The 114,425-nt window shown below is 60.1% G+C and carries 100 protein-coding genes (2 of these 100 cut by a window edge); 47 read left to right on the top strand and 53 right to left on the bottom strand.

Annotation, left to right across the window (positions count from 1 at the left end; genetic code table 11):
- A protein-coding gene (locus HU760_RS22920; RefSeq protein WP_225932892.1) for a helix-turn-helix domain-containing protein crosses the window boundary here: on the bottom strand, positions 1-286 show its 5' portion. The gene continues 35 nt to the left of window position 1, outside the view; 286 of the gene's 321 nt are visible here — the first part of the coding sequence; the start codon lies at positions 284-286; its stop codon lies off the left edge, out of view.
- A gap of 378 nt (positions 287-664) precedes the next feature.
- On the opposite strand from HU760_RS22920, the gene bamJ reads away from it, so the two are divergent.
- Together bamJ and HU760_RS22910 are read left to right on the top strand one after the other, a co-directional pair.
- Complete coding sequence (gene bamJ, locus HU760_RS22915; protein WP_186678254.1) at positions 665-1,429, top strand: BamJ family beta-barrel-assembly machinery protein; 765 nt, start codon at positions 665-667, stop codon at positions 1,427-1,429.
- Positions 1,430-1,724: 295 nt separating this feature from the next.
- On the top strand, positions 1,725-2,165 hold the full coding sequence (locus HU760_RS22910) for a YkvA family protein (protein WP_186678252.1): 441 nt from the start codon (positions 1,725-1,727) through the stop codon (positions 2,163-2,165).
- A gap of 166 nt (positions 2,166-2,331) precedes the next feature.
- Here the strand turns inward: HU760_RS22910 and HU760_RS22905 are convergent, their stop codons facing one another.
- Entirely contained in the window at positions 2,332-2,952 is a 621-nt protein-coding gene (locus HU760_RS22905) for a Fic/DOC family protein (protein ID WP_186678250.1), read from the bottom strand.
- The gene (locus tag HU760_RS22900; protein WP_186678240.1) at positions 2,949-3,119 is read right to left on the bottom strand and encodes a YhfG family protein; all 171 of its coding nucleotides are present in this window, start codon (positions 3,117-3,119) and stop codon (positions 2,949-2,951) included. Before HU760_RS22900 ends, HU760_RS22905 begins: the two co-directional genes overlap by 4 nt.
- A 289-nt stretch (positions 3,120-3,408) precedes the next feature.
- On the opposite strand from HU760_RS22900, the gene HU760_RS22895 reads away from it, so the two are divergent.
- Positions 3,409-3,747 (top strand): helix-turn-helix domain-containing protein, encoded by a 339-nt coding sequence (locus HU760_RS22895; RefSeq protein ID WP_186678238.1) that lies wholly within the window; start codon positions 3,409-3,411, stop codon positions 3,745-3,747.
- Positions 3,744-4,112 carry a hypothetical protein gene (locus tag HU760_RS22890; protein WP_013971408.1) on the top strand — a complete coding sequence of 123 codons (369 nt, stop codon included), beginning with the start codon at positions 3,744-3,746 and terminating at the stop codon, positions 4,110-4,112. The genes HU760_RS22895 and HU760_RS22890 overlap by 4 nt, the downstream gene beginning before the upstream one ends.
- Here the strand turns inward: HU760_RS22890 and HU760_RS22885 are convergent.
- Together HU760_RS22885 and HU760_RS22880 are read right to left on the bottom strand one after the other, a co-directional pair.
- A complete protein-coding gene (locus tag HU760_RS22885; protein WP_186678236.1) occupies positions 4,094-5,059 on the bottom strand; it encodes an EAL domain-containing protein in 966 nt (321 codons plus the stop codon). The two genes, HU760_RS22890 and HU760_RS22885, sit on opposite strands and share 19 nt — an antisense overlap.
- Positions 5,060-5,172: 113 nt before the next feature.
- Positions 5,173-7,254 carry a carboxy terminal-processing peptidase gene (locus HU760_RS22880; protein WP_186678234.1) on the bottom strand — a complete coding sequence of 694 codons (2,082 nt, stop codon included), beginning with the start codon at positions 7,252-7,254 and terminating at the stop codon, positions 5,173-5,175.
- A gap of 143 nt (positions 7,255-7,397) precedes the next feature.
- On the opposite strand from HU760_RS22880, the gene HU760_RS22875 reads away from it, so the two are divergent.
- Complete coding sequence (locus tag HU760_RS22875) at positions 7,398-8,360, top strand: NAD(P)H-quinone oxidoreductase (RefSeq protein WP_186678232.1); 963 nt, start codon at positions 7,398-7,400, stop codon at positions 8,358-8,360.
- A 113-nt stretch (positions 8,361-8,473) separates the two neighbouring features.
- Here the strand turns inward: HU760_RS22875 and HU760_RS22870 are convergent, their stop codons facing one another.
- From HU760_RS22870 to HU760_RS22845, 6 genes are all read right to left on the bottom strand, one after another.
- The gene (locus tag HU760_RS22870; protein ID WP_186678230.1) at positions 8,474-9,127 is read right to left on the bottom strand and encodes an HAD family hydrolase; all 654 of its coding nucleotides are present in this window, start codon (positions 9,125-9,127) and stop codon (positions 8,474-8,476) included.
- 11 nt (positions 9,128-9,138) lie between these two features.
- Entirely contained in the window at positions 9,139-10,128 is a 990-nt protein-coding gene (locus HU760_RS22865; RefSeq protein ID WP_186678228.1) for an ABC transporter ATP-binding protein, read from the bottom strand.
- A 1-nt stretch (position 10,129) separates the two neighbouring features.
- Positions 10,130-10,924, bottom strand: coding sequence for an ABC transporter permease (locus tag HU760_RS22860; protein WP_186678226.1), 795 nt, complete (start codon positions 10,922-10,924; stop codon positions 10,130-10,132).
- Entirely contained in the window at positions 10,914-11,765 is an 852-nt protein-coding gene (locus HU760_RS22855) for an ABC transporter permease (RefSeq protein WP_186678224.1), read from the bottom strand. Before HU760_RS22855 ends, HU760_RS22860 begins: the two co-directional genes overlap by 11 nt.
- Positions 11,762-12,568 (bottom strand): alkaline phosphatase family protein, encoded by an 807-nt coding sequence (locus HU760_RS22850; protein ID WP_186678222.1) that lies wholly within the window; start codon positions 12,566-12,568, stop codon positions 11,762-11,764. The genes HU760_RS22855 and HU760_RS22850 overlap by 4 nt, the downstream gene beginning before the upstream one ends.
- A 146-nt stretch (positions 12,569-12,714) precedes the next feature.
- A complete protein-coding gene (locus HU760_RS22845; protein WP_186678219.1) occupies positions 12,715-13,779 on the bottom strand; it encodes an ABC transporter substrate-binding protein in 1,065 nt (354 codons plus the stop codon).
- Between the two features lie 328 nt (positions 13,780-14,107).
- Between HU760_RS22845 and HU760_RS22840 the strand changes: the two genes are divergently transcribed.
- Entirely contained in the window at positions 14,108-14,821 is a 714-nt protein-coding gene (locus HU760_RS22840) for a UTRA domain-containing protein (RefSeq protein ID WP_186678216.1), read from the top strand.
- Positions 14,822-14,859: 38 nt separating this feature from the next.
- Here the strand turns inward: HU760_RS22840 and HU760_RS22835 are convergent, their stop codons facing one another.
- The gene (locus HU760_RS22835) at positions 14,860-17,016 is read right to left on the bottom strand and encodes a mechanosensitive ion channel family protein (protein ID WP_186678214.1); all 2,157 of its coding nucleotides are present in this window, start codon (positions 17,014-17,016) and stop codon (positions 14,860-14,862) included.
- Between the two features lie 44 nt (positions 17,017-17,060).
- Positions 17,061-17,228 carry a hypothetical protein gene (locus HU760_RS22830; protein WP_170028769.1) on the bottom strand — a complete coding sequence of 56 codons (168 nt, stop codon included), beginning with the start codon at positions 17,226-17,228 and terminating at the stop codon, positions 17,061-17,063.
- Positions 17,229-17,456: 228 nt separating this feature from the next.
- Here HU760_RS22830 and HU760_RS22825 point away from each other — a divergent pair, with 228 nt between their 5' ends.
- The gene (locus HU760_RS22825) at positions 17,457-17,891 is read left to right on the top strand and encodes a hypothetical protein (protein WP_186678212.1); all 435 of its coding nucleotides are present in this window, start codon (positions 17,457-17,459) and stop codon (positions 17,889-17,891) included.
- Between the two features lie 49 nt (positions 17,892-17,940).
- The gene (locus tag HU760_RS22820; protein ID WP_186678209.1) at positions 17,941-18,741 is read left to right on the top strand and encodes a hypothetical protein; all 801 of its coding nucleotides are present in this window, start codon (positions 17,941-17,943) and stop codon (positions 18,739-18,741) included.
- Here the strand turns inward: HU760_RS22820 and HU760_RS22815 are convergent.
- The 5 genes from HU760_RS22815 to minC all read right to left on the bottom strand — a co-directional run bounded on the left by HU760_RS22815 (position 18,717) and on the right by minC (position 22,898).
- Positions 18,717-20,006: a M18 family aminopeptidase gene (locus HU760_RS22815; RefSeq protein WP_186678206.1), complete on the bottom strand. Its 1,290-nt coding sequence runs from the start codon at positions 20,004-20,006 to the stop codon at positions 18,717-18,719. The genes HU760_RS22820 and HU760_RS22815 overlap by 25 nt on opposite strands.
- A 169-nt stretch (positions 20,007-20,175) precedes the next feature.
- Positions 20,176-20,811, bottom strand: coding sequence for an RluA family pseudouridine synthase (locus HU760_RS22810; RefSeq protein WP_186678203.1), 636 nt, complete (start codon positions 20,809-20,811; stop codon positions 20,176-20,178).
- Between the two features lie 157 nt (positions 20,812-20,968).
- The gene (gene minE, locus HU760_RS22805) at positions 20,969-21,223 is read right to left on the bottom strand and encodes a cell division topological specificity factor MinE (RefSeq protein WP_003252572.1); all 255 of its coding nucleotides are present in this window, start codon (positions 21,221-21,223) and stop codon (positions 20,969-20,971) included.
- A 3-nt stretch (positions 21,224-21,226) separates the two neighbouring features.
- Entirely contained in the window at positions 21,227-22,039 is an 813-nt protein-coding gene (gene minD / locus HU760_RS22800; RefSeq protein WP_016715526.1) for a septum site-determining protein MinD, read from the bottom strand.
- A 100-nt stretch (positions 22,040-22,139) separates the two neighbouring features.
- Entirely contained in the window at positions 22,140-22,898 is a 759-nt protein-coding gene (gene minC, locus HU760_RS22795; RefSeq protein ID WP_186678201.1) for a septum site-determining protein MinC, read from the bottom strand.
- Positions 22,899-23,009: 111 nt separating this feature from the next.
- On the opposite strand from minC, the gene HU760_RS22790 reads away from it, so the two are divergent.
- Positions 23,010-23,945: a lipid A biosynthesis lauroyl acyltransferase gene (locus tag HU760_RS22790; RefSeq protein WP_186678198.1), complete on the top strand. Its 936-nt coding sequence runs from the start codon at positions 23,010-23,012 to the stop codon at positions 23,943-23,945.
- Between the two features lie 148 nt (positions 23,946-24,093).
- A complete protein-coding gene (locus HU760_RS22785) occupies positions 24,094-25,242 on the top strand; it encodes a patatin-like phospholipase family protein (protein ID WP_186678189.1) in 1,149 nt (382 codons plus the stop codon).
- Between the two features lie 36 nt (positions 25,243-25,278).
- Here the strand turns inward: HU760_RS22785 and HU760_RS22780 are convergent, their stop codons facing one another.
- Both HU760_RS22780 and HU760_RS22775 read right to left on the bottom strand, forming a co-directional pair.
- The gene (locus HU760_RS22780) at positions 25,279-26,103 is read right to left on the bottom strand and encodes an MlaA family lipoprotein (protein ID WP_186678184.1); all 825 of its coding nucleotides are present in this window, start codon (positions 26,101-26,103) and stop codon (positions 25,279-25,281) included.
- Positions 26,096-27,394, bottom strand: coding sequence for a ferredoxin reductase domain-containing protein (locus tag HU760_RS22775; RefSeq protein ID WP_186678181.1), 1,299 nt, complete (start codon positions 27,392-27,394; stop codon positions 26,096-26,098). The genes HU760_RS22780 and HU760_RS22775 overlap by 8 nt, the downstream gene beginning before the upstream one ends.
- 190 nt (positions 27,395-27,584) lie before the next feature.
- On the opposite strand from HU760_RS22775, the gene HU760_RS22770 reads away from it, so the two are divergent.
- Complete coding sequence (locus HU760_RS22770; RefSeq protein ID WP_186678179.1) at positions 27,585-27,962, top strand: hypothetical protein; 378 nt, start codon at positions 27,585-27,587, stop codon at positions 27,960-27,962.
- Between the two features lie 44 nt (positions 27,963-28,006).
- Here HU760_RS22770 and HU760_RS22765 read toward each other — a convergent pair whose 3' ends face one another.
- Positions 28,007-29,575, bottom strand: coding sequence for a glycoside hydrolase family 17 protein (locus HU760_RS22765; RefSeq protein ID WP_186678176.1), 1,569 nt, complete (start codon positions 29,573-29,575; stop codon positions 28,007-28,009).
- 196 nt (positions 29,576-29,771) lie between these two features.
- Here HU760_RS22765 and HU760_RS22760 point away from each other — a divergent pair, with 196 nt between their 5' ends.
- The 3 genes from HU760_RS22760 (at position 29,772) to HU760_RS22750 (ending at position 32,847) form a co-directional block, all read left to right on the top strand.
- Complete coding sequence (locus HU760_RS22760) at positions 29,772-30,632, top strand: glycine betaine ABC transporter substrate-binding protein (protein WP_186678173.1); 861 nt, start codon at positions 29,772-29,774, stop codon at positions 30,630-30,632.
- Positions 30,633-30,874: 242 nt separating this feature from the next.
- Positions 30,875-31,186, top strand: coding sequence for a DUF485 domain-containing protein (locus HU760_RS22755; RefSeq protein ID WP_186678171.1), 312 nt, complete (start codon positions 30,875-30,877; stop codon positions 31,184-31,186).
- Positions 31,183-32,847, top strand: a complete 1,665-nt coding sequence (locus HU760_RS22750) for a cation acetate symporter (RefSeq protein ID WP_186678168.1) — start codon at positions 31,183-31,185, stop codon at positions 32,845-32,847. The genes HU760_RS22755 and HU760_RS22750 overlap by 4 nt, the downstream gene beginning before the upstream one ends.
- A 55-nt stretch (positions 32,848-32,902) precedes the next feature.
- On the opposite strand, the gene HU760_RS22745 is transcribed toward HU760_RS22750, so the two are convergent.
- Entirely contained in the window at positions 32,903-33,055 is a 153-nt protein-coding gene (locus tag HU760_RS22745; RefSeq protein WP_003252624.1) for a DUF3309 family protein, read from the bottom strand.
- Between the two features lie 212 nt (positions 33,056-33,267).
- On the opposite strand from HU760_RS22745, the gene HU760_RS22740 reads away from it, so the two are divergent.
- The gene (locus HU760_RS22740; RefSeq protein WP_186678165.1) at positions 33,268-34,077 is read left to right on the top strand and encodes an SDR family oxidoreductase; all 810 of its coding nucleotides are present in this window, start codon (positions 33,268-33,270) and stop codon (positions 34,075-34,077) included.
- Between the two features lie 120 nt (positions 34,078-34,197).
- The gene (gene csrA / locus HU760_RS22735) at positions 34,198-34,377 is read left to right on the top strand and encodes a carbon storage regulator CsrA (protein ID WP_186678162.1); all 180 of its coding nucleotides are present in this window, start codon (positions 34,198-34,200) and stop codon (positions 34,375-34,377) included.
- 19 nt (positions 34,378-34,396) lie between these two features.
- Here the strand turns inward: csrA and HU760_RS22730 are convergent, their stop codons facing one another.
- From HU760_RS22730 to mnmC, 5 genes are all read right to left on the bottom strand, one after another.
- Entirely contained in the window at positions 34,397-34,624 is a 228-nt protein-coding gene (locus HU760_RS22730) for a YheU family protein (protein WP_051099660.1), read from the bottom strand.
- Between the two features lie 103 nt (positions 34,625-34,727).
- Positions 34,728-35,912: an osmoprotectant NAGGN system M42 family peptidase gene (locus tag HU760_RS22725; RefSeq protein ID WP_186678159.1), complete on the bottom strand. Its 1,185-nt coding sequence runs from the start codon at positions 35,910-35,912 to the stop codon at positions 34,728-34,730.
- A gap of 124 nt (positions 35,913-36,036) precedes the next feature.
- Complete coding sequence (ngg, locus tag HU760_RS22720; protein ID WP_186678156.1) at positions 36,037-37,782, bottom strand: N-acetylglutaminylglutamine synthetase; 1,746 nt, start codon at positions 37,780-37,782, stop codon at positions 36,037-36,039.
- A 3-nt stretch (positions 37,783-37,785) separates the two neighbouring features.
- Positions 37,786-39,573, bottom strand: a complete 1,788-nt coding sequence (locus tag HU760_RS22715; RefSeq protein ID WP_186678153.1) for an N-acetylglutaminylglutamine amidotransferase — start codon at positions 39,571-39,573, stop codon at positions 37,786-37,788.
- 166 nt (positions 39,574-39,739) lie between these two features.
- Positions 39,740-41,704 (bottom strand): bifunctional tRNA (5-methylaminomethyl-2-thiouridine)(34)-methyltransferase MnmC2/FAD-dependent 5-carboxymethylaminomethyl-2-thiouridine(34) oxidoreductase MnmC1, encoded by a 1,965-nt coding sequence (gene mnmC, locus HU760_RS22710; protein ID WP_186678150.1) that lies wholly within the window; start codon positions 41,702-41,704, stop codon positions 39,740-39,742.
- Positions 41,705-41,831: 127 nt separating this feature from the next.
- Here mnmC and pap point away from each other — a divergent pair, with 127 nt between their 5' ends.
- Positions 41,832-43,325, top strand: coding sequence for a polyphosphate:AMP phosphotransferase (gene pap, locus HU760_RS22705; protein WP_186678147.1), 1,494 nt, complete (start codon positions 41,832-41,834; stop codon positions 43,323-43,325).
- 255 nt (positions 43,326-43,580) lie between these two features.
- Positions 43,581-44,546 carry a DMT family transporter gene (locus tag HU760_RS22700; RefSeq protein WP_186678144.1) on the top strand — a complete coding sequence of 322 codons (966 nt, stop codon included), beginning with the start codon at positions 43,581-43,583 and terminating at the stop codon, positions 44,544-44,546.
- A gap of 66 nt (positions 44,547-44,612) precedes the next feature.
- On the opposite strand, the gene HU760_RS22695 is transcribed toward HU760_RS22700, so the two are convergent.
- On the bottom strand, positions 44,613-46,007 hold the full coding sequence (locus tag HU760_RS22695) for a class II fumarate hydratase (protein WP_186678140.1): 1,395 nt from the start codon (positions 46,005-46,007) through the stop codon (positions 44,613-44,615).
- Between the two features lie 155 nt (positions 46,008-46,162).
- On the opposite strand from HU760_RS22695, the gene HU760_RS22690 reads away from it, so the two are divergent.
- From HU760_RS22690 to HU760_RS22660, 7 genes are all read left to right on the top strand, one after another.
- Positions 46,163-46,687: a DUF2059 domain-containing protein gene (locus tag HU760_RS22690; protein ID WP_186678138.1), complete on the top strand. Its 525-nt coding sequence runs from the start codon at positions 46,163-46,165 to the stop codon at positions 46,685-46,687.
- A gap of 10 nt (positions 46,688-46,697) precedes the next feature.
- Complete coding sequence (locus HU760_RS22685; RefSeq protein ID WP_061550826.1) at positions 46,698-46,994, top strand: BolA family protein; 297 nt, start codon at positions 46,698-46,700, stop codon at positions 46,992-46,994.
- 195 nt (positions 46,995-47,189) lie between these two features.
- Positions 47,190-48,122, top strand: a complete 933-nt coding sequence (gene trhO / locus HU760_RS22680) for an oxygen-dependent tRNA uridine(34) hydroxylase TrhO (RefSeq protein WP_186678135.1) — start codon at positions 47,190-47,192, stop codon at positions 48,120-48,122.
- A 3-nt stretch (positions 48,123-48,125) separates the two neighbouring features.
- Positions 48,126-48,758: a DsbA family protein gene (locus HU760_RS22675; RefSeq protein WP_186678132.1), complete on the top strand. Its 633-nt coding sequence runs from the start codon at positions 48,126-48,128 to the stop codon at positions 48,756-48,758.
- Complete coding sequence (locus tag HU760_RS22670; protein WP_186678122.1) at positions 48,751-50,583, top strand: ABC transporter ATP-binding protein; 1,833 nt, start codon at positions 48,751-48,753, stop codon at positions 50,581-50,583. The genes HU760_RS22675 and HU760_RS22670 overlap by 8 nt, the downstream gene beginning before the upstream one ends.
- Before the next feature lie 118 nt (positions 50,584-50,701).
- A complete protein-coding gene (locus tag HU760_RS22665) occupies positions 50,702-53,158 on the top strand; it encodes an EAL domain-containing protein (RefSeq protein ID WP_186678120.1) in 2,457 nt (818 codons plus the stop codon).
- Positions 53,159-53,188: 30 nt separating this feature from the next.
- On the top strand, positions 53,189-53,974 hold the full coding sequence (locus HU760_RS22660; RefSeq protein WP_170028799.1) for an iron-containing redox enzyme family protein: 786 nt from the start codon (positions 53,189-53,191) through the stop codon (positions 53,972-53,974).
- A gap of 118 nt (positions 53,975-54,092) precedes the next feature.
- Here HU760_RS22660 and HU760_RS22655 read toward each other — a convergent pair whose 3' ends face one another.
- Genes HU760_RS22655 through ubiG form a run of 3 tightly spaced genes read right to left on the bottom strand, consistent with a single transcriptional unit; the run spans position 54,093 to position 56,256 of the window.
- Positions 54,093-54,833 (bottom strand): YciK family oxidoreductase, encoded by a 741-nt coding sequence (locus HU760_RS22655; RefSeq protein WP_186678110.1) that lies wholly within the window; start codon positions 54,831-54,833, stop codon positions 54,093-54,095.
- A 50-nt stretch (positions 54,834-54,883) separates the two neighbouring features.
- Positions 54,884-55,555 (bottom strand): N-acetylmuramic acid 6-phosphate phosphatase MupP, encoded by a 672-nt coding sequence (gene mupP, locus HU760_RS22650; RefSeq protein WP_186678108.1) that lies wholly within the window; start codon positions 55,553-55,555, stop codon positions 54,884-54,886.
- 2 nt (positions 55,556-55,557) lie between these two features.
- Positions 55,558-56,256, bottom strand: a complete 699-nt coding sequence (gene ubiG, locus HU760_RS22645) for a bifunctional 2-polyprenyl-6-hydroxyphenol methylase/3-demethylubiquinol 3-O-methyltransferase UbiG (protein WP_186678106.1) — start codon at positions 56,254-56,256, stop codon at positions 55,558-55,560.
- A 110-nt stretch (positions 56,257-56,366) separates the two neighbouring features.
- Between ubiG and mtnA the strand changes: the two genes are divergently transcribed.
- The 7 genes from mtnA (at position 56,367) to rpsA (ending at position 67,864) form a co-directional block, all read left to right on the top strand.
- Positions 56,367-57,443, top strand: coding sequence for an S-methyl-5-thioribose-1-phosphate isomerase (gene mtnA / locus HU760_RS22640; RefSeq protein WP_186678105.1), 1,077 nt, complete (start codon positions 56,367-56,369; stop codon positions 57,441-57,443).
- A gap of 365 nt (positions 57,444-57,808) precedes the next feature.
- On the top strand, positions 57,809-60,574 hold the full coding sequence (gene gyrA / locus HU760_RS22635; RefSeq protein ID WP_186678102.1) for a DNA gyrase subunit A: 2,766 nt from the start codon (positions 57,809-57,811) through the stop codon (positions 60,572-60,574).
- A 243-nt stretch (positions 60,575-60,817) separates the two neighbouring features.
- Complete coding sequence (gene serC, locus HU760_RS22630) at positions 60,818-61,903, top strand: 3-phosphoserine/phosphohydroxythreonine transaminase (RefSeq protein WP_186678099.1); 1,086 nt, start codon at positions 60,818-60,820, stop codon at positions 61,901-61,903.
- Positions 61,903-62,997 (top strand): prephenate dehydratase, encoded by a 1,095-nt coding sequence (gene pheA / locus HU760_RS22625; protein WP_013971453.1) that lies wholly within the window; start codon positions 61,903-61,905, stop codon positions 62,995-62,997. Before serC ends, pheA begins: the two co-directional genes overlap by 1 nt.
- A 163-nt stretch (positions 62,998-63,160) precedes the next feature.
- The gene (locus HU760_RS22620) at positions 63,161-65,380 is read left to right on the top strand and encodes a bifunctional prephenate dehydrogenase/3-phosphoshikimate 1-carboxyvinyltransferase (protein WP_367615809.1); all 2,220 of its coding nucleotides are present in this window, start codon (positions 63,161-63,163) and stop codon (positions 65,378-65,380) included.
- Complete coding sequence (cmk, locus tag HU760_RS22615) at positions 65,377-66,063, top strand: (d)CMP kinase (RefSeq protein WP_186678095.1); 687 nt, start codon at positions 65,377-65,379, stop codon at positions 66,061-66,063. The genes HU760_RS22620 and cmk overlap by 4 nt, the downstream gene beginning before the upstream one ends.
- A 124-nt stretch (positions 66,064-66,187) precedes the next feature.
- Positions 66,188-67,864: a 30S ribosomal protein S1 gene (gene rpsA, locus HU760_RS22610; protein WP_003252673.1), complete on the top strand. Its 1,677-nt coding sequence runs from the start codon at positions 66,188-66,190 to the stop codon at positions 67,862-67,864.
- A gap of 150 nt (positions 67,865-68,014) precedes the next feature.
- Here the strand turns inward: rpsA and HU760_RS22605 are convergent, their stop codons facing one another.
- On the bottom strand, positions 68,015-68,224 hold the full coding sequence (locus HU760_RS22605; RefSeq protein ID WP_186678094.1) for a hypothetical protein: 210 nt from the start codon (positions 68,222-68,224) through the stop codon (positions 68,015-68,017).
- A 297-nt stretch (positions 68,225-68,521) separates the two neighbouring features.
- On the opposite strand from HU760_RS22605, the gene ihfB reads away from it, so the two are divergent.
- The 5 genes from ihfB (at position 68,522) to HU760_RS22580 (ending at position 72,699) form a co-directional block, all read left to right on the top strand.
- On the top strand, positions 68,522-68,824 hold the full coding sequence (gene ihfB / locus HU760_RS22600) for an integration host factor subunit beta (protein ID WP_016715025.1): 303 nt from the start codon (positions 68,522-68,524) through the stop codon (positions 68,822-68,824).
- Between the two features lie 18 nt (positions 68,825-68,842).
- On the top strand, positions 68,843-69,109 hold the full coding sequence (locus HU760_RS22595; RefSeq protein ID WP_186678093.1) for a lipopolysaccharide assembly protein LapA domain-containing protein: 267 nt from the start codon (positions 68,843-68,845) through the stop codon (positions 69,107-69,109).
- 100 nt (positions 69,110-69,209) lie between these two features.
- Positions 69,210-70,658 carry an MBL fold metallo-hydrolase RNA specificity domain-containing protein gene (locus HU760_RS22590; RefSeq protein WP_186678092.1) on the top strand — a complete coding sequence of 483 codons (1,449 nt, stop codon included), beginning with the start codon at positions 69,210-69,212 and terminating at the stop codon, positions 70,656-70,658.
- Positions 70,659-70,868: 210 nt separating this feature from the next.
- Positions 70,869-71,426: a dTDP-4-dehydrorhamnose 3,5-epimerase gene (gene rfbC / locus HU760_RS22585; protein ID WP_186678091.1), complete on the top strand. Its 558-nt coding sequence runs from the start codon at positions 70,869-70,871 to the stop codon at positions 71,424-71,426.
- A 361-nt stretch (positions 71,427-71,787) separates the two neighbouring features.
- Positions 71,788-72,699 carry a glycosyltransferase gene (locus tag HU760_RS22580; RefSeq protein WP_367615807.1) on the top strand — a complete coding sequence of 304 codons (912 nt, stop codon included), beginning with the start codon at positions 71,788-71,790 and terminating at the stop codon, positions 72,697-72,699.
- A gap of 22 nt (positions 72,700-72,721) precedes the next feature.
- Here HU760_RS22580 and HU760_RS22575 read toward each other — a convergent pair whose 3' ends face one another.
- From HU760_RS22575 to HU760_RS22555, 5 genes are all read right to left on the bottom strand, one after another.
- Positions 72,722-73,819: a glycosyltransferase family protein gene (locus HU760_RS22575; RefSeq protein WP_186678089.1), complete on the bottom strand. Its 1,098-nt coding sequence runs from the start codon at positions 73,817-73,819 to the stop codon at positions 72,722-72,724.
- A complete protein-coding gene (wecB, locus tag HU760_RS22570; RefSeq protein ID WP_186678278.1) occupies positions 73,820-74,917 on the bottom strand; it encodes a non-hydrolyzing UDP-N-acetylglucosamine 2-epimerase in 1,098 nt (365 codons plus the stop codon).
- A gap of 231 nt (positions 74,918-75,148) precedes the next feature.
- On the bottom strand, positions 75,149-78,202 hold the full coding sequence (locus HU760_RS22565) for a glycosyltransferase (protein WP_202883414.1): 3,054 nt from the start codon (positions 78,200-78,202) through the stop codon (positions 75,149-75,151).
- Positions 78,203-78,204: 2 nt separating this feature from the next.
- Positions 78,205-79,479, bottom strand: a complete 1,275-nt coding sequence (locus HU760_RS22560; protein ID WP_186678085.1) for an ABC transporter ATP-binding protein — start codon at positions 79,477-79,479, stop codon at positions 78,205-78,207.
- Positions 79,469-80,290, bottom strand: a complete 822-nt coding sequence (locus tag HU760_RS22555) for an ABC transporter permease (protein WP_186678083.1) — start codon at positions 80,288-80,290, stop codon at positions 79,469-79,471. Before HU760_RS22555 ends, HU760_RS22560 begins: the two co-directional genes overlap by 11 nt.
- A gap of 1,207 nt (positions 80,291-81,497) precedes the next feature.
- Between HU760_RS22555 and HU760_RS22550 the strand changes: the two genes are divergently transcribed.
- The 6 genes from HU760_RS22550 (at position 81,498) to rfbA (ending at position 88,542) form a co-directional block, all read left to right on the top strand.
- The gene (locus HU760_RS22550) at positions 81,498-82,469 is read left to right on the top strand and encodes a UDP-glucose 4-epimerase family protein (protein ID WP_186678081.1); all 972 of its coding nucleotides are present in this window, start codon (positions 81,498-81,500) and stop codon (positions 82,467-82,469) included.
- Entirely contained in the window at positions 82,466-83,470 is a 1,005-nt protein-coding gene (locus HU760_RS22545) for an MraY family glycosyltransferase (protein ID WP_186678079.1), read from the top strand. The genes HU760_RS22550 and HU760_RS22545 overlap by 4 nt, the downstream gene beginning before the upstream one ends.
- 99 nt (positions 83,471-83,569) lie before the next feature.
- Complete coding sequence (locus HU760_RS22540; protein ID WP_186678077.1) at positions 83,570-85,579, top strand: polysaccharide biosynthesis protein; 2,010 nt, start codon at positions 83,570-83,572, stop codon at positions 85,577-85,579.
- Positions 85,580-85,691: 112 nt separating this feature from the next.
- A complete protein-coding gene (rfbB, locus tag HU760_RS22535) occupies positions 85,692-86,762 on the top strand; it encodes a dTDP-glucose 4,6-dehydratase (RefSeq protein ID WP_186678076.1) in 1,071 nt (356 codons plus the stop codon).
- Positions 86,759-87,655, top strand: coding sequence for a dTDP-4-dehydrorhamnose reductase (rfbD, locus tag HU760_RS22530; protein ID WP_186678075.1), 897 nt, complete (start codon positions 86,759-86,761; stop codon positions 87,653-87,655). Before rfbB ends, rfbD begins: the two co-directional genes overlap by 4 nt.
- 5 nt (positions 87,656-87,660) lie before the next feature.
- Positions 87,661-88,542, top strand: coding sequence for a glucose-1-phosphate thymidylyltransferase RfbA (rfbA, locus tag HU760_RS22525; RefSeq protein ID WP_186678272.1), 882 nt, complete (start codon positions 87,661-87,663; stop codon positions 88,540-88,542).
- A gap of 314 nt (positions 88,543-88,856) precedes the next feature.
- Here the strand turns inward: rfbA and HU760_RS22520 are convergent, their stop codons facing one another.
- From HU760_RS22520 to wecB (HU760_RS22480), 9 genes are all read right to left on the bottom strand, one after another.
- Positions 88,857-90,152 (bottom strand): hypothetical protein, encoded by a 1,296-nt coding sequence (locus HU760_RS22520; RefSeq protein WP_186678074.1) that lies wholly within the window; start codon positions 90,150-90,152, stop codon positions 88,857-88,859.
- 64 nt (positions 90,153-90,216) lie between these two features.
- The gene (locus HU760_RS22515; RefSeq protein ID WP_186678072.1) at positions 90,217-91,962 is read right to left on the bottom strand and encodes a hypothetical protein; all 1,746 of its coding nucleotides are present in this window, start codon (positions 91,960-91,962) and stop codon (positions 90,217-90,219) included.
- Between the two features lie 80 nt (positions 91,963-92,042).
- Complete coding sequence (locus tag HU760_RS22510; protein WP_186678071.1) at positions 92,043-93,350, bottom strand: hypothetical protein; 1,308 nt, start codon at positions 93,348-93,350, stop codon at positions 92,043-92,045.
- Positions 93,351-93,409: 59 nt separating this feature from the next.
- On the bottom strand, positions 93,410-94,576 hold the full coding sequence (locus HU760_RS22505; protein WP_225932894.1) for a glycosyltransferase family 4 protein: 1,167 nt from the start codon (positions 94,574-94,576) through the stop codon (positions 93,410-93,412).
- Between the two features lie 2 nt (positions 94,577-94,578).
- Entirely contained in the window at positions 94,579-95,805 is a 1,227-nt protein-coding gene (locus HU760_RS22500) for a glycosyltransferase (protein ID WP_186678066.1), read from the bottom strand.
- A 61-nt stretch (positions 95,806-95,866) separates the two neighbouring features.
- On the bottom strand, positions 95,867-96,295 hold the full coding sequence (locus HU760_RS22495; protein WP_186678062.1) for a hypothetical protein: 429 nt from the start codon (positions 96,293-96,295) through the stop codon (positions 95,867-95,869).
- A gap of 36 nt (positions 96,296-96,331) precedes the next feature.
- Positions 96,332-101,389, bottom strand: coding sequence for a glycosyltransferase family protein (locus HU760_RS22490; protein WP_186678060.1), 5,058 nt, complete (start codon positions 101,387-101,389; stop codon positions 96,332-96,334).
- A gap of 13 nt (positions 101,390-101,402) precedes the next feature.
- Entirely contained in the window at positions 101,403-102,665 is a 1,263-nt protein-coding gene (gene wecC, locus HU760_RS22485) for a UDP-N-acetyl-D-mannosamine dehydrogenase (RefSeq protein WP_186678052.1), read from the bottom strand.
- Positions 102,662-103,804 carry a non-hydrolyzing UDP-N-acetylglucosamine 2-epimerase gene (wecB, locus tag HU760_RS22480; protein WP_186678050.1) on the bottom strand — a complete coding sequence of 381 codons (1,143 nt, stop codon included), beginning with the start codon at positions 103,802-103,804 and terminating at the stop codon, positions 102,662-102,664. Before wecB (HU760_RS22480) ends, wecC begins: the two co-directional genes overlap by 4 nt.
- A 689-nt stretch (positions 103,805-104,493) precedes the next feature.
- On the opposite strand from wecB (HU760_RS22480), the gene HU760_RS22475 reads away from it, so the two are divergent.
- A complete protein-coding gene (locus HU760_RS22475) occupies positions 104,494-104,829 on the top strand; it encodes a ComEA family DNA-binding protein (RefSeq protein WP_186678048.1) in 336 nt (111 codons plus the stop codon).
- 101 nt (positions 104,830-104,930) lie between these two features.
- Here HU760_RS22475 and HU760_RS22470 read toward each other — a convergent pair whose 3' ends face one another.
- On the bottom strand, positions 104,931-105,098 hold the full coding sequence (locus tag HU760_RS22470) for a DUF2897 family protein (RefSeq protein ID WP_010952850.1): 168 nt from the start codon (positions 105,096-105,098) through the stop codon (positions 104,931-104,933).
- A 180-nt stretch (positions 105,099-105,278) separates the two neighbouring features.
- Here HU760_RS22470 and pyrF point away from each other — a divergent pair, with 180 nt between their 5' ends.
- Positions 105,279-105,980 carry an orotidine-5'-phosphate decarboxylase gene (gene pyrF, locus HU760_RS22465; protein WP_186678047.1) on the top strand — a complete coding sequence of 234 codons (702 nt, stop codon included), beginning with the start codon at positions 105,279-105,281 and terminating at the stop codon, positions 105,978-105,980.
- 126 nt (positions 105,981-106,106) lie between these two features.
- Here the strand turns inward: pyrF and HU760_RS22460 are convergent, their stop codons facing one another.
- Positions 106,107-107,108: an NADP-dependent oxidoreductase gene (locus HU760_RS22460; RefSeq protein WP_186678045.1), complete on the bottom strand. Its 1,002-nt coding sequence runs from the start codon at positions 107,106-107,108 to the stop codon at positions 106,107-106,109.
- A 175-nt stretch (positions 107,109-107,283) separates the two neighbouring features.
- Here HU760_RS22460 and HU760_RS22455 point away from each other — a divergent pair, with 175 nt between their 5' ends.
- Positions 107,284-108,045 (top strand): SDR family oxidoreductase, encoded by a 762-nt coding sequence (locus HU760_RS22455; protein WP_186678042.1) that lies wholly within the window; start codon positions 107,284-107,286, stop codon positions 108,043-108,045.
- Positions 108,046-108,154: 109 nt separating this feature from the next.
- Here the strand turns inward: HU760_RS22455 and HU760_RS22450 are convergent, their stop codons facing one another.
- From HU760_RS22450 to HU760_RS22430, 5 genes are all read right to left on the bottom strand, one after another.
- The gene (locus HU760_RS22450) at positions 108,155-108,511 is read right to left on the bottom strand and encodes an antibiotic biosynthesis monooxygenase family protein (protein ID WP_186678040.1); all 357 of its coding nucleotides are present in this window, start codon (positions 108,509-108,511) and stop codon (positions 108,155-108,157) included.
- A 310-nt stretch (positions 108,512-108,821) separates the two neighbouring features.
- Positions 108,822-109,535: a glutamine amidotransferase gene (locus HU760_RS22445; RefSeq protein WP_186678037.1), complete on the bottom strand. Its 714-nt coding sequence runs from the start codon at positions 109,533-109,535 to the stop codon at positions 108,822-108,824.
- A gap of 36 nt (positions 109,536-109,571) precedes the next feature.
- Positions 109,572-110,630: a 2Fe-2S iron-sulfur cluster-binding protein gene (locus HU760_RS22440; protein ID WP_186678034.1), complete on the bottom strand. Its 1,059-nt coding sequence runs from the start codon at positions 110,628-110,630 to the stop codon at positions 109,572-109,574.
- Positions 110,627-111,589: an AurF N-oxygenase family protein gene (locus HU760_RS22435; protein ID WP_186678031.1), complete on the bottom strand. Its 963-nt coding sequence runs from the start codon at positions 111,587-111,589 to the stop codon at positions 110,627-110,629. Before HU760_RS22435 ends, HU760_RS22440 begins: the two co-directional genes overlap by 4 nt.
- Before the next feature lie 139 nt (positions 111,590-111,728).
- Positions 111,729-112,964: an MFS transporter gene (locus HU760_RS22430; RefSeq protein ID WP_186678028.1), complete on the bottom strand. Its 1,236-nt coding sequence runs from the start codon at positions 112,962-112,964 to the stop codon at positions 111,729-111,731.
- A gap of 368 nt (positions 112,965-113,332) precedes the next feature.
- Here HU760_RS22430 and HU760_RS22425 point away from each other — a divergent pair, with 368 nt between their 5' ends.
- Positions 113,333-114,425, top strand: the 5' portion of a protein-coding gene (locus tag HU760_RS22425; protein ID WP_186678025.1) for a serine hydroxymethyltransferase. It continues 206 nt past the right edge of the window; 1,093 of the gene's 1,299 nt are visible here — the first part of the coding sequence; the start codon lies at positions 113,333-113,335; its stop codon lies beyond the right edge, outside the window.

Below are 114,425 nucleotides of genomic sequence, written 5' to 3'. Positions count from 1 at the left end.
ACACGGCTGGGTGACAGGCCGAGCTGCGGGTCAGGTGGGCCTGGTCAGCGAAACCATCGGTGAGCGCGGCATCGCTGAGGCTGGCGCCGTGGGCCAGGGCATTGCGCGCCTGTTCGAGCTTCCGCCGGATAATCCATTGCGACAGGGGCAGGCCCATCTGCCGCATGGCGAGAAAGCGCAAGCGTGGGCTGGCCACAGGCCAGCCTGGGTTGGGCAGCGAGCGATGGTCGACAGCGGGCCCGATCAATACCTCCGACGCCGTGAGGGTGCGGTTGCCGAACGCCACGGATATACATGGCGCAGGCCAATGCACAGCCGGATGGCGACATGGGCATGGGCAGCAGTTTGGTCGGTCTTGGCGGAGTAGCCCAGCCAGTAATCCCCGAAGGTTACTGCACCATCCCATCCCCATCTCATCAGGCATCGCTGAAGCCTGTTCCTGATAGCCTGGCCGCGGCGGATGATGGCGTTATGGTATATCTTGTTCGACTGAACAGGTAACGATGCATCTTTCGCATCCAATCATGGCCTCTGTGCTGCGTTCAAGGCTGTGGAACTAATCCATGTCTGTCCGCTCTTATGCCGGTAGCCATCGGTTGGGGACGCCTGATAAGCTCGCGGCTTTACCCTGATTGCCCTTATGGCGCATGAACAAGGAAATCACATGAAACAGCATCGTTTGGCGGCTGCGGTTGCCCTGGTAGGCCTGGTACTGGCTGGCTGTGATCAACAGACCAGCAGCCCCGAGCTGAAGACTCCGGCGCAGAAAGCCTCCTACGGTATCGGCTTGAACATGGGCAAGAGCCTGGCTCAGGAAGGCATGGAAGACCTTGATTCGAAAGCTGTTGCCCTTGGCATCGAAGACGCCGTCGGCAAGAAAGAACAGCGCATCAAGGATGAAGAGCTGGTAGAGGCTTTCACCGCATTGCAGAAGCGCGCAGAAGAACGCCTGGCCAAGGCCAGCGAAGAAGCCGCCTCTGCCGGCAAGAAATTCCTCGAGGAAAACGCCAAGAAGCCAGGTGTGGTCACCACTGCCTCGGGCTTGCAGTATGAAGTGATCAAGAAGGCTGACGGCCCGCAGCCCAAGCCGACCGACGTAGTCACGGTGCACTATGAAGGCAAACTGATCGATGGCAAGGTGTTCGACAGCTCGGTCGAGCGCGGCAGCCCGATCGACCTGCCGGTTAGCGGCGTGATCCCGGGTTGGGTCGAAGGCCTGCAGCTGATGCACGTTGGCGAAAAATACAAGCTGTTCATCCCGGCGGAACTGGCCTACGGCGCACAAAGCCCAAGCCCGCTGATCCCGGCCAACTCGGTGCTGGTATTCGACCTGGAACTGATCGCCATCAAGGACCCGGCCCAGCTGCAAGGCGCCGAGCCGGGCGTCGAAGCTCCTGCCGAAGCCCCCGCCGAAGCTCCTGCCAAGTAATACTGGCTGGTTCTGCGCAAAACGCCCCGTCTCGACGGGGCGTTTTCGTTGGTGCCGGGTGCTTGGACGAACCTGCACCTGCTGATACTGTCCGAGAAATTGTTGCCCGAAGAAGCAGCATGCTTCGACTGCACACCGTTTGCGGTGCACCGTACACAGGGTGTGAAACCACTGTGTAAAAAACGCCCGATCTGACCGGGGCCCTTGCCTGGCAGGCACCTGCGGTCGGAAACGTCGCCCTGTTCACAAGGTTATCCACAATAAATGTGGATAACCCTACCCGCCTGGAGGCTCCATGAGCGCACCTTGGAATTTCGCCCGTTTCCTGCCCTTGGCCGAGCGCCTGCTTAGCCGGGGCCGGTTACCGGCCCTGCTGTTCGCGGTAGCCCGCAAAGGTCCGCGCCTTGGCCAACTGCGTGAAGATGTAAAGTTGTTGCAGTCGCTGTGCCTGGCCTGGTGGCGTGGTGAGTACCGTGCCATCAGTGCCAAGGCCCTGGTGACCATCGTCGCCGGCCTGCTGTATTTCGTCAGCCCTATCGATGCCATCCCGGACTGGCTGCTGGGCGCCGGCTTTCTCGACGACATCGCCGTGCTGGGTTGGGTACTGAAGACCGTGGCAGAGGAACTGGCGCGCTTCAAGGCCTGGCGCGACGGCCAGGCGCCGGAGCGGTTGCGCGTGGTCGAACGCCTGCCGGCCACGCCGGAAGCCTTGCAGCTGGAGCGCAAAACCCAGTGAAACCGGCCTGAGCTGAACCTCACAGATCTCCAGAGTGGGTGATACTGCTGCGGTGAGCTACGTCAGGGAACGGTGCTGGCGGGCTGTTGTTGCGCAAGTGAATAGGGCGCCATGATCGGCGCCCTTCGTTTTCCCGGCTGTAATCAGGATTGGTGATCCCTTGGCTTCATAGGCAGTTGTCATCGCCTTCCTGGATCGGCGCCCCGATACAACGGCTAAATACGTGTTCGAGGTGGCTGTCATCACCTTGGCAAGACCTGATGTTCGCCTCGATCCACTCTTGCTGATCAACCATCCCCCATGTGATTTCAAAGCCTGCGTTCACAATCAGCCACTCGAAAAGGATGCGCTGAGTCCGCCCGTTACCTTCGCGAAACGGGTGGGCCACGTTCAGTGTCCCATAGGATTCAGCAACCGCAACCACTAGCGAATGGCGAGGGTAGCCCTCGAACCACCCCGCATGCGCCATCTTTCGAAACTCCTTTGCGGCTTCGGGCTCGATGCGTTCAGGCACACAGAACTGGCTCTCGCCTTTGCTTATCTTGACCGTGCGGATTTCTCCAGCCCAGCTGTACACGTGGCAAAAAAGATGGCGATGGATTTGTTTCAGAGTGTCGATATCGTAGGGCGGCTGGATAAACTCCAGCTGTGCCGCAGCGGTCTGAGTCAGGTAACGCTCAGCCTCGGCCAAATCGTCAGCATCTTGCAGGTTGAGGAGATTTATCAGGACATCGGTACCCGGGTAGCAGGCCGGGTCCTGATTGACGCCGTATTTATCGACACTCAAGCCTTGACTTGCCGTACAGCTTCGCGCGCGGCAGCACGGTTAGGCAGTTTAGCGTCGCCATCATTCGCTGGGACCGAGAACCCTTCAAGGCGCAGGCTATGCTCGAAGTTCGCTTTGCGGTTCTTGGCGAACCAAGCTTTTTTGGCGCGCAGGCTTAGCTTTTCCATAGGTGGGCACCCTGATGTCATTGAGTAGTATTGTAGCCGACCGTGATGACACCTCCAACAACTGGCCCCTGTTGCCTTGCCCATCTCCCGCTATCGAAGCGCTGACGCCAGAAATCTCTTACAATGAGATATAACAGAAGGGGAGCAGCCCGATTGCCGTTCGCTATTGGCCATCATCGGCGTAGCGAGAGGCAGGATCGGAGCATAGGCCAATTGATAGTTGCCGAAGCCCTCTTGCTAGGCAGGCTGCACGGATTACACGCTGTAATCCTTTCTAGAGGGGTTTGTAATGGGTATTCAGGTCATCAGCCGGGACGGTCAACCCGAGTACGCCGTGGTTCCCTGGGAGCAATACCAGGCGTTGCTCAAGGCCGCGGGGCAGGCGCCTGCCGAGGTGGCTGCGAATGATGTGGGCAGCGCCGCTGCCAATGCACCACTGCCGGCATTCAGTGAGGTTGCGCAGATTCGCCAGGCCAAGGGCATCGCGCCCGAGCAACTGGCGCGTAATGTGGGCGTAAGCCCGGCTTACCTGGCCATGATCGAAGCGGGCGAGCGCCAGCCGGACGCAGCCATCCGCCGCGCCCTGGCCTGGCACCTGGGCGTGGCTGGCTGGAGCGAACCATCATGAGCCAGGTCAGGATCAGCCGTCAGCACTGGGATAACCTGCTGGGCGAGCTTGACCTGGCCCGTCGTCAACGTCACCTGCTGACTTACCGTGCACTGATCGAACGCTTGCAATTGCCTAGCCCGGCCATGCAGACGCTGACCGCCGCGCTGGAGTACCTGGCAGTACTGGATGCCCGCGCCGAACAGCCATTGCGCAGCTCGCTGGTCATCAGCCAGGGTGCCAGCCGCTTGCCGCGTACCGGCTTTTTCGAATGCGTGGAGCGCCTGGGGCGCTTTTCCGGGCCGGTCGACGGCATGGAGGCGGCCTCCTGGCATGCCTCCGAGGTCGTTCGGGTATTCGAATACAGCTATCCCGAAACAGCCTGACGGGTTGCCTGTGCCGGCCCTATCGCCGGCACAGGCAGTGCATACCTGTGAATCAGCCCACAAGCCCTGCCTTCGCTATCCACCACTTGCAAAGCATCCAGGTGCTGGTGGCGACCGAACAATTCCAGCAGTTGCCCGATCGTGGCATTCAGCTGCACCGTAGGCTGTTCGGCCAGCCGTACGCTCGTCGACACCGGTAGTCCCCGACTTTCGCGCACCCCCAACTCCTGCGGCCGCCCCAGCAAATAGCCCTGCACCAGGTCCACACCCATATCGACCAGCACCGCCAGCTCCTCGGCCAACTCGATGCCTTCGGCAATCACCTGCGCCTTCGATGCCCGGGCGATCTGCAGGATCGAACCGACGAATTCGCGCTTGAGCGGGTCGCGGTGAATGCCGTCGATGAAATGGCGGTCGATCTTCACATATTCCGGGCGCAGTTCCGACCACAGGCGCAAGCTGGAATAGCCTGCCCCGAGGTCGTCGATGGCGATCGAAAAGCCCATGTCACGGTAGTGGTGCAGGGCATTGGAGAGCAACTGGAAGTCGTCGGTCGGGGTATGTTCGGTCAGCTCGATCACCACCCGGCTGGGCGCCAGGCCGACCTGCTCGAGCAGTTTCAGGGGTTGGCCGGACGGGTAGTCCGGCTCCAGCAGCGACTCCGGGGAGACATTCAGAAACAGCAGGCCTTGCAACTGCTGTTCGCTGAACCGGCGGCAGGCCGACTCCCGGCAGGCAGCCTCCAGCTCGGTCAGGCACCCGGCCTGGCGGGCGATGGTAAACAGGTTCAGCGGAGCGTGCAGCGGGCTGTTGGACGGGCCGCGGCTCAGCGCTTCGTGGCCGAACACCCGTTGCTCGCTCAGGCGCATGATCGGCTGGAACAGACTGTGAATGCTGCGTTGAGCCAGGATGGCACTCAAGGCACTGAGCTGTTCGGCGACGGTCATGACGTTTTCCTGAAAATGAAAGGGCCGGACGCTTGCACGTCCGGCCTCCCTATTTCACGACAGCGCGATGACTGTTTGATGACAGGTCGCATTAATTTGCCATCATTGCTGCCTTACTTCTTGGCCACCTTGGTGCTTGCGCTGAGGTAATCGATCAGGATACGACCGGTCTCCGCCAGGTAGGCATCGTCTTCCGGCTTGGTGTTTTCATCCTCGGCCGGCAAGGCGTCCTCGTCCTCTTTTTTCAGCTCTTTCAGCGGTTCTTCACCCTTGGCCTTGCGGCGGATGTTTTCCAGCGCCAACTGCTTGGCCTCGATTTCATCATGGCGCGCGCGGCGGTCCTGCTCGTTGAGGCTGACGGTTTTCTCGTTCAGCAGCTTCTGGGTCAGGGCCAGGCGATCGCGGATGTAGGTGAACTCCGCGTCCTTGTCGCTGCGCGCTTCATGCTGCGCCTTAAGCTGGGCCAGGAACGGCTTGAACGGGTCGGCCGCCGGTTTGACCACCGGACGAATGGTGTCCCACGGCATGGCTTCGGGCAGAGCGCTTTCGCCGATTTCCTTGGTGTCGATGATCGACGGGTAGTCGATGTCCGGCAGTACACCCTGATGCTGGGTGCTCTGCCCGGAAACCCGGTAGAACTTGGCCAGGGTCAGCTTCAGCTCGCCATGGTTGAGCGGCTGGATGGTCTGCACGGTGCCTTTGCCGAAGGTCTGGCCACCGATGATCAGCGCACGGTGGTAGTCCTGCATGGCACCGGCGAAGATCTCCGAAGCCGAAGCCGACAGGCGGTTGACCAGCAGTGCCAATGGGCCCTTGTAGAAGGCACCGGGGTTTTCGTCTTCCAGCACGTCCACACGGCCGTCGCTGTTGCGCACCAGCACGGTCGGGCCTTTCTCGATGAACAGGCTGGTCAGCTCGGTGGCTTCCTGCAACGAGCCGCCGCCGTTGTTACGCAGGTCGATGACTACGCCGTCGACTTTTTCCTTCTGCAGTTCGGTGAGCAGTTTCTTCACGTCACGCGTGGTGCTCTTGTACTCCGGGTCACCGGCGCGGTAGGCCTTGAAGTCGAGGTAGAAGGCCGGGATCTCGATGATGCCCAGCTTGTAGTCACGCCCGTCCTGCTTGAGCTTGAGCACCGACTTCTTCGCCGCCTGCTCTTCGAGCTTCACGGCCTCGCGGGTGATCGACACGATCTTGCTGGTCTGGTCGCTAGGTGCGTTGCTGGCCGGGATGATCTCCAGGCGCACCACCGAACCTTTCGGGCCGCGGATCAGCTTGACCACTTCGTCCAGGCGCCAGCCGACCACGTCGACCATTTCCTTGTTGCCCTGGGCCACGCCGATGATCTTGTCGGCCGGGGCCACCTGCTTGGTCTTGGCCGCCGGGCCTGCCGGCACCAGGCGCACGATCTTGACCTGGTCGTTGTCGCTTTGCAGCACAGCGCCGATACCTTCGAGCGACAGGCTCATGTTGATGTCGAAGTTTTCCGCGTTGTCAGGCGACAGGTAGTTGGTATGCGGGTCGTAGGACTGGGCGAAGGTATTGATATAGGCCTGGAAGATGTCCTCGGCACGGGTCTGGTCCAGGCGCGCCAGCTGGTTCTTGTAGCGCTTGGTCAGGGTTTCCTGGATCTGCTTGGGTTCCTTGCCGGCGATCTTCTGGCGCAGCACCTCGTCTTTCACACGCTTGCGCCACAGCTCGTCGAGCGCGGCCTGGTCCTTCAGCCACGGGGCGTCCTTGCGGTCGATCAGCAAGTTTTCCTTGGTGTTGAAGTCGATCTTGTCCACGCCCTTGTCCAGCTCGGCCAGGGCGAAGTCCAGACGCTGCTTGACGCGGTCCAGGTAGCGTTTGTAGATGGTGAAGCCCGGGTCCAGGTTGCCGCTCTTGAGGAAATCGTCGAATTGCGTTTTCCATTTGTCGAATTCGGCGATGTCGGCAGCGGTGAAGTAGCTGCGCGCCGGGTCCAGCAACTTGATGTAGCTGTCATAGATGATGGCCGAACGGGCGTCGTCCAGTGGCGGCTTGCTGTAGTGGTGGCGCTTGAGCAATTCCACCACGTTGAGGCTGGCGACGATCTCGTCACGGTCCGGCTGCAGGCTGTCCCACTTGTTGGCGGCCGCCGCATTGCCGCCGAGCGTGAGGCTGCCCAGGCCGATCATCAGCGCCAGGGCGGTGCTTGGGAGGAAATGCTTCATGCTGATTCGACGTGGAGGCAATTGATCACGCATAGTAGGCCGTCTTTTCCGTTCGCCGGTTGCGAAAAACCGGACGCATACTGCAAAAAGCCTGGGACATAGCAATCCCAGGCTCGGTCATATGATTCAACTATGGAGGCACTGTGAAGGCATTGCAAGGCGTTGACGGACATGTGGCCTGGGTCGAGGCCGAACGCCCGGCCTGTGACGCGGGCCAAGTGCGCATTCGCGTGGCTGCTGCGGGGCTGAACCGCGCCGATCTGCTGCAGATGAAAGGTTTGTACCCACCACCGCCAGGCGCCAGACCGTACATGGGCCTGGAGTGTGCCGGAGTGATCGCAGAGGTGGGGGCAGGCGCCGACTGGCGGGTGGGTGACCGGGTGTGCGCGCTGCTGGCCAGCGGCGCCATGGCCGAGGAAGTGGTGGTGGATGCCCGCCACGTGCTGCCGGTGCCCGAAGGCCTGAGCCTGCTTGAAGCGGCGGCGTTGCCGGAGGTGTATGCCACTGCCTGGTTGAACATCTTCCAGCTGGGTCGCGTGAAAGCTGGCGAGAAGGTGCTGGTGCACGCTGGCGCCAGCGGCGTTGGCTCGGCCGCCATCCAGCTGTGCAAGGCGTTCGGCAGCCCGGTGTGGGTCAGCGTCGGTTCCCAGGACCGCCTGGCCTACTGCGAGGCGCTGGGTGCCGCCGGTGGTGTGGTGCGTAACGAAAACCTGGAAGCGCTGGAAGGTTTTGGCCCGTTCGACGTGATTCTCGACCCGGTGGGCGCCAGCTACGGCGAGCTCAACCTCAAGTTGCTGGCGCGTGACGGGCGCTGGGTGATCATCGGCCTGATGGGCGGGCGCAAGTTCGAGCTGGACCTGGCACAGGTACTGGGCAAGCGCCTGGAGATTACCGGTTCCACGCTGCGCAACCGCGATGACGGCTTCAAGGCAGAGCTGCTGCGCGAGTTGCAGCAGCAGGTGTGGCCGCTGTTTGCCGAAGGGCGCCTGTCGCCACAGTTGGTCGATACCTACCCGGTGGAGTTCGCCCAGGCGGCCTATGCCGAGCTGGAGAGCAACCAGGTGTCGGGCAAGCTGGTGATGGTGATCGACTCTAGCCTGGTGTAAGCAGGCCTGGCCCTTTCGCGGGCACGCCCGCTCCCACAGGGACTCCACAATATTCAAGTCTGTGGTGACTCCTGTGGCAGCGGGCGTGCCCGCGAAGAGGCCCACACAAATCTTCAGCTCCAGCTCAGAATCGGCCAGCCATTGATCTCGGCATGCTCCCGCAACACCGCATCCGGGTTCACCACATGCGGGTGATCCACCTTCAGCAACAGCGGCAAATCGTTGCGCGAGTCGGAATAGAAACTTGCCCCCTCCAGGTTCTCCTGTTCCTGATCCAGCCATTCCAGCAACCGGGTGATCTTGCCCTCGCGGTAAGTCAGCACCCCATGGGTCTTGCCAGTATATGTCCCATTCACCGCCTCCAGCTCGATCGCCAGGTACTCGTCCACCCCCAGGCGCGCTGCAATCGGCCCGACCAGGTGCGTGCCCGAAGCCGAAATGATCAGGATGCGGTCGCCGCGCTTGCGGTGCTCGGCAATGCAGCGGCAGGCGTCGCCATAGATGATCGGCTCGATCACTTTCTCCACCCACGGCTCGACCAGGTGCTGGAGCTCTTCCAGGGTGCGCCCGGCAATCGGTTCCAGGCTGAAGGCCATGTACTCCTCCATCCTCAGGTGGCCTCTGCCATAGGCCTCCATCAGTTCATGGTCACGGCGCAGGAAGGCCTTGCCGTCGACCCAGCCCAGCCGGGCCATCTGCTCGCTCCACAGCGACGCGCAGTCGCCGTTGATCAGGGTTTCGTCCAGATCGAAAATTGCCAGTGCCATGGGTACTCTCCTTAGGCCACTTCCCGTAGCGCCGTGGGGTCGATCGACAGGCTTACCCGCTGCCCGTCCGCGTGCAGGTCGGCCGCCGAGCGGTTGAGCACGTCGACCACCAGTTCCACCTCGCGCACCCGGACCCGGTAGCGAATCACGTTGCCCAGCAGGCTGTGGCTGCGCACTTCGGCGTCCAGTGCGCCGTCGCGGCCCAGGGTGATCGATTCCGGGCGGATTGCCAGGCGGCTGGCCACCGGGCGCTGCAGCAGGCGGCTGGCGCTGTCGGCGTCGAGCAGGTTGTAGTTGCCGATGAAGCCGGCGGCAAACAGGTCCACCGGCGCAGTGTAGAGGGTTTCGGCGTCGCCACTCTGGACGATGCGCCCCTGGTTCATCAGGAAGATGCGGTCGGACATCGTCAGCGCTTCTTCCTGGTCGTGGGTGACAAAGATGGTGGTCAGGCCCAGTTCACGCTGGATGGCGCGAATCTGCTCGCGCAGATGCTTGCGAATGCGCGCATCCAGCGCCGACAGCGGCTCGTCGAGCAGCAACAGGCGTGGCCGGGTCACCAGCGAGCGGGCCAGGGCCACGCGCTGGCACTGGCCACCGGACAACTGGTGCGGGTAGCGCCCGGCGAAGTTGCCCAGCTCTACCAGCTCCAGCGCCTCGCGTACCCTGGCCTGGCTTTCATCGGCCTTGATCTTCTGCATGCGCAGGCCGAAGGCCACGTTCTGCTCCACGGTCATGTTGGGGAACAGCGCGTAGCTCTGGAACACCATGCCGATGCCGCGTTTTTGCGGGCTCAGCGGCACGATGTCGTGGCCGTCGAGCAGGATCTGCCCGCTGTCCACCGGGGTCAGCCCGGCGATGCAGCGCAGCAGCGTCGACTTGCCGCACCCGGACGGGCCGAGCAGGGTGACGAACTCGCCGCGTTCGATGTGGCAGTCGATGTTCTCGAACACCGGGCTGCCGGCGTAGCTCTTGTGCAGTTTCTGTACGCTGACGAAGCTCATGTCAGGTCTTGTCCTTGTTCAGGCGGTTGGCGACCCAGGTCAGTACCAGCACGAAGGCGAAGTACGAGATCACCAGCGCGCTGTTGAAATGGCCGCTGCTGTTACGCATGTTGTTCAGGTATACCTGCAAGGTTTCGTAGCGGGTGCCGACCAGCAGGTTGGCAAACACGAATTCGCCGAACAGGAACGAGAACGACAGCAGCAGGGCTACCATCAGGCCCTTGCGCAGGTTGGGCAGCACCACCAGCAGCGCCGCCTGCCAGGTGCTGGCACCGAGCAGTTGGGCGGCGTCCATCAGGTCGCGCAGGTTGATCGCCTGCAGGTTGTTGGTGATGGCCCGGTACATGAACGGCAGGGCGATGGTGAAATAGCAGCCGATCAGGATCCAGGGCGTGCCGACCATCGCCATGGGCCCGCTGCCGTACAGCTGCAGCAACCCCACCGACGACACCACCGGCGGTACCGCGAACGGCAGCAGGATGAGGATGTTCATCAGCGCGTCGAGCCTGGGGAAGTGGTAGTGCACCACGAACAGCAGCGGCAGGATCAGCACCACCGACAGCAGCAGTGCGCCGATGCACACCAGCAATGACTGGGCAAAGGCGGCCAGGAAGCGTGGCTCGCTCCACAGCGCGAGGTACCACTTGAAGGTCAGCCCGCTGGGCAGCAGGCTGGCCGACCAGCTGGTGGCCAGCGAGTAGAGCAGGGTGCCGGCCAGAGGCAACAGCAGGATGAGGAACAGCAGGTAGACCACGGCGCGGTGGTACCAGCCGCCGGAACGGGTGTCAGCGTGCATGGTAGCTCCTTTTCAGCAGCCATTGATGCACCACCGTGACCAGCGTCATCAGCCCTACCAGGACCATGGCCAGGGCGCTGGCCAGGTTGGGGTCGAGGCTGATGTCCCCGGCCACCAGGCCAGCGATGCGGATCGGCAGTACGTTGAAATTGCCGGTGGTCAGCGCGTACACGGTGGCGTAGGCACCGAGGGCATTGGCCAGCAGGATGACGAAGGTGCCCAGCAGTGCCGGGGTCAGCACCGGCAGGCCGATGTGCCGCCAGAATTGCCAGTGGCTGGCACCCAGCAGCGCGGCGGACTCGCGCCAGTCTTCACGCAGGGCGTCGAACGCCGGGTACAGCAGCAGCACGCCAAGCGGGATCTGGAAGTAGGTGTACACCAGGATCAGCCCGCTCTTGGAGTAGATGCTGAAATCTTCCAGCAGGCCGGCCTGCTTCAGCAGCAAGGTCAACGCGCCGTTGAAGCCGAGCAGGATGATGAAGGCGAAGGCCAGCGGCACCCCGGCGAAGTTGCTGGTCATGTTGGCGAAGGCGCTGACGAAGTCGCGCAGCTTCGAGTCCACCTGGCGTAGCGAGTAGGCGCCGAGGGTGGCAATGACGATACCGAACAGGCTCGACCAGAAGCTGATCTCCAGGCTGCGTTGCAGGGCCTGCAGGTAGAACTTCGAGGCGAACACCTTGCTGAAGTTGTCCACGCCCCAGCCCGCTTCCGATTGCAGGCTGTTGATCGCCACCCAGGCCAGCGGGGCGATCTGGAAGATGACGAAGAACACGGCGAACGGTAGCAGGCAGAGCAGGGCCAGGTAGCGGCCACGGTTGCTGCTGCGCTTGGATGCAATCACTTCAGCAACTCCCGGCAGACGCTCTTGTCATGTGGCGCGCCAAGCAGCTCGCAGATTGTCCCGCACAGCTCGGTCTGCAGCGGTTTGGCTGCCGGGTCCAGGCTGAAGGCATCGCCGAAGACGAACAGCGGTACTTCGCGCTCCTCGGCGAGCAGGCCGTTGTGCGAGCGGTCGTTGTTCATGCCGTGGTCGGCGGTGACCAGCACCTGGTAACCCTCTGCGAGCCAGCCCGGCAAGTAGTCAGCCAGCAGGATGTCTGCGCTGCGTGCGGCATTGCGGTACTGGCTGCTGTCCAGGCCGTGATGGTGGCCGACATCGTCGATGCTCATCGGGTGCACCAGCAGGAAGTTGGGGGTATGACGACGGCGCAGGTATTCGCCATCGGCCAGCAGGTGCGAATCGGGGTAGCGGTCGTCCCAGTAGAACAGCCCGTGCTGGATCGGCAGCTTGGGTGCGTGGGTATGGCGGTCGCGCTGTGGGTCGAAGGGCGAGCGGTTGTACAGCTCGCTTATCCAGTGGTAGGCCGCCGCGGCAGTGCCCAGGTTGGCTTCGCGGGCGTAGTGGAACACGCTGCGCTGGCTGGACAGGCGGCTGACCTTGTTGTGCACGATGCCGCTGTCGATCGGCGGTACGCCGGTGAGTATGCACTCGTACAGCGGCCGTGACAGCGATGGCAGCTCGCATTCCACGCGGTACAGCGCGGCGCGGTCGGCCTCGACATAGGCATGCAGATGGCCCATGGCATGGTGGGCGACCTGATAGTTGAGGCCGTCGAGCAGGACCAGGATGACGTTGTGTTGCATGGTGACTCCAGTCAAAAACCGCGTTGGCTTCTTTGCGGGCTTGCCCGCTCCCACAGGGCTCTGCGCCAGCCTTGAGGTGTGCGCTGTACCTGTGGGAGCGGGTCTCCCGCGAAAGGGCCCGCCCAGGTGCCAGATAAACCAGCCCCTTACTCCATCTCGATGATCACCTGCTCCTGCCACATCTGCGGCAGCTTCTTCGAGGTCGCTTCCCACGCTTCGGCATTCTTGATCGGCTGCGCCGCCTTGTACTGCTCGTTGGGCAGCAGCTTGGCCTGGACATCGTCCGGCAGCTTCAGGTGCTCGGCACGGATCGGTCGCGCATGCCCTTTGGCCAGGTTGATCTGCCCGGCATCGCTGAAGATGTATTCACGCGTCAGCTTGGCTGCATTGGGGTGCTTGGCATACTTGTTGATGATGGTGGTATAGCCGGAGATCACCGAGCCGTCCGACGGGATCAACACTTCGAAACGCTTGGGGTCGATCTGTTCGCGGTAACTCAGGCCGTTGAAGTCCCATACCACGCCGACCTCAACCTCGCCCTTCTCCAGCGTCTGGATGGTCGGGTTGGCCAGCGACAGGCGCTTCTGCTGGGCCAGCTTGGTGAACAGCTGCAAGCCCGGCGCGACGTTGCTCTCGTCGCCCTTGTAGGCGATGGCGGCGGCCAGCACGCCGTTGGCGGCCTGGGCGGCAGTACCGACATCGCCGATGGCGACCTTGTACTTGCCTTTTTCCAGGTCATGCCAGGTTTTCGGGCGCTCGCTTTCCTTGACCAAATCCTTGTTGATGATGAAGGCGATGGTGCCGGTATAGGCCAGTGCCCAGTGGCCGTCCTTGTCCTTGGCCCACGCCGGTACCTGGTCCCAGGTGCTGGGTTTGTAGGGCTGGCTCACGCCCTTGGTCACGGCGATCGGGCCGAACGCGGCGCCTACGTCGCCGATGTCGGCGCTGGCGTTGTCCTTCTCGGCTTCGAACTTGGCAATCTCCTGGGCCGAGCTCATGTCGGTGTCGCTGTGCTTGAGGCCGTACTTGCTGGCCAGGTCTTCCCAGGTGCCTTTCCAGTTGGCCCAGGCATCGGGCATGCCCACGCTGTTGACGTTACCTTCCTTGCGGGCCGCGTCTTCCAGGGCCTTGAGGTCGGTTCCGGCGGCCATGGCCGTGGTGCACAGGGCGATGGTCGAACCGAGCAGTGACGCCATGAAGAACTTTTTCATCCGAAGCTCCTTTGGGTGAGTGCCTTTGCGAATCGTTGTTATGAACAAAGTCGTTGCCTGAGACCCTTGGTCTAGGTCAGCAAACCTTGAGCCAAGGTAGGCTGCTTGCGTGACAATTTGATGTAGGGCAATACCCTTGCAGGTATAAGCGGGTTCCTGGCATTACAGCGTAGACCATGCTCAGTCCCCGGTTTTGCGGGGCTGGCCCGATTCTGGCAATGTGCCTGGTGCGGCTTTGTCACAGGATGTTCATCAGCCCTGCCTAGGCTTGCACTATTCTCCAGGTGCCCCGTCATGGGGCTGGACTAGTCCAGATAGGTAACTTTTGATGCAGTCGATGCCACCGCGAGCGGTAACAGCCATCTGTCATGCCCTGCAGGAGCAGATCGAGCACGGCCTGTTGGCGCCGGGCGGCAAGCTGCCGGCTGAACGCAGGCTCAGCGAGGTGTTCGACACCACACGCATCACCCTGCGTGAAGCGTTGGTGCAGCTGGAAGCCCAGGGGCTGATCTACCGCGAAGAGCGGCGCGGCTGGTTTGTTGCGCCCGAGCGCCTGACCTACGACCTGATCCAGCGTAGCCACTTCCACGCCATGGTGCGTGACCAAGGGCGGGTGGCGAGTACCGAATTGCTGTCCGCGCGGCTGCAGCCGGCCTCGGCCGCCATTTGCGCACGCTTGCAGTTGCCGGCATTGTCCAGTGTGGTGCGCATATGCCGGTTGCGGCGGATCGACGGGCGAGCGGTGCTGTATGCCGAGCACTACCTCAATCCGCGTTATTTCCCGGCGATCCTCGAACAGGACCTGGCCCAGTCGCTGACCGAGATCTATGGGCGGGTGTATGGCATCCAGTATGGGCAGGTGTGCTTCGAGATCTGGCCGACGGCGTTGCCGGTGGAGGCGGCCAGTGCGTTGAAAGTGTCGGCGGGCAGCCCCGGGTTGCATATCACCCGGGTCAACAGCGACCAGCATGGAAACCTGATCGACTGCGACCTGGAGTATTGGCGGCATGATGCCATCCGCATTCGTGCCCAGGCCGGGTGAGCAGGGTACCTGGTGTCGCGATGGGGCACGAAGCGGCCCTAGTTCGATGCGGTGCTACCCTCTGCCATCCCGCCACCCCCGGCCGTCACCACCTGCACCGACAGGCGCGGCGTCGCCAGGTCCAGCCCGGCCTCGTCCAGCTGCCGTTTCAATGCCAGGTTGAATGCCCGCGACACCTCCCACTGCTTGATCGGCGCGGTCTTGAACCGCGCCCGCAGGATCGCCGACCCCGACTCGAAGCTCTCCACGCCCTGCAGTTCCAGTGGCGACCAGATGTTGCGGCGCATCAGCGGGTCGTTGCGCAGCTTCTGCCCCACCTCGCGAACCAGGCTGATCGCCTGGTCGATGTTCATGCTGTACGGGATCGCCACGCGGAAGATCGCGTAGCCGAACTCGCGCGAGTAGTTCTTGATGCTCTTGATCTCGCTGAACGGGATGGTATGCACGATGCCGTCGATATCGCGCAGGCGTACGGTACGGATGGTCAGCCCTTCGACCGTGCCCAGGTGGCCGCCGACATCCACGTAGTCATCGATGGCCAGCGAGTCTTCGATAATGATGAACAGCCCGGTGATCAGGTCGGCCACCAGCGATTGCGCGCCAAAACCGATGGCCAGGCCGATCACCCCGGCACCGGCCAGCAGCGGGGTGACGTTCATGCCCATGTTGGCCAGGGCGACGATGACCGCGATGATGAAAATGACCACGAACATCACGTTGCGGATCAACGGCATCATGGTTTGCGCACGGGCGTTGGCCAGGCCTCGGCGCGAACGCACCAGGGCGTGGTGCACGGTGGTGTCGGCGAGGATCCATACCAGCCAGGCGACGATCAGCGTGCCGGCCAGGCCGAGCAGGCGCAGGCTTATGTCGTGGCCTTCGCCTTCGGCGAAGCTGATCATCGACAGGCCCCACACGCGCAGGCCCAGTTCGATGAACACCAGCCAGATGAACAGGTGCACCAGCAGGTAGGCAAAATTGCGCAGGCGTTCGGCGTACACCGCCTGGCGCTTGGTGGCCCGCTTGGGGTTGGCGGCATGGCGGCGCACCAGGCCGTTGAGCACCATGCACACCACTACCAGCACGGTGCACATCAGCGACTGGCGCAGGGCAGTGCTGGTGTCGCCGGCAGAAACGAAGGTGGCGAACAGCGAGATGGCCACCAGGATCAGCGCCGGCACGAACCAGAAGCTGCCGAGGATTTCGATGGTGTCGCTGAGGGTGCGCCGGGTCAGGCGCCGTGACAGCGGCTGGTTGCGGATCAGATGGGCAATGGGCCGGCGAAAGCGCAGGATGAACAGCCCGGTGCACAGCGCCGCAATCACATTGGCCAAGGTCGCCAGGGCATGCGCCAGGTGGGTGCCGAGGGCGACCGTCAGGCGTGGGTCGCTCATCGCCTCGCCAAACGCGGCGAAACTGCCGATCAGCCACAGTGGGCGGAATGCCTGGTGGCGCAGGATGTACAGGGCGCGGTGGCGGTGCGGGCCGTCGAGCAGCGAAAAGGCGATCACGCAGATCGCCGAGAAGCAGGTGCCCACCACCAACGCATAGGCCAGCACCATGGCCAGCGATTTGCCCAGCGACGGCGGCAGCACGAAGCTCAGGTACACGGTAAACACCAGCGCCACCAGCCACGGGCCCAGTTTGCGCAGGGCAAAGCGCACCAGGTCCCAGGTGCGGGGATGCTGCGGCAGCTCCTCGCTCAAGCCAAAGCGCAGGCGTACCCGGTGGCCGACCCAGTTGAAAGCATAGGCCAGCACGCTCCATACGGCGATGACTGCAGCGAAGCCGAACAGGATAGCCGGCCACTGGTGCACCGGCACCACCAGCTCGGCCAGTTCGGCCTGGGCCTGTTCGATTTCCGCAGCCCAACGGTGGAACGGGCTGGCATCGCCGCTGAACTGTTTTTCGAGATCATGCAGGGCGCCGCCGATCAGGCCGAGCACGCCTTGTTCGACGTTGGGTTGCGATTGTTGGGTGGCATCGCGCAGCTTTTTCAGGTCGGCCAGCAGCTTGGCCCGCTGCTGGTCGTTTTCCAGGTTCTTGATCACCTCGTCCAGCGACTTGCCCAGCGGTTCGGTGGCTTCCGCTTGGGCTGGCGCGCTACCGCCAAGCAGGCCCGGCAGGCCGGCGGCTTGTACTGGAGGGATGAACAGCAACAGCAGCAGGAACAGGCAACGCAGGAAGGCGGGCACGGGTAAAACTACCTCAGGTCAAACGATTGACCGAGTGTAGAGGTTTATGACGGCAGCTGCTCCAGGATCTTCCAGCAGGTGAGGCCGAAGATGCCCAGTGTGCCGACCCACATCATTACCACGCCGAGGTTGCGCTCGCGCAGGCTGAAGCCGACGGTCAGCAGCAACAGGAACAGGAACACCGGCACGAACAAGGAAAGGAACGGGGACATGGCAGTGGTCCTTCTGCGATGACAGGGTTGTATATGAAGCATAGCTCGAGGCTGGCACGGGGGGCTGATCTGCGTCACGGAATATTTATGATGTTTGGAGTTTGATTGACTTGAAGTTGTAGTGGGTTTTTCCTACGCACTAGTCAGACCACTTTCCTACATAGAAAATTTGGGTGGGGCCGATACAGATTTCACCACGGAACGCGTGGGGATTGTAGAGGAATAGCTATGTTTGGAAATAAAGGGGCTGGTAGCGCACTGTTCGCCTTGTGTGCAGTAATGGTGAGCGTGAGTGCCCAAGCGGCTAATAATGTTGCAACGGTTATTGTTGATAACAAGACCGCCGCAGTAGCCACGTTCACATATGAGCATTTGACAGGCAGTGCGAGCCCGATGTTTGCAGAGGTTTCGCCAGCAAATACTGGGACATTCCGGGTCACCAGCTACGCTGACTCGGTCTCTGGCATGCGCTTCGTTTATACATCGGGCAGTAAAAAATGCCGGTTTTCGGTATCGCACAGCGCGCCGCCGCCAAGCTATATACCGAGCTGGAAGAAAGATGCTGCCTCAATAGGTTCAACTCGGGCTAGTTGCACGGTAAAAATAGAAAAGATCTCCGCACAAATGCCGTATGACTATACGGTTCGCTTCACTATTCAGTAAACCGCCTAGGGCACCTCATAGAGGTGCCCTCTGAACTAGAGGGTTATCCATGAAACTGGCTCCCATCGCTTCTGCCCCGCTGATGCGTCAACCTGTTGATTCTCGATCTGCTGAGTCTAAGCCTGAGGCTTTGCCAGAACGGCGAGGTCAAGTCAGCTTGTCGACAGAGGCCTTGGCCGCGGCCAACGATAAAAATGAAGTTTGGGCACTCCATGCTCGTACCTATGGAGCGGGGGGGCTTGGGAATCAAGTTGGAAATGAATACCGTGCCTTAGGTGAAGAGAACTTCAAGCGGATTCAACCGCCTGTGCACTACGGCCCAGCAGAAGCCGAACGTTTTGGCAAAACGCTTGAGTATCTAGCGTCGATTGAGAAACTGACTGATGTCGAGATGGAGTTTGACAAAAATCCATTCTGGGGCATGCGGCGAGATGACTTGGCGGCAATCGAAATTGATGAGCAAAACTATACGAAAGAAGAGCGCTATGCGGCTTCACGTGCCAAATACAATATGGATCGACTCTACTTCTCAAGGCTCATAGAGTATGCGAACAACACGGGAGATGACCGTCCCTTGATCAAGGGTTACCTCGAGTTCCTCGACAGCATCACCCCCGTCGAACGCCTTAACTACCCAACTGACGAGCGTGACAAAGTTGCCGCCCGGCTCGCGCGTGCCGAAAGAGAGCAGGGCAGCCTCCCCGAAAATTTCTCGCTGTGGAAATACATCAACTGGGACCCCAAAGGCCGCCTCAACCTGGAAGCCCTGCTTGACCCGTCGAAAACAGAGCCCGCCCCGGCACTCGAGGCGGGCCCTGCCGAGGATCACGGCAGTTCGCGGCTGCGGTAGAACGCCGTCAGTACCTTCACCAGGTGCGCCAGGTCATGGCTGCCGCACAGTTCGCGAATCGAGTGCATGGCAAAGGTCGGCAGGCCGATATCCACCGTACGTACGCCCAGGTGGCTGGCGGTGATCGGGCCGATGGTCGAGCCGCAGCCCATGTCGCTGCGCACCACGAAGCTCTGCACCGGCACTTCCTCGGCCATGCACAGGTGGCGGAAGAACCCGGCGGTTTCGCTGTTGGTGGCGTAGCGCTGGTTGTTGTTGACCTTGATCACCGGCCCGGCATTGAGCTTGGGCCCGTGGTTGCCGTCATGCTTGTCGGCGTAGTTGGGGTGCACGCCGTGGGCGTTGTCGGCCGACACCATCAGCGAGCGCTGGATGGTGCGCACGTAGGCATCGCCATCCGGCAGCAGGCGCTGCAGGGTTTGCTCCAGCATCGGGCCGTCGGCGCCGCAGGCCGAGCAGCTGCCCACTTCTTCGTGGTCGTTGCACACCAGCACGCAGGTTTCATCGCTGTCCGCAGCCAGCAGGGCCTGCAGGCCGGCGTAGCACGACAACAGGTTGTCCAGGCGGGCGCCGGCGATGAAGTCACCGTTGAGGCCGACCAGCGCGGCATCCTGGGTGTCGTAGAAGCTCAGCTCGTAATCCAGCACCACGTCGGCGATCAGTTCATGCTCGCGGGCCAGCTGCTCGGTGAGCAGGGCGCGGAAGTCGATGCGCTCGTCACCGGCCACCTGGGCCAGGATCGGCGGCAGTTCGTTCTGCGGGTTGATCGCCCAGCCTTCGTTGGCGGTGCGGTTGAGGTGGATGGCCAGGTTGGGGATGATCGCGATCGGCAGCTTGAAGTCGATCAACTGGCTTTCGACCTTGCCGTCACGGCGGTAGGTGACCCGGCCAGCCAGCGACAGGTCGCGGTCGAACCATGGCGCCAGCAGCGCGCCGCCATACACTTCGACGCCCAGTTGCAGGAAACCCTGGCGCTGCAGCTCGGGCTGCGGTTTGACCCGCAGGCACGGGCTGTCGGTGTGCGCGCCGACCATGCGGATGCCGTTCAGCAGCGGCGCTTGCTTGCCCAGCTTGATGGCGATGATCGACGAGTCGTTACGGGTGAGGTAGTAGCGGCCGCCAGGCACGGTGGCCCAGCTGTCGCGTTCGTCCAGGCGCTGGTAGCCGGCAGCTTCCAGGCGCTGGGCCAGGCTGGCGGTGGCGTGGAAGGGCGTAGGGGAGGCCTTGAGGAAGTCGATCAGGCCAGAATTCAGTGCGTCGCGCATAGCTCACTCCAGACAGCAGTGGCGCGAGTTTAGCGTATTGGGTCGACAATTTGTGTCTGCCTCTTCGCGGCTAAAGCCGCTCCCACAAGGACCGCACCGCTTTCAAGGGCCGTGCAGTACCTGTGGGAGCGGCTTTAGCCGCGAAGAGGCCGGTAAAGGCGATACAAGATCAGAACGGCGCCGGGCACTCGAACTTCATCCGCGCCCCGGAAACCGGGTGGGTAAAGCTCAGCATCGACGCATGCAGGCACAGCCGCTCATGGGCCGCCAGCGCCTCGGGGTTGGCATACAGGCGGTCGCCCAGCAGCGGGTGCCCGATCGACAGCATGTGCACGCGCAACTGGTGCGAGCGCCCGGTAATCGGCGTCAGCTCGACCCGGCAATGATTGCCACAGCGCTCGATGATGCGCCAGAACGTCAACGCGTGCTTGCCCAGCTCGTGGTCTACCACATGGCGCGGCTTGGTCGGCGGGTCGTAGCGCAGTGGCAGGTCGATGCTGCCGCTGTCCAGTGCCGGCTGGCCCCAGCACAGTGCGGTGTAGGCCTTTTCGGTTTCGCGATCATGGAACTGGCGCGACAGCTCACGGTGGCTGTCGGCATCGCGGGCCAGCAGGATGATGCCGGAGGTTTCCCAGTCCAGGCGGTGCACGATCAGCGCATCGGGGTAGCCGTTTTCCTGCAGGCGGGTGATCAGGCAGTCCTTGTTGTCCTCGGCACGGCCCGGTACCGACAGCAGCAGGGTCGGTTTGTTGATCACCAGGATGGCGTCGTCTTGGTGCAGGATCTGGATGTTGGACAGCGGCATTGCTTGGTCTCGGTTGAATCGGGGAAAACCATTGGGGCCGCTTTGCCGCCCATCGCCGGCAAGCCAGCTCCCACAGGTACAGCGCGAACCCTGTGGGAGCTGGCTTGCCGGCGATGGGCGGCAAAGCAGCCCCGATGATCCAGGCCTGGTCGCGAAATCAGCGATCCGGCAAGGTAATGTTCAGCTCCAGAATCGAGCAGCTGCCCTGGTTTTCCAGTTCGATATGCACGTCGTCGTTGCCGATGTTCACATACTTGCGGATTACTTCCAGCAGTTCCTTCTGCAGCGCTGGCAGGTAGTCCGGCTCGCTGCGTTGCCCGCGCTCGTGCGCCACGATGATCTGTAGACGCTCTTTCGCTACCGACGCGCTGGTCTGTTTCTGTCTGCCACGAAAGAAGTCAAAAAGGTTCATGGTTTACTTGCCTCCAAACAGGCGCGCGAAGAATCCTTGCTTCGGCACTTCGATGAACCGCAGGGGCTTCTCTTTGCCCAGCAGACGGTCGACGGTATCGCTATAGGCCTGGCCGGCATCGCTCTGGTCGTCGAGGATGACCGGGATACCCTGGTTGGAAGCCTTCAGCACGGCCTGGGATTCGGGGATCACGCCCTTGAGCTTGATCGCCAGGATCTCTTCGACGTCGGCGATGCTCAACATTTCGCCCTTTTCCACGCGCTCCGGGTGGTAGCGGGTGATCAGCAGGTGTTCCTTGATCGGCTCTTCGCCGTTCTCGGAGCGGCGCGACTTGCTCGACAGGATACCCAGCATGCGGTCGGAGTCACGTACCGAGGAAACCTCGGGGTTGGTCACCACGATGGCTTCGTCGGCGAAGTACATGGCCAGGTGCGCACCTTTCTCGATGCCGGCCGGCGAGTCGCAGATGACGAAGTCGAAGTCTTTCTTCAGCTCCATCAGCACCTTTTCCACGCCTTCCTGGGTCAGCGCGTCCTTGTCACGGGTCTGGCTGGCCGCCAGCACGTACAGGTTCTCCAGGCGCTTGTCCTTGATCAGGGCCTGCTGCAGGTTGGCTTCGCCGTTGACCACGTTGACGAAGTCGTACACCACGCGGCGTTCGCAGCCCATGATCAGGTCGAGGTTACGCAGGCCTACGTCGAAGTCGACAATGACGGTCTTGTGGCCACGCAGTGCGAGGCCGGTACCAATGGCGGCGCTGGTGGTGGTCTTGCCCACACCCCCCTTGCCGGAAGTAACCACGAGAATCTTGGCCAAGGTGTTTCACCCCTAAAATAATCGGGACGCAAGTCCCTGCAAAAATACAAATAATTGGCAACGACAAAAAAGTTGCACTAAAAATGCTGGCAAGTATCCGTTAAAGACGGGTGATGTTCAACACGTCGCCAGACAGGCTGACTTGCACGCCAGTGCCCCACAGCGGGTCGCGGCGCAGGTCTTCGCAAACCTTGTACTGGCCGGCGATGGAAACCATTTCGGCGGTCATCTGCTGGCAGAAGATACGCGCCTTGGTATTGCCCTTGATGCCGGCCAGGGCGCGGCCGCGCATGGCGCCGTACACATGGATATTGCCATCGGCCAGAAGTTCCGCCCCCGGGCTGACCGAGGCGGTCACCACCAGGTCGCCGCCCTGGGCGTAGATCTGCTGGCCGCCACGCACCGGCGCGGTGATGATGCGGGTCGGGCGCACCTCGGGTTCGAGGATCGGCGGCGGCACCGGGGCCGGCTCGGGCTTCTTCACCTCGGGCTCGGGCTCCAGCGGCCGTTCGCGGGCACCGGACGGCGGCAGCACCGGCAGGTCGATGGCAATGGCGGCGGCAATGTCCTCGATACGGCTGGCGCGGATGGCCAGGGTGCGCAGGCCGTGGTGGCGGCAGATCCGCATCAAGCCAGGCAGGTCGATTGCGCCCACGTCGGCCGGCAGCTTGTCCAGCGCCAGCACCAGCGGCGTGTTGCTGAAGAAGTTCGGTGCCTGGGCGACTTTGGCCGCCAGCTGGCGGTCAAGGGCCTCAAGGTCATTGCGCGCCAGTTCCAGCACGGTAATGGCAAGCATGCTGCCCTTGAGCTGGAACACGGAGGCGGAGTCGGGTGTGTGGTTTGGGCTCATGGTCTGCATAGACGGCTTGTTGCGAAAAAAGTGCCCTGACTTATAACGATAAGACCGGTTGCCCGCAACATGCGCTGATCCGTTGTAGAATGCGCGGCCTTTGTCTTTCCGGAAGCTTCAATGGAACGTCCGCGTTTTCGTCCCTATTTCCTTCACCCGCGTTTCTGGGGCCTGTGGCTGGGCCTGGGTCTGCTGTGGCTGGTGGTCCAGCTGCCGTATCGGCTCCTGTTGAAGGTCGGTGCCGCGCTGGGGGCGGTGATGTACCGCTTTGCCGGTGAACGGCGGCGCATTGCCGCGCGCAACCTGGAGCTGTGCTTCCCGGAGCTGTCGGTCGACGAGCGGCAGCGTCTGCTCAAGGCCAATTTCGCTTCCACCGGCATCGCCTTCTTCGAAATGGCCATGAGCTGGTGGTGGCCGAAAGCACGCCTGGCGCGCCTGGCGCATGTCGAAGGGCTGGAGCACCTGCAGGCCGCCGAGCAGGCGGGGCAGGGCGCCATCCTGATGGCGGTGCACTTCACCACGCTGGAAATCGGCGCCGCGCTGCTGGGCCAGCAGCACACTATCGACGGTATGTACCGTGAACATGGCAACCCGTTGTTCGATTTCATTCAGCGCAGCGGCCGCGAGCGGCATAACCTCGACTCGCTGGCCGTGGAGCGCGAGGATGTGCGCGGCATGCTCAAGCTGCTGCGTTCGGGCCGGGCGATCTGGTACGCACCGGACCAGGACTACGGCGCCAAGCAGAGCATCTTCGTGCCGCTGTTCGGCATCCCGGCAGCGACGGTGACCGCCACCACCAAATTCGCCCGCCTGGGCAAGGCGCAGGTGATCCCGTTCACCCAGAAGCGCCTGGAGGATGGCAGCGGCTATCGTCTGGTGATACACCCGCCGCTGGCAGACTTCCCCGGCGAAAGCGAAGAGGCCGACTGTTTGCGCATCAACCAGTGGGTCGAGCGCGTGTTGCGTGAATGCCCCGAGCAGTACCTGTGGGCGCACCGGCGCTTCAAGTCGCGGCCCGAAGGGGCACCGCGGCTATATGACAAGAAAAACCGCTGAGCCTGCTTTGCCTGTGCCGGCCTATTCGCGGGTAAACCCGCTCCCACAGGTTCTGCACAGGCCTTGAAAGCTGTGCAATACCTGTGGGAGCGGGTTTAGCCGCGAAAGGGCCGGCGCTGACAGCACATCAACTCCAGGAAGGACTCGTATGGCCCCACCCCCGGTAACCGGTCTTATCCTTTCTGGCGGCGGCGCCCGTGCCGCCTACCAGGTCGGCGTGCTGGCCGGCATCGCCGAGCTGTTGCCGGCCGGCGCACATAACCCGTTCCCGGTCATCGTCGGTACCTCTGCCGGCGCCATCAACGCCGTGACCCTGGCCAGCGGCGCCACCCACTTCCATGACACCGTGCAGAAGCTCACGGCGTTCTGGCAGAACTTCCGCAGCCACCTGGTCATCCGCAGCGACTGGCCTGGCGTGGTCCGCCAGGCCAGTCGCTTCGTTGCCCACAACCTGCTGGGCCTGGGCCGCCCGGGGCCGGTGGCGTTGCTCGACAGCAGCCCACTGCGCAACCTTCTGCAGTCGCACCTGAACCTGGACGGGATCGCGCATTCCCTGGCTGCCGAACAATTGCGGGCCGTCGCGGTGACCGCATTCGGCTATGAGTCCGGCCAGGCGGTGACCTTCTATCAGGGCCGCGGCACCATCGAGGCCTGGTTGCGTCACCGCCGCATCGGCATGCCGGCGCCTCTGACCATCGAGCATCTGCTGGCCAGCGCAGCTATCCCGTTGCTGTTCGCTCCGGTGCAGCTTGGCGATGAGTATTACGGTGACGGCGCGGTACGCCAGTCGGCGCCGATCAGCCCGGCCCTGCACCTGGGCGCCAGCCGCGTTCTGGTGGTCGGGGTCAGCGGCAACCCGCAGCGGCCAGCGCCGCCATTGCCAACCCAGCGCATATTCAGCGGGCAGCAGCCGAGCCTGGCGCAGATTGGCGGGCACATGCTCAACAGCACATTCATCGACAGCCTGGAAGACGACATCGAACTGCTGCAGCGTCTCAACCACCTGAGCCGGCTGTTGCCGGCGCATCTCGATGCCCGGCGCCTGGGGCTTGCGCCCATCGACGTGCTGGTGGTGGCGCCCAGCCAGCCGCTGGACGAGATCGCCGCACGCCACCGGCGCGAGTTGCCAGCGGCGTTGCGCTTGTTCCTGCGCGGGCCGGGGGCTACCCGGACCAGTGGTGCAGGGGTGTTGAGTTACCTGCTGTTCGAGGCCAGCTATTGCAGCGAGCTGATCGAACTGGGGCGCAGGGATGCCTTGGCCAAGAAGCGCGAGCTGTGCCAGTTCCTCGGTATCTGATGTTGCCGGTTCTGGCCCCATCGCCGGGACAGGGGGTTATTCGGCTATCTGCAGCTTGCGCGCCTGGGTATACACATACCGCACTTTCTCGTACTCGAACGGCGAGTTGAGCTGGCCGTAGCGGAAGTTGGTGGTATAGCGCTTGTCCACCACGCGCAGGGCAAAGATTTCCGGGTGGTCGCTGCTGGCTTCGGCCACGTTCAGGTAGTTGATCGCCTGCTCGCCCGCATAGTCCACCACCAGCCCGGTGGTATCGCGCAGGTTCGACGGCCCCAGCACCGGCAGCATCAGGTACGGGCCATCCGGCACCCCATAGAAGCCCAGGGTCTGGCCAAAGTCCTCGCTCTGGCGCGGCAGGCCCATCCTGGTCGCAGGGTCCCACAGCCCACCCACGCCGATGATGGTGTTGAACATCAGCCGCGCGGTGATCTCCGCCGAGCGCTTGGCCTTGAGCTGCAACACGCTGTTGAACAGGTTCGGCACATCGCCCAGGTTGTTGAAGAAGTTGCTCACGCCGGTACGCACGAAGCGCGGCGTGACGTACTGGTAACCGCTGACCAGCGGCAGCAGTACCCACTGGTCGAGGCGGTAGTTGAAGTGGTAGATGCGCCGGTTGATCGACTCCAGCGGGTCGTACACGTTCAGCGCCTCCAGGGTGGAGCGCTCGAACTCGCGCTGATCCAGCCCGGGGTTGAATTTCAATTCGCGCAGCGGATCGGTAAAACCATCGGCTTCCGGCGTCAGCGGCGCGGCGGTGACCTGCGGGTCGGCCTCGATCACGCTGGCCCGCGGGGCGGTCTCGGCAGCCAGGGCATGGCCGGCGGCGAACAGGGCAGTGGCGAAGAGGAGTTTGTTAACCACGGAAGAACTCCAGCATGGCGTCACTGTTGACGCGGTAATTGAGGTTGCCGCAATGGCCGCCGTGGGGGTAAAGGGTCAGGCGGTCGCCGAACACCTTGCGCAGGAAGCCGATGTCGCCCGGGCCGAGGATGACGTCGTCGGCGTTGTGCATCACGGCGATCTTGTCGCTGCTGCGCAGGTAGTCTTCGAGGGCATACAGGCTCACCTGGTTGACCAGTTGCAGGATGCTGTTGCCGTCGGTGCGGGCGCGCCACATGGGGATGACCTGCTCGGTCATGTAGCAATCGAAGTCGCACTGCAGCGCGCGCTTGAAGAACGGCGTGAGGCTGCTGCCCTCGGTGATCGGGAACTTCGGCGGAATGATCAGGCCGCGGCGGTTGATCAGGTCGGAGGTAAAGGCGATGTCGGCTGCGGAAAAGCGGAACGACGTGCCGATCAGCATGGCCATCTGTTCGTTGGACAGGTGCTGGCGCGACTGCTGGAAGTCGTACAACAGCGCCTCATTGAGGTCGATGTAGCCCTTTTCCTGGAAGTAGCGGGTCAGCTTGGCCAGCATCAACTCATAGAATGTGGTACTGCGATCGATGCCCTTGACCTGGGTTTGCACCAGTTTGTCGAGGTTGTTGATCGAGGTGTACAGGTTGACCGGTGGGTTCAGCAGCAGTACACGCTTGAAGTTGAAGCTGCGGCGGGTTTCATCCAGGTGGCTGACAAAGGCGGCATCCAGTGCCCCCAGGCTGTAGCCGGTGAGATAGAACTCGCTGACCGGCAGGCGCGGGTGCTGGGCACGCACTGCCTGCATCACCCGGTACAGGTCTTCGGCGTCTTCCTGGCTGACGCCAGGGGTGGCGAAGCGTGAAGCGGCGCTCATGAAGTCGTAGCTGGTGGGCGAGGACAGCTGCACCACATGGAAGCCGGCCTGGTAGAACAGCTTCTTCAGGTATTCGTTGATGCTGCTGGTATAGGGGGCGCCAGTGCCGGCGATGATGAAGATCAGTGGCGCTTCACGGTCCTGGCGGGCCAGGCGGTACTTGAGCTTTTTCACGGCCCAGAAATTGTCGGGCAGGCTGAACTCACGGTCCGGGCGCAGGTTGAGGCTGTAGTCGGACTGGCTGATTTCGTCATCGCCGGGCAGGGTGGGGCGCTGTTCCGGCGGCGTGGTGGCGATGGTTGCTTCGAACGGGTTGGTCAAGGGGTAGCCATAGCTGGCGGCGTCGATATCCCGCGCCGAAGCGGCCACAGCCAGGAGCAGGCCGCCAAGCAAGGCAGCGAGGCGCAAAGATCGAAGCATGTAATCCCCCAAAAGAACGCAAGGTCGTGCAGTATGCAGGCTAGGACCACAGCGGGCTGGGCAAAGTTGCCAGCTGTGGTGGCCTTTTGTGTGCTTGTTATCTGCAACATAGTTGCAGGGATGTGATTTTGCCTTACAAGCGGGCATCAGCGATCATGCACGCTTTCGATTACCGCTATTGGAGAACCGGATGTCTCGTTCGCTGCCGGCTGCGCTGCTGGTGCTGTGTCTGGGGCTGTGGCTCGCGGCCAGCTATGGCGTGCGCTACGGGCTGATGGAAGATGGCCGGTGGGTGGGTTTGTGCACGGCGCCGGCGGCCTACTGGCAATGTGAGGTGCGGTCGTTGCTGGGCTTGGGCATCCACTACCAGGTACTGGCCTGGTGCGGATTGGGGCTGGCGCTGCTGGCACAGCTTGTCGGCCGCCGTGGTGGCTGGTGGCTCGCGCTGCTGGCGCTGGTTTTCGCGGTGCCGGCGCTGGTGCTTTATACCGCCAGCATTGCGGTGTTTGCGCTGGTGCTGGCGGGGTTGCGGTTGGTGCGAAACGCTGGGGCTACGCCGTCCCTGTAGAGCGGCCTTGCGTCGCGATGGGCCGCCCTTGCAGGGGCATCTGGTCAGGCCTTGCGAGTAAACCGCAAGCTCCGCCACAACGCCGTAGTCATCAGCACACTGACCAGCGCCCACAGCCATGCCTGCTGGTTCTCCAGCCCTTCGACGAACAGCTGCGGCGCCACCCCGGCACCCATGATGAGCGCCAGCAATGCCACTTCCGCCCGTCGCGCCGGTACTGGCCACAGCGCAAACACCAGCGCCGGCAAGGCCAGCGCCGCGCTCGGAAAGCTGCGATAGCGTGGGTCGAACACCATTGCCAGCATGCTCACAGCAGCGGCAAAGCCCGCCGCCAGCAACAGCCAGCCCGCCCGTGCCTGCAGCCAGGCGAACAGCCGTTCGCGCCAGCCGGCCCGCCGTGCCAGGGCCAGCACGGCATGGGCCAGCACCAGCAGGTTCAGCGCCGCCAGCAATGACGCCCACAGCCATTCCCCGGCAAACCGCGCATGGGTGCGCATCAGCTCGCCCCACAGCCCCAGGCAACCTGCGCCAAACGCCGCCAGCAGCGGCAGCAACAGCGCCGCTGCCGGTGTAGCGGGGCGCCCGGCAAGCATCAGCATGGCCGCCGCCAACAGCACACTGGCCAGCCACCACTGCGGCCAGTGCGACAGATTGCTCACCGGCCCTTCGAGCACGCCCTTGTCCTGCCGGTCGGCATCGTAAAGCCCCCAATAGCCGCCGACCGCCCCTTCGTTGGCACGCTTCCAGGGCTGGTCGAAAGCCTCGATCAGGTTGTAATGCCAACCGTTGCTTTCCGCCATGGCGACGAAGCCGCGAATGAAGCGCGCCTCGTTGACCCGGCTCGGTACCGCTGTCTCGCGCTGGCGGCCTTCGCTGGGCCAGCCGGTTTCGCCGATCAGGATGTCCTTGGGCGCGAAACGCGTGCCGAATACCCGGCGCACATCGGCGACGTGGGCCAACGCTTGATCGATGCCACGCGGGTCGTCCTCCCAGTACGGCAGCAGGTGGATGGTCAGAAAATCCACTGCCGGCGCCACTTGCGGGTGCTGCAGCCAGAACTCCCACACATCGGCGTAGGTCACCGGCACCTTCACCTGGCTTTTCACCCGGGCGATCAACGTGGCCAGCTGTGCGCCAGTTACCTCCTTGCGCAGCAGCGTCTCGTTGCCGACGATCACCGCACTGACCACGTCGGGGTTGGCGTTGGCGGCAGCGATCAGCAGCTCGATTTCCTTCTCGGTGTCGGCCGGGTGGGCGTTGACCCAGGCGCCGAGCATCACCTTCAGCCCATGTTTGCGAGCCAGCGCCGGGATTGCCTCGAGACCGGTCTGGGAATAGGTGCGGATGCACTGAAAGCGCTCGGCGAGCAATGCCAGGTCGGCATCCATGCGTGCCGGGCGCAGGCGGAATGGGCGGTCATAGGGCGACTGATCCTTGTCGAACGGGGTGTACGAGGCGCATTGCAACTTGTGCGTCGGGCTGGCGGCATCGGGCAGTTGTACCGGCTTGCCGAGCCCGTACCAGAGCCCTCCCAGGCCCAGCAGGGCGAGCAGGCAGGCAAGCAGGTACAAAGGCAATAGTAGACGGGCAAAGCGGGGCATCGGGCGGTCCATCGTCAGGTGCAAAAGGCTAGATAGTAGCCTGACGCCAAACCTTTGGCATGCAAGGATCGCGCAGATCGGCGCTGAGGGATGGCGCTAATGGCATAGTGCTGTCGCATATGGGCGGGTACAGGTCGCACGTGGAGCAGGTCGCCTCATGTGGCAGGAAGATGATGCAATCTCCTAGACCTGACGAGGGGATGCTTTGATGGCTGCTTTGAAAAAAATGCGACGTTTCCTGGGGGTGGGCACCGCCCTGGTAATGGCCATGAGCGCTGCACAGGCAATGGCTAAAGAAGTAAGCATTGGTTACGTGGATGGTTGGGCCGACAGCGTGGCGACCACCAACGTGGCCGCCGAAGTAATCAAGCAGAAGCTCGGCTACGACGTCAAACTGCAGGCTGTGGCCACCGGGATCATGTGGCAGGGCGTGGCCACCGGCAAGCTCGATGCCATGTTGTCCGCCTGGTTGCCGGTGACCCATGGCGAATACTGGGCCAAGAACAAGGACAACGTGGTCGACTACGGCCCTAACTTCAAGGACGCCAAGATCGGCCTGATCGTCCCTGAGTATGTCAAGGCGGTGAGCATCGCCGACCTCAAGACCGACGACAGCTTCAAGCAGAAGATCGTCGGCATCGACGCCGGCTCCGGCGTGATGCTGAAGACCGAGCAGGCCATCAAGGACTACGACCTGACCGGTTACAAGCTGCAGGCCAGCTCCGGTGCGGCGATGACGGCAGAACTGGGCCGCGCCTACAACAAGCAGCAGTCGATCGCGGTGACCGGCTGGGTACCGCACTGGATGTTCGCCAAGTGGAAGTTGAAGTTCCTCGAGGACCCGAAAGGCGTGTACGGCGCGGCTGAAACCGTGAACAGCATCGGCAGCAAGGAGCTGGCGACCAAGGCACCGGAAGTGGCGGAGTTCCTGAAGAAATTCAGCTGGCAGTCGAAGGACGAGATTGGCGAGGTGATGCTGGCGATCCAGGAAGGGGCCAAGCCTGAAGCGGCGGCCAAGGACTGGGTGGCCAAGCACCCTGAACGCGTGAAGGAGTGGACCGGCAAGTAACAACCCGTCAGGGCCAGTTTTGCTGCTTCGCGGGCACGCCCGCTCCCCCAGGAACTGCACCGACTTCAAGGGCAGCGAAAATCCTGTGGGAGCGGGCGTGCCCGCGAATGGGCCTTCACTTTGTTACGAAACTGGTAAAACACCGTTGCATCTAAGACTAAGGTCGTCTGGTTGGCGTCCGGCAGCCGCATAAAGTAGGTGTCGTGGGTTCCACCCCTATCTGTGCTGCTAGGACAAAAACAATGAACGACAGCATTTACCTCTCGATTCAAAACAGCCCTCGTTTCAAGGAGCTGGTCTCCAAACGCGAACGGTTCGCCTGGATTCTCTCGGCGATCATGCTCGGCCTGTACTGCGCCTTCATCCTCCTGATTGCCTATGGTCCCCAGCTGCTGGGCGCCAAGCTCAGCCCTGAGTCATCGATCACCTGGGGCATTCCCCTGGGCGTCGGCCTGATCGTCTCGGCATTCGTGCTGACCGCCATCTACGTCCGCCGCGCCAACGGCGAGTTCGATGAGCTGAACAAGGCCATCCTGAAGGAGGCGCAACAATGATTCGTCATGCCAAAACCCTGGCCGTACTGGCCTGCGGCGTCTTTGCACCCGCCGTGTGGGCCGCCGATGCCCTGACCGGCGAGGTGCAGAAACAACCGCTGAACGTTTCCGCCATCGCCATGTTCGTGGCCTTCGTCGCCTTCACCCTGGGCATCACCTACTGGGCCTCCAAGCGCAACAAGTCGGCCTCTGACTACTACGCCGCCGGTGGCAAGATCACGGGCTTCCAGAACGGCCTGGCGATTGCCGGTGACTACATGTCGGCGGCCTCGTTCCTGGGCATCTCCGCACTGGTGTTCACCTCGGGCTACGATGGCCTGATCTACTCGATCGGCTTCCTGGTCGGCTGGCCGATCATCCTGTTCCTGATCGCCGAACGCCTGCGCAACCTTGGCAAGTACACCTTCGCCGACGTGGCCTCGTACCGCCTCGGGCAGAAGGAAATCCGCACCCTGTCGGCCTCCGGTTCGCTGGTGGTGGTAGCGTTCTACCTGATCGCCCAGATGGTCGGTGCCGGCAAGCTGATCGAGCTGCTGTTCGGCCTGGACTACCACGTGGCGGTAGTCCTGGTGGGTATCCTGATGTGCCTGTACGTGCTGTTCGGCGGCATGCTGGCCACCACCTGGGTACAGATCATCAAGGCGGTGCTGTTGCTGTCCGGGGCCAGCTTCATGGCGCTGATGGTGATGAAGCACGTGGGCTTCGACTTCAACACGCTGTTCTCCGAAGCGATCAAGGTGCATACCAAGGGCGAAGCGATCATGAGCCCGGGCGGCCTGGTCAAGGACCCGATCTCGGCCTTCTCGCTGGGCCTGGCGCTGATGTTCGGTACCGCCGGCCTGCCGCATATCCTGATGCGTTTCTTCACCGTCGGTGACGCCAAGGAAGCGCGCAAGAGTGTGCTGTATGCCACCGGTTTCATCGGCTACTTCTACATCCTGACCTTCATCATCGGCTTTGGCGCCATCCTGCTGGTCAGCACCAACCCGGCCTTCAAGGATGCTGCAGGCGCCCTGCTGGGTGGCAACAACATGGCAGCGGTGCACCTGGCCAATGCCGTAGGTGGCAGCGTGTTCCTCGGCTTCATCTCGGCGGTGGCCTTCGCCACCATCCTGGCGGTGGTTGCCGGCCTGACCCTGGCGGGTGCCTCGGCGGTGTCCCACGACCTGTACGCCAGTGTATGGCGCAAGGGCAAGGCCAACGACAAGGACGAGATCCGCGTGTCGAAGATCACCACCGTCGCCCTGGGCGTGCTGGCGATCGGCCTGGGCATCCTGTTCGAGAAGCAGAACATTGCCTTCATGGTCGGCCTGGCGTTCTCGATTGCCGCCAGCTGCAACTTCCCGGTACTGCTGCTTTCGATGTACTGGAAGAAGCTGACTACCCGCGGTGCCATGATCGGCGGCTGGCTGGGCCTGGTGAGTGCAGTGACGCTGATGATCCTCGGCCCGACCATCTGGGTACAGATCCTCGGCCACGAAAAACCGATCTACCCGTACGAGTATCCGGCGCTGTTCTCGATGCTGATCGCCTTCATCGGTATCTGGTTCTTCTCGATTACCGACAAGTCCAAGGCTGCTGAAGACGAACGTGCGCTGTTCTTCCCGCAATTCGTGCGTTCGCAGACTGGCCTGGGGGCATCGGGCGCTGTTTCGCACTGATTCTCATGGCACAGAAAAAACCGCGCTTCGGCGCGGTTTTTTCATCTCTGCAGCGCTAGATCATGCCTAGCAACAACAGCACCAGCAGGATCACCAGCACCACGCCGATGATGCCGGACGGGCCATAGCCCCAACTGCGTGAATGGGGGAAGACCGGTAAGCCACCAATCAACAGCAGAATCAGGATGATGATCAGAATCGTGGTCATGACGGAGTCCTTGCGTGGTTGAGGGTCAAGGGCCTCGGACTGCTGGCCTCTTGTAAATTGGGACCGACGCCGCTTGGGAAAGATTCCATTGGCGTACGGGTAGCGCTGACCACGGATGCATGCTGCCCCATTCACTACCCTGATGAACCCTGCTGTTGCCCAGGCCCTTGTTTAGACTCCATTGACCCCTCATGCAAACAAGGCCAGCCACCATGCAAAACCGCATCATGATTACCGGCGCCGGGTCCGGCCTCGGTCGCGAGATCGCCCTGCGCTGGGCGCGCGAGGGCTGGCGCCTGGCGCTGGCCGACGTCAACGAAGCCGGCCTGCGCGACACCCTGGAAGGCGTGCGCAAGGTCGGCGGCGACGGCTTCGTCCAGCGCTGCGACGTGCGCGACTACAGCCAGCTCACCGCCCTGGCCCAGGCCTGCAGCGAGCAGTTCGGCGGTATCGATGTGATCGTCAACAATGCCGGTGTCGCTTCGGGCGGTTTTTTCGCCGAACTGTCGCTGGAAGACTGGGACTGGCAGATCGCGGTCAACCTGATGGGCGTGGTCAAGGGCTGCAAGGCTTTCCTGCCGCTGCTGGAACGCAGCAAGGGGCGCATCATCAACATCGCCTCCATGGCCGCGCTGATGCAGGGCCCGGGCATGAGCAACTACAACGTGGCCAAGGCCGGCGTGCTGGCGCTGTCGGAGAGCCTGCTGGTGGAACTGCGCCAGCTCGAGGTTGCGGTGCATGTGGTGTGCCCGTCGTTTTTCCAGACCAACCTGCTGGATTCGTTCCGCGGGCCGAACCCGGCGATGAAGGCGCAGGTGGGCAAATTGCTGCAAGGCTCGCCGATCAATGCGGTGGAAATTGCCGATTACATCCATCAGCAGGTCAGCGCTGGCGAGTTTCTGATTTTGCCCCACGAGGCCGGGCGCCAGGCTTGGCAACTGAAGCGCCAGGCGCCCGAGCGGCTGTATGACGAGATGGCCGACATGGCGGCGAAAATGCGCACCAAAGCCCATTCACGATGATTGATCTGTAAGGAAAATTACCTAGAAATGTAGGTTGCTTCTGAATCGCGGCGGAACTATTGAGTAGCCAAATGCCAGCAAGGCAGGCTCCGGTTTTCCCTTTCGCTGGAGGACTGGAGCATGTTGGTAATAGGGCGCGAAGTGGGGCAGGTCATCATGATTGGCGATGACATTCGGCTCATGGTGGTGGAAACGCGGGACGGAATGGTGCGCTTTGGCGTGGATGCACCGCGCGAAGTGCCGGTGCATCGGGCCGAGGTGTACAAGCGCATCAAGGAGGCCAAGCCAAGCAAAGCCTGATGTCGCCTGCCCTGGCCTGCTAGTCGAGCAACTCGCGCGGCACATCATGCCTGGCCAGCAACTGGCACTGCTGGCTTTCCGGGTCGAACAGGATGAACGCCTGGCCCTTGGCCAGGGCCTGGCGCACCCGTAGTACACGGGTTTCCAGCGGGGTATCGTCGCCGTTGTCGGTGCCGTCGCGGGTGACGAAGTCTTCGATCAGGCGGGTCAGGGTTTCGGCTTGCAGTTGGTCGTAAGGGATCAGCATGGCGGGCGGAGCCTTGGGAATTGATGGGGGCATGCTACGCGAAACATTTGCCCTTTGGGGACTGCGTTGCGGCCCGATCGCCGACAACGCAACCCTCACGGCCTCAAGCCTTGTTGCCCACCAGGCTGTCCACCGCCGGTACCCGCGTATCACTTTCCATCTGCGCGTCATGCTCCAGCTGATGGCTGAAGCGCTCCAGTGACGTACTGGCCGGCTGCGAGTCACTGGCAAATACTGGCGGGCTGAGCAGGTACGCCGACAGCAACCGGCTCAGCGCCGCCAGGCTATCGATGTGCGTGCGTTCGTAGCCATGGGTGGCGTCGCAACCGAACGCCACCAGCGCGGTGCGAATGTCGTGCCCGGCCGTCACCGCCGAGTGGGCATCGCTGAAGTAATAGCGGAACAGGTCGCGGCGCACCGGCAGGTCGTGGTCGCCGGCCAGTTTCAGCAAATGCCGCGACAGGTGGTAGTCGTAAGGCCCCGACGAGTCCTGCATGGCCACGCTCACGGCATGCTCGCTGGAGGCCTGGCCGGGCGCCACCGGGGCGATGTCGATACCGACGAATTCGCTGACGTCCCAGGGCAGTGCCCCGGCGGCACCCGAGCCGGTTTCCTCGGTGATGGTGAACAGCGGGTGGCAGTCGATCAGTGGCTGGCGGCCGCTTTCCATTACCGCTTTCAGTGCCGCCAGCAGCGCGGCCACACCGGCCTTGTCGTCCAGGTGGCGGGCGCTGATGTGGCCGCTCTCGGTGAATTCGGGCAGCGGGTCGAAGGCGACGAAGTCACCGATGCTCACGCCCAGCGCCTCGCAATCGGCGCGCGTGGCGCAGTAGGCGTCCAGGCGCACCTCTACATGCTCCCAGCTGATCGGCATCTGGTCGATGGCGGTGTTGAAGGCGTGCCCGCTGGCCATCAGCGGCAGCACGCTGCCACGAAACACGCCGGTGTCGGTGAACACGCTGACCCGGCTGCCCTCGGCGAAGCGGCTGGACCAGCAGCCGACCGGCGCCAGGGCCAGGCGGCCGTTGTCGAGCAACTGGCGAACGCTGGCGCCGATGGTGTCCAGGTGGGCGGACACGGCGCGGTCCGGCGAGCTTTGCCGGCCCTTGAGCGTGGCACGGATGGTGCCGCGGCGGGTCAGCTCGAAGGGAATACCCAGTTCCTCCAGGCGTTCGGCCACGTAGCGCACGATGGTGTCGGTGAAACCGGTGGGGCTGGGGATGGCGAGCATCTCCAGCAGGACCCGTTTGAGGTAGTCGAGATCGGGTTCGGGGAGTCGTTCGGACATGAGTACTCCTTGGAAATTGCATTGATTCTTCGCGGGCACGCCCGCTCCCACAGAGCCCCCACAAGTCTCAAGAATTGCGCTGCCCCTGTGGAAGCGGGCGTGCCCGCGAAGAGGCCATCAGTCGTTACGCCAAAGGCCGGCTGTGCGGGAACAGCAGGTCGATGAAACGCTCGGCGGTCGGTTGCGGTTCGTGGTTGGCCAACCCGGCACGCTCGTTGGCCTCGATGATCACGTACTCCGGCTGCTCGGCATCGCGCACCATGAAGTCCAGCCCCACCACCGGGATCTCCAGTGCCCGCGCTGCCCGCACGGCGGCGTCGGCCAGCGCCGGGTGCAGGCGTTCGGTCACGTCTTCCAGGGTGCCGCCGGTGTGCAGGTTGGCGGTACGCCGCACGGCCAGGTGCTGCCCCGCAGGCAGCACGTCGTCGTAGCCATGGCCCGCGGTGCTCAGGGTGCGTTCGGTTTCCTCGTCCAGCGGGATTCTGCTCTCGCCCCCGGTGGCTGCCTGGCGCCGCCGGCTTTGTGCGTCGATCAGCTGGCGAATGCTGTGCTTGCCATCGCCCACCACTTGCGCCGGATGGCGAATGGCGGCGGCCACCACTTCATAACCGATGACCACGATGCGCAGGTCATGCCCGGCATGGAAGCTTTCCAGTAACACGCGGCTGTCGAACTGGCGCGCGTGGTCGACGGCGCGGGTGATGTCCTCGATGCGGGTGAGGTTGACGGCAACCCCTTGGCCCTGCTCGCCATCGACCGGTTTGACCACCACCGCCGCGTGCTCGTCGAGAAACGCCAGGTTGTCGTCGGCATTGCCGGCCAGCTGCTGTGCCGGCACCTTGAGTCCGGCGTTGTGCAGGGCTTGCCGGGTCAGGCGCTTGTCCTGGCACAGGGTCATGGTCACGGCGCTGGTCAGGTCGCTGAGCGATTCCCGGCAGCGGATGCGGCGCCCGCCCAGGCTGAGGGTGAACAGCCCGGCAGCGGCATCATCCACCTGCACCTCGATGCCCCGGCGCAGGGCCTCGTCGACGATGATGCGCGCATACGGGTTGAGGTCGGCCTGCGGCCCGGGGCCGAGGAATAGTTGCTCGTTGATGCCATTCTTGCGCTTGACCGCGAAGGTCGGCAGGTTGCGAAACCCCAGCTTCTGGTACAGGCGCTTGGCCTGGCGGTTATCGTGCAGCACCGACAGGTCCAGGTAGGCCAGGCCACGGCTCATGAAGTGCTCGATCAGGTGGCGCACCAGCACCTCGCCGACACCGGGGCGGGTACATTGCGGGTCCACCGCCAGGCACCAGAGGCTGCTGCCGTGCTCGGGGTCGTCGAACGCCTTGGCATGGTTCAGGCCCATGACGCTGCCGATGACCGCGCCGCTGTCTTCGTCTTCGGCCAGCCAGTAGACGGGGCCGCCCTGGTCAAGGGGGGTGAGCAGCTCGGGGTCGACCGGCAACATACCGCGCGCCTGGTACAGGGTGTTGATCGCCTGCCAGTCACCGGGATTCTGTGCCCGGCGCACGCGGAAGCCGCGGAACACCCGCTGTGCCGGGCGATAGTCGGTGAACCACAGGCGCAGGGTGTCGGACGGGTCGAGGAACAGTTGCTGTGGCGCATGGGCCAGCACTTGCTGGGGCGCGGCCACGTACAGCGCGATGTCGCGTTCGCCCGGGCACTCGCCCAGCAGGTCCTCGGCCAGCCTGGCCGGGGTGGCGTAGGTATGGCCGATCAGCAGCCGGCCCCAGCCGCAATGCACGGCGCGTGGCTGGTCGTGGGGCTGGCTGCCATCGCCAGCCAGGCGCGCCTGCAGGCGTTCGTAGGAGGGCGCCTGGCCGCGCAGCAGGCGCTGACCGTAGGCAGTTTCGTGGGCTTTCATCGGTCAGAGTCCTTGTTCGGTCAACCACAGGTTCAGTGCCGCCAGTTGCCACAGCTTGGAGCCGCGTAGCGGGGTCAACTGGCCGTGCGGGTTGTTCAGCAGGCGGTCGAGCATGGCCGGGTTGAACAGCCCCCGGTCCTGGCTGGGGTCGGTCAGCAGTTCGCGTACCCAGCCAAGGGTGGCGCCATCCAGGTGCTTCAGGCCCGGTACCGGGAAGTAGCCCTTCTTGCGGTCGATCACCTCGTGCGGGATCACCCGTCGTGCAGCTTGCTTGAGCACCTGCTTGCCGCCGTCGGGCAGCTTGAAGCGTGCGGGAATGCGCGCCGACAGTTCCACCAGGCGGTAATCGAGGAACGGCGTGCGTGCCTCCAGGCCCCAGGCCATGGTCATGTTGTCCACCCGTTTGACCGGGTCGTCGACCAGCATCACCGTGCTGTCCAGGCGCAGCGCCTTGTCTACCGCATCGGGGGCACCGGGGCGGGCGAAATGTTCGCGCACGAACTCGCCAGCGGCATCGGTTTCCAGCACCCAGGGCGTTTGCACGGTGTCGCGGTACTCGGCGTGGCTGCGGTCGAAGAACGCCTCGCGGTATGCGCTGAAGGCGTCCTCGGCGCCGTCCACCTGCGGGTACCAGTGGTAGCCGGCGAACAGTTCGTCGGCGCCCTGGCCGCTTTGCACGCCTTTGCAGTGCTTCGCCACTTCCCGCGACAGCAGGTAGAACGCGATGCAGTCGTGGCTGACCATCGGTTCGCTCATGGCGCGGAACGCCGCCGGCAGTTGTTCGATGACCTCGTGCTCGGCAATACGCAACTGGTGGTGACGGGTGCCGTAATGCCTGGCGATCAGGTCGGAGTACTGGAACTCGTCGCCGCGTTCGCCGCCGGCATCCTCGAAACCGATGGAGAAGGTCGACAGGTCGTCCACGCCCGCTTCGCGCAGCAGGCCGACCAGCAAGCTGGAGTCGACCCCGCCAGACAGCAGCACGCCCACGTCCACGGCGGCACGTTGGCGGATGGCCACGGCCTCGCGGGTGGCGTCGAGCACCCGGGTGGTCCAGCCTTCGAGGTCCAGCTCGCGCTCGTCTGGCGTGGCGCCGTAATGCAGCTGCCACCAGGTCTGGCGTTCCACTTCGCCATGGCGGTCGATGCGCATCCAGGTGCCGGGTTCGAGCTTTTGCACATTGGCCAGCAGGGTACGTGGCGCTGGTACCACCGCGTGGAAGTTCAGGTAGTGGTTGAGCGCTACCGGGTCGAGTACCGGGTCGATGTCACCACCCTTGAGCAGCGCCGGCAGGGTCGAGGCGAAACGCAGGCGCTCGCCGTTGCGCGACAGGTACAAGGGCTTGACGCCCAGGCGGTCGCGGGCGAGGAACAGGCGCTGGTTGTCCCGCTCCCAGATGGCCAGGGCGAACATGCCGTTGAGCTTGGGCAGCAAGGCGGCGCCCCAGGCGTGGTAGCCCTTGAGCAGCACCTCGGTGTCGCCGTCCGACCAGAAGGTGTAGCCCTGCGCCTGCAGCTCCTGGCGCAGTTCGGGGAAGTTGTAGATGGCACCGTTGAAAGCCAGCGACAGGCCCAGGGTGTTGTCGACCATCGGCTGCGCCGAGCCGTCGGACAAGTCCATGATTTTCAGGCGCCGGTGGCCCAGGGCGATCGGCCCCTGGCTATGGAAGCCCCAGGCATCCGGGCCGCGAGGCGCCAGGTGATGGGTGATGCGCTCTACCGCAGCCAGGTCGGCTGGGCGAGGGGCTTGGTTGATGGGGGTGAAACGCAACTCTCCTGCTAATCCGCACATAGGTCCTTACCGGTTTTTCCGTTGGGGAGGGAGTGCCCCGGATCAGGGCACCTCAAGGAACTGACCTGTGCAGTTTGGGAGAGTTTTAGATCGATCTGTTATATAGGCTGTGTTCCTTGTGGGAGCCGGCTTGCCGGCGATGGGCTGCGCTGCAACCCCGGTTCGGTCATTTGCCTCGAATCAACCTGCGCAAGGCAAACCGGTTCGGATGACACGCCTCCGCCACCGCCCGCGGCAAAGGCAGTGGCTCCCCGCATACCCAGGCGGCAACCAGCTCGCCACTCAGCGGCGCGGTAATCAGCCCCCGCGAGCCATGCCCGCTGTTCACATACAACCCACCCAGCCACGGGCAGGCAACCGCCGGTACTTGCCGGGCATCCCGGCCCAGCACCGCGTACGCTTCGGTGAACGCCTGGGCATCGGCCAGCGGCCCGACGATCGGCAGGTAGTCGGGGCTGGTGCAGCGGAACGCCGCGCGCCCCTGCAACTGTGCCGGGTCCAGTTCGGCGGTGCCCAGGCGCTGTGCCAGGTCGGGGGAAATTTCATCCAGCAACGCCAGGTTGCCCTGGTGCTCGGCCACCGTCGGTGCCAGGTCTTCGCTGTGGAAGTCGAAGCTTGCGCCCAGGGTATGCTCATCGCCGCGTGGCGGGGCGACATAGCCCTCGGCACACACCACGGTGCGCAACGCGCGGCTGTCGGCAGTGGCTGGCAAGCGGGTGATCTGCCCACGGATGCGCTTGAGCGGCAACTGCGCGCACGGCTCGAAGCGCCGCACTTCGGCGGCCCCGGCCAGGACCACCACCGGCGCGCTGGCCAGCAGGCGTTCACCGGCCCAGGCTTGCCATTGCTCACCGACCTTGCGCAGTTCGAGCACGGGCTGATGTGTCACCAGGCGAATGCCAGGGTGCTGCAACTGCTGCAGGCACAGCGCCGGCGGGTGCACCCAGCCTCCCTCGGGATAGAACAGCCCGCCGGCCGGCAACGCCACACCAGCCATGGCTTCGGCTTCATCACGCTGCAGCGGATGCAAAAGGTCAGCGGCGAAGGCCGCAGCCAACTTGCCCTGGCGCTCGGTTTCCTTGCTGTCGAAGGCCAGTTGCAGCACGCCACAGGCATCCCAGTCGCGGCCGCGCTGCAGGCGCTCCAGCTGGCGCCGGGTGTAGCCGAAACCGGACAGGATCATCTGCGACAGCGCCGTACCATGGGCCGACAGCTTGAGGTACAGCACCCCTTGCGGGTTGCCCGATGCTTCCCGTGCTGGCGCGTCGTGGCGTTCCAGCACGGTCACCTGCCAGCCGCGCCGGGCCAGGCTGGCGGCGCTGCAACTGCCCGCCAGTCCGGCACCGACGACCAGGGCCTCGCGTGGCCCCGCTGCGGCCTCCGGGCGTGCATACCAGGGCGGGCTGGGAGTAGGCGGGGTGCCGACATAGGCGCCGCTCATCACTTCCCACTTCTTGCCGATGCCCGGCACTTTCTTCATGGCGAAGCCGGCGTCGACCAGGCTGCGGCGTACCCAGCCGGTGGTGGTGAACGTGCCCAGCACGGTACCAGGGTGCGACAGCCGTGCCAGCTGCGCGAACAGTGCCGGGGTCCACATGTCGGGATTCTTGGCTGGAGCGAAGCCATCGAGGAACCACACATCGACCTGCGCATCGAGTTGCGGCAGTTGCTCCAGCACGTCACCGACCAGCAGGGTTAGGGTGACCCGCCCATTGGCGAAGGTGAACTGCTGGAAGCCTGGGTGCAGCGCCACGTACTGCGCCAGCAGGGGCTCGCTGTAGGCCGCCAGCTCCGGCCACAGTCGCACGGCACGGGCCATATCGTCGCGGCCGAGCGGGTACTTCTCGACGCTGACGAAATGCAGGCGGGCTTCGGCGCCAGCATGCTGCTCGAACAACTGCCAGGCACAGTAGAAGTTCATGCCGGTGCCGAAGCCGGTTTCACCTATCACCAGGCAGGCATGCGGGGCGAGGGCGGCGAAGCGGTCTGCCAGGCGGGTTTGCCCGAGAAACACGTGACGGGTTTCTTCGATGCCTTCGTTGACCGCGAAATAGACGTCGTCATATTGCCGCGAATGTGGGCGGCCCTGGTCGTCCCAGTCGATCTGGGCGTGCTGGAGGAGGGTGGACATGGTTGGCTCTGTTGCAGCGGATAGGCGGATTTTAAGCTATCCGGGAGGTTTGCACAGGCTGTGCCGAGCGCTTCGCGGGCCCAAATGAAATCCGCTAGTCTTGCTTATCCATTGAAGGAGCCAGTGCATGTTCGAATCCGCAGAAATCGGCCACAGCATCGACAAGGAGGCTTACGACGCCGAGGTACCCGCTTTGCGCGAGGCCCTGCTCGAAGCCCAGTACGAACTCAAGCAGCAGGCGCGTTTCCCGGTGATCGTGCTGATCAACGGCATTGAAGGCGCCGGCAAGGGCGAGACGGTCAAGTTGCTCAACGAGTGGATGGACCCGCGGCTGATCGATGTGCTCACCTTCGACCAGCAAACCGACGAAGAGCTGGCCCGGCCCCCGGCCTGGCGCTATTGGCGGGCCCTGCCACCGAAGGGGCGGATGGGCGTGTTCTTCGGTAACTGGTACAGCCAGATGCTCCAGGGGCGGGTACACGGCCTGTTCAAGGACGCCGTGCTCGACCAGGCCATCGCCGGCGCCGAGCGGCTCGAGGAAATGCTCTGCGACGAAGGTGCGCTGATCATCAAGTTCTGGTTCCACCTGTCCAAGAAGCAGATGAAGGCCCGCCTCAAGGCGCTGAAGGACGACCCGCTGCACAGCTGGCGCATCAGCCCGCTGGACTGGCAGCAGTCGGAAACCTACGACCGTTTCGTGCGCTTCGGCGAACGCGTGCTGCGCCGCACCAGCCGTGACTATGCGCCATGGCATATCATCGAAGGCGTCGACCCGAACTACCGCAGCCTGGCGGTGGGGCGCATTCTGCTGGAGAGCCTGCAAGCGGCACTGGCCGACAACCCCAAGGGCAAGCACCGGGGCAACGTCGCGCCGCTGGGGCGCAGCATCGACCAGCGCAGCCTGCTGGGCGCATTGGACATGACCCTGCGCCTGGACAAGGCCGACTATCAGGAACAGCTGGTTACCGAGCAGGCTCGCCTGGCTGGCCTGTTGCGCGACAAGCGCATGCGTCGGCATGCGCTGGTGGCGGTGTTCGAAGGCAACGACGCCGCCGGCAAGGGCGGCGCCATTCGTCGTGTGGCGGCAGCGCTGGACCCCCGTCAGTACCGCATCGTGCCAATTGCCGCGCCCACCGAAGAGGAGCGCGCGCAGCCTTACCTGTGGCGGTTCTGGCGGCATATTCCGGCGCGCGGCAAGTTCACCATCTTCGATCGTTCCTGGTATGGCCGGGTGCTGGTGGAGCGGGTGGAAGGCTTCTGCAGCCCGGCCGACTGGATGCGCGCCTACAGCGAAATCAACGATTTCGAGGAGCAGTTGGTGAACGCTGGCACGGTGGTGGTCAAGTTCTGGTTGGCGATCGACCAGCAGACCCAGCTGGAGCGTTTCGAAGAGCGCGAGCAGATCCCGTTCAAGCGTTACAAGATCACCGAGGATGACTGGCGCAACCGCGAAAAGTGGGACGCCTATGTGCAGGCGGTGGGTGACATGGTCGACCGTACCAGCACCGAGATCGCGCCGTGGACGCTGGTGGAGGCCAACGACAAGCGCTGGGCGCGGGTGAAGGTGTTGCGCACCATCAACCAGGCGCTTGAGGCGGCGTTTGCCAGGGACAAGAAATAGCCAGGCTTGTTGGTTGCCTGTTCTGGCCTCTTCGCGGGCACGCCCGCTCCCACAGGATTTGCACACACTCTGAATCTTGTGGGGGCCCTGTGGGAGCGGGCGTGCCCGCGAAAGGGCCAGAACAGGCAGCACACCCGCCAAGCCATGCCGCAGAAGAATGACCTGATGAATTCTTTTCCCGGCACCCACCACCGTCCCCGCCCTCCAAGCCCTTAGAATTCAACCACCCCCACCACGGGCTCGATCGAGGATTTTATGCACACCATTACCGGCCGCTGGGGCTATGGCCTTTTCCTGGCACTTTTGACGGCGTTGCTCTGGGGCATCCTGCCGATCAAGCTCAAGCAGGTGCTGCAAGTGGTCGACCCGGTTACCGTCACCTGGTACCGCCTGCTGGTCTCCGGCGGCCTGCTGTTCGCCTGGCTGGCCGCCAAGCGCAGGCTGCCTTCCTTCAGCAAGCTGACGCCCAAGGGCAAAGGCCTGGTGTTAGTGGCCGTGCTCGGCCTGATGGGCAACTACGTGCTGTACCTGATTGGCCTGAACCTGCTGAGCCCGGGCACCGCGCAACTGGTGGTGCAGCTCGGCCCGGTGTTGCTGCTGGTGGCCAGCGTGTTCGTGTTCCGCGAACGTTTCAGCCTGGGGCAGGGCGCCGGCCTGCTGATTCTGCTGGCGGGGTTTGGCCTGTTCTTCAACCAGCGCCTGGAGGAGCTGCTCACCTCGCTCGGCACCTATACCACTGGCGTGCTGACCATTCTGCTGGCCACCACCATCTGGGTGTTCTACGCCCTGAGCCAGAAGCAACTGCTGACCGTGTGGAATTCGCAACAAGTCATGATGGTGATCTACCTCGGTTGCGCTGCGTTGCTCACACCATGGGTACACCCGCTGCAAGCGTTGCAGCTGACCCCGGTGCAGGGCTGGTTGTTGCTGGCCTGCTGCCTGAACACACTGGTGGCCTATGGCGCGTTTGCCGAAGCGCTGGCGCACTGGGAGGCGTCGCGGGTGAGTGCCACGCTGGCGTTGACGCCGCTGGTGACCTTCGTCGCGGTGGCATTGGCGGCCTTGCTGTGGCCTGACTACGTGCATGCCGAGGATATCAATGCCCTGGGTTATGTCGGGGCGGTCACGGTGGTGCTGGGTTCGGCGCTGGTGGCGCTGGGGCCGTCGCTGGTGGCTAGCTGGCGTGCCCGCAAATTCAGGAAAGTTGCACGCTCTGTGTAGGGGCGGCCTTGCGTCGCGATGGGCTGCGCAAGGTCGCTCCTACAAGGGGCGCGGGTGTCTGGGCTGTCAGCCTTTCCCCCCCGGTGCCAGCATGTTCTCCGGCCGTACCCACTGGTCGAACTGCTCATTGGTCAGGTACTTCAACTCCAGTGCCGCCTCGCGCAAGGTCTTGCCCTCGCTGTAGGCCTTCTTGGCAATTTCCGCTGCCTTGTCATAACCAATGTGCGGGTTCAGCGCGGTCACCAGCATCAGCCCCCGCTCCAGGTGCGCCGCCATCTGCTCGGCATCCGGCTCGATACCCGCCACGCAATGCTCCTGGAAGTTGCGGCAGCCATCGGCCAGCAGTTCGATCGACTGCAACAGGTTGTGGATGATCACCGGCTTGAACACGTTCAGCTGCAAATGGCCCTGGCTGGCGGCAAAGCCGATCGCCGCGTCGTTGCCCAACACCTGGCAGGCCAGCATCGACAACGCCTCGCACTGGGTCGGGTTGACCTTGCCCGGCATGATCGAACTACCGGGTTCGTTGGCCGGCAGGCGTACTTCAGCCAGCCCGGCACGCGGGCCGGAACCCAGCAGGCGCAGGTCATTGGCAATTTTCATCAGGGCCACAGCCAGGGTCTTGAGGGCGCCAGCCAGGCTGGTCAGCGGCTCATGCCCGGCAAGGGCGGCGAATTTGTTCGGCGCGGTAACGAACGGCAGGCCGGACAGTGCCGCCAGCTCGGCTGCGATGGCTTCGGCGAAACCATGCGGGGCGTTCAGCCCGGTACCCACGGCAGTGCCGCCCTGGGCCAGTTCACACACCGCCGGCAGGCTGGCGCGGATGGCGCGCTGGGCGTAGTCGAGCTGGGCGACGAACGCGGATACTTCCTGGCCAAAGGTGATCGGCGTGGCATCCATCATGTGCGTGCGGCCGGTTTTCACCAATTGGTGGTGGCGTGCCGACAACTCGGCCAGCCCCGAGGACAGTTCGGCGATGGCTGGCAGCAACTTGTCGTGTACCGCCTGGGCTGCAGCAATGTGCATGGCGGTGGGGAAGCAGTCGTTGGAACTCTGCGAACGGTTGACGTGGTCGTTGGGGTGTACTGGCGCCTTGCCGCCACGGCCTTTGCCGGCCAGTTCGTTGGCCCGCCCGGCGATCACTTCGTTGACGTTCATGTTGCTCTGGGTGCCGCTGCCGGTCTGCCATACCACCAGCGGGAACTGGTCGTCGTGCTGGCCTTCCAGCACTTCGTTGGCAGCCTGTTCGATCAGCCGGGCGATGTCGGCCGGCAAGTCGCCATTGCGGTCGTTGACGCGTGCTGCGGCCTTCTTGATCAGCGCCAGGGCGTGCAACACCGCAATAGGCATGCGTTCCTTGCCGATGGCGAAGTTGATCAGCGAACGCTGGGTCTGCGCACCCCAGTAGGCGTCCTCAGGAACTTCGACCGGGCCCAGGCTGTCTGTCTCGATGCGGCTCATTCTGTACGCACTCCTGTGTAGTTCGAAATCGCAGTTTAGGCCCTGATTCGACCGAGCGGTTCCGTCGCTCGTCGTGCCACTTGAGCACATCGCCACCACGGCGCAGAATGCTCTACTCTGAGGTACCCGCCTCCCTCTCTTCTGAAGGAAATGCAATGACCCGTCTCCGTGTCCTTTGTGCCGCCGTTGCCCTGGCTTGCGCCAGCGGCCAGGTACTCGCTGCCACCGCCAGCCACAATGCTGCTGCCGAGAAATTCCTGACCCTGGCCAACGCCGACAAGCTGGGTACGCCGGTATACATGCAGGTCCAGCAGATGTTCGCCCAGCGTTTCGCCCAGACCAAGGCCCCGACCAGCAAGCAGGCGGTGCTGGAAAGCTACCAGGCCAAGGCCAACGCAGCGCTGGACAACGCCATCGGCTGGAAAAAGCTGAAGCCGAAGATGGTCGACCTGTACACCCAGACCTTCACCGAGCAGGAGCTGAACGACCTGGTCAAGTTCTACGAGTCGCCGTTGGGCAAGAAAGTGCTGCGTGAAATGCCCAAGGTCACCCAGCAGTCGGCCCAGCTGACCCAGCAGAGCCTGGAGCCTGCGGTGCCGGTGGTGAACAAGCTGCTGGACGACATGACCAAGGAGCTGGACCCGAACGCCGGCAAGGCCGTCGCCCCGGCGAAGAAGTGAGTACGCCGCGATGAGCATGCAACAGCGCATCGAACAGCAGTTGGCCGCCCTGGCGCCGCAACACCTGCAAGTGCTCAACGAAAGCCACATGCACAGTCGTGGTCAGGAGACCCACTACAAGGCAGTGATCGTCAGCGAGCAGTTTGCCGGATTGAACAGCGTCAAGCGCCACCAGAAGGTGTACGCCACCATGGGTGAACTGATGGGCGAGATCCACGCCCTGGCCATCCACACCTACACCGCCGAAGAGTGGGCCAAGGTTGGTGTGGCACCCGCTTCGCCGGTGTGCGCAGGCGGCGGGCACTGAAACCATTCTGTTGTTCTGGTAGAATCCGCTACATCCCAAAAAGGGGGCTGCTGTGCAGCCCATCGCCGGCAAGCCAGCTCCCACAAATTCACCTGTGGGCCCCGGCCTGTCGGCGATGGCGTGCGCAGCGGCCCCCTGTTTCTTGTGTAACCCGGTCCGCCCCTTACGAGGGCAACCACCTGGAGATTCAGCTTCATGTCCCAACCTATCGTCGTCGCGGCGCTGTACAAGTTCGTCACCCTGGAAGACTACGTCGAGCTGCGTGAGCCGCTGCTCAAGGCCATGCTCGACAACAATGTCAAAGGCACCCTGCTGCTGGCCCACGAGGGTATCAACGGCACCGTGTCGGCCACCCGCGAAGGCATCGACGGCCTGCTGGCCTGGCTGCGCAACGACCCGCGCCTGGCCGATGTCGACCACAAGGAATCGTACTGCGACGAACAGCCGTTCTACCGCACCAAGGTCAAGCTCAAGAAAGAGATCGTCACCCTCGGCGTACCCGGCGTGGACCCCAACAAGGCGGTCGGCACCTACGTCGAGCCCAAGGACTGGAACGCCCTGATCAGCGACCCGGAAGTGCTGCTGATCGACACCCGCAACGATTACGAAGTGGCCATCGGCACCTTCAAGGGCGCCATCGACCCGAAGACCGAAACCTTCCGCGAGTTCCCCGAGTACATCAAGGCCAACTTCGACCCCAGCAAGCACAAGAAGGTTGCCATGTTCTGCACCGGCGGCATCCGTTGCGAAAAAGCCTCCAGCTACATGCTCGGTGAAGGCTTCGAAGCGGTCTATCATCTTAAGGGCGGCATCCTGAAATACTTCGAGGAAGTACCTCAGGAAGAAAGCCTGTGGGACGGCGACTGCTTCGTCTTCGACAACCGCGTCACGGTGCGCCATGACCTGAGCGAGGGCGAGTACGACCAATGCCACGCCTGCCGCCACCCGATCAATGCACAGGAGCGTGCGTCCGAGCACTATTCGCCGGGGGTGAGCTGCCCGCATTGCTGGGACACCCTGAGCGAGAAGACCCGGCGCAGCGCCATCGACCGGCAGAAGCAGATCGAACTGGCCAAGGCCCGCAACCTGCCGCATCCGATCGGTTACAACTACAAAGCCGAGGCTTGATGCATGTCTGCACGCCTGATTTACGTGATGGACCCGATGTGCTCCTGGTGCTGGGGCTTCGCACCCGTGGCCGAGGCCCTGATCGCCCAGGCGCGTGTAGCAGGCGTGCCGACCCACCTGGTCACCGGCGGGCTGCGCAGCGGCGGCAGCGCTCTGGACAGCGCCACCCGCAAATACATCCTCGAACACTGGCAGGCGGTGGCCGAAGCCACTGGCCAGCCGTTCCGCTTCGAGGGGGCCATGCCCGACGGCTTCGTCTACGACACCGAGCCGGCCTGCCGGGCCCTGGTCACCGCCCGTGAGCTGGACGTCGAGCGCGTGTGGCCGCTGCTGGCACTGATCCAGCGTGCGTTCTACGAACAGGGTGTGGATGTGACCGTTGCACCGCAGCTGGTCGAACTGGCCGAGCAGGCGGGCTTCGACCGTGCCGGGTTCGCCGAGGCCTTTGCCCGGGCCGACACCCGCGCCGCCACTGCGGCCGATTTCGCCTGGGCGCAAGACCTGGGCATCGCCGGGTTCCCGACCTTGCTGGCCGAGCGTAATGGCCAGCTGGCCCTGCTGACCAACGGCTACCAGCCGCTGGAGCGCCTGCAACCCTTGCTCGGCCGCTGGCTGCAGCAGGCCGCCTGTGCTTGATCTGCCTGGGTCACCCGACCCGGTGCCGGGCAAGCCTTGCACGGCGGCCGACCGACTGAGCTGGGCGGAAATCCGCCGCCTGGCCCTGCATCACAAGAAAAACCTCTGGTCCGCCAACCTCATTGCAGTGTTGGCCGCCTGCTGCAGCGTGCCCATCCCGTTGCTGCTGCCGCTGCTGGTGGACGAAGTGCTGCTGGGCCAGGGCGATGCCGCGCTGAAGTGGATGAACCACCTGCTGCCGTCCAGCTGGCAGGTGGCCGCCGGCTACATCGGCCTGATGCTGCTGCTGACCCTGTGCCTGCGCCTGGCCGCCCTGGCGTTCAACGTCATCCAGGCCAGGTTGTTTGCCGGCTTGGCCAAGGACATCGTCTATCGCTTGCGCATCCGCCTTATCGAGCGGCTGAAGCGCATTTCGCTGAAAGAATACGAAAGCCTGGGCAGCGGTACGGTAACCACCCACCTGGTCACCGACCTGGATACACTCGACAAGTTCGTCGGCGAAACCCTCAGCCGCTTCCTGGTGGCCATGCTGACCCTGACCGGCACTGCCGCCATCCTGATCTGGATGCACTGGCAGCTGGCCTTGCTCATCCTGTTGTTCAACCCGCTGGTCATCTACTTCACCGTGCAGTTGGGCAAGCGCGTCAAACACCTGAAAAAGCTCGAAAACGACAGCACCGCACGGTTTACCCAGGCGCTGGCGGAAACCCTTGACGCCATCCAGGAAATCCGCGCCGGCAACCGCCAGGGCTACTTCCTCGGGCGCCTTGGCTTGCGCGCCCGTGAAGTGCGCGACTACGCCGTGGACTCGCAATGGAAAAGCGACGCCAGCGGTCGCGCCAGTGGCCTGCTGTTCCAGTTCGGTATCGATATCTTCCGCGCCGCGGCGATGCTTACCGTGCTGTTTTCCGACCTTTCGATCGGCCAGATGCTGGCGGTGTTCAGCTACCTGTGGTTCATGATCGGTCCGGTGGAGCAACTGCTCAACCTGCAATACGCCTACTATGCCGCCGGCGGTGCGCTGAGCCGCCTCAACGAGCTGCTGGCGCGTGCCGACGAGCCGCAGTATGCGGCCGCCAGTGATCCGTTCGCCGGCCGCCAGACGGTCGGCATCGAAGTGCGCGACCTGCGCTTTGCCTATGCCGACGAGCCGGTCCTCGAGCACCTCGACCTGTGCATTGCCCCGGGTGAGAAGGTGGCCATCGTGGGTGCCAGCGGCGGCGGCAAGAGCACACTGGTGCAACTGTTGCTGGGCCTTTATAGCGCCCAGGCCGGGACCATCCGCTTTGGCGGTGCCAGCCTTCAGGAAATCGGCCTGGAAACCCTGCGCGAAAACGTCGCGGTGGTGTTGCAGCACCCGTCGCTGTTCAACGACAGCGTGCGTGCCAACCTGACCATGGGCCGTGACTGCAGCGACGAGGCTTGCTGGCAGGCGCTACGCATTGCCCAGCTGGATGGCACCATCGCTGCCTTGCCGCAGGGCCTGGACAGTGTGGTGGGGCGCTCCGGCGTGCGCCTGTCCGGCGGCCAGCGCCAGCGCCTGGCGATTGCCCGCATGGTGCTGGCCGAGCCCAAGGTGGTAATCCTCGACGAGGCGACCTCGGCCCTGGATGCCGCCACCGAGTACAACCTGCACCAGGCCCTGGCGCGCTTTCTCAGCGGCCGCACCACGCTGATCATCGCCCACCGCCTGTCGGCGGTGAAGCAGGCCGACCGGGTACTGGTATTCGATGGTGGGCATGTGGCAGAGGATGGCGACCATCAGCAGCTGATTGCAGAAGGCGGGTTGTATGCCAAGCTTTATGGGCACCTGCAACAAAGTTGAACTTATACAAATTCAACGATTTTCTGTCATGAAAAACCCAGCCACGGCGATGGCATTTGGCCTACGCTGTGCTTGTCTGGGTTGATCTGCGCCTTATCTGCTCTGTGACAGGGACTCCATGAAGGGAAATCGCACTCTAGAAGCGCCAAAGCTGCTTGGCATCACCTGGCCCTTCATTGCCGTCGTGGTCTTCCAGGTGGCCCTGGGCAGCCTGAGTTTCTATGCGCTATCGGCCGTGCGCGCCTATGTCGCGGGTGAAAGTCTGTGGTCCAAGGCGCAGAAGGACGCTATCTATTATCTGGACCTGTACGCCGAAACCCGCGATGACCTCACCTACCAACGCTATCGTCAGGCGATCACCATACCCCACGGCGACCAGCGCTTGCGCGAGGTGCTCGACCAGCCCGTCCCCGACCTTGATGCTGCGCGCCAGGCCGTACTGGATGGCGGCAATCACCCCGACGATGTCGAACGAATCATCTGGTTCTATCGCAACTTTCGCAGCCTCAGCTACATGCAGACGGCAATCGATTACTGGAATATCGGCGACGATTATCTGGCCAGGCTGGATGGGCTCGCCGTCGAAATGCGCAGCAGCTTCGCCGCCGGGCCGGTAGATGCCCGTACGATCAGCGATTGGAAGGCGCGCATCGTCGCTATCAACGAAGGGGTCACCCCGGCCTCCAAGGCGTTCAGCGATGCCCTCGGCGAGGGCTCGCGCATGCTGTTGCGGGTGCTGCTGATCACCAACCTGATGACGGCGATGTTCCTGATCGCCATTGCCTGGCGCCGTTCCAGCAAGCTGCTGGCCCAGCGCGAGGCCTTTGCCAGTGCTCTGCAGGTTGAAAAGGAGCGGGCGCAGATCACCCTGCAGGCCATCGGCGACGCGGTGATCACCGCAGATGTAGAAGGCATGATCGGCTACATGAACCCCGCCGCCGAACAACTGACCCACTGGCAGGCCGGCCAGGCCCAGGGCCTGCCATTGTCGGCGCTGTTCAGCCTGGTGGACGAACAGGCCGAGGAAGACGGCCGCAGCCTGGTCGAGCAGGTGCTCAGCGGCAGCCTCAGGGGCGGTGCCGAGCATGCCCGGCTGATCCAGCGCCTGGACGGCAGTACCGTGTCGATCAACCTGGTTGGCTCGCCCATCATCAATGATGGCGAGGTCAGCGGTATCGTGCTGGTGCTGCATGACATGACCCAGGAACGCCAGTACATTGCCAATCTGTCCTGGCAGGCCACCCACGACGCCCTCACCGGGCTGGCCAACCGCCGCGAATTCGAATACCGCCTGGAGCAGGCGCTCAATGGCCTGGCGCGCCAGGCCGGGCGACATTCGCTGATGTTCCTCGACCTCGACCAGTTCAAGCTGGTCAATGACACCTGCGGGCATGCCGCTGGCGACGAGTTGCTGAGACACATCTGTGCCGTGCTGCAATCCGGCCTGCGTGAAGGCGACACCCTGGCCCGCCTGGGGGGGGACGAATTCGGTGTACTGCTGGAAAGCTGCCCGCCCGACCAGGCCGAGCGTATTGCCGAGCAGTTGCGCCAGCTGGTGCAGAGCCTGCACTTCGTGTGGAAGGGGCGGCCGTTCGTCACTACCGTCAGTATCGGCCTGGTGCACTTGGCCCAGGCCCCCACCACCCTGGAAGCCTCGCTGCGTGCTGCCGACATGGCCTGCTACATGGCCAAGGAAAAGGGCCGCAATCGTGTCCAGGTGTACCATGCCGACGACAGCGAACTGTCCATGCGTTTTGGCGAAATGGCCTGGATCCAGCGCCTGCACGTCGCCCTGGAAGAAAATCGTTTCTGCCTGTACGCACAGGAAATCGCCCCGCTGAAAAGTTTCGAAGGCCCGGGCCATATCGAGATCCTGTTGCGCCTGCACGACGAAAGCGGCCGCACCATCCTGCCCAATAGCTTCATCCCGGCGGCCGAGCGCTATGGTCTGATGACCGCGCTGGATCGCTGGGTAGTACGCAATGTATTCGTGGTCATCCGCCAGTGCCTGGACCAGGGCCGGGAAGGGCCGCTGTCGACCTGTGCGATCAACCTGTCGGGTTCGAGCATTGGCGACGACAAGTTCCTCGAGTACTTGCAGCGCCTGTTCGTCGAATACGCCATCCCGCCGCGGATGATCTGTTTTGAAATCACCGAAACCAGCGCGATTGCCAACCTTGGCAGCGCCATCCGCTTTATCAACGAGTTGAAGGGGCTGGGCTGCCGCTTCTCGCTCGATGATTTCTGCGCTGGCATGTCATCGTTCGCCTATCTCAAGCATTTGCCCGTGGATTACCTGAAGATCGACGGGAGTTTCGTCAAGGACATGCTCGACGATCCGGTCAACCGGGCCATGGTCGAGGTCATCAACCACATCGGTCACGTAATGGGCAAGCGCACCATTGCCGAGTTCGTCGAAACACCCTTGATTGAGCAGGCCTTGCAGGAGATTGGCGTTGATTACGCCCAGGGCTACCTGATTGAACGCCCCCAGGTGTTCACCTGTGACAGTCTGCAGCGCCAACGGATCGCCACCCGGCCTCTGTTGCAGCGGGCGCCTGGCACGTTTCGTTAGCTAGAGATCGCAAGGATCAAGGAGCTCAAAGTGATTGATGCATTCGTTCGTATCGGCCCTCTGATGGACCCTGCAAGCTACCCCCACTGGGCCCAGCAACTGATTGAGGATTGTCGTGAAAGCAAGCGCCGGGTTGTGGAACACGAGTTCTACGCACGGCTGCGCGATGGCCAGTTGAAGCAGTCGACCATCCGCCAGTACCTGATCGGTGGCTGGCCGGTGGTCGAGCAGTTTTCCCTGTACATGGCGCACAACCTGACCAAGACCCGTTATGGTCGGCACCAGGGCGAAGATATGGCGCGGCGCTGGTTGATGCGCAATATCCGGGTCGAGCTCAACCATGCCGACTATTGGGTCAGCTGGGCTCAGGCGCATGGTGTGCACCTGCATGAATTGCAGGCGCAGAACGTTCCGGCCGAGCTGAACGGCCTGAACGACTGGTGCTGGCGCGTGTGTTTTACCGAAAACCTGGCCATCTCCATGGCAGCGACCAATTACGCCATCGAAGGCGCGACCGGTGAGTGGTCGGCGGTGGTGTGTTCCAGCGACACCTATGCGCTGGGCTTCCCGGAGGAGGAGCGCAAGCGGGCGATGAAGTGGCTGAAGATGCATGCCCAGTATGACGACGCGCACCCGTGGGAGGCGCTGGAGATCATCTGCACGCTGGCCGGCGAGAACCCGACGCTGGGGCTGCGTACCGAGCTGCGCAGGGCGATATGCAGGAGCTATGACTGCATGTACATGTTCCTGGAGCGGTGCATGCAGCTGGAAGGCCGCCAGCAGAGGAGCATGCGCCCGGCGTTGGTGGCGGGGTAAGGCTCGAGGGCCGCTGCGCAACTCATCGCGACACGCGGCCGCCCTGCGGGGATCGCGTACCCCCGTAGGGCGGCCTTGTATCGCGATGGGCTGCAAGGCAGCGCCGCAACCGGAAACCTTACTGGGCGTCGAACGCCTGCCCGTTCACCCCTTTGCTGTCCGGCCCCATCAGGTACAGGTACAGTGGCATTATCTCTTCCGGCAGCGGGTTGTTCTGCGGGTTTTCGCTGGGGTACGCCTGGGCGCGCATCGCCGTGCGCGTGGCGCCCGGGTTGATGCTGTTGGCGCGCACCGGCGCCACGCCTTCCAGTTCGTCGGCGAGGGTCTGCATCAGGCCCTCGGTGGCGAATTTCGATACGCCGTAAGCCCCCCAGTAGGCGCGGCCCTTGCGCCCGACGCTGCTGCTGGTGAATACCACCGAAGCGTCTTCCGACAGCTTCAGCAGTGGCAGCAGGGTGCTGGTGAGCATGAACGTGGCATTGACGTTGATGTGCATCACGCGCATGAAATTGTCACCCGACAGCTGCTCCAGCGGCGTGCGCGGGCCGATGATCGATGCGTTGTTCAGCAAGCCATCGAGGCGGCCGAACTGCTCCTCGATCATCACCGCCAGTTCGTCGTACTGGTGGGGCAGGGCGGTTTCCAGGTTGAACGGAATCACCACCGGTTGCGGATGCCCGGCGGCTTCGATCTGGTCGTAGACCTCGTTGAGGTTGGCCTCGGTCTTGCCCAGCAGCAGCACGGTCGCGCCCAGGGCAGCATAGGCCTTGGCGGCAGCGGCGCCAATGCCGCGGCCGGCACCGGTAACCAGGATGACCCGGCCTTGCAGCAGGTCGGGGCGGGCGGTGTAGTCGAACATTGTGTATTCCCTTTTCATGGCGCGCCAGGCCTGGCGTCAGCCGTTGCTACTCAGCAGCCGCACAGCGCACTGTCGATCACTTTGCGCAGCTCCAGCGGGTGGTCTACCACCACGTCGGCGCCCCAGTTGTTGGGGTTGTCCTCTGGATGAATATAGCCGTAGCGCACCGCCGCCGTACGGGTGCCGGCATCGCGGCCAGACTCGATGTCGCGCAGGTCGTCGCCGACGAACAGCACGCTGGCCGGGTCCAGGTTCAGGGTCTTGCAGGCCAGGATCAGCGGCTCGGGGTCGGGCTTGCTGTTCTTCACGTGGTCCGGGCAGATCAGCAGCGCCGAACGCTCGGCCAGGCCCAGCTGCTGCATGATCGGCTCGGCGAAGCGCACCGGCTTGTTGGTGACCACCCCCCACAGCAGGTTGCCCTTCTCGATGTCGGCCAGCAGCTCGGCCATGCCGTCGAACAGCTTGCTGTGCACCGCGCAGTCGCGCTGGTAGCGCTCGAGAAACTCCAGGCGCAGGGCCTCGAAGCCTTCCGCTTCGGGGCTGATGGCGAACGTGGTGGCAACCATGGCGCGGGCGCCACCGGAAATCACGTCGCGGATGCGCTGGTCGTCGATGGCCGGCAGGCCACGCTCGGCGAGCATGGCCTGGCAGATGGCGATGAAGTCCGGCGCCGTGTCGAGCAGGGTGCCGTCCATGTCGAAGAGAACTGCTTGCAAACGCATTCTCATGCCTCGCGCAAGGTCTGGATCATGTAGTTGACGTCCACATCGCTGCTGAGCTTGTAGTGCTTGGTCAGCGGGTTGTAGGTCAGGCCGATGATGTCCTTGACCTGCAGGCCGGCCACGCGGCTCCAGGCACCCAGCTCGGACGGGCGGATGAACTTCTTGAAGTCGTGGGTGCCGCGCGGCAGCATCTTGAGGATGTACTCGGCGCCGACGATCGCCAGCAGGTAGGCCTTGGGGTTGCGGTTGATGGTCGAGAAGAACACCTGGCCGCCAGGCTTGACCATGCGGTAGCAGGCGCGGATGACCGAGGACGGGTCGGGCACGTGCTCGAGCATTTCCAGGCAGGTGACCACGTCGAACTGTTCCGGCATTTCCTCGGCCAGGGCTTCAGCGGTGATCTGCCGGTATTCCACCTGCACGCCCGACTCCAGCTGGTGCAGCTGGGCTACCGCCAGCGGTGCCTCGCCCATGTCGATGCCGGTGACCGTGGCGCCGCGCAGGGCCATGGCCTCGCTGAGGATGCCGCCACCACAACCCACGTCCAGCACCTTCTTGCCGGCCAGGCTGGCGCGTTCGTCGATCCAGTTGACGCGCAGCGGGTTGATTTCGTGCAGCGGCTTGAACTCGCTTTCGCGGTCCCACCAGCGGTGGGCCAGCGCTTCGAACTTGGCGATTTCGGCGCGGTCGACGTTGCTCATTGAACAGTCCTCTGAAACTTCGCAAAATTGCGCCGGAGTATACCCGAGCGCTCGGCCCCGAGGGTCGCTATAATCGCCGGCTTTTGATATCCGAACGACGGGGAGAGGCGATGCGCGAGCGACTTTTGGCGGCGGAGAAGGTGACCGCGATCCGCTGGCAGGGCGGCGTCTTGCACCTGCTCGACCAGCGCCTGCTGCCGTCGGAGGAGCGTTGGCTTGCCTGCGACAATGTTGCGCAGGTGGCCGAAGCGATCCGTGACATGGCCGTGCGCGGCGCCTCGGCCATCGGCATCGTGGCGGCTTACGGCCTGGTGCTGGCCGTGGAAGAGCGCCTGGCCCAGGGTGGCGACTGGGAGATGGACTTGGAAGAAGACTTCCTGTTGCTGGCTGAGGCGCGCCCCACCGCCGCCAACCTGTTCTGGGCGCTGAACCGCATGCGTGAGCGCCTGCAGCGCCTGCGCGCCGACGAGGACGTGCTGGCCGCGCTGGACGCCGAAGCGGTGGCCATCCATGAAAGCGACCGTGAAGCCAACCTGACCATGGCCCAGCACGGCATCGAGCTGATTCGCCGTCACCAGGGCAACGCCCAGACCCTGCTCACCTACGGCAATGCCGGCGCCCTGGCCAGCGGCGGCTTCGGTACCGCGCTGGGGGTGATCCGTGCCGGCTACCTGGAGGGCATGGTCGAACGGGTGTACGCCGGCGAGACCCGCCCCTGGCTGCAAGGCTCGCGCCTGACCGCCTGGGAACTGGCCAACGAAGGCATCCCGGTGACCCTGTGCGCCGACTCGGCGCTGGCCCACCTGATGAAGACCAAGGGCATCACCTGGGTCGTGGTGGGCGCTGACTGCATTGCCGCCAATGGCGACATGGCCAGCAAGATCGGCACATACCAACTGGCGGTCAGCGCCATGCACCACGGCGTGCGTTTCATGGTGGTGGCACCGAGCAGCAGTATCGACTTCAACCTGGCCACTGGCGAGGACATCCCCCTGGAGGAGCGGGCTGCCGACGAATTGCTGGACATTGGCGGCACCCGCGTGGCGCCGGATGTCGAGGTGTTCAATCCGGTGTTCGACGTGACCCCGGCCGACCTGATCGACGTGATCGTGACCGAGCGCGGTATTGTCGAGCGGCCGGACACCGCCAAGTTGGCGCAATTGCTGTGCCGCAAGCGCTTGCACTGATACTCGTAGTACCTGTTCCGGCCTCTTCGCGGGTAAGCCCGCTCCCACAGGGATAGCACAAGGCCTGAGGGCGGTGGTGTACCTGTGGGAGCGGGTTTACCCGCGAAGAGGCCAGCACAGGCTATAAAAAATCCAGATTTACCCTCGTGTGAGGCCACCTGCCACATCTCCCCACCGCCCCCGCCATTGTGATAACATCCGGCAGTTTCCAGGACCGCCTACCACGGCGGCCTTCATTGCGCAGATCCATGGCACAACTCATTGATTTGTCGTAAGTCGTCGCACCACATGCGCTGCGGCGGCGAGCTTCGTTCGGCCCTTGATGGAGCTGCGAAGTTTCACCAGAAAAAGGAATCAGGCTTCTCATGGGCGAACTGGCCAAAGAAATCCTCCCGGTCAATATCGAAGACGAACTGAGACAGTCCTACCTCGACTACGCGATGAGCGTGATTGTCGGGCGAGCGCTGCCCGATGCGCGTGACGGCTTGAAGCCCGTGCATCGTCGCGTCCTCTATGCGATGAGCGAACTGGGCAACGACTGGAACAAGCCGTACAAGAAATCCGCCCGTGTGGTCGGTGACGTGATCGGTAAGTACCACCCCCACGGCGACACTGCGGTCTATGACACCATCGTGCGTATGGCTCAGCCGTTCTCGCTGCGCTACCTGCTGGTCGATGGCCAGGGCAACTTCGGTTCGGTGGACGGCGACAACGCTGCGGCCATGCGATACACCGAAGTGCGCATGGCCAAGCTGGCCCACGAGCTGCTGGCCGACCTGCACAAGGAAACCGTCGACTGGGTGCCCAACTACGACGGCACCGAACAGATCCCGGCGGTCATGCCGACCCGTATCCCCAACCTGCTGGTCAACGGTTCCAGCGGTATCGCCGTGGGCATGGCGACCAACATCCCGCCGCACAACCTCGGCGAGGTCATCGACGGCTGCCTGGCGCTGATCGACAACCCGGATGTCACCATTGATGAGCTGATGCAGCACATCCCGGGTCCGGACTTCCCGACTGCCGGCCTGATCAACGGCCGCCAGGGCATCATCGAGGCCTATCGCACCGGCCGTGGCCGCATCTACATGCGCGCCCGCTCCGAAATCGAAGACATCGACAAGGCCGGCGGCCGCCAGCAGATCGTGGTCACCGAGCTGCCGTACCAGCTGAACAAGGCGCGCCTGATCGAGAAGATCGCCGAGCTGGTCAAAGAGAAGAAGATCGAAGGCATCACCGAGCTGCGCGACGAGTCCGACAAGGACGGCATGCGCATCGTCATCGAGCTGCGTCGCGGCGAGGTGCCGGAGGTGGTGCTCAACAACCTGTATTCGCAGACCCAGCTGCAGAGCGTGTTCGGCATCAACGTCGTCGCCCTGGTCGATGGCCGTCCGCGCCTGCTCAACCTCAAGGACCTGCTCGAAGCGTTCGTCCGTCACCGCCGCGAAGTGGTGACCCGCCGTACCGTGTTCGAACTGCGCAAGGCTCGCGAACGCGGCCATATCCTTGAAGGCCAGGCCGTCGCGCTGTCCAACATCGACCCGGTCATCGCCCTGATCAAGGCCTCGCCGACCCCGTCCGAAGCCAAGGAAGCCCTGGTGTCCACCGCCTGGGAATCGAGTGCCGTGCAGGTCATGGTCGAGCGCGCCGGTGCCGACTCCTGCCGCCCCGAGGACCTGCCGGAGCAGTACGGCCTGCGTGAAGGCAAGTATTACCTGTCGCCGGAACAGGCCCAGGCGATTCTCGACCTGCGCCTGCACCGCCTGACCGGCCTGGAGCACGAGAAGCTGCTGGCCGAGTACCAGGAAATCCTCGAGCAGATCGGCGAACTGATCCGCATCCTCAGCAGCGCCGAGCGCCTGATGGAAGTGATTCGCGAAGAGCTGGAAGCCATCCGCGCCGAATACGGTGATGCCCGTCGCACCGAAATCCTCGATGCGCGCCACGACCTCAACTACGGCGACATGATCCCGGAAGAAGAGCGCGTGGTGACCATCTCCCATGGCGGCTACGCCAAGACCCAGCCGCTGTCCGCCTACCAGGCCCAGCGCCGTGGCGGCAAAGGCAAGTCGGCCACCGGGGTGAAGGACGAGGACTACGTCGAGCACCTGCTGGTGGCCAACAGCCATGCCACTCTGCTGCTGTTCTCCAGTCGCGGCAAGGTGTACTGGCTGAAGACCTACGACATTCCTGAGGCGTCTCGCGCCGCCCGCGGCCGCCCGATGGTCAACCTGCTGCCGCTGGAGGAGGGTGAGCGCATCACCGCCATGCTGCAGATCGACCTCGAGGCCCTGCAGCAGAGCGCTGGCGCCGACGAAGAGCTGGAGGACGCGGAAGACACCGTGCTCGAAGGCGAAGTGGTCGAGGCCGAGGAAGTCGACGAGGAAGACGGCGATACCCCTGAGTGGGTGGCCGAGCCGACCGGCGCCTACATCTTCATGGCCACCGCTTCGGGTACTGTGAAGAAGACCCCGCTGGTGCAGTTCGCCCGTCCGCGCTCCAACGGCCTGATCGCCCTGAAGCTGAAGGAAGGCGACACCCTGATCGCTGCAGCGATCACCGACGGCGCCAAGGAAGTGATGATGTTCTCCGACGCCGGCAAGGTGATCCGCTTCGCCGAGAGCGTGGTGCGCGAGATGGGCCGTAACGCCCGCGGCGTGCGCGGCATGAAGCTGGGCAAGGGCCAGCGGATCATCTCCATGCTGATCCCGGAAACCGGCGCGCAGATCCTCACAGCCTCCGAGCGTGGCTTCGGCAAGCGTACCCCGCTGTCCAAGTTCCCGCGTCGTGGCCGTGGTGGCCAGGGCGTGATCGCCATGGGCACCAAAGGGCGCAATGGCCTGCTGATCGGTGCCATCCAGGTGCAGGAAGGCGAAGAGATCATGCTGATCTCCGACCAGGGCACCCTGGTGCGGACCCGTGTTGGCGAAGTGTCCAGCCTGGGCCGTAATACCCAGGGCGTGACCTTGATCAAGCTGGCCAATGACGAGACACTCGTAGGCCTGGAGCGTATCCAGGAACCGTCCGAGGAAGAGCTCGATGATGTGCTCGAGACGGACGAAGAGGGTGTCGCGGCCGAAGCGCCGGACAATGACGAGGCTGCTGGCGCCGAAGAGGCCCCGCAGGAGTAAGCGTAAAACCCGAACGGGGCGACCAAGGTCGCCCCGTTTGACTGATCAGGCCAGGTATCACTTGCTTTTTGTGGTAGCGGCCTTGTGTCGCGAAAGGGGCGCGAAGCGGCCCCAGGATTTCAGCGACACTGCAAGATTGCTGGGGCTGCTGCGCAGCCCTTTCGCGACACAAGGCCGCTCCCGCAGGGGCCGTGTGTGGCATGCAACAATGAATTTGTACCATTTGGCAGAGCGAGAGTGGATGTGAGCAAACGAGCCTTTAACTTCTGCGCAGGCCCTGCTGCGCTTCCTGACGCTGTTCTGCAGCGTGCGCAGGCCGAGATGCTGGATTGGCACGGCAAGGGCTTGTCGGTGATGGAAATGAGCCATCGCAGCGACGACTACGTGGCCATCGCCGAAAAGGCCGAGCAGGACCTGCGTGACCTGCTGTCCGTCCCCTCCAACTACAAGGTGTTGTTCCTGCAGGGCGGCGCCAGCCAGCAGTTCGCCGAAATCCCGCTGAACCTGTTGCCGGAAAGCGGCACCGCCGACTACATCGAGACCGGCATCTGGTCGAAAAAGGCCATCGAGGAAGCGCGCCGCTTCGGCAATGTCAACGTCGCCGCCAGCGCCAAGCCCTACGACTACCTGGCGATCCCGGGGCAGAACGAGTGGAACCTGACCAGGAACGCGGCGTACGTGCACTATGCGTCCAACGAGACCATCGGTGGCCTGCAGTTCGACTGGGTACCCGAGACCGGTGACGTACCGCTGGTGGTCGACATGTCCTCCGACATCCTCTCGCGTCCGATCGATGTGTCGCAGTACGGCCTGATCTACGCTGGCGCGCAGAAGAACATCGGCCCAAGCGGCCTGGTGGTGGTGATCGTGCGTGAAGACCTGCTGGGCCATGCCCGCAGCAGCTGCCCGACCATGCTCGACTACAAGGTATCGGCCGACAACGGCTCGATGTACAACACCCCGGCTACCTACTCCTGGTACCTCTCCGGCCTGGTCTTCGAGTGGCTGAAGGAGCAGGGTGGCGTCGAGGCCATGGAGCAGCGCAACCGCGCCAAGAAAGACCGCCTGTACGGCTTCATCGACAGCAGCGAGTTCTACACCAACCCGATCAGCCACAACGCCCGTTCGTGGATGAACGTGCCGTTCCGCCTGGCTGACGAACGCCTGGACAAGGCCTTCCTCGCTGGTGCCGATGCCCGTGGCCTGCTCAACCTCAAGGGCCACCGTTCGGTCGGCGGCATGCGCGCCTCCATCTACAACGCCCTGGGCCTTGAAGCGGTGGAAGCCCTGGTGGCCTACATGGCCGAATTCGAGAAGGAGCACGGCTGATGTCCGAGCACGAACTGAAGGCGTTGCGCGTTCGCATCGACAGCCTCGACGAGAAGATTCTCGAGCTGATCAGCGAGCGTGCCCGTTGCGCCCAGGAAGTGGCCAAGGTCAAGACCGCCTCGCTGGCTGAAGGCGAAAAACCGGTGTTCTACCGCCCCGAGCGTGAAGCTGCCGTGCTCAAGCGTGTGATGGAGCGCAACAAGGGGCCGCTGGACAACGAAGAGATGGCGCGGTTGTTCCGCGAAATCATGTCGTCGTGCCTGGCCCTGGAAGAGCCGCTGAAAATCGCCTATTTGGGCCCTGAAGGTACCTTCACCCAGGCCGCGGCCATGAAACACTTCGGCCACGCGGTGATCAGCCGGCCGATGGCGGCCATCGACGAAGTGTTCCGCGAGGTGGCGGCGGGTGCCGTCAACTTCGGCGTCGTGCCGGTGGAAAACTCCACCGAGGGCGCGGTCAGCCATACCCTGGACAGCTTCCTCGAGCACGACATGGTGATCTGCGGCGAAGTCGAGCTGCGTATCCACCACCACCTGCTGGTGGGCGAGAACACCAAGACCGACAGCATCACCCGCATCTACTCCCACGCCCAGTCGCTGGCGCAGTGCCGCAAATGGCTGGACGCGCACTACCCGAACGTGGAGCGTGTGGCCGTGTCGAGCAATGCCGAGGCGGCCAAGCGGGTCAAGGGCGAGTGGAACTCGGCGGCGATCGCCGGTGACATGGCGGCCAACCTGTATGGCCTGACCCGTCTGGCCGAGAAGATCGAAGACCGCCCGGACAACTCCACGCGCTTCCTGATGATCGGTAACCAGGAAGTGCCGCCGACCGGCGACGACAAGACCTCGATCATCGTGTCGATGAGCAACAAGCCAGGTGCCTTGCACGAGTTGCTGGTACCGTTCCACCAGAACGGTATCGACCTGACCCGTATCGAGACCCGCCCGTCGCGTAGCGGCAAGTGGACCTACGTGTTCTTCATCGACTTCGTCGGCCACCACCGTGACCCGCTGATCAAGGCCGTGCTCGAGCAGATCAGCCAGGAGGCTGTGGCGCTGAAGGTGCTGGGCTCCTATCCGAAGGCGGTGCTTTGAGCGAAATTTGCCAGGGCCACTCCTGCAGGCGTACACAATTCCGCGTAGGAGCGGCCTTGCGTCGCGATGGGCTGCAACGCAGCCCCATGGGCCTCAAGACTGCCTAGATTTCTGAACAGGGTTCGCACCAGTGGTAAATGCAGCAAAAACCAAACCCGCGCCAATCATCGACCGTCTGGTCGTGGTCGGCCTCGGCCTGATCGGTGGCTCGTTCGCCAAGGGCCTGCGTGAAAGCGGCCTGTGCCGCGAAGTGGTCGGTGTCGACCTGGACGCCCCCTCGCGCAAGCTGGCCGTGGCCATGGGCGTGGTCGACCGCTGCGAAGAAGACCTCGCTGCGGCCTGCGTCGGTGCCGATGTCATCCAGCTGGCGGTGCCGATCCTGGCCATGGAAAAGCTGCTCGCCCGCCTGGCCACGCTCGACCTCGGCAATGCCGTCATCACCGATGTCGGCAGCGCCAAGGGCAATGTGGTCCGTGAAGCGCGCGCTGTGTTGGTGAACGACAGCGGCGCACGCCTGTCGCGCTTCGTCCCCGGGCACCCGATCGCCGGTTCCGAGCAGAGCGGGGTAGAGGCATCCAACGCCAGCCTGTTCCGCCGCCACAAGGTCATCCTCACGCCGCTGGCCGAAACCGACCCGGCCGCCCTGGCGCTGGTCGACCGCCTGTGGCGCGCGCTGGAGGCCGATGTGGAGCACATGTCGGTCGAGCGCCACGACGAAGTGCTGGCCGCCACCAGTCACCTGCCGCACCTGCTGGCCTTCGGCCTGGTCGATTCGCTGGCCAGACGCAATGAAAACCTCGAGATCTTCCGGTACGCTGCGGGAGGCTTCCGCGATTTCACGAGAATCGCCGGCAGCGACCCGACCATGTGGCACGACATCTTCCTCGCCAACCGCGATGCTGTCCTGCGCACGCTTGATACATATCGCAGCGACCTCGACGCCTTGCGCGACGCGATCGCTGAAGGGGACGGGCACCAGCTGCTGGGTGTATTCACCCGCGCTCGGGTAGCCCGCGAGCATTTCAGTAAAATCCTGGCCCGCCGGGCCTATGTGGACGCTATGAACGCCAACGATCTGATTTTCCTGGCCCAACCGGGTGGCCGCCTGTCCGGGCGAATTCGCGTACCGGGCGACAAGTCGATTTCCCACCGCTCGATCATGCTCGGCTCGCTGGCTGAGGGCACTACCGAGGTCGAAGGCTTCCTCGAAGGTGAGGACGCACTGGCGACCCTGCAGGCATTCCGCGACATGGGTGTGGTCATCGAAGGCCCCAACCACGGTCGCGTAACCATTCACGGCGTTGGCCTGCACGGCCTCAAGCCGCCACCCGGGCCGCTTTACGTGGGCAACTCGGGTACCTCGATGCGCCTGTTGTCGGGCCTGCTGGCCGGCCAGCCGTTCGACGTGACCATGACCGGCGACGCCTCGCTGTCCAAGCGCCCGATGAACCGTGTAGCCAACCCGCTGCGCGAAATGGGCGCGGTGGTCGAGACCGGCCCTGACGGCCGCCCGCCACTGACCATTCGCGGTGGCCACAAGCTCAAGGCGCTGACCTACACGCTGCCGATGGCCAGTGCCCAGGTCAAATCCTGCCTGCTGCTGGCCGGCCTGTATGCCGAAGGCAAGACCACCGTCACCGAGCCCGCGCCTACCCGTGACCACACCGAGCGCATGCTGCGCGGCTTCGGCTACAACGTCGAAAGCAACGGCCCGGTGGCCTCGCTGCAGTCCGGCGGCAAGCTCACGGCCACCCGTATCGAAGTGCCGGCCGATATTTCCTCGGCAGCGTTCTTCCTGGTGGCTGCGTCCATCGCCGAAGGCTCCGAGCTGGTGCTGGAGCACGTCGGCATCAACCCGACCCGTACTGGCGTGATCGACATCCTGCGCCTGATGGGCGGCGACATTACCCTGGAAAACCAGCGTGAAGTCGGCGGCGAGCCGGTGGCCGACCTGCGCGTGCGTGGCGCCCGCCTGAAGGGCATCGACATCCCGGAGGAACTGGTGCCGCTGGCCATCGACGAGTTCCCGGTGCTGTTCGTCGCCGCTGCCTGCGCCGAAGGGCGTACCGTGCTGCGTGGCGCCGAAGAGCTGCGGGTGAAGGAGTCCGACCGTATCCAGGTCATGGCCGACGGCCTGATCACCCTGGGCATCAAGTGCGAGCCGACCCCGGACGGCATAATCATCGACGGCGGTCAGCTGGGCGGTGGTGAGGTGCATGGCCACGGTGACCACCGTATCGCCATGGCCTTCAGCGTGGCTTCGCTGCGCGCCAGCGCGCCGATCCGCATCCACGACTGCGCCAACGTTGCCACATCCTTCCCCAACTTCCTGGCGCTGTGTGCCGAGGTGGGCATCCGCGTGGCGGAAGAGGGCAAGTCGTGAGTACCCTGGCGCCGGTCATCACCATCGACGGGCCAAGCGGCTCCGGCAAGGGCACCGTTGCCGGCCTGCTGGCCCGCGAGCTGGGTTGGAAACTGCTGGACTCCGGCGCGCTGTACCGTTTGCTGGCGTTCAACGCCAGCAACCACGGTGTCGACCTGACCAACGAAGAGCTGCTGACCAAACTTGCCGCCCATCTGGATGTGCAGTTCATTGCCGCCCAGCCCGGTAAGCTTCAGCAAACCATCCTCGAAGGTGAGGATGTCAGCCAGGTCATCCGTACCGAAACCGTCGGTGCCGGTGCTTCGATGGTCGCTTCGCTGCCTGCGGTGCGTGAAGCGCTGCTGGAACGCCAGCGTGCGTTCCGCGAACTGCCAGGGCTGATTGCCGACGGTCGTGACATGGGCACCGTGGTGTTCCCGGATGCGCCGTTGAAGGTGTTCCTCACCGCCAGTGCGGAGGAGCGCGCGCGCCGCCGCTATCTGCAGTTGAAGGGCAAGGGTGAAGATGTTAGTCTGTCGAGTCTGCTGGATGAGATTCGTGCGCGTGATGAACGTGACACCCAACGTGCAGTGGCCCCGCTGAAGCCAGCGGCCGATGCCATTCAGTTGGACTCTACCGAGTTGTCCGTCGAGCAGGTGTTGCAACGTATCAAGAGTGAGCTCGCCCTGCGCGACTTGCTCTGATAGCCAGGAAAGCAGGCAGGGGCACCAGTCAACGTCCTGCCCGCTTTCCTTTACTTAAAACAGACCCACATTGTCTGGAATGTGGCGAGGGGCGTATGTTTCGCCCGAATCTACAGGAATTAAAATGAGCGAAAGCTTTGCAGAACTCTTTGAAGAAAGCCTGAAAACCCTCAATCTTCAGCCGGGTGCCATCATCACCGGTATCGTTGTCGACATCGACGGCGACTGGGTTACCGTACACGCTGGCCTGAAGTCCGAGGGCGTCATCCCGCTCGAGCAGTTCTACAACGAAGCTGGCGAGCTGACCATCAAGGTCGGTGACGAAGTTCACGTTGCGCTGGACGCGGTCGAAGACGGCTTTGGCGAAACCAAGCTGTCCCGTGAAAAAGCCAAGCGCGCCGAGTGCTGGATTGTTCTGGAAGCAGCTTTCGCCGCCGAAGAAGTGGTCAAGGGCGTTATCAACGGTAAGGTTAAGGGCGGCTTCACTGTCGACGTTAACGGCATCCGTGCGTTCCTGCCGGGCTCCCTGGTTGATGTCCGCCCAGTGCGCGACACCACCCACCTGGAAGGCAAAGAGCTGGAATTCAAGGTCATCAAGCTGGACCAGAAGCGCAACAACGTTGTCGTTTCCCGTCGCAGCGTGCTGGAAGCCGAGAACAGCGCCGAGCGCGAAGCCCTGCTGGAAACCCTGCAGGAAGGCCAGCAAGTCAAAGGTATCGTCAAGAACCTCACCGACTACGGCGCATTCGTGGACCTGGGCGGTATCGACGGCCTGCTGCACATCACCGACATGGCCTGGAAGCGCATCAAGCACCCGTCGGAAATCGTTAACGTTGGCGACGAAGTCGACGTACGCGTTCTGAAGTTCGACCGTGAGCGCAACCGCGTTTCGCTGGGTCTGAAGCAGATGGGCGAAGATCCGTGGGTAGCTATCACTGCCCGTTACCCAGAAGGTACTCGCGTACAAGCTCGCGTTACCAACCTGACCGACTACGGCTGCTTCGCTGAGCTGGAAGAAGGCGTTGAAGGTCTGGTACACGTTTCCGAAATGGACTGGACCAACAAGAACATCCACCCGTCGAAAGTCGTTCAGGTTGGCGACGAAGTGGAAGTCATGGTTCTGGACATCGACGAAGAGCGTCGTCGTATCTCCCTGGGCATCAAGCAGTGCAAGTCCAACCCATGGGAAGACTTCTCCGGCCAGTTCAACAAGGGTGACAAGATCACCGGTACCATCAAGTCGATCACCGACTTCGGTATCTTCATTGGCCTGGACGGCGGCATCGACGGTCTGGTCCACCTGTCCGACATCTCCTGGAACGAAACCGGCGAAGAAGCCGTACGTCGTTTCAAGAAGGGCGACGAGCTGGAAACCGTCATCCTGTCGGTCGACCCGGAGCGCGAGCGCATCTCCCTGGGCATCAAGCAGCTGGAAGACGATCCGTTCTCCAACTTCGTTGCTGTCAATGACAAGGGCGCTATCGTCAAGGGCATCGTGAAAGAAGTTGACGCCAAAGGCGCCATCGTCACTCTGGCCGACGACATCGAAGCTACTCTGAAAGCTTCCGAAATCAGCCGTGACCGCGTTGAAGACGCGCGTAACGTCCTGAAGGAAGGCGAAGAGATCGAAGCCAAGATCATCAGCGTTGACCGCAAGTCCCGCGTTATCAGCCTGTCCATCAAGTCGAAGGACGATGCTGAAGAGCGCGAAGCCATCCAGAGCCTGAAAAACGCTCCGGAAGCGGCTGCCGACACCACCATGGCTGCGCTGCTGCGCGAAGCAATGGCCAAGCAGAACTGAGTTCTGTTTGATCGGTAAAAAGGGCGACCCTCGGGTCGCCCTTTTTTATTGGTGCTGCAAATGGCTCTGATAACAGGCTTTCACAGACGGTAGGCCATAGCGCCCAGTGGGAGATAGCGCAACCAGTACAAGGCTATGTGCCGGCCCGAATCACTCTGGCTTGGAGCCTTGGATGCGTGAAAATGAAAGGTATCGACTGATGGCCTCTCGCGAGCGTGTGATGAGTTCCTGATACTCGTCAGGTAGGGGGTCATGGATTGAGAGCGGCTTGTCCATCAGGTACACACGAACAGCGCTGTAAGCCTTCAAGCATTCACGCGAGAGCTGCTGCGTGCGCTCGAAAAAATCCGGGTCTTTCATTATCGCCGTCTCCTTGGTTCGGCCCCGCGCCGACGATCCTGAGTACACCGATGCAGGCACTGATTCAATAGCCTTAAACGGCCATCATCCGGGAAGTCCCCTATATCCGGTGGCTCCGGCGCAAACCTGCCGACCGGCGGTAGCTTCCGTTCGCATTCAGCCGAAAGCTGAATTATTTATTGACAAGCCAATCTTGAATTTTTTTATTAAGTCAAGAACTGGCCTGTTCAAATCCCTCCGAGCATGCTACAAACTGATTAAGCAATGATCTAGCTGCTTGATAACGAAGGGAAAAATATGACGAAATCGGAGCTGATCGAACGTATTGTCACCCATCAAGGGCTGCTCTCGTCCAAGGACGTAGAGCTCGCCATCAAGACCATGCTTGAACAGATGTCACAATGCCTGGCTACCGGCGATCGTATCGAGATCCGCGGTTTTGGCAGCTTCTCGCTGCACTATCGCGCTCCTCGTGTGGGTCGCAACCCTAAGACCGGTCAGTCGGTCAGCCTCGAAGGCAAGTTCGTACCGCACTTCAAACCTGGGAAAGAGCTGCGCGACCGGGTCAACGAGGACGAGCATGATGAGGTCCACACCTGATTCTAAAGGAGCAATCTGATGCGAAACCTCAAGCGCGCCCTGGCGGCGGTATTCGTGCTGCTATTGGCGGCTGTGGTGCTGTTCTTCGTCCTGGAGAACCAGCAAACCGTCTCGTTGGTTCTGTTTGGCTGGGCGGCTCCGGCCATGCCAGTTGCCGTGCTGATTCTGGCCGCTCTGGTTGCAGGCCTGGCCGTTGGTCCCCTGTTGGGTGCTTACAGCCTGCAGCGAAACAAGCGCAAGATTCGCGCCTCTGCACGCCAGGCTGCGTTGAGCGGTGGTCGATAGAAATTTCCTGTGTGCTTTTAGGAAAATTGAGCTTATGCGTCACAGGGTCGAAATGGAGTAATTGACACTTCATTGTTCGGCTCAGAAAGGTGCATGCTGCATGAGCTTTCCTAGTCTTTCCCATCATGGTGGGACCCGGAGTTTGACCGGGTCTTGTCACCAGCTTCATCTCAACCAGACCACCAGCATATTGATAGACTGCGGTCTCGAGCAGGGTGATGGAGTATGGCCTGGCTCCCAGCTGGGGCCGATCGAATTCAAGACCGACAGTGTCCGGGCACTGATCATTACCCATGTGCACCTTGACCATGTTGGGAGAATCCCGGCTCTGCTGGCTGCAGGTTACCGAGGGCCGATATTCTGTAGTGAGCCATCTGCCAGGTTGCTGCCGCTAGTGCTGGAGGACGCCTACAAACTGGCTGTCAGTGCCGATTCGGTTGAGGTCGATCGCTATCTTGCCCTGGTGCGTCGCCTGATAGTGGCCCTGCCATTCGGCTGCTGGTACTCCCTGGAAAACCATCTGGGAGCTGGATGTTCCATTCGGCTGCAGCGTGCCGGCCATGTGCTCGGTTCATCGTATGTGGAGTGCGACGTGCATCCCAGGGGTGGCGAGCCGGCCGTACGTGTTGTGTTCTCCGGAGATCTTGGGGGCGCCGGTAATCCCCTGCTGCAGGCGCTCAAGCCGCCAGAGCGCGCTGATATCCTGGTGCTGGAGAGTACCTATGGGAATCGGGTTCACACTGGGCTCGATAGCCGACTGCTGCGTCTTGAGGCGGTCATTGACCGTGCACTGTCTGATGGTGGTACGGTTTTGATTCCGGCATTCAGTCTGGGGCGCACGCAAGAGTTATTGTACGAGATCGAAGACATCCTCCATCGCAAACGCCTGTCCGGTGCAAGTATTGAGGGGAATCAGCACGATCCACTTCAGGCCATTGCTTGGGCCGATCTTCCGGTGATTCTGGACTCCCCTCTCGCCCGGCGTATCACCCAGGCCTATCAGGACCTAAATGAATACTGGAATGCCGAGGCAAGGCAGCGACTGAGTGAGGGCAGGTCGCCACTCGCGTTCAGCCAGTTGATATGTGTGGACAGCCATGACGATCACCAGAAAGTGGTCAATTACCTCAGGAGTACACGACGGCCTGCCATCGTTATTGCGGGTAATGGCATGTGCTCAGGCGGGCGGATCGTCAACTATCTCAAGGCGATGCTCGGCGATTCGCGTCACGAGGTGTTGTTTGTCGGGTACCAGGCAAAAGGCACGCCGGGCCGGGTGATTCAGGCCAGCGAGGGGGCGCAAGGGTTTGTGCAGATTGATCTGGATGGCGAACTGCATGAGATTCGTGCCAAGGCAATCACCCTGGAAGGATATTCAGCGCATGCCGATCAAGAGGCCCTCCTGAATTTTGCTGCCGGCGAGTTGGCTGTAACTAAAGAGATTATTCTTGTGCATGGAGAGCCAGGGCCGAAAAAGGTGTTGGCAAAAAAACTGGAGTTGCGCTATGCCGCAAAGCGAAAAACGGTTGCTGTCAGAATTCCGGCATGAACAGATGCTCTCTTGACTGTCAAAAAGTCGCCTTGTTCGAGGCTGTTCGAACTCAGCCAGCTGAAGCTCTTGAGTCGGGCTGTACAGGAGGTGCGCGTGCTAGAATGGCCGAGGTTGAGTGCCTGGCATGCGCTTACAATGCCATCTAAGCGGGTGAGGTAGGCGATAATTGCCTTGTTTTATTAATTAAATTTTACTGGTGTTTGGTTTATGAAGGTCACTCGTACTGGTTTGCCCGAGGTCTTGATTATCGAGCCAAAAGTCTTCGAAGATGAACGAGGCTGGTTCGTTGAAAGCTACAATGAACGCGCTTTCCAGGAGGCGTTAAAGGCGCTAGGATTGCCTGCCCCTCGCCTGGTTCAAGATAATCGATCCTGCTCGAAGAAGGGCGTGCTACGCGGTTTGCATTACCAGCGTGCTCCGCATCCGCAAGACAAGTTGGTCAGCGTCACCAGTGGTGCGATTTTCGATGTCGCCGTGGATATCAGAAAAGAGTCCCCTACCTTTGGTAAATGGGTTGGTGTGGAGCTCAGTGCCAATAATGGTCGGATGTTGTGGGTTCCTGCAGGTTTTGCACACGGCTTCTTGTCTCTGCAGGACAATACCCAAGTACATTATAAAGTGAGTGACTTCTATGCCAAGGACTGTGAGGCCAGTTTGAACTGGGCAGACCAACAGATTGCAATAGAATGGCCGGCTCTTGACGTTGAGCTGATACTTAGCGAGAAAGACAAGGCAGCGCCATTGTTGGCTGAAGTATCTTTCTGATTATTGATATGGCCACCGCTGCCACGCGTAACTGGAACAGTTGATTTGCATGTGCCTTTTCTATACATGAATAAGATCAATCTCGAGTCACGTGATGAGTGGCGGCGTGCTGATAGTCAGCTAATCACGTCCGGCTGGTATACGGGTGGCCTGGCGTTGGAAAACTTCAAAAAAGCAATTTGCCGATGCGTTCATGCCTAAGGGAGGAGCAGGTTCGACTCCCGGCGATGCACAAAATTCGTTTGTCTGGATGGTGCCATGGTAGTTTTCACTCTGACGGTTACAGGTCCGCCAAACGAAACCAGGATTGCGCATTGTCGTGTTCAGTGATTACCAACTTATAATTTATGCGACCTGAATTATGCCTAACTGTGATACTTTGAATTGCAAACCCCGGGTTGCAGTGCTGTTGGCAGCATACAATGGAGTGGACTGGTTGCAGGAACAAGTTGAGTCGATCCTGCTGCAAGAAGGCGTGAATGTCACAATTTATGCAAGCGTTGATCGCTCTGAAGACGGTACGGAGGAGTGGCTCAGGGCCTATCAGGAGCATTGCCCGGCATTGTGTGTATTGCCTGTGGGCGTATTCGGCGGCGCAGCGAAGAACTTTTTCAGGCTCTTGCGAGATGTCGATACCTCGAAATATGACTATGTGGCTTTGGCTGATCAGGACGATATCTGGTGTTCAGAGAAGTTGCTCTCCGCGCATCAGGTGATCTCGAGTGGGGTTGCAGATGCGTATTCGGCAAACGTGACTGCATTCTGGCCCGATGGACGAAAAAAGCTGATTGACAAGGCCGGCACGCAAAAAAAATATGACTATTATTTCGAGGCCGCGGGGCCTGGATGTACATACGTATTGCGCTGCGATGTGGCTCAAGGGTTCAAACAATTTTTGATCGAGCATTGGCAGTCTGCGAGCGCCGTGGCGTTGCATGATTGGTTGATCTACGCGTGGGTGCGGAGTGTCGGTCGGGCCTGGTATATCGACCAGCGATCGATGCTCAACTACCGGCAGCACGCCTCAAACCAGATGGGTGCCAACACCGGTATAAAGCAACTGTGGCGGCGTGTGAGGCTTGTGCAGTGCGGCTGGTACAGGGGGGAGGTCGAAAAAATTGCGCAGTTGCTGGCATTGGGAAATGGACAGTCGGCCGGAATACATCCCGATCTATCCAATCGATTGTTCTTGATCAAGAACTTTTCCCAAACGCGGCGCAATGCCAGGGATCGCCTGTTCCTGCTGGCATTGCTGCTGTTCAATATTTACTAAGCGATCAGCGTGCCGCTTGCCACTAAAGGATGGCAGCACCATCGAAGCGTGCTGCCCAGCTATTTTCCTTCATGAACGACTCGATAAACATTTGCGTAGGCGTGTAACGCAGTGCCTGCTCAGCAATCGCGTCGATGCTGTCTCCTGTATCGCAAATGAATACACCGGTCTCATGGCGCCGATAATGCATTTCACCAAAGCTGCTAGTCAGTACCGGTAGCCCGGCAGCGATGTACTCATAGTACTTGATAGGATCAACGCCTGCGGTCAACGGTGTTTGTAAAAAGGGAATCAGTGCCACGTCAAACGTGAGCATCAACTCGAGCGCTTCGCGGTGACTGCACGGTGGACGCAGGACTATGTTGGCAGGCAAATTGCCCCTGTAGCGGTTGCTCAAAGGCCCAACAATGAGAACCGTATCCTGCGGGCGAGCCAAGGCGAGGCGTACCACCCACTCCCAATCGAACCAGGCGCCTACTGTGCCCACGTAGCCGAACACTTTCTTAGCATGCTGCGGGCGCGCTTCGCTCCAGTCCGGCATCAGCTGTGTGTCCATGGCATTGCCAACGAAACGTACGTCAGCATGCCGGGGTTGCCATTTTTCATGCAGTCGCGTTGAGGAAACCAGAACGCAGTTGCATAGCGCAGCCAGTCGCTCTTCTCGCTGTTCCATTGCCCGACGCGACAACCCTGAGAAGAATGCAGGAAAGTCATCCATCGCATCGTAGATTGCAGTGCAGCCAGGTAACGACTGCACGAGCCGAATTGCAAGTTCAGATGGCTTGCCGACGACAATCAGCGTGGGGTTGCCTTCGGCGAAGCTCTGAGCAATATCCAGTATCGGCGACCAGAACAGGCGGCTGTTGAGCGTGCCGGAGAGAGGAAGAGGCTCGATCGGAAGCGCGCGAGGTTTTACTACTTGCACCCAACCCTGTTGTTCTTCAATGCCCCTGTCACTGCTACGTGAATGGGTAAGGTCACTGAGGCGAGGCAGGCGGGTTGGATAGGGGTCTATCCACAATACCCGCCCTCCGGTGGTGAGGTGGAACCATTGTGCGAATTTTTGTGGCCGCTGGGCAAAGCTACTCCAGGGAACAGGGGACAAATAAATTAACTGCATTTAGATGAAATGGTCCTTCAGCACGTCGACGATACGTTCCGCCCCTTTACCGTCACCGTACGGGGACACGCCACGGGCCATGGATCTGTAAGCGTCAACATCATCCAGAAGCCGCTGAGCTTCATCGATGATCGTTTGCTTGTTGGCCCCCACCAGTTTCACTACTCCCATGTCGACAGCCTCTGGGCGTTCGGTTTCTTCGCGCAGTACAAGAACCGGGATGCCCAGTGCCGGTGCTTCCTCTTGAACGCCACCTGAGTCACTGATGATCAGGTAGGCACGTTTCATGGCGGCGATGAACGGTGCGTAGTCGAGTGGTTGGCAAAGAATGATGTTATCGACGCTACCCAGTGTGGCATGGGCAACATCGTGAACATTGGGGTTGGGGTGTACCGGGTAGAGAATCTGAATGTCAGGGTTGCGTTCGGCAAGGCACTTCAGCGCTTCACAAATGTTCTTGAAGGGCTCGCCAAAGTTTTCCCGTCGATGCGAGGTCACCAGTACCAAGCGTTTGTCGGCAGCGATTTCGACGCCGATATTCAGCTCTTTCCGGGCTGTCATCAGCAGGGCATCAATCACCGTATTGCCGGTGACAGTAATGTCCTCTGCAGCAATGCCCTCACGTAGCAGGTTGCCTTTTGAGCTTTCGGTCGGCGCGAAGTGCCAGCGAGTAAGGCGGCCGGCGAGGACGCGGTTGGCCTCCTCCGGGAAGGGGTTATGCATATCCCAGGTGCGCAGACCGGCCTCGACATGGCCGAATGGGATGCGTCGATAGAAGCAAGCCAAGGCCATGGCGAAAACGGTTGTCGTGTCCCCCTGCGCCAGTACCACGTCTGGCTGTTCTTCCAGCAGCACCTTGTCCAGTTCGAGCAGCAGCCGTGCTGTCAGCTCGGTGAGGTTCTGATTGGGTTTCATGATGTTCAAATCGATATCCGGTGCAATATCGAAGAAATTCATCACCTGATCGAGCATCTCACGGTGTTGGGCGGTGGCTAGAACGCGTACTTGTGCCCAGTTCTGCTTTTTCAGCTCGAGGATCACCGGCGCCATTTTGATTGCTTCTGGCCGCGTTCCTACCGTACACATAATTTTCTTCATGTTCGAACCTGCTGGCTTGTGATCAGGGGCGGCGTAGTTGCGAAGGTATTCGTGCGCCTCGTCATGGCTCGAAGCAAAGACCAGCAAGGCCGCACCATTGAAGTACTTGTAAGCCTTACCCGATGCCAGGGTAGCAAGTGCCGCCCGGGAACCGGGCGGACTAGCTTTACCCTTGCCTGGACATTGCCATCGTCAACGACGATGCTTCCCGTAGCATCGGGCGTCATCGGGCTATTTTCCCTCAGACCGGTAGCCGTGCGGAGTCCAAGGGCCCCATTTCGCTTCGTAAAGGGCCTTGTTCTGCTCAAAGAGAGCCTGCCGATCGGCACTACGCAACTTGTTGAACGATGCCGAAAGATGATGGTGGATAAACACGTCCTCGGCGCAGGCTACCGAGCGTCCGAGTTGCTGGATGCGTCGGCAGTAATCATCATCCTCGAAGAAGCCGCGGCCGAACGCTTCATCCAGTGGGCCGACTGCCTCATAGACGTCACGGGGGAACATCACGCAGAAAAATGCTGCGGTGTGCAGCTTGTGCGTCTTGCCGATATTGGCGCGGGTATATTGACTCGATGCCTGCAGCATCTCGTCCATGTTGGAATAGTGAATCTGGATTTTTGCTTCGTTGCCGATGTTGTTGGTAACAGGGCCGATGATGCCGAGTGTCGGGTCGCGCTCCAGGTGGCGATAGAGCGTACTGAGCCAGCCCGGGGTGACGTAGGTGTCATTGTTCAACAGAACCAGATAGTCGCCGTCGGCAATGGCCAGGCCCACGTTGTTACCAGCGGCAAAACCGAGGTTGTCTTCATTCAGGATCAGGCGACGGTTGCCACCCTTGCTGGCCCACTCACGCAGGTAGTCGGGGGAGCCATCGGCAGAGGCATTGTCTACAACGATGATTTCGAAGTTGTTGTAGTTGGTGTGTTCATCCAGGCTGCTTAGGCAGGCCTTGGTGAGCTCCAGGTTATTGTAGGTGACGACCACGACGCTGATGCGAGGGCCTTGTTGTTCAGGGTCCTCGATAACGCCTATGAGTTGCTCGGCGCGGTGCAGCCAGGTCTGGTTGCTGGCAAATGCTTGCCGGCGCTGAACATCTTGCTCACTGCTGGGGTTGGTCAGTACCTGATCGAGCGCATCAAGGAATGCCTCATGATCCTGTGCCGTGTGCACCAGATTTTCAAATTGACGAATTTCCGGCAGGTCTACCGACACGACCGGTTTACCCGCGCTCAGGTATTCATAGACCTTCACTGGGTTCGTTGCCAGGGTCAACGGAATGACCTGGAACGGTAGCAGGCACACGTCGAAAGCGTGCAGGTAGCCGGGCAGTTCGGCATAGGCTTTCTCCCCGGTGAATACGACGTTCCCGTACTTGGAGAGGCGAGCGGCAGCATTGACCGTGTCTGCCCCGATCATCAGGACAAGGTGCTGGGGGAAGCGAGCCGCAATGGCCTCCAGCAGATCGACATCGAACCATTCGGCGATAGCGCCGTAATAGCCAATCACCTTCTGCCCTTCGGGTGCCTTGAACACTTCTGCCGGGCGATGGGCGAAGTGCTGGTATTCACCGGCATTTCGTATCAGTGCGCGTTTCGAGGTGCTTTTGCTCACCAGTTCATCCAGCCAGGAAGAAGTGGTGATGGTCAGGTCCGAATTTGATATCAGTGCTTTTTCAATGGCCAGCATCTCCTCGGAGACATTGCCAAAGCCTTCGTGGTGGTCCATGCAGTCATACACGACCTCGCTGTTCGGCAGTACGGTTGCCGTTTCGTACCAGAAGGCATGTTGGACTACCGATACCAGTGCGCGGGAGTTGGCCCAGGCAAGCACGCAGCCAATGGAGCTGCGAAGTTGGCTGGTGGTGTCCACGCCGGCCGGGTTGTAATAAATGACAGGTGCGCCCTTGGCATACAGATTGATCTGGAACAGGCGGCCATCACTGTCCAGCTGTTCGACATTGAACCCCTCGTCAGGGCAGTCGACCAGGTTGACGGAAATATAGAAAACCCTGCGACCGGCCTTGGCCAATGCCTGTGCCAGCTGTTGGGGCCGCTGATGCCGGAAGTGCCAGTCTATGACACCCCAGAAAATATAGTCGGGGAGCCCGGGGGCCTGCGCTGCTGGCTTGATGGCCGGCAAAGCGAATTTGCCGGCTGCTACCGGCAGCGGTGTTCTGAGTGCCGGTTGGCCCCTGGATTTGCGATAAAAATCAAGCGCTTGATGCTTGACGCTGGCGGGCAGGGGCAGGCGATGGAAGCTGGTTTTGCAGAGCTGCTTGAGCGCTTGTTTGTCTTGCGCTATCAGGCCGTGCTTGGCCAGGCGCATGGCAAAACGAAGCGGAGAGGTGAGTTTCCAGGAGTGGCTGTTCAGCAGCTGTGCATGTTCGTCTTTGAGCCTGCTATGGGACAGCAGTGCGTCTGTGAGGCGGCTTTGCAGGTTTGCCTCGCGCTCGCTGGCTTCGACAAGTGCCTTGGTCGCGTCGGCCAGGTCACGCCGGGTCTGGTTCAGCTCGTCAAGAGCCTGACGAGCCTGCAGGTGGATTTCGAGCTCGTGCGGTATCAGTTTGCCCGCCGCGGTCTCAATTTCCACCGAGTCGAGGTTCTGACCAACTTTGGTGAGCATGCGGTGGTTGACATAGACCAGCAGTATCTGTGCACCGGGCCAGTAACTGGGCACTCGGTCGCTCGTTGCAATGGAGCGAGAATGGACCAGCGTCCAGTCGCCCATCGTGAAAGGAATGTTGCTGTAGTCGAAGGTATAAAAGTGTTCTTTTATACGCTCATGCTCCTGGAACGGCAGCAACAGAACCACGAAGTCGTTGGCGTGCTGCGTCACCTGTTTCAGAACATCCCACGGCTGCTCGAAATGTTCCAGGGTATTCGAGGAAAAAACGATATCCCAGCGGCGGGTAGTTTCGCTACCCAGGAAATCAGTACACAGAAATGAATGCGACTTGTACTGGTCCGTCGCTTTTTCTATCGCTTCCGGCGAAAAGTCGACGCCCGTCACCTTGTTCAGGCCTAGCAGTTCAGCCAGGCTTACCGTGCCGTCACCTTGGGCACAGCCCCAGTCGCACAGGGTAAGATCGTTGTCCCGCCAGTAATCGACGAGCCATTTCGGCATCAGTTCGATGGCGATCTCACTGAAGAAGCGACTCTGTTCGCGCCCTTGGTTTTCTTCCCAGTCGGTTGAGAAGCGGTGATCCCAGTAGGTCAGAGAATTGACATCGCTTGGCGCAGTGTCAGTGGTGTTCGGGTCACAAGGCTGCTTCATCGGATGAGTCATCCCTAAATCGAGGTGTTAGCGTCAGACGCCGTCATGGATACAGCCATGCGAGGCATGAATTGTCCAAACGGGTTGCTTGCAAAGGAAGAGGAAAAGTACTGCGCGCCTTCCACGTATTCGTAATAGTGGATGCTGGCGGATGAACGGTTTTCAACGGCGGCGACCAACAGGTACTCGCCAGTTATCAACGGGTTCTCGAATTCAAACGTTACTTCGTCCTGAGTGGCATGTTCATCAAAGAAGTGATCATGGTTCCACGTGCTGCCGACCACCAGATCGGTACCCGCCAGATTCTTCAACGAGAATGAAACCGACAGGCCCTCTGTCCCTTTCAGCATATGCGGGCGGAAACGGATTTTTACGGTAATGGGCTCGTAGTCGACGAACAGGCTTTTTTGTTCGCCCTGGCGGTTGTAGAGCCCGGCACTGACAATCAGGCCCACATGCGAGCCCCAATGATTGATAGGCCGATGCTGCACTGGCGTTCCTGTCGTGGTTTCGGCTTGCGCTGCCACGGCGGGCTCTGTATCGGATTTGCTGCCGTTGAACAGATGTTCGGTATACAGGGCGGTAATCATGAAGACATCGCCGATACCGCGCACTACGCCTTTGTCGAGCCAAACGGCTCGATCGCACAAGCTGCGCACGGCGCCCACATCGTGCGAGACGAACAGAATACTGACGCCAGACTGCTTCATCTGCTTGATGCGATCCAGGCATTTCGCCTGGAAGCGGGCGTCGCCAACGGAGAGTGCCTCATCGACCACCAGAATGCTTGGGTTGGTGTGGATGGCTACGGAAAAGGCCAGGCGTACGTACATGCCGGAGGAGTAAGTCTTGACCGGCTGGTCAATGAAGCTGCCAATCTCGGCGAACTCTTCGATAGCGGCGAACTGCTGATCGATCTGCTCTCGGTTCAAGCCGAGAATAGCGGCATTCAGGTACACGTTCTCACGGCCGGTAAACTCCGGGTTGAACCCCGCGCCAAGCTCCAGCAGTGCGGCAATGCGCCCCTTTACCTTGATTTCACCGGCAGTGGTATTGAGCGTGCCGCACAGCATTTGCAGAAGCGTGGACTTGCCGGAGCCATTGCTACCGATGATGCCGACGGTTTCCCCGGCCTTTATCTCAAATGACACGTTCCTGACAGCCCAGAACTCCCGGCAGTAGTTTCTGCGGCCGCGGCTGAGCATCTGCAGGAGCCGATGGTGGGGCTTCTCGTAAATTTCGTAGCACTTGGATACATCGGCCACGGTAATGACGTTGTCAGAGCACATCTGCAAATCCTTTGCGAGTTTTCTGGAACCAGGCGAAGCCGCAGATTGCGGTCAAAAGGCCCAATGCATAGAGGTATGCAAGTGCAGTTGGATCTGGAGCATTACCGAAAATCAGCACATTGCGGCTTTGCTCGATGATGGTCGCCAGTGGATTCAGTCGCAGCCACTCGTGATAGGCAACTGGCAAGGCTGTAATAGGGAAAAACACCCCAGACATGAAAAGCAGGATGGTCGTTATCATATTGGTGACCTGGCTGACGTCGCGCAGGTAGACGCCCAGCGAGGCGATGAACCAGCTGAAACCGAGGGTGCCCAGAATAAGCGGGGCGACGACCAGCGGGAACAGCAGGGCTGTGCTGGGAACTGAATGGTTGAGCAAGAGCATTGCAAGAAAAAGAACGATGAAATTGACCAGTGAATGGAACAGCGAGGAAAGCAATGCCGCCCACGGCAAGATTTCCAGTGGGAACACCACTTTTTTCACATAACTCACGTTGGAAGTGATAAGTGTCGGCGAACGATTTATACATTCGGCGAAGAGGCCGTGCAGGATCAGGCCAATGTACAGGATTATGGCAAAGTCGCTCTTGCTTTCTTCGGGATTGCCTCCCCAGCGTGCCTTGAACACGATAGAGAAAACGAAGGTATAAATGATCAGCATCAGGACGGGGTTGAAGAAAGACCAGGACAATCCCAGGATTGAACCTCGGTAGCGATCAAGAACTTCTCGTTTGCTCAGCTGCACAATCAAAAGCTTGTTGCGCCAAAGGCTTCTGGCCATCTCCGTCGGCGATACTGAATAATTTTGCATTAAGCGTGCTCATTTCCATTAACCAATAGGGAGCTTGCATACTCCCGTTTGTACGACTGCTTCATCCCGGCTGGCCTCGCCTATTCATTCATCTGGCAGGAGCAACAGCTATAGCGCTCGTGCACCGATTAGATCACATCCTACGACCTTAGTGAACCTTTGCCAGGGTAGGGCCCGATGGTGCCGCAAGCAATCGTTGCAGGTAGAGGCGTAGCGCTCCTGGGCATGTATCGGGCCAGTGCTTTGTCATCATGATTCGTTGATCAGTGAAGGCAAACGGTTGCATGAAATGCTGGGGAATCGCTACAAAGTTTGATGAAATTCCCTACAGGGTCTTGCCTTTTCATGCTCTTGGAATGGCGATTTGCTGGCTCGCAGGGCAAGTCGGATGCAACAGAGTCTCTTTTGGCTTCGTTTCGCGCGGGCCTGCCCCACCCCGGGGGCAGGCGTGGCGTTTGCTGAATGCTATCATCGTGATATCATTCGTGGAAGCGCGTTTTGGAATAGAGGTGGGGAAGTTTGGTTGGATAAACTTCCGGGTGAGATGTGCTGTCATCGTTGAATGGTGATTCAGTCGCGCGGGATCAGTGATTTTTGGTGCTGTTTCATTAATGTAAATGCGCTTGTTATAGTGGCATCCAGTTATCATGGTGTCTTGACGAAACGATTAATGCGAATTTTAGTGTTTTCGTCAATTTTGCGCTCTGCCGTCGGGTTTGTCTGTTTGGTCGGTGGTGAGACTTCGATGTCGGCGAGGGCGCGTGAAAATAGTGCTTGGTGTAGCCATCTTGTTCATGCTGACACTTTATTGTACTTGTATCGTGTTGTGTTTCTTGGCGGGTAGTGCTGGTGCCCGGAACGGTACTCTGCTTTTGACAAAATGCCTTTTGCTGTGTATCTGTCGTGTCGCTGTCAGGTAAATGCTCTGCATCTAGCCCGGCATTCGGGCGCAAGCGTATCACTGCGGGTTATGCCGTCGGCTCTACGGAAAAGGCTGGCAGCCAAGATGGAATTTTCTGGTCCTAGTGTATAGAACATCAGTTGTATATTCTGCCAACGAACGTCTGCATGTATGCTTCCGTCCCCTTGCGTCAGCTGTGCCGGAGACTGCTGCCCGGTGCCTCTGCGCAGATTTCCGCAGTTACGATTCATCCGTCAGGGGCGCGCCATGCCGGCGATCTTGGGCGGCTTTTGCGAGTCATTTTTCATGAATAGACCAACAATACTGGTTACAGGGGCCAGCGGGTTCGTAGGTGGTGCACTGTGTCGCAAGTTGAGCGAGCTGGGCACCTACTGCACCCGTGCAGGGCTACGTAAGCCAGGTGCCGTGCTGCCGTCCGGCGTGCCGAGCGCAGTCGTCGGCGAGCTGGATGGCGCTACCGACTGGGCGCCTGTGCTCGACGGGGTCGATGTGGTCGTCCACACTGCCGCCCGCGTGCACGTGATGAAGGACACCGCCAGCGATAGCCTGGCAGAATTCCGCAAGGTCAATGTCGACGGCACCCTGCACCTGGCCCGGCAGGCTGCAGCGGCCGGCGTTCGTCGTTTCATTTTTATCAGTTCGATCAAGGTCAACGGTGAGAGCAGCACCCCTGGCCAACCCTTTCATGCAGATCAGGAGCCTGCCCCGCGGGACGCTTACGGCATATCCAAACTCGAAGCGGAGCAGGGCCTGTATCAATTGGCCCGGGCTACGGACATGGAGGTTGTGGTGATTCGTCCGGTGCTCGTTTACGGACCCGGTGTGAAAGCCAATTTCCAGAGCATGATGCGCTGGGTGCTGTGCGGCGTGCCGTTGCCGTTCGGGGCCGTCGACAACCGCCGCAGCCTGGTTTCAGTCGACAACCTCGTCAACCTGATCATTACCTGCATCGACCATCCACGGGCCGCAAACCAGACGTTTCTTGCCAGTGACGGAGAAGATGTCTCGCTGACCCAGCTGCTACGCCAGTTGGGCGTTGCGCTCGGCCGTCCGGCGCGATTGCTTCCGGTGCCACGGCAAGCCCTGCTGCTGGCCGCGCGAGCGCTTGGCCGACGTGATCTGGCCCAGCGCCTGTTCGGCTCATTGCAGGTCGACATTGGCAAGAACCATCAGTTGCTTGGCTGGGTGCCACCCCTGACGTTGAAGCAAGGCCTGGCCATTACCGCTCGATCCTACCTGGAAAACCGACATTTATGATTTGGCTGATTTTGGCCGCAGGGCTCGGCTCGCTGCTGATGACTGCGGCGTTGCGTCGTTATGCACTGGCCCGCAGCCTGCTGGATATCCCCAATGCACGCAGCTCTCATTCCCTGCCAACACCGCGTGGTGGCGGGGTGGCGTTTGTCGCCACATTCCTGATTGCCGCGTTGTTTCTCGGGTGGAATGGCATCATCGCCCCGGGTTTGCTGTACGGGCTGATGGGGGCGGGGGGGCTGATTGCCCTGATCGGTTTCATGGACGACCACGGGCACATTGCGGCACGCTGGCGCTTGCTGGGCCATTTTGCGGCAGCGGGGTGGGGGTTGTACTGGTTGGGTGGCATGCCGCCGCTCAGCGTGTTCGGCCTGGCGCTAGCACCGGCTGCACTCGGGGTGGTCATCGGTTTGTTGTATCTCGTGTGGCTACTTAACCTTTACAACTTCATGGACGGCATCGATGGCATCGCCAGCATCGAGGCGATATGTGTCTGCATGGGTGGAGGGCTGCTCTACTGGATGACTGGCAATACCCAGGCCATCTGGTTGCCCATGTTGCTGGCCGTCACAGTGGCCGGGTTCCTGTTCTGGAATTTCCCCCCGGCACGGATTTTCATGGGGGATGCCGGCAGCGGTTTCCTGGGCATCGTGCTTGGGCTGCTGGCGCTCCAGGCAGGATGGATAAACCCTCTATTATTCTGGGGGTGGTTGATACTCCTGGGCGTGTTCGTGGTGGATGCCACGTTTACGCTGATTCGGCGCCTGACGCGGGGTGAGAAGGTCTACGAGGCCCATCGAAGCCATGCCTATCAGTACGCGTCGCGCCGGCATGGCAGCCACTTGCCGGTGAGCCTGTCGGTAGCGGCGATCAACCTGCTCTGGCTGCTGCCAATCGCGGCAGCGGTCGTGATCATGAAGGTCGACGGAGTGCTGGGAACCTTGGTTGCCTATGCGCCTCTGACACTGCTGGCGGTCAAGTATCGTGCCGGGGAACGGGAGTAACATGGTCCAACGCAATGGCACAACCCGTTTGTTGGTGCGTTCAAGCTGGCAGGGCCTCTGCTCGAGCGAACGAGGCACATCGGCATCAAGGAGCGCAGGATGAAAGACAAGGGCAACAAGGGGCTTCGCCTTTACCTGGTGAGCCTTTCGCGGCGGAAAAAGCGGCTCTTGCAGGTGTGCACCGACGTCGTGCTGATCTGGCTCGCGTTGTGGTTGTCGTTCATCGTGCGGTTGGGTATCGATGAAATGTACAACCCCATCCTCGAACACCCCTGGCTGTTCCTCGTTGCGCCGCTAGTGGCGGTGCCGTTGTTCATCCGCTTCGGTATGTACCGGGCAGTGATGCGCTATTTCGGCAACGATGCGCTGGTTGCGATCATCAAGGCTGTGACCTTGTCATCGCTCATTCTTGCCGTCGTGGTCTACTGGTACAGCAACCATCAGGTGGTGATACCGCGCTCGATTGTTTTCAACTACTGGTGGTTGAGCCTGGTAATCATTGGTGGCCTGCGCCTGACCATGCGTCAGTACTTCCTTGGTGACTGGTTCAGCGGGGCGCATCAGCTTCCGTTCAAGCATCGCGACGAAGGGGCGACCAAGGTGGCTATCTACGGCGCGGGCACGGCTGGTAACCAGCTGCTGGCGGCACTGCGGATGGGGCGGGCGATGCGCCCCGTGGCCTTTATCGACGACGATCGCGACCTTGCAAACCGGGTTATTTCCGGGTTGCAGGTATACACACCGAAACATTTGCAGAAGCTGATCAAGGAAACCGGTGCCCAGGAGGTTCTTCTCGCGCTGCCTTCAGCCTCGCGCGCCCGGCGCAGGGAAATCCTCGCACTGCTTGAACCCTACCCGCTTCACGTGCGCAGCGTACCGGCATTCGCCGACCTGGCGAGTGGACGAGTCAAGGTCGATGACATTCAGGATGTCGATATAGCCGATTTACTCGGGCGCGACCCGGTGCCGGCACAGGGCGACCTGCTTGAGCACTGCATCAAGAAGCAGATCGTGCTGGTGACAGGGGCCGGCGGATCGATCGGCTCCGAGCTATGCCGGCAGATTGTCGGGCTGCGCCCCAAGACCTTGCTGTTGTTCGACCACAGTGAATACAACTTGTACAACATCCTGAGCGAGCTGGAACAGCGTATCGCGCGTGAGTCGTTGTCGGTGCGACTGCTGCCGATGCTCGGGTCGGTGCGTAACCAGCAGCACCTTGTCGACATCATGACCACCTGGCGGGTCGATACGGTGTATCACGCGGCGGCGTACAAGCATGTGCCGATGGTCGAGCACAACATGGCTGAAGGCATCATCAACAATGTGTTCGGCACGCTTAATACTGCCCAGGCGGCACTGCAGTCGGGGGTAGCGAACTTTGTGCTGATCTCAACTGACAAGGCAGTGCGCCCGACCAATGTAATGGGCAGCACCAAACGCCTGTCCGAGTTGATCCTGCAGGCATTGAGCCGTGAAGCGGCACCGGTGTTGTATGGTGACAGCAGCAAGATTGCGCGGGTGAACAAGACCCGCTTCACCATGGTGCGCTTTGGCAACGTACTGGGTTCGTCGGGGTCGGTGATTCCGCTGTTCCACAAGCAGATCAAGCACGGCGGCCCGCTTACGGTGACCCACCCCAAGATTACGCGCTACTTCATGACGATCCCTGAAGCCGCTCAGTTGGTGATTCAAGCAGGCTCGATGGGGCAGGGTGGGGATGTATTTGTGCTTGACATGGGTGAGCCGGTGCGTATCACCGAGCTGGCCGAAAAAATGATCCATCTTTCGGGGTTTAGTGTTCGTTCCGAGCAAAACCCGCATGGCGACATTTCCATCGAGTTCATCGGCCTGCGGCCGGGCGAAAAGCTCTATGAAGAATTGCTGATTGGCGAAAATGTGTTGGTCACGCGCCACCCGATGATCATGTGTGCCAATGAAGACTACATTCAGTGGGACCAGCTCAAGCAAAACCTTGAGGCACTGATGGCGGCCATTTCCGCTGACGACTTCAAGACGGTACGCCAGTTGCTCAGAGATACGGTAAGTGGTTATACGCCGGGTGGAGAGATTGTTGACTGGCTGTATGAGCGCCAGCGGCAGGAGCCGTAACGGGTAGCGCTTACCGTTGAAAATAAAAAGGGCCAGCCCTTACCGGGTGGTCTGTCATATATTGAATTCAAAATCTTGCCAGGTTTGGATACCTATCAGGGAAACACGGACAATGACTATTTTAGTAACAGGCGGCGCTGGCTTCATCGGCGCAAACTTCGTCCTGGACTGGTTGGCGGGCTCGAATGAGCCTGTGATCAACCTCGACAAACTCACCTACGCAGGCAATCTGCAAACCCTGAGCAGCCTGCAGGACGACAAGCGTCACCTCTTCGTGCATGGCGACATCGGCGACTCCGAGCTGGTAGCCCGCCTGTTGCAGGAGCACCAGCCACGCGCCATTGTCAACTTTGCCGCCGAGTCGCACGTGGACCGTTCGATCCACGGTCCGGAAGACTTCATCGAAACCAACATTGTCGGCACCTTCCGCCTGCTGGAAGCGGTACGCGCCTACTGGGGCGGTCTGGATGGTCAGGCGCGTCAGGCATTCCGTTTCCTGCACGTGTCCACCGACGAAGTTTACGGCTCGCTGGCTGCCGGTGATCCAGCCTTCACCGAAACCCACCAGTACCAGCCCAACAGCCCGTACTCGGCCAGCAAGGCCGCCAGTGACCACCTGGTGCGCTCGTACCACCATACCTACGGTCTGCCGGTGCTGACCACCAACTGCTCGAACAACTACGGCCCGTATCACTTCCCGGAAAAGCTCATTCCACTGATGATCGTCAATGCCCTGGCTGGCAAACCGCTGCCGGTGTACGGCGATGGCCAGCAGATTCGCGACTGGTTGTACGTCAAGGACCACTGCAGCGCCATCCGCCGCGTACTGGAAGCCGGTAAGACCGGCGAGGTGTACAACGTGGGCGGCTGGAACGAAAAGCCCAACCTGGAAATCGTCAACCGTGTGTGCGCCCTGCTGGACGAATTGCGCCCACGCTCCGACGGCAAGCCCTACGCCGAACAGATCACCTACGTGACCGACCGCCCCGGTCATGACCGCCGTTACGCCATCGACGCGCGCAAGCTTGAGCGCGAACTGGGCTGGAAACCTGCCGAAACCTTCGAGACCGGCATTCGCAAGACCGTGGCCTGGTACCTCGACAACCAGGAATGGGTGCAGAACGTACAATCCGGTAGCTACCGCGACTGGGTCGAGAAAAACTACGCAGGTCGCTCGGCATGAAGATTCTGCTACTGGGCAAGGACGGCCAGGTGGGCTGGGAACTGCAACGCAGCCTGGCCCCGCTGGGCCAGTTGTTGGCGCTGAATTCCCGCAGCCAGGCGTACTGCGGCGATCTGGCCAACCTGTCGGGCCTGGCCGAAACCGTGCGCACCTATGCGCCTGATGTCATCGTCAATGCTGCCGCCTACACCGCCGTGGACAAGGCGGAAAGCGAACGCGAGCAAGCTTTCAGGGTAAACGCCGAAGCTGTTGGCGTGCTGGCCTGCGCCGCCGCTGACTGTGGTGCGTTGCTGGTGCATTACTCTACCGATTACGTGTTCCCGGGGCAGGGTACCCAGCCCTGGCGGGAAGAGGATACGGTCGGCCCGCTGAATGCCTATGGCGAAAGCAAGCTGGCTGGCGAAGAGGCCATTCAGGCTTCCGCTTGCCAGCATTTGATCTTCCGCACCTGCTGGGTATATGCCGCACGCGGCAAGAACTTCGCCAAGACCATGCTGCGCCTGGCCGCGGAGCGCGACAGCCTGGGCGTGATCGATGACCAGTACGGTGCCCCCACTGGTGCCGAACTGATCGCCGATGTTACCGCCCATGCCATTACCGCGACCCGAGCCAACCCGGCCCTGACCGGCCTTTATCACCTGGCGGCAGGCGGTGAAACCACCTGGTGCGGCTACGCCCGCTATGTGCTTGAACATGCGGTTGCCCAGGGCGTGTCCCTGAAAGCCCATGCTGAACAGGTCAACCCGTTGACCACCGATGCCTATCCGACGCCGGCCAAGCGGCCTGCCAATTCGCGTCTGGACACCCATAAACTGCAGAAAGCGTTTGCCCTGACCTTGCCGGACTGGCGCCTGGGTGTGGCTCGCATGCTCACGGAAATACACGAAAAATGAATACTATCAAGCGTAAAGGCATCATCCTGGCGGGCGGCTCGGGTACCCGCCTGCACCCGGCGACCCTGGCGATATCCAAGCAACTGTTGCCGGTGTACGACAAGCCGATGATCTACTACCCGCTGACCACGCTGATGCTTGCGGGTATCCAGGACGTCCTCATCATCTCCACCCCGCAGGACACCCCACGCTTCGAGCAACTGCTGGGCGATGGCCAGCAGTGGGGCATCAGCATTTCCTACGCCGTACAAGCTTCGCCAGACGGCCTTGCGCAAGCCTTTCTGATCGGTGAAGAGTTCATCGGCAACGACCTGTCGGCGCTGGTGCTGGGCGATAACATCTACTACGGCCATGATTTCCAGCAACTGCTGGGCAATGCCATGGCCCGTGGTGACGGTGCCAGCGTATTCGCCTACCACGTGCACGACCCAGAACGCTACGGCGTAGTCGAGTTCGATGACAAGGGCAAGGCGATCAGCCTGGAAGAGAAGCCGGCCAATCCGAAGTCCAGCTATGCCGTGACCGGGTTGTACTTCTACGACAAGGACGTGGTCGAGATTGCCAAAGGCATCAAGCCGTCTGCACGCGGCGAACTGGAAATTACCGACTTGAATCGCGTATATCTCGAGCAGAATCGGTTGTCGGTGGAAATCATGGGGCGCGGGTATGCCTGGCTGGATACCGGGACGCATGATTCGTTGCTGGAGGCCAGTGGGTATATCGCGACTATCGAGCGGCGGCAGGGGTTGAAGGTGGCTTGTCCGGAAGAAGTGGCGTTCCGGCAGGGGTGGATCGGGGCGGAGCAGCTGTTGAAACTGGCGGAACCGTTGGCGAAGAATGGGTATGGGCAGTATTTGAAGAGGTTGGTGCAGGATCGGGTCTATTAAGACCGCCGCTACTTCAGGCTATTTGAATCTGGAGTAGCGCAAAGAATCAAGATCTAAGGAAAGTACGAACAAGTCACTCCGAGATCGGCATAACCAACGTCGCCACTGAGCGAGATCGACTCCTCAGCAGTCAAAGTCTTCAAAACCAGGGCATTGCCCTGGTTCTTGCGCGTTAAAGGCGCACCTCTCCCGAAGCATTCAATAACTACCGACGCACCATCCGTAGGTCGAGAGCACGAACAACCTAGTCAGTTGTGCTTCGTTGCCAGGACAGGGCGTTGAGCAAATTTTTTCACTCATTCCCGCAAGCTATTTCAAAAATGTTGTAGCGTACTGCTGAAGCTCGCTGGATAAAATTTTTCCCAAGCTCTTACGTGCTCCACGCTAAAGGCACATTTCCCATTTGACATTGCGCTGAGATGTTTGGTTGCGCTGGAGATGGTGTAGTAATCATTGTTTTTTCGATAAACAATATAGTTAGTCGCGTGGTATTCGCTCCCTTCAATTACGGTGCGCACTTCGTTATTGCGGGTAACCAAGATGGATGTACCGGTGTCGCCGGTTATAGACAATAGCCCGCTACCTTCGTTTATCGATAAAGGGTGCAAAAAAACAAGTTGTCTTGTCCAGTCTATTGTTGTTTGAATTATTTCCCTTGTAATTGAATCATAGGCAAGTATCGTGTTGTGGGCGGTTTTTAGTGCTGGTCTGTCAACGTTAAGATCACTATGTGATCTCTTAACCCCTAGTGCGAGCAAATACTCAAACTCTTCAATGCTGCCAGTGTTCAGATGATGTTTCTTAAGGCAAATAGATATGGTATTTCTAATTCTAGCGTTATCAACAATTAATCCATTTGCGATACTGTTAGAAATCAGCCTGAGAGCTGTCCGAGGTTTTTTATGGCTAAGGTATTCGGCAAGGCCTTCAATATAACTTCGAGAGACCCTTTTGCGCTCTTTGAAGATACAGAGAAGGTTTCGTTTGGAGATGCGGTCTCCGCAAATTATAGCATCGAAGAAAGAAGTACTGGCGAGTATGGTCGTGGCGCCATGTATAGAGAAGCGCAAAGGTATGAGTGTTATCGGGTAGCCTAACCTGCTGATTTTATCAACGTGTTGATGGTCGAGGTGAAAAACAGGATCGTGGGTAATATATATATCCCCAGCCAAATCCTGGTAGGTTATAGCGTTGTCTATGTTCGAGTTTTCGTTAAAATAAGAGTTATAGCGGTGGTCGCATATTTCATTGGGGGCAATAGAGAACTGCGGGACGAGAGAGTAAACTCTATCAGCACCTAATAACCGAGAAAACTTTAGCGCAGCATATCCGCCCATCGATCCACCGTAAACTACGCGAAAATCGCTTTGAGCTAAAATATCAGCGATCTTAACTATAGCTTTTCTTACGCTCTCTTGTGGATACCAATTTCGAGTTTTTGCCATGAACCCGATGGCAGACAGATTCAATTTCTTCGCAGGCGCTTCCGCAAAAAAAGTTGATCCGTTGGCGAGATAAAACATATCACCAAAAGTAATTACCACGCTTTTGCCTGCGCCAGGAGAATGTATGACTTGGATGTGGGTGTCTTCATACACGATCTTGTTCAAAATATACCCCTACTAGCAAAAACGGATTGTGCTAAGTGCTTGCTTTCGTTTGCCTTGTGTCTGTCTATTGGTCTATTGGGGACCTTAGATCACAATCAACTTTAAGTGCTCGTGCATGGCTCAAGATTTCTTTTATTAGATTTAAAGCCGCTTGGTAGTCGCGCTTGTTGATATAGCGTTCAAATAGATACATCACTGAGCAAAGTTTTGCAGTCTCTAAGTTGATCTGCCTGGATGCATTCTGGATATTCGAATTTCTGACGGCATCTTCCAGTTTTTGATGCTCTGTAACGGGCCAGTTTGCGCCGACTGGTTCAAAATGCCAATTACCCCATTGAAGGGATGAAAGCTGGCCATCGAGATTTTTCAAAAGTGTGTCAGGTGTGATATCAAACGAAATAAGTTGTTTAGGAAGATCGCTTAAGTACAACTTAATCGATTTCATTTCCTCTGAAAGTGCCAGGACCTGGGCTTGGTCTTGAGCAGTGACTGCATAAAGACTAAGCTCCTTTAGCATGTTCGCATGTAATCTGTTTTCTAAATGGCTTTTGGACCTTCCAAACTTCTTTAACAGCGCGGCAGGTGGAGTGAGGGCTAGTAGTTGCGCTTGAAACTCAAGAGAGTTTAGGTAGTATTCTCTACCAGACATCTTGTCTTCATGATTCCATTCAAATATGTGATATGCGCTGTCTTTCAATAACCCAGACTTCAGGAGTTTTGGGCAAGGCAAGTTGTTAATTTCTGAGATTAACGAGGCCTCTTGCGATGCTGCGTAGGCGCGAGTTGAGTCAAATAACTTTATAATAAAACTTTTACGTTTAGTATTCGATGCGCAGTCGACACCATAACAGTATACATCTGGGTAGCCAAGCTGGAAATTATTAACGCTTTCTACCGTAAAATCTTGCGTGAAAAGTGATTTTAAAACAGCAGGCATCCAGTGTTGTCGCTGTTCTGGCGCAATGAGAGTGTGGATATTGTCAGTTTTCTGAGAGGGCGTTGATAAAAGTGGGAGATTATGAAAGAACATGGCAGTAATTTGCAGGTGCTGCGCCCGCAACATAATCAGTTTGATGCAAAAGCCAATTAGGCGTTGCAGTGACTGTCTCACCAGCAACAAAGATATTAGGGCTGTAAAAGCTGGAGGGGGAGTGAAATAGAGAAAATCACCGATTACCCCCAGGAACACGATGAGGAATATAAAACCACTGACTGTGTTTAGCGCGTCTTGGGAGTGCAGGGTGATTGTCTTGCGAAGTCGTTTGGATTGGTTATATGCAATAGAGAGTATAGAGTAGGATGCAACAATGCATGCGCCGATCAAGGTGGAAATAAGAGGGTAAAAAATAAAAAGGACGATTGCCGAAATGATAAAAAATAGGAGGTCAGCCAATCCTCTGGTGAATCTGGAATATGCATTTATTGCAATGGATTCTTGGTTGTCAAACAGTACAATTTTCTTGGTTTTTGCTATTAGTGAACGCGCTCCGTGCGCGGTGACCTTTGTTGCAAGAAGTTCAAAGCACAGGTGTATGGCATAGAAAAAAATCGCGCTGACACTAAGCCAGATTACTACAGTGTTGTGTGAGTAGCTTTTAATTGCGCTGGGGAAATAATTCGGGATACTGCCTGAGCTGACAATAATAATCGCCTTCAACGGCAGAAAAAAAGCCAGAAGCAGCAAGACTTGGCTGAATATGTAAATAACTTGAACCGAGGACGTTTGGATCGGTGCCGCCCCCAAAAACTTTTTGCCGAGCGAAAAAGCCCAGCGAATGCATTGGTTGAGTTCGGTTCTGAATTGCGACATGGTTAACTCCGAATTGGGTTAGCCTGGGTGAATAATTAGAACTCGCCAAGAAGCCATGCTCCTTGGCGATCAAGAGTGTATTAGAAGTTCTCAATGAACGTTATCAGTTCCTCATGGTTTTTAAACTGATAAGTGCCTATGTGTTCGTCGTAGTAGCTTTTTTTATTTTGATTGGAGTAGTTTCCGCCGTGACGATTGTAGGAAAAAATTGGTTTTTCTAGCTTGAAAATTTTATGCGGTATGCTCCGGCCTGCAATATTCTGCACGTCTTCAAAGCGTTCATGGATTGCATAAGGCGTGAGGGGAATCATGCCGCGGCCTACCGAAAACTTGCATCCAGTCATCATCCTTGAAAAAACCACGTCATGGACGACAGAGTTTCCTCCGGGTGTTAGGTAAGTAGTCCAGATGCGATTGATTCCAATAACGGTCTGGGGGTTTTCCTCATCAAGGTCCTTGGCTTCTTGAACGGCCAACTCAACAATCTTGCTGAAATAGTGAGGGGAAATAAAATCGTCATCATCAATTGCAACGCGAATCAATAGTTGCTCAGGTGAAATTTTTTCAGGAGCGATGCCTGCGGCGCTTAACGCGCTTGTAAATATTTTTTCGCGAAGTTCAGGATATGTAGAGTTAGGTCGGCGTAAACGGTCAATGTGCGTCTCATGCTCATTTTTATATCCATCCGCAGGGTGATCATATATGTTCAATATGGTATTTCCCTGAAGTTGAAGGCGCTCAATTGATTTCCGAATTTCATCAATGGCACGGCCTTTGTCGCTGGATACATGAATCAGCCAAGCGAAGTTTTTATAGTCCTGCTTTGCAACTAGACCGATTAGTCCTTTGAAATAACTCAAGTATTTTGTTATTGCGGAAATATTTGTTTCTGTGTCGCAGAATAGCGTTTCTAGCAGTATTAATGGGGTTTTGTTGCAGAAGGATGCTTTTTTCTCGATCTCGGGCGCGCAGTAGTTGAAGCTATTGTAAGCTGTCATCATTGCTAACACGGATTCATTGTTGCCAGACGGCATGGCAATCAATAGGTCTTCTGTTGGCCCGTATACGCGAAGCGCCAGGCGAAAATACACCGTTCCTTCCGGAGGATTAAATGAAATCATCTGGTTGGACGGATGTATCTTGCTGTCAATCTTGGTTTTATTGGCGTCGAAATAAAAAAAGGCAATACTTATTGAGGTGCCATTTCTGCAAAGAAGGGAAAAAGTTGCAGATTCTATATCGCTAAACCACTCAGAAAAAACTAGCACATCGGAGTACACATACTCGTGTTCCGTCTGGCCGAGAGTGGAAATGCATGTTATACCGCCATCTCCATGCTCGAGTTTGACGTTTGGTGTACTGTTTTTAAATGCGTTGATTAGATTCATTTGAGTGATGCCATCTATTATAAAGGCGATACCGGATGAGATACTGCTATACGGAAAACTTATGTTTCTTGTAATAGCACGTTAGCCATTTTCTTAATAATTTGTTTTCGTGAAAACTTGCTAACGAAATCTCTTCTGTCAGTCACGCCAATATGGAGCTTTTGGAGTGCTGTAAGTGCCGATTCGACATCGCAGGGATTGAAAATTCCAATGTTGGTAATGTTATTTGAGGCAAATTCTGCTGAAAATCCACTCAGGCCTCCGAGGATCGGTTTCTCGGTGGCTGCATATTCAAAGAGCTTTGAAGGTATCACATTTTTCAGTGAAGGCATATCATTGAGATGCAGGAAAAGCACATCTGCATTCTGATAGTACTTGATTAAGTCGGTTCTTCGCACGGGCTCAATAATCTCGACGTTGGTAACGCTGTGTTGAGATAGTGCAGACTTCAGCTGAGTGATGGCACTTCCACATCCGATGACAGTGAATTTTGCTTGTTCGGAAAGCTTGGCTGCTAATTGCGGGATTATATGATGCAGCCCTTGGCCCATGCCGATGTTTCCCGCGTATAAAATATTTAACTTCGTACTGGCTGGTTTGCTTTGCAGTAGCGGGTTTTCAATAAAAATGTCATCAATACCATTCGTGTGCACCGTAAATGGCATATTGGGGTATTGGCTTTTGAAGTAATTCACGAAACCGGGTGATGCTAAGTTTACAGATTGAGCTTTTGTTACTGTCCAGCGTTCCAGGAACCGTAGGCTCCAAGCGGCGAGGCAGCCTACCCGCATAGGAAAAACATCCGGTAGTGCATCTATAAACAGATCTCTCAGGTCGAGGAAAAGCTTGATGTTCAATTTTCGTGCAACAAAGGAGCCGAGCGTGGCCGTCATCATCCGCGATGACGTCGCGAACACCACATCGTATTCTTTTCCTTTAATGAACTTAATAACTTCCTTGGCATATTGCGAAAACAGTATCGCCTGCCCGAGAAAACCGCCGCAGCGAGCTCCCACCGCGATGCGCCTGACAGTAACTGCTTCAGATATTTCAACTGAAGATGCTGCCGGCGTGTAGCTTTGGTAACGACTTGGCTGTGTTGTTAATACCGTAACAGTCACTTTTTTATCGCTATCCTTGACTAGCGAGTTTACCAGAGCCTTGGTCCTGAAAGACCCGGCAGAGAGGTCAGGAGGATAGTAAAAGCTGAGTATAAGGATATTCATGCTCAAGCGGCTTTATTCTTATGGCGGGGCGATACGGTCTGATAGAGATCCAATAGCAGCTTCTCCTGTGTTTCCCACGACAGATTTTTTGCGGCTTTCTTCGAGTTGTCTGCGAACTTTTTGCGTAACGCGCTGTTGCAGATCAATTTATTAAGGCTATCTATAAGGGCTTGGTCGCTACCAGCAGGAACGAGAAGGCCGGTTTCATGCTGGGAGATGATTTTTCTGATTTCCGGGAAGTTCGTTGCAACCGAGGGCACGCCCGCTATTATGTACTCGAACAGTTTGTTGGAGTCTGTGCTGAAATGGTTGAAGCAAGTATTCTCAATAGGCTGCACCGCAATGTCTGCGCCAGCAGTATATTGAGGCAGGCTAGAAAGAGGAACTGTCGGGATGAAGTGTACAACCTGCTGCAGGTTCAACTCATCTCGAATAGATATTAACTTGGAAGTCAAGCGTCCACCGCCAATGAGCACTACGTAGCAAGGGTTAAGGTGCTTGGCGCACCGTATGAGTTTTTCTAACCCTCTGCCGCTTTGAATCCCACCTTGATAGAGCACGATCGGCCATTCTTCGGAAAGGCCAAGCTCTTCGTAAAGAATACGGGTTCTGGAGCACTCGAAATATCGTGGTCTGTTTTGCAGGACAGTGGGTCTTTCAACCTTGTATAACCGAGCCAGGTATTTGGCGCGAGTATCGGTAGTCGTAATGACTGCAGACGCGCGCGGGATCAAGAAGTTCTCTACCCGCGCAACTGCTTTCTTCAAGCCTGCGTAGCCTTCCCGACTGGTACTGATTTCATGCGCATCGTAGATCAGCTTTGCGCCGGTGATGATTTTTACCAACCAGGCAGTGGGCAAGGTGTTGACGTCATGCGCATGAATGACATCTGGCCGATATGCTGCCATTTTCAACAGCAAGCCCAAGTGAGTCCACATTCGGGCAATCACTCTCAATGCCGAAATGCGCGCGTGGTCTGAATGTGCTTTTGATGCGGTTACCGGTGAAGCAATGCTACTCTTCGTTTTTCTCCAGCGCCATAATGGCGACCGAGCAACCCTGCTAACGCTGAGGTTTTCTTGAATGACTTCTGATTGCAGGGTTTTTCCAGGTGTGTGGAGTGCGAAAACCGTGACGCGGTAATCCGAAGCCGCGAGAGTTTGTGCTTCCTTCAATACTCTGGCGTCATTGACGAATTCATTCCAAACAATCATCGCGACTTTTGTCACTGCTATACCTGCTAGTCTATATTACGCGTACGGTCTGTTACGGTGTAGCTGTTCGGAACTCTCAAGACTCGCTGAAATACATTTTCATTTTGGTAGTTGGAGCACTGCTCTCACCGTTTTCAATGTAAATGGCACCGATAGTCGAGACACCATCTTTTTTATAGTGGATCTTGTATTGCTTGGCGCTATCTTCCATTACACTGCGTTTGAAACCAAGTTCTTTGAGTTGCATATAAACCGAGTTCTCGGCGGCTTTGGCAACAGACTTGGTGTAGATTTCGTAGTTTTTTACTTTTCCGTTTGGAGAGTCTTGTTCATAAGCTTTAAAGGAGTCGCCTGACGCGTTCAGGGTGTCGCCGCCTGGTAGTGTAATTTCATAGGTTTTTGCATGCGTTTGCGGTGCACTTGCATTTTGTTCTTCTTCGGAGCCACAGCCAAAAAGAGACAGGGAGATCAAGACGGCTGTTGCTACTTTGAGTTTGATTTGCATGTTTCTACTCTTGCTTCGCTTTAGTCGGTGTTGGAGTTACGCTGTAATAATTGCCAGTTCGTCTTCGATGATTTGAGCTTTAGCTGTTTGTCGCATTACACGTTGGTGTGCAGCGCAAGACATCTGTGCGAAAAGCTCAGGAGACTCGATGATCCTTTTGATTCCGTCAGCCATCATCTGGGCGTTTTCGGCGTCCGCAAGAATGCCGCACTCATGGTCCACAAACTCTGGGATCGCGGTCACTCCGTTTGTAACTGCGATAAGACCCGAAGACATCGCTTCGTCACGAGAAACACCTTGAGCGTCCATTCGGGTTGGGCACAGGAAAATACCGTACTCTTTATGCAGCGCAGCGATTTGCTCATGCTTCAAAAAGCCGCGTTCAATCTTTACGTTATTGAACTGCCGGAGATCTGAAAGTGTTTCTTCAAATAGTGCTCCATCACCAATCATTCTGAATTCGATATCGTTGAAATAGCGTTCTTTAGATAATATCTTGATCGCTTCTACGCTTAAGTCATTTGCATATTTTGCTGATGCATAAGGGCGAATAGAGAGAACTTTGAAGCGTTGGGCGGACGGTTTTTCCTGGTAAACGAACGTGTCGGTATCAATAGGGTTGTGGATGATTTCATATTGTTCTTCCGGAATGCGGAAGCCCAGGTCCTCCATGACTTCTTCAGCGAAGTAACGGGACACGAATACCAGTTTCAAAGTGGCTGGCATATCGCTCAGCATTTCACGCCAGAACGACATGCGTTTTTCGCTTTCTACCTTTGCCACCGCCAGCTGGCTTTCATCAGTGTAGTTGTACTCGCGACGCCACCACGGCTGTATTTCGGCTCCATGCACCCAGACAACTACCTTGACCAAGTGAGTGAAGCGTTTGAGTACTTGCCACATATCAGGATCCAGGAAGTGCACCAGCACACTCTTGTACTGGCCGCTTTCGAGCATCTTGGCAAGCGTAGTCTGACAGCCAGTTACTACGTCGACATTCTGGAACTCGTGATAACTGACCGCTTCATTCTTGCGCAGGCGGAAGATATCGACGTTCACATTCTGTTCCTGATAGGCTTTCACACGGCTGTGAACAAAGCCGTTGCGATATAGGTCTGTATAATTCGGATAATGGTTGGTGACAACCAAGTGGTTCGAGCGTCCCAGCATCTCCGATGGCTGCAAGTTGCGATGACCGAGCACCAAAGCCTTGATCTCTGTACTGCCAGCAGCATAGGCGCGTAGGCCGAAGCGCACGAACGCGGCTTCAGGTGGTACTTCGGAGGTCTGATTGCGGTTAGCATGCTGCATCACGTGGCTGATCCGTTGCTTGTCGGCATCGAGGAACAGCACGACCAATTGCAGATTAAGACCCGGCGTGCAGTCAAGGTATAGCTTGAGTTGTCGATTGTGAATATTGAGTTGATCCAGGCGCACTTCATTCAGTGCGTATACATATTCGTGCTTGCCATCCGCCAGCTTGGAGTTTAGGCGCCAGTTATGCATATCGACTTTTAGGTCGAGGAACTTGTTGTGCTTCACACCGAAAATTTCGGCCAATTCGCGACCGGTAAGCTCCGGCGAGTCATGGCTGACTTCCATAGGTTCAATGGCTTCGGCACGAGCCTGCAATTGGGTGATCGAAATACCAAGGTTCAGCTTCAGGTCACCAACTTTGGCGCTGATAGTATCTTGTTGCGCTGCACCGTTCTCGCAATAGTTGAACGGGTCGATAGCCAAGCCTTGCTCATGCGTGTACTCCAATGATGGCAGGCTCTTCAACCAGTTACGCAATGGCTGGTCGGCAACGACTTCAGTCTTTATCAGTGAGCGGCGTGCACTCAATGATTGAGCAGGGCGGTATGCCAGATCACTCGACAGCAACTCGGCATTACGCCCATTGCAGGCAAAGTGAGCAGCTTTACCAACCAGTTGTGCACGGCTGTAGCGCGTTGCCAGCGCGAGGTCCAGCAGATAGTTAGGGCCGTAATAGTCTTCCGGTACAAACGCGGCAACCCACGGGCTGCTGCCAACCAGTTCGCCAAGGCTGATTTTTTTCAGCTGGGCTGGTTTGAGTACCATGATACGAGGGTCGTCACTTACGATGCTGCTCTGATAGGCATCGGTGATGATAATCATGCGGACCTGACTGTAGGCCTGTCGGTCCAGGTGGGCACGCAAAATGTCGAACTGGTGGCGGTCCTGCGCTTCGCAGACGATCACAATTTCCGGTAGACGCTGGGTCTTGACGGTACCTGTCACCTTGCTGAGCACGTATTCCAAGCGCTGGGTATATGTGTGCTCTTGCATCACTTTGCGCAGGGCGGCGAGCTTCAACTTGTCACCATTCAATGGATCTTCCGCCAGTAACTGCAGGCGGCGTAGCATTTCTTCGCCATTGTCGGTGGTCACGACTAGGTCGCCGAATAACAGGCGCACACCGCGCGAGAAGTTGCTGACGGTGATGGTGTTGCAGCCCAGCAGCTCGAACACGCGACGCGCAAACATTGATTGCGATTGCTTGATCGAGTTTAGGTTGATTGCGTAGCGATAGCCTTTATATGCGGTGTCAATTTTTTCGAAGGGCAGCGTCCCGACGATATACGGCTGGTATTCTTCGGGGAATTGGTAGTTGGCATCGTTCTTGCCAAAATTGCGGTCGAAGATTTCCAACGGGCGGAACTTAGGCAGCTCGCAAACAAAGTTGCCCAGATCACGGGTACGCTCCGGGTACCGAACATAGTAGGCACCAGCGAAACAGAAGGCATCTTTGCGCTCGTACAACTCGATCGGGTTATGCAGCGCTGGTTGGCAGGCGAAGGGTAGCAGGTAGACTCGGTCGTGACCGAGAGCACCTTTATAGCGGTGAATGCAGTCGATATCGGTGGTGAAAACGTGGTCGAACTGCTTGGCAGTGGTCAAGAAGGTCTCGAAATGAACTGGGTCTTCCTTGTTCCAGAACACCGTCGGTACGTTGTGTTGACGGCACCATGCCAGAATATCCTGAAGCTCCTGGCTGTTATGGCCAACCTTGCTACCCCACAGTTCATCCTTGCCGCGCCAGGCAGACTCGATGAATAGCAGTTGTGGGCCGAAACGCTCAAGCTCCGCCTTCCACTTGGTGGGCGTGAGCTGCATCAGGTCGCATTCGTAGCGATAGGAGCCGAAGGTAAACTCATCCATGATGCAGGCTACTTTCAAGCGGCCTACAAGGTCGTCAGCCTGGCGCAATAGCGTAGCGCGGCTCTTCTCGCCAGTCGGGAGGGTAACCGGTAGTTTCAGATAGCGCTCGTCCTGAACGTTAGGCGCTGGCGGCAGAAGAGCTTTGAGCGGTTCACTGGCAAGCAATTTCTGCTCGTTCTTTTGCCGTTGTTGACTGGCTTTGCGATAAAGACGCAAGAGGCGCACAGGCAACTTCACCAAACCGCCCAATGATTTCGCGCTATTTTTTAGCTGGTAGCCCAACTGGTAGGTGGTACTTGAGCGCGTCTTGACCAACCGCTGTTCTGCCAGATGGCGTTGAGTATTGGCGCGCTCCAGATTTGCATTCAACTCATCAATCTTGCGCTGTTGATCGGCGCTGCGTTCCAGCAGTTCCTTGATATTGGCTTTCAATTGCGGAATATGTTCCGCATTCAGGGTGCGATATTTCAGATTCGCCGCCCCTAATCCTGCCTTTGATGAGTTCAGCTCATTTTCCAACTGCATGCGAAGGACTTGCCATTGCTCATTGGTAGCTGCGAGACTCGCCTCGGCCGCTTGGCGGCTAGCGATCTCAAGAGCCAATCGCTCTTCGAGTTCACCTTTTGCTTGGGTTAGAGAAGCAATAATCTCCGCTTGCTGAGCTTTGGCTGATTCTGCTTGAGCGTTGGAAAGTGCAATATCTTGCAGTTGATTTTCCAAGTCGTTGCGCTGCTCCAGCAAAGTACTAATGGTATTAACCTGAGCCGCATGCTCGCGCTTCGATTGTGCCTGAGCATCGATCACTTGCTTTAGCTGAGCTTCCAATTCAGCCTGACGAGTCTTCAACAGCACGATGAGTTCTGCCTGCAAGGCATTGGCGCGCAGGCTTTGAGCATGCAATTCCTTCATATACTCCAATTCGCTTTCCATTTCGGCTTCGAGTTCAGCCTGGCGCATGCGCCGCGCTTTTTTGATGGTGGTCTGCTTGTCTGATACTTGTTGGCTTCGAGCGAGCAAGCTATCCACGTGTTGCTCTTGATCTCTCAGTTCAAGAGCTACCTGACGAATGCGGAGCGCCGTGATGGTTTCGCTCTCAGCGGCATCGACTTGATAGGTCAGTGCATCCGATTCGGGCAGCTCAAGCAGCGGGTCTCCCTGTACAGCATGTTTTTGCCAATTGCTGGTCGTGTCAGACTCGCTTCGCAAGTTGCACGCTATAGATTCGAATTCTTTTTCAATTTCCCGAACGCAATCAACAGTAAGGTAGTCGTTTGTGTCGGACTGATATGATTCGTTTTTTACAGCAACGATGCCCAGCCATTTGCCAAGTAATTTTACTTTGACAATTTGCAAACGCTCGGCCAGCAGGCGGAACGGTTCCATCCGGTAGAACGTCTGTCTGTGGTCAATGAAGTCTTTGACCTCGAATGGCATGGTGATCACCAGCCGGCCACCCTGTTTGAGCAGGTCATAAGCCTTTTCGACAAACAATTCGGGGCGTACCAGATGTTCAAGCACTTCGCTGATGACAACGGTGTCAGGTTCTACCTCGAGCGTATCCAGCGCGAGGAAGTCTGAATTGATATACGTGACGTTCTGCTGGATGTGGGCCGGTTCGGCAGACAGGTAACCCTTGGCCTCTTCGATGGCCTGCGGGCTGGTATCCACGCCAGTGACCTGGCAACCCTCACGTGCCAGCAGCAAGGGCACGATACCCTGCGAGCAGCCGACATCAAGGATTCTGCGCCCTTTGACCTGGGCGCAGATCCAATGGATGCGGGACTGCGTTTCGCGCATGAACTGATCCCCCAGCTTGCCGTAATAGGCTTCCATCACGCGGTCATGAATATCGGCCAGAGGTGAAGGCAGCTCAGTGTTCACGGTGGAGGTCTCAAGCGTGGGGTTGTTCATGCGGTTTGATCCATCAAGCCTGGGTAACGCCAGCGGCGTCGATCACGAATGCTGCGTCGCGTACGTTGAAGGTGCCGCGGAATTCGCGGTGCTTCACCAGCAGTACGTGAATGTCGGCGCTATCCTGCGCATGGTCGAAGTCCACGTGCTCATGGCGCGCCAGGCGCTGCGGCAGGGCTTCGATGTTCGGTTCGACCAGTTGCAGGGTGGCTTCCAGCTCGTTGCCCAGGCGCTCGGCGATGCTCAGCGCCGGGCTTTCGCGCAGGTCGTCGATGTCGGCCTTGAACGCCAGGCCGTAGCAGGCGATTTTCACTTGCTGGGCCGACTTGGCCGGGTTCTTGATCAGGAAGTTGGCCAGGGCCATCTTCACCTTGTCGATCACCCACTCGGGCTTGCTGTCGTTGACCACGCGGGCGGTGCGGATCAGGCGTGCCTGCTCCGGGGTCTGGCTGACGATGAACCAAGGGTCTACCGCGATGCAGTGGCCACCCACGCCCGGGCCAGGTTGCAGGATGTTGACGCGCGGGTGGTGGTTGGCCAGGCGAATCAGCTCCCACACATCGATGTCCAGCTTGTCGCAGATGATCGACAGTTCGTTGGCGAAGGCAATGTTCACGTCACGGAAGCTGTTTTCGGTCAGCTTGCACATTTCTGCGGTGCGGGCGTTGGTAACGATGCATTCACCTTCTACGAAGGTGCGATACAGGCGCACGGCCGCTTCGGAGCACTTGGCGGTCATGCCACCGATGATCCGGTCGTTTTCCACCAGCTCGCGCAGCACATGGCCTGGGAGTACGCGCTCAGGGCAGTGGGCAATGCGGATATCGGAAGCTTCGCCGTGGGTTTGCGGGAAGCTTAGGTCCGGGCGAGCCTGGGCCAGCCAGAAAGCCATCTGCTCGGTGGCACCGACCGGCGAGGTGGACTCGAGGATGACCAGGTCTCCCTTCTTCAGCACAGGCGCGATGGCCTTGCTGGCGGACTCGATGTAGCTCAGGTCCGGCTGGTGGTCATCCATGAACGGCGTCGGCACGGCAATCAGGAAGGCGTCGGCCGTCTCCGGAACGGTAGAGGCGCGCAGAAAACCTTCGGTCACGGCAGCGTGTACCACCATGTCCAGCTCGGGCTCGACGATGTGAATTTCGCCACGGTTGATGGTATCGACCGCATGCTGGTTCACATCGATACCGATCACCTGCTTCTTGCGGGCGGCAAAAACGGCAGCAGTTGGCAGGCCTATGTAGCCCAGGCCTACGACAGAAATTTTGTTGAAACTCATACTGCGTCCTTGGAGTTTGAGAAGGCGGAGAGTGCGTCGAGGATTCGCGCGCACGCTTTTCCATCGCCGTATGGGTTATGGGCAAAACTCATCTCGCGATAGGTCGCATCGTCGGTAAGCAGTTTCGCCAGGTGCTCGGTGATCGATTCGACGTCGGTGCCTACCAGCTTGACGGTCCCGGCGGCCACGGCTTCGGGGCGCTCGGTGGTGTCACGCATCACCAGTACTGGCTTGCCCAAGGCAGGGGCTTCTTCCTGGATGCCGCCGGAGTCGGTCAGGATCAGGTATGAGCGGGTCATCAGATACACGAACGGCAGGTAGTCCAGCGGTTCGATCAGATGAATGTTGCTGACATCGGCCAGCAGGCGGTTGACCGGTTCGCGCACGTTGGGGTTGAGGTGCACCGGGTAAACGATGTCCACGTCAGGGAACTGTCGCGCGGTTTGTACCAGGGCCTGGCAGATGCGCTCGAAGCCGCCACCAAAGTTTTCGCGACGGTGGCCAGTGACCAGCACCATGCGGCGTTGCGGGTTCAGGAAGCTGAACCGGGATTCGAACTGGCTTTTAAGCTGGGGGCTTTCCAGCTTGCGCACCACTTCCAGCAGCGCGTCGATCACGGTGTTGCCGGTGGTGTAGATGGTCGTGGCGTCGGTGCCTTCCTTCAGCAGGTTCTCTTGCGAAGTGGAGGTCGGCGCGAAGTGCAGGGCAGCCAGGGCACCTGTCAGGCGGCGGTTGCCTTCTTCCGGCCAGGGCGAATACAGGTTGCCTGTGCGCAAGCCCGCTTCCACGTGAGCGATGGGAATCTGCTGGTAGTAGGCGGCCAGGCTGGTGGCCAGGGTTGTTGCGGTGTCGCCGTGCACCAGCACCACGTCGGGCTTGAACTCGGCCAGCACAGGCTTGAGACCCTGCAGGATGGCAGTGGTCACATCGGTCAGGTCCTGGCCTGGCTTCATGATGTTCAAGTCGTAGTCGGGCGTGATCTCGAACAGCTCCAGTACCTGGTCGAGCATCTGGCGGTGCTGGCCAGTGACGCAGACGCGTGACTCGAAACGGCCATCCTGGGCGAGGTTGAGGGCCAGGGGCGCCATTTTTATGGCCTCTGGGCGGGTGCCAAATACGATTAGGGTCTTGAGGGACACGGCGACGGTCTTCTGTGTATTGAATGAAGGCGGTGGATCAAGTGCTACGGCTGTGGATCCTGGGTGTTATACAAATCGGCCGGAGGGGGTGGCCTGGGTGGCGCCACGCACGCAATAACGGACGAGGAGCCGGGGAGGAGATGAAGAAGAATTCATGTTGGCTCGGATCCTTCAAGCATAGCGGTTGTCCAGTGACGGTAAATTTATCATTTCGTCATCAAGATGGCATCCCGTTTGGCACGCATTTTTCCGCTGAAGGCCAGGTTTAGCGCTTATATATCTATAAATTGGATCCTATTTGGAGATTTTAAATCAGGAAAAACGATTGTTTGATTATATTCAGGCACCGTGCCAAGACTTTCCATTCGACCAAGCCATGCGACGAACGGATGTAGGCCTTTAGCAGCAAGGCCTGTAGGAAAAACAACTGCTTTTTGTCTGGATGAAACCTAGGTTAAATGGGAATTCACCTAGTGGCGATTTACCAGCGCCAAGATTTCATCAAGTTAACCTGAAAAATGGCTTAATGCCATTACTTTTGGGTGGAAGAAGTTGCATGTTTCACTGTTGGATTCGGTAACGATTAACGGGGCCACGACGCTGTTTGCACGGTGAGGTAGACGCTAGGGTTGATTGCACAGCCGAAGGAACACGGCTGCTGGAAAATGACCAACCCAAGGAGTACTCACATGCGTAACAATGTTCTGTCGTACCTTTTGCTTCCCCTGTTCGCCAGCCTGTCCTTTTCCCTCAGCGCTGCCCCAGGTAGTGCCACGGCAGCGCCCGAGCCGGTGCCGGTGGTGGGCCAGCAGGTGGCCCAGCAACCGCAGCGGCTAGACCTGAACACGGCTGATGCAGTCACATTGCAGAAGGAGCTGAACGGCATTGGCAAGGCCAAGGCCGAGGCCATCGTGGCCTACCGGGAGGCCAATGGGCCGTTTGCCTCGGTGGATGAACTGCTTGAGATCAAAGGCATCGGCAACGCATTGCTGGAGCGTAACCGGGACAAGCTGATGGTGGAGTAGGGTGGCAGGAGGATGAGCCTGTCGGCTTGAGGTTGCTGGCTGGAACCTGGGGCTGCCATGCAGCCCATCGCGACACAAGACCGCTCCTTGGCGTTGGCCTTCTAGCGGTCTTGCGCATCCTTGGCATCCGCTTCGGCGTTGCGCTCATGCACCTTGCGCAGTTGTTCTTCGGTCAGCGGCAGTTTCTTCGCCGTGTCGCGCAGCAGCATCAGCCCGCCAACGATCGAGCCGAGGGCTATGATGAGTATCAGCCAGGCATACCAGGGCATTGTCGTTCTCCTTTACCGATGATGGGCAGTGCTTGTACGAAATTTGAGCAAATACCCGCTCCGTTGGTTCAATTATAGGAGCCAGGCCATGCCGGGCCAATTCCGTGACTTGCGGGCCCCAAAGCCAGCGTCACTTCGTTTACAATGCGCGCCGTTTTCGACTTGCCAAGAGACCCTGCCATGTCCGCCTGCCAGACGCCCCTGATCGTCGCCCTGGATTTCCCTACCCGTGAGGCCGCCCTGAAGCTGGCTGACCAGCTTGACCCTGCGCTGTGCCGGGTGAAGGTTGGCAAGGAACTGTTCACCAGCAGTGCTTCGGGCATTGTCGAAACCCTGTGCGACAAGGGCTTCGAAGTGTTCCTGGACCTCAAGTTCCACGACATCCCCAATACCACTGCCATGGCGGTGAAGGCGGCGGCCGAGATGGGCGTGTGGATGGTCAACGTGCACTGCTCCGGTGGCCTGCGCATGATGGCGGCCTGCCGTGAGGAACTGGCCAAGCGCAGCGGCCCGCAGCCGTTGCTGATTGGCGTGACCGTGCTGACCAGCATGGAGCGTGAAGACCTGGCCGGTATCGGCCTGGATATCGACCCGCAGGAGCAGGTGCTGCGCCTGGCGGCGCTGGCCGAGAAGGCTGGCATGGACGGCTTGGTGTGCTCGGCGCTGGAGGCCCCGGCGCTGAAGGCGGCGCACCCGTCGCTGCAACTGGTGACCCCAGGCATTCGCCCGGCGGGCAGCGCGCAGGATGACCAGCGCCGGATCCTCACCCCGCGTCAGGCCCTGGATGCAGGCTCGGATTACCTGGTAATCGGCCGTCCGATCAGCCAGGCCGCCGACCCGGCGCAGGCGCTGGCAGCGGTGGTGGCGGAGATTCGTGGGTAAGTTGCCAGCCTGAGGTGCTCGCCTTGAGCGCCATAGTGCCGGCGAAATCGAGCGCCGCCCGCGTGGCGCTCGATCTACCAGGTGCTAAATCTCCCAGGGCCTGCACCCGCAAGCCCAACCCCGCAGTCAAACCTTCAGCACCAGTTTGCCAAAGTTCTCCCCACTGAACAGCTTCAGCAATGTCTCGGGGAAGGTCTCCAGCCCGTCCACCACATCCTCCTTGCTCTTCACCTGCCCGCTGGCCAGCCACCCGGCAATCTCCTGCGCGGCCTTGCCGTAGTCCTTGGCATGGTCCATCACCACGAAGCCTTCCATGCGCGCACGGTTCACCAGTAGCGACAGGTAGTTGGCCGGGCCTTTCACCGCTTCCTTGTTGTTGTACTGGCTGATTGCGCCGCAAATCACGATGCGGGCCTTGAAATTGATGCGGGTCAGCACGGCATCGAGGATGTCGCCACCCACATTGTCGAAATACACATCGACGCCTTGCGGGCATTCGCGCTTGAGCCCAGCCAGCACGTCCTCGGCCTTGTAGTCGATCACCCCGTCAAAGCCCAGTTCGTCCTTCAGGTACTGGCACTTTTCGGCACCGCCGGCAATGCCGACCACGCGACAACCTTTGATCTTGGCAATCTGCCCGACAATGCTGCCCACCGCACCAGCCGCACCGGAAATCACCACCGTGTCGCCGGCCTTGGGCTGGCCGACTTCCAGCAGGGCGAAGTAGGCGGTCATGCCAGTCATGCCCAGTGCCGACAGGTAGCGGGGCAGGGGCGCCAGGCTGGGGTCGATCTTGTGCAGGCCCTGCGCATCGCCGGTGAAGTAGTCCTGCACGCCCAGGGCGCCGCTTACATGGTCGCCCGGCTTGAAGCCGGGGTGGTTGGACGCGACCACCTCGCCAACGCCCAGCGCGCGCATCACCTGGCCGAGGGCCACGGGCGGGATGTAGGACTTGCCCTCGTTCATCCAGCCGCGCATGGCCGGGTCCAGCGACAGATACAGGTTGCGTACCAATACCTGGCCTTCACCGGGTTGTTCGGCAGCAACGGTCTCGAAACTGAAGTCGTCGCGGCGCACGGCACCGACCGGGCGTTTGGCGAGCAGGAAGCGGCGGTTGGTCTGGGTCATGGCGGGTCCTTGTGAGCAGTGAAGGGGTAAGGCGTTCAATCTACCCTGTTGATGTAGGCAGGTCCGTAACATCACTGACAAGCATGGTAGCCCAACCGAAGGGGTGATGATGCTGCCCGGCCGGGTGGTTGCTGACTATGCTCTGAACCCCACCCAGCACTCTCAGGAGCACGCGATGAGCATGACCTTTTCCGGCCAGGTCGCCCTGGTCACCGGCGCTGCCGCCGGCATCGGCCGGGCAACCGCCCTGGCTTTCGCACGGGAGGGCCTGAAGGTGGTGGTGGCCGACCTCGACCCGGTCGGCGGCGAGGCCACTGTGGCGTTGATCCGTGCGGCGGGTGGCGAAGCGTTGTTCCTGGCCTGCGACGTTACCCGTGACGCCGAGGTGCGCCAGTTGCACGAGCGCCTGATTGGCGCCTATGGCCGGCTGGACTATGCCTTCAATAACGCCGGTATCGAGATAGAGCAGGGCCGCCTGGCCGAGGGCAGCGAGGCAGAGTTCGACGCCATCATGGGCGTCAATGTCAAGGGCGTGTGGTTGTGCATGAAGTACCAGCTGCCGTTGCTGCTGGCCCAGGGTGCTGGCGCGATCGTCAATACCGCTTCGGTGGCAGGGCTGGGCGCGGCACCGAAAATGAGTATCTACAGCGCCTCCAAGCACGCGGTGATCGGCCTGACCAGGTCGGCAGCCATCGAATATGCCAAGAAAGGCATCCGGGTGAATGCGGTGTGCCCGGCAGTGATCGATACGGACATGTTTCGTCGTGCCTACCAGGCCGACCCACGCAAGGCCGAGTTCGCTGCCGCCATGCACCCGGTAGGGCGCATTGGCAAGGTGGAAGAGATCGCCAGCGCGGTGCTGTACTTGTGTAGCGATGGTGCGGCGTTTACCACCGGCCATTGCCTGGCGGTGGATGGAGGGGCTACGGCGATCTGATCTTGATGGGCTGGGGTATTTGCCGCAGCGTATTCAGCGCCTGTGAGATCGAGCGCCACGCAGACGGCGCACGATCTCACAGGCGCTGAATACCTTGCGGCTAACGGTCTTACGCTGGTGTTTCTTCGCCATCGAAAACGACGTTATGCGGCGCCTGTGCGCGCTCGGTCATGCCGTAGTCGCGCAGAACCTCGGTGACCCGTACGCGGTAGTTGTGGAAGATCTTGTTACGGCCGGCCCTTTGCGCGTTCAGGTGCGCCGAGACGTTGCGCCAGTCTTCCACCGCTTTCATGTCACGCCAGTTGGTGACCGACATGACTTTCTTCGGGTTCTGGGTGCTCTGGAAACACTCGACACCCAGGAAACCTTCCATATCTTTGAGCAGCGGGGTCAATTTGTTCACCAGGTCGACGTAGACCGGCCCCTGGCCTTCGACCGCTTCCAGTTCAAACATTACTACGATCATCGTTGACTCCTCATCTTGCTTCTTATTGATAAAACGGACTTCCTGGTCCACCAACAGGTGAGCACCCTGGCTTGAACGAATAACGAGAAGGTCGCTGGGACAAACTGCACAGGCTTTCGGTTTCCTTGAGAAAGCCTGGCAAGTGCGACTGATGATGACGTGCCGCAAGCAGCACCTCCCACCTTCCTTGGTTCGTCGGGAGTCATGTTCCTTGTTGTGGTTTGCCGGTCGATTTATACGGTGGAACCTGCGTGGTCTGCCATTCCAGTTCTGCTGGGCCCGACAGACCACTTTGCCACGAGTGGTTGGGTCACCCCATGTGCGTGGCGGTGGTGAGGTTGGCCAGCCACTGGCCGGTCACCTCCCGTGCTGCCTGGCTCAGACGATCGCCGAGCGCGGCGGCATCGGCCCGCAGCTTGCTGGGGTCGATGCCTGCCATGCCCAGTTCGCAGGCATGCCCGACCAGCCACTGTTCCAGTTTGTTCACGTCTGCTTCCAGATGAAACTGCAGGCCTAGCACGTTGGAGCCGATGGCAAACGCCTGGTTGGCGCCAATGGCGGTGCTGGCCAGGTGCACGGCGTCGGCCGGGATGTCGAACTGATCGCCGTGCCAGTGCAGAACCGGGGTGTCACGCAATGCCGCCAGCGGCGATTGCTGGCCTGCCATGGTCAGCGTCAGGGGGCTGAAACCGATTTCCTTGACGCCCAACGGATAGACCCGGGCGCCGAGGGCGCGGGCAATCAGCTGGGCACCCAGGCAGATACCCAGTATCGGGGTGCCTGCCTGCAGGCGCTGGCGTACTGCCGCCAGTTCCCCTTGCAGAAACGGGTAGACCAGTTCGTCGTAGGCGCCGACAGGGCCACCCAGCACGATCAACAGGTCGGCCTGCTGGATCTGTGGAGTATCCAGCGGGGCCTGGGTAGCGTCCACGTAGTGCAGCTGATAGCCGTGTTCTGCCAGTACGGCATCGAGCGAACCGACGTCTTCGAAATGGATGTGGCGCAGAGCAATTGCTGTTTTCATGAGAGCAATCATCAGTAGAAAGGCCGGTGGAAAAATTCAGGCGGTAGGGTTCAGCTCGACAGTGATGTTCCCCGACAGCGGGAACGTACAGCACGCCAGGGCATACCCCTCATGCTTGTCCTGATCACTGAGGCAGAAGTCGGACTCGAACTTGCACTCACCGTCCGACACCTTGATCCGGCAATTGCCACAGATTCCCGAGCGGCACAGGCTGCGCACGGCGATGCCGCTGGACTCAAGCATGTCCAGCAGGCTTTTGCCCGCTGGCAGTTCCAGTACCTGGTCGCTATCGTGCAGGTGCAAACGCACCGAATTGCCCGCCTGGGCGTGTTCCGGGCCGGCTGGCTGTGCTGCTGCCGGTGGCGTAAACGACTCGATCAGCAACTCGCTGTCGGGAAACATCGCCAGGCTGTGCTCGCGAAAACCCTGGGCAAACCTGTGGCTGCCGCAGATGACCACCGCATCGGGCTGGCCCAGCAGGCTCAGGCACTGCGCCGTCGGCCGCCCGGCGCGGAAGTGGCCGTTGTTTCTGACAGGCTCCCGGGTGACGTATACATGCAGGCTGAACCACGAGGTGCTCAGGTCCAGCTCCAGTAATTCGTGCAGGAACGGGATGTCGGCAATGCTCGGAACGCACAACAGCAGCGTTACCTTGGGTACCGTCTGGCCGTTGCGTGCGCGCTTCACCAGTTCACGCAGCAAGGCGATCGGCAAGGTGATGCCGATGCCGCCGGCAAGCATGCCGACCTGCTCATGGTCGATGATCGAAGCCACCGAAATATCACCCGCAACGAATTGCAGTGGCGCTGTCACGCCCTCTTGCAAGGTGGCATGCAGGTGGTCCGAAACGCCCCCGCGGCCTTCGCGCTTGACTGCGATCTCGAACAGGTCGCTGGCATCCTTGCGGGTAATCGAGTACAGCCGCTGTTGTTCGATGCCGCTGGTGTCCGGGTATTGCAAGGCGATGTGCTTGCCAGGTTCGAGGCTGCCGAGAAACTCGGCATGGGCGCCCTGGGCGCTCAAGGTAAAGACCTTGATGCCAGCGGTTTCACTGGTAACACGCTCGCAACGTGCATGCAGGGTCATGGCATTCATGCGTAGGCCTCTTCATGCAGGGCGGCGATGGCGCTTTGCGAACTGCCCAGGCCTTTGCCGGTAAGGCCGATGCGGTTGATCAGGCTTTCGACCGAGTCGGTGTAGACGCTGATTTCGTTGCTGTCGCCAACGTCATTGAGGATCTCCCGGGCGTTGGGGAAATCGAGCATCGAGAACACCGTACCCCACGCGCCCAGTTCGTTGTTGGCGAACATCTGCACGGTCTTGAGAATGATCGACCGCAGGTACTCGCGCTCCTTGCGGCTCAAGCCATGGACGATATCCGTGGCAACGAAGCTGAAGACGCTGGAATGGCTCCACTCGTCCATGGCGTGGGTGCGGGTAACTTCGTGACAGATGGCCTGGATCGAGGTGTCTTCGGCCATGGTCTTGAGGTAGTCGGTGATCAGCGTCTCACTGGCGCAAGCGATGGCGAAACGGGTCAGCCGGCGCTCCCACTCGGCGTTACAGTTGGCCAGCAGGCCTTCGCGCCAGGTCACCAGGTTGAAGGCAGTAAAGTCCAGCGGCGCCAGCTTGCGCATGGCGTAGATGTAGTTGCAGGCCATGATCGACATCCGCGTGTGCAGCGCCTCGTCCAGCAGCGCCTGCGACATCACGTCCTGCAGCAGCATGCGGTTGTGACTGGGTGGCGGCGTCTTGATGATGTCCTCGCAGGCGGGCACCACGACGTTGCATTCGATGTAGATGGTTTTGAGGTTGTAGATGCCCCAGGCATAGGACAGGCATTTCGATTGCAACGCTTCAGGGGCTTCCTGCCAGGCCTGGTGGTTGCGAAACGGTAGCAATGAGGCAGTGAAATCTTGCTTGTCCGGGTCAAAGGCCAGGTTCCAGTAGTCCGGTAGTTCCTGGTTGACGGCGGCGCGGTTTTTCCAGAGTGTGGACAACTTCGTCAGCATGCTATGAACAGCATCGTCGTTGTCACAATTCAAACGTTCCATGTTTAATTTCCATTGGTCAGGCTGTTGTTGTTTTAAGGCATAGATAGGCGGCAATGGCTGAGCCTTCACTCATCATCACCGGTCCTGCTCCGTTGCCAGAACAGGGGAGGCGCGATTTCATCGATGCTCCGCGACGACGTCAAGAAGGTTTGACGCAGAGCACCGGGTCTTTGCGGGTTCTGAACCTGCTCAGGTACCACTCCTGCATCAAGGTCAGCACAACGGTCAGGCTCATGAACGCCACCGAAGCCCAGAAGATACCGTTGGGGTGGCCATGGTCGAGCAGCCAGCCAAAGCCGATCGGGCCGACTGCACCACCGATGTTGAAACCGGTGGAGACGATGCCGAAGGTTTTCCCTTCTGCGCCTTTGGGCGAGGCCGCGCGCACCAGCATGTCGCGCGACGGGGCGATCACACCGGTGAGAAAACCGGTGATGCCCAGGGTGATGGTCAAAGCCAGGCCACTGAGGCTGGCCGTCGCGACAAGCGCTGTGAGCAGCGCCGCCAGGCCAAAGGCGCTAGCGGCAACCACGCCGTGACGCTTGGTGCGGTCGGCCAGGGCGCCTCCGCAGAGCACACCGAAGGCACTGGCAAACAGGAAGGCGGTGAGCGCCGAGTTGGCCCAAGGCAGGGTTGCGCCCTGGCCTTGCATCAGGGAGGCAACCGAAAACTTTTCAATCGCGCTGGTGCTGAGGTTAAGCAGCACGAACAGTACCGTCAGGGTCAGGATCATCGGTGACAGCAGCGACCGCGGGCGGGCACCATCGGTGCCAGAGGAATTCCCGAGGGCGCTCGGTTCGGCGTGCAGTGGTCTCACGCGGGTGATGCCCGAACCCGGCACCAACAGTAGCGCCAAGGCGGCAAAGCCCGCTAGCGCGGCTGCGGCAAAAGCCAGGCGTGGTTCGCTGGCGGTGGCCACCCCAAGCAGGAAGACTGGGGCAATGGCCGCACCGAGAAAGCCGGCAAAGGTATGTACCGAGAAAGCCTTGCCCATGTGCGCGGGGGCGATGCCCTGGGCTAGCAGGGCATAATCGGCAGGGTGGTAGACGGCATTGGCGACACCGGCCAGGGCCATGGCGATCAGCAACCAGGTGTAGGTTGGAAACAGTGCGATCAGCAGGAAGCTGAAGCTGCCCAGGGCTACCCCGGCGATCAGTACGCGGCGCCCGCCGTAGTGGTCGACGGCATAACCCATGGGGGCCTGTACCAGGGCGGTGACGATATTGAAGATACTCAAGGCCAGGCCCAATTCCACATAGCCCACGGCAAATAGCTGCGGCAGCACCGGGAACAACGCCGCCAGCGCCATGATGTGCAAGTGACTGACCCAGTGCGCTGTCGCCACTTGGGGCAGCAGTCCGATACGAATCGACATGGCTCAACTTTTCTCGATCTGCGTGATGGCTTCACGCGGGAAAATGCCCTGATCCCTCTACACCGCTTGTCGGCGACGGCCGCGGATGCTCGGCCAGGATCGTTTCGGCACCGATCTTAGGCAGGATATGGTCTAGCGTGATAGTCCATTTTTTTTGATGTCACCAGACCACTTTAAAGCAGGCAGGCAAACCCACGGCTCGCCCAGCCCTGTCGGCGTCGCGGCCCTGGTGCAGAAAAGTGGTCTGCAAAGTTCGCTTGAACTGGTATATCCCGCCTGTGTGCAGGCCGGTAGGGTAGGTTGATGAACAAGCCCCAAGCGCTGGCAGTGTGGCTTGTTATTTCACCTACATCGAGACAGGAGTCCCCATGCCGCACATTGCCTACACAGACGGTCACGCGCTGCCTGTGGTCAGCTCTATTGCCTTGCATCAGGCCGATCGTGAGATCTGGCGGGCTATCGACACCGAGCGGCAGCGCCAGATGCACTCGATCGAACTGATTGCCTCGGAGAACTTCGTCAGCCGTGCGGTGCTGGAAACTCAGGGTTCGGTATTGACCAACAAATATGCCGAGGGCTACCCGGGTCGCCGTTATTATGGCGGCTGCCTCAACGTCGATGTGGTCGAGAGCGTCGCCATCGAACGCGCCCGGCGCCTGTTCGATTGCAACTATGCCAACGTCCAGCCGCACTCGGGCAGCCAGGCCAACCAGGCCGTTTTTCTTGCGTTGCTTTCCCCGGGCGACAAGGTCCTCGGCCTGGACCTCAAGGCCGGTGGGCACCTGACCCATGGCGCCACATTCAACATGTCAGGGCGCTGGTTCCAGGCCCTGAGCTACGGGGTAGACCCGCTCAACCACAGGGTCGACATGGATGAAGTCGAGCGCATTGCCCGGCAGGAGCGGCCGAGGCTGATCATCGTCGGCGGCTCGGCCTATTCGCGCACCCTGGACTACGCCCGTTTCCGGGCAATCGCCGACGAGATCGGAGCGTTCTTCATGGCCGACATGGCCCATGTCGCCGGCCTGGTCGCCGGCGGTGCCTTCGCCTCCCCGGTGCCCTTCGCCCACGTCACCACGACCACCACGCACAAGACCCTGCGCGGCCCGCGCGGCGGCATGATCCTGTGCAACGACGAAGCCATCGCCAAGAAAATCAACGCTGCGGTGTTCCCTGGCATGCAGGGCGGCCCGCTGATGCACATCATCGCAGCCAAGGCGGTGGCCCTGGGCGAAGCCTTGCAGCCCTCGTTTCGCACCTATGCCCAAGCCGTGGTGGAGAACGCCCAGGCGCTGTGCGGGCGCCTGGCTGAAGGCGGTCTGTCGATCGTGTCCGGAGGCACGGATTGCCACCTCGGGGTCGTCGACCTGCGCCCGTGGGGGCTGGCTGGCAATGTCGCCGAACACGCCCTGGAGCAGATCGGCATCACCCTGAACAAGAACGCCGTGCCCAATGATGAGG

It is taken from the genome of Pseudomonas oryzicola (genome assembly GCF_014269185.2).
Lineage (GTDB): Bacteria > Pseudomonadota > Gammaproteobacteria > Pseudomonadales > Pseudomonadaceae > Aquipseudomonas > Aquipseudomonas oryzicola.
Note: the sequence above shows the minus strand (reverse complement) of the source record. Positions and strands in the feature narration are given on the sequence as shown.

What these genes read in the sequence shown, in the direction of transcription:
- bamJ (WP_186678254.1), top strand. Translation starts at nt 665, where the DNA reads ATGAAACAGCATCGTTTGGCGGCTGCGGTTGCCCTGGTAGGCCTGGTA.
- HU760_RS22910 (WP_186678252.1), top strand. Translation starts at nt 1,725, where the DNA reads ATGAGCGCACCTTGGAATTTCGCCCGTTTCCTGCCCTTGGCCGAGCGC.
- HU760_RS22900 (WP_186678240.1), bottom strand. Translation starts at nt 3,119, where the DNA reads ATGGAAAAGCTAAGCCTGCGCGCCAAAAAAGCTTGGTTCGCCAAGAAC.
- HU760_RS22895 (WP_186678238.1), top strand. Translation starts at nt 3,409, where the DNA reads ATGGGTATTCAGGTCATCAGCCGGGACGGTCAACCCGAGTACGCCGTG.
- HU760_RS22890 (WP_013971408.1), top strand. Translation starts at nt 3,744, where the DNA reads ATGAGCCAGGTCAGGATCAGCCGTCAGCACTGGGATAACCTGCTGGGC.
- HU760_RS22885 (WP_186678236.1), bottom strand. Translation starts at nt 5,059, where the DNA reads ATGACCGTCGCCGAACAGCTCAGTGCCTTGAGTGCCATCCTGGCTCAA.
- HU760_RS22880 (WP_186678234.1), bottom strand. Translation starts at nt 7,254, where the DNA reads ATGAAGCATTTCCTCCCAAGCACCGCCCTGGCGCTGATGATCGGCCTG.
- HU760_RS22870 (WP_186678230.1), bottom strand. Translation starts at nt 9,127, where the DNA reads ATGGCACTGGCAATTTTCGATCTGGACGAAACCCTGATCAACGGCGAC.
- HU760_RS22865 (WP_186678228.1), bottom strand. Translation starts at nt 10,128, where the DNA reads ATGAGCTTCGTCAGCGTACAGAAACTGCACAAGAGCTACGCCGGCAGC.
- HU760_RS22860 (WP_186678226.1), bottom strand. Translation starts at nt 10,924, where the DNA reads ATGCACGCTGACACCCGTTCCGGCGGCTGGTACCACCGCGCCGTGGTC.
- HU760_RS22850 (WP_186678222.1), bottom strand. Translation starts at nt 12,568, where the DNA reads ATGCAACACAACGTCATCCTGGTCCTGCTCGACGGCCTCAACTATCAG.
- HU760_RS22845 (WP_186678219.1), bottom strand. Translation starts at nt 13,779, where the DNA reads ATGAAAAAGTTCTTCATGGCGTCACTGCTCGGTTCGACCATCGCCCTG.
- HU760_RS22840 (WP_186678216.1), top strand. Translation starts at nt 14,108, where the DNA reads ATGCAGTCGATGCCACCGCGAGCGGTAACAGCCATCTGTCATGCCCTG.
- HU760_RS22830 (WP_170028769.1), bottom strand. Translation starts at nt 17,228, where the DNA reads ATGTCCCCGTTCCTTTCCTTGTTCGTGCCGGTGTTCCTGTTCCTGTTG.
- HU760_RS22825 (WP_186678212.1), top strand. Translation starts at nt 17,457, where the DNA reads ATGTTTGGAAATAAAGGGGCTGGTAGCGCACTGTTCGCCTTGTGTGCA.
- HU760_RS22820 (WP_186678209.1), top strand. Translation starts at nt 17,941, where the DNA reads ATGAAACTGGCTCCCATCGCTTCTGCCCCGCTGATGCGTCAACCTGTT.
- HU760_RS22815 (WP_186678206.1), bottom strand. Translation starts at nt 20,006, where the DNA reads ATGCGCGACGCACTGAATTCTGGCCTGATCGACTTCCTCAAGGCCTCC.
- HU760_RS22810 (WP_186678203.1), bottom strand. Translation starts at nt 20,811, where the DNA reads ATGCCGCTGTCCAACATCCAGATCCTGCACCAAGACGACGCCATCCTG.
- minE (WP_003252572.1), bottom strand. Translation starts at nt 21,223, where the DNA reads ATGAACCTTTTTGACTTCTTTCGTGGCAGACAGAAACAGACCAGCGCG.
- minC (WP_186678201.1), bottom strand. Translation starts at nt 22,898, where the DNA reads ATGCAGACCATGAGCCCAAACCACACACCCGACTCCGCCTCCGTGTTC.
- HU760_RS22790 (WP_186678198.1), top strand. Translation starts at nt 23,010, where the DNA reads ATGGAACGTCCGCGTTTTCGTCCCTATTTCCTTCACCCGCGTTTCTGG.
- HU760_RS22785 (WP_186678189.1), top strand. Translation starts at nt 24,094, where the DNA reads ATGGCCCCACCCCCGGTAACCGGTCTTATCCTTTCTGGCGGCGGCGCC.
- HU760_RS22775 (WP_186678181.1), bottom strand. Translation starts at nt 27,394, where the DNA reads ATGCTTCGATCTTTGCGCCTCGCTGCCTTGCTTGGCGGCCTGCTCCTG.
- HU760_RS22770 (WP_186678179.1), top strand. Translation starts at nt 27,585, where the DNA reads ATGTCTCGTTCGCTGCCGGCTGCGCTGCTGGTGCTGTGTCTGGGGCTG.
- HU760_RS22765 (WP_186678176.1), bottom strand. Translation starts at nt 29,575, where the DNA reads ATGGACCGCCCGATGCCCCGCTTTGCCCGTCTACTATTGCCTTTGTAC.
- HU760_RS22760 (WP_186678173.1), top strand. Translation starts at nt 29,772, where the DNA reads ATGGCTGCTTTGAAAAAAATGCGACGTTTCCTGGGGGTGGGCACCGCC.
- HU760_RS22755 (WP_186678171.1), top strand. Translation starts at nt 30,875, where the DNA reads ATGAACGACAGCATTTACCTCTCGATTCAAAACAGCCCTCGTTTCAAG.
- HU760_RS22750 (WP_186678168.1), top strand. Translation starts at nt 31,183, where the DNA reads ATGATTCGTCATGCCAAAACCCTGGCCGTACTGGCCTGCGGCGTCTTT.
- HU760_RS22745 (WP_003252624.1), bottom strand. Translation starts at nt 33,055, where the DNA reads ATGACCACGATTCTGATCATCATCCTGATTCTGCTGTTGATTGGTGGC.
- HU760_RS22740 (WP_186678165.1), top strand. Translation starts at nt 33,268, where the DNA reads ATGCAAAACCGCATCATGATTACCGGCGCCGGGTCCGGCCTCGGTCGC.
- csrA (WP_186678162.1), top strand. Translation starts at nt 34,198, where the DNA reads ATGTTGGTAATAGGGCGCGAAGTGGGGCAGGTCATCATGATTGGCGAT.
- HU760_RS22730 (WP_051099660.1), bottom strand. Translation starts at nt 34,624, where the DNA reads ATGCTGATCCCTTACGACCAACTGCAAGCCGAAACCCTGACCCGCCTG.
- HU760_RS22725 (WP_186678159.1), bottom strand. Translation starts at nt 35,912, where the DNA reads ATGTCCGAACGACTCCCCGAACCCGATCTCGACTACCTCAAACGGGTC.
- ngg (WP_186678156.1), bottom strand. Translation starts at nt 37,782, where the DNA reads ATGAAAGCCCACGAAACTGCCTACGGTCAGCGCCTGCTGCGCGGCCAG.
- HU760_RS22715 (WP_186678153.1), bottom strand. Translation starts at nt 39,573, where the DNA reads ATGTGCGGATTAGCAGGAGAGTTGCGTTTCACCCCCATCAACCAAGCC.
- mnmC (WP_186678150.1), bottom strand. Translation starts at nt 41,704, where the DNA reads ATGTCCACCCTCCTCCAGCACGCCCAGATCGACTGGGACGACCAGGGC.
- pap (WP_186678147.1), top strand. Translation starts at nt 41,832, where the DNA reads ATGTTCGAATCCGCAGAAATCGGCCACAGCATCGACAAGGAGGCTTAC.
- HU760_RS22700 (WP_186678144.1), top strand. Translation starts at nt 43,581, where the DNA reads ATGCACACCATTACCGGCCGCTGGGGCTATGGCCTTTTCCTGGCACTT.
- HU760_RS22695 (WP_186678140.1), bottom strand. Translation starts at nt 46,007, where the DNA reads ATGAGCCGCATCGAGACAGACAGCCTGGGCCCGGTCGAAGTTCCTGAG.
- HU760_RS22690 (WP_186678138.1), top strand. Translation starts at nt 46,163, where the DNA reads ATGACCCGTCTCCGTGTCCTTTGTGCCGCCGTTGCCCTGGCTTGCGCC.
- HU760_RS22685 (WP_061550826.1), top strand. Translation starts at nt 46,698, where the DNA reads ATGAGCATGCAACAGCGCATCGAACAGCAGTTGGCCGCCCTGGCGCCG.
- trhO (WP_186678135.1), top strand. Translation starts at nt 47,190, where the DNA reads ATGTCCCAACCTATCGTCGTCGCGGCGCTGTACAAGTTCGTCACCCTG.
- HU760_RS22675 (WP_186678132.1), top strand. Translation starts at nt 48,126, where the DNA reads ATGTCTGCACGCCTGATTTACGTGATGGACCCGATGTGCTCCTGGTGC.
- HU760_RS22665 (WP_186678120.1), top strand. Translation starts at nt 50,702, where the DNA reads ATGAAGGGAAATCGCACTCTAGAAGCGCCAAAGCTGCTTGGCATCACC.
- HU760_RS22655 (WP_186678110.1), bottom strand. Translation starts at nt 54,833, where the DNA reads ATGTTCGACTACACCGCCCGCCCCGACCTGCTGCAAGGCCGGGTCATC.
- mupP (WP_186678108.1), bottom strand. Translation starts at nt 55,555, where the DNA reads ATGCGTTTGCAAGCAGTTCTCTTCGACATGGACGGCACCCTGCTCGAC.
- ubiG (WP_186678106.1), bottom strand. Translation starts at nt 56,256, where the DNA reads ATGAGCAACGTCGACCGCGCCGAAATCGCCAAGTTCGAAGCGCTGGCC.
- mtnA (WP_186678105.1), top strand. Translation starts at nt 56,367, where the DNA reads ATGCGCGAGCGACTTTTGGCGGCGGAGAAGGTGACCGCGATCCGCTGG.
- gyrA (WP_186678102.1), top strand. Translation starts at nt 57,809, where the DNA reads ATGGGCGAACTGGCCAAAGAAATCCTCCCGGTCAATATCGAAGACGAA.
- pheA (WP_013971453.1), top strand. Translation starts at nt 61,903, where the DNA reads ATGTCCGAGCACGAACTGAAGGCGTTGCGCGTTCGCATCGACAGCCTC.
- rpsA (WP_003252673.1), top strand. Translation starts at nt 66,188, where the DNA reads ATGAGCGAAAGCTTTGCAGAACTCTTTGAAGAAAGCCTGAAAACCCTC.
- HU760_RS22605 (WP_186678094.1), bottom strand. Translation starts at nt 68,224, where the DNA reads ATGAAAGACCCGGATTTTTTCGAGCGCACGCAGCAGCTCTCGCGTGAA.
- ihfB (WP_016715025.1), top strand. Translation starts at nt 68,522, where the DNA reads ATGACGAAATCGGAGCTGATCGAACGTATTGTCACCCATCAAGGGCTG.
- HU760_RS22595 (WP_186678093.1), top strand. Translation starts at nt 68,843, where the DNA reads ATGCGAAACCTCAAGCGCGCCCTGGCGGCGGTATTCGTGCTGCTATTG.
- HU760_RS22590 (WP_186678092.1), top strand. Translation starts at nt 69,210, where the DNA reads ATGAGCTTTCCTAGTCTTTCCCATCATGGTGGGACCCGGAGTTTGACC.
- rfbC (WP_186678091.1), top strand. Translation starts at nt 70,869, where the DNA reads ATGAAGGTCACTCGTACTGGTTTGCCCGAGGTCTTGATTATCGAGCCA.
- HU760_RS22580 (WP_367615807.1), top strand. Translation starts at nt 71,788, where the DNA reads ATGCCTAACTGTGATACTTTGAATTGCAAACCCCGGGTTGCAGTGCTG.
- HU760_RS22575 (WP_186678089.1), bottom strand. Translation starts at nt 73,819, where the DNA reads ATGCAGTTAATTTATTTGTCCCCTGTTCCCTGGAGTAGCTTTGCCCAG.
- wecB (WP_186678278.1), bottom strand. Translation starts at nt 74,917, where the DNA reads ATGAAGAAAATTATGTGTACGGTAGGAACGCGGCCAGAAGCAATCAAA.
- HU760_RS22565 (WP_202883414.1), bottom strand. Translation starts at nt 78,202, where the DNA reads ATGACTCATCCGATGAAGCAGCCTTGTGACCCGAACACCACTGACACT.
- HU760_RS22560 (WP_186678085.1), bottom strand. Translation starts at nt 79,479, where the DNA reads ATGTGCTCTGACAACGTCATTACCGTGGCCGATGTATCCAAGTGCTAC.
- HU760_RS22555 (WP_186678083.1), bottom strand. Translation starts at nt 80,290, where the DNA reads ATGCAAAATTATTCAGTATCGCCGACGGAGATGGCCAGAAGCCTTTGG.
- HU760_RS22550 (WP_186678081.1), top strand. Translation starts at nt 81,498, where the DNA reads ATGAATAGACCAACAATACTGGTTACAGGGGCCAGCGGGTTCGTAGGT.
- HU760_RS22545 (WP_186678079.1), top strand. Translation starts at nt 82,466, where the DNA reads ATGATTTGGCTGATTTTGGCCGCAGGGCTCGGCTCGCTGCTGATGACT.
- HU760_RS22540 (WP_186678077.1), top strand. Translation starts at nt 83,570, where the DNA reads ATGAAAGACAAGGGCAACAAGGGGCTTCGCCTTTACCTGGTGAGCCTT.
- rfbB (WP_186678076.1), top strand. Translation starts at nt 85,692, where the DNA reads ATGACTATTTTAGTAACAGGCGGCGCTGGCTTCATCGGCGCAAACTTC.
- rfbD (WP_186678075.1), top strand. Translation starts at nt 86,759, where the DNA reads ATGAAGATTCTGCTACTGGGCAAGGACGGCCAGGTGGGCTGGGAACTG.
- HU760_RS22515 (WP_186678072.1), bottom strand. Translation starts at nt 91,962, where the DNA reads ATGTCGCAATTCAGAACCGAACTCAACCAATGCATTCGCTGGGCTTTT.
- HU760_RS22510 (WP_186678071.1), bottom strand. Translation starts at nt 93,350, where the DNA reads ATGAATCTAATCAACGCATTTAAAAACAGTACACCAAACGTCAAACTC.
- HU760_RS22505 (WP_225932894.1), bottom strand. Translation starts at nt 94,576, where the DNA reads ATGAATATCCTTATACTCAGCTTTTACTATCCTCCTGACCTCTCTGCC.
- HU760_RS22495 (WP_186678062.1), bottom strand. Translation starts at nt 96,295, where the DNA reads ATGCAAATCAAACTCAAAGTAGCAACAGCCGTCTTGATCTCCCTGTCT.
- HU760_RS22490 (WP_186678060.1), bottom strand. Translation starts at nt 101,389, where the DNA reads ATGAACAACCCCACGCTTGAGACCTCCACCGTGAACACTGAGCTGCCT.
- wecC (WP_186678052.1), bottom strand. Translation starts at nt 102,665, where the DNA reads ATGAGTTTCAACAAAATTTCTGTCGTAGGCCTGGGCTACATAGGCCTG.
- HU760_RS22475 (WP_186678048.1), top strand. Translation starts at nt 104,494, where the DNA reads ATGCGTAACAATGTTCTGTCGTACCTTTTGCTTCCCCTGTTCGCCAGC.
- HU760_RS22470 (WP_010952850.1), bottom strand. Translation starts at nt 105,098, where the DNA reads ATGCCCTGGTATGCCTGGCTGATACTCATCATAGCCCTCGGCTCGATC.
- pyrF (WP_186678047.1), top strand. Translation starts at nt 105,279, where the DNA reads ATGTCCGCCTGCCAGACGCCCCTGATCGTCGCCCTGGATTTCCCTACC.
- HU760_RS22460 (WP_186678045.1), bottom strand. Translation starts at nt 107,108, where the DNA reads ATGACCCAGACCAACCGCCGCTTCCTGCTCGCCAAACGCCCGGTCGGT.
- HU760_RS22455 (WP_186678042.1), top strand. Translation starts at nt 107,284, where the DNA reads ATGAGCATGACCTTTTCCGGCCAGGTCGCCCTGGTCACCGGCGCTGCC.
- HU760_RS22450 (WP_186678040.1), bottom strand. Translation starts at nt 108,511, where the DNA reads ATGATCGTAGTAATGTTTGAACTGGAAGCGGTCGAAGGCCAGGGGCCG.
- HU760_RS22445 (WP_186678037.1), bottom strand. Translation starts at nt 109,535, where the DNA reads ATGAAAACAGCAATTGCTCTGCGCCACATCCATTTCGAAGACGTCGGT.
- HU760_RS22440 (WP_186678034.1), bottom strand. Translation starts at nt 110,630, where the DNA reads ATGAATGCCATGACCCTGCATGCACGTTGCGAGCGTGTTACCAGTGAA.
- HU760_RS22435 (WP_186678031.1), bottom strand. Translation starts at nt 111,589, where the DNA reads ATGGAACGTTTGAATTGTGACAACGACGATGCTGTTCATAGCATGCTG.
- HU760_RS22430 (WP_186678028.1), bottom strand. Translation starts at nt 112,964, where the DNA reads ATGTCGATTCGTATCGGACTGCTGCCCCAAGTGGCGACAGCGCACTGG.